The sequence below is a fragment of the Bacillus sp. FSL K6-0073 genome, from assembly GCF_038006085.1.
GTDB lineage: Bacteria > Bacillota > Bacilli > Bacillales > Bacillaceae_G > Bacillus_A > Bacillus_A cereus.
In genome coordinates this window covers 2,931,422-3,046,764 of record NZ_JBBOUN010000001.1, presented here as the reverse complement: position 1 = coordinate 3,046,764, position 115,343 = coordinate 2,931,422, and the positions used below count along the sequence as shown (strand labels likewise).

Sequence of the window (115,343 nt, the reverse complement as noted above, 5' to 3'; positions counted from 1 at the left end):
ATATTCGGGTGTACTGGGACATATTGATAAAGCTGATCAAAAAGCTGATCAAAATAAATATAAATTCTTAACCCCTAGCTTGAATGCAGCGAAAAACAGTTGGAAAACATTAAAAACAGATGTTGTCACTTTGCAAGAAGGGATAAAAATTGCAGAGAAAAAAGAACAGGATTTTTTGAATCAGCTTCGTCCATCAAACGTTTTCTACTTTTATAAAAAAATTCATAACGCATACACTTTTGAAATAAAGACTGGAACAAATGCGCCAAATGCGTCTTATAAAGTTATGAATTTAACTAAAAACACTGTTCATAATATGTGGAGTGGAGGGGCTAATACTAACATGTGGGCTGATTGGCTTTCATTCAATCCAAATGATGAATTTGCGGTAGTAGCAGTAGTGGATGGTAAAGAATATGTTGTGTATAAAGACAAAGTACAAAATATAATGAACTGAATCTGAAAGTAACGAAGTAATTGGAGCTGGAGAATAAACTAGACACCAAGTTAATTGAAAAATCTCCTTATATCCTAGAATATTTTGCTCAAGAAAAAGAATTTGTTCAGCGAAAAAGTAAATATTGAATCCAAGGAGTTAGTTGTATTATGTGTATGGTTTTACCGAAAGGTTTCAAGTACATTACTCATACAATTATGTAGTTATCCTGAAGCATCTACAGGTGTTCTTATCGACCTTGAAGAACTACTTAGCTTCCTAAGTGGAGTGATTTTATGCAAAATTAAGTGAACGTTTTTGTACATAGATTAGTTGACATTTATATAGTTTTTTTCCATTTTCATAGATAGTTTTGTTTTTTATGTTATTTTTCAAAAATGACTGCTGAAATTTCTATATTCATGACTCAGTATATAATCATTGTTTGATGAAATGACATACCATGTCCCTTAGAGTTTCAGACATATTACGATAACTTAAAGAAAAAAGATAATAGTAGTCAACGGTTACTATTATCTTTTTTGAACTATTTTTCATTAAAATATCTCATCTGCTGTGCCCCTTATTTATTTTTCTAGATTTTATCCTAGTTTAAAATTTATGCATTTGAACTGTTTATACAATTTGTAGGATTTTTAGCTTTTTTGTCGAATACACTTAATGCAAGGAGGGACATTACATGATTATTAAAGATTATTTCATCAACCTTTCTATTTTTTCTTTATTAGTTAGCGCAGCAATATTTATTCAAGTGTTTACAATTAATTCTAGTCGACATTTCGAAAAGCTCTATGGAGGGATTATTGCAGTTACGTTAATGTTCTTTTCTTTTCCATACATGGGATTTTCCTACGATCTTCGAGTTGTTCCTCTTATTCTATCTTTTATTTACTTTGGTCGTATTGCTGGTTGGATTACGTTAATTAGCATAATTGTAATGCGTATCTTTTACACTGGAGGGTACTGGGAACCTCCTGTGATTGCTTATTTAGGTATGGGGATTCTATTTTCTACCTTTAAAACTTATTTTAAAAAACTACATCCTTTTAAAAGTGCATCGTTATATTTTTCTGTTTTTATTGGAATAAAGTGGTTAGTTGGCGTATTATTTAATACTACATTACTTTACACAGGAGGCTTATTATATATAGCATTAGGACTTTTAATTGGGCTATTTCTTATGGAAGCCTACCAGAGATTGTATTATTTAACACAGGACTTATCTAAAATGAATCGAGAATTAAAAAAATCGAAGCAAGAACTTGCAGATACCGTACATGAGCTTCAAGGAGGAATTTTTAAATTTAAAAAAGTAGGTAAGCACTTTATACACACTTTATGTGATGGACAGTTTTATTATCAAAACGGATTTTATTCTGAACAGGTGGTAGGAAAAAGCTTACGTACTATTGATGCTTCTATTGTTCCTCCACATTTAGTTCCACAATTGATGAAGTACTATCTTCAGGCATGGGAAGGAAAAGAAATTATATTTGAATTACCTTGGCCAAATGATAAAACTATTATTCTTATTGCGCTTAGGCCGATTAAACGAAATGGACAAGTTATTGAAGTTGTTGGTTCTACAGTTGATATAACCGAAAGGAAAAAGGTAGAATCAGAATTAAGCGCTACCAAAGAATTATTGGAATCATTTATAAAGCACAATCTAGATGCTATTACCATTTCTGATCGAGAAGGGCATATTTTACAAGCGAATAAAGCTTATGAAAAGATATTTGGGTGGTCATCACAAGAAATCATAGGTAAGAGATTACCTTGTGTACCAGATTTTTTAATGGAAGAATCGCTTAAAAATATTCAGAAAATTCTAACGGGTGAATCTGTGGTTACTAGATTAGAAACTGTTAGACAAAGGAGCGATGGGAGTCTTCTTGATGTCAGTCTGACAGTTTCTCCTATACTAGATGTAAGAGGAAATGTGATAGCTTTATCAGCAATATGTAGAGACATCTCTGAAAGAAAACAAGCAGAAAGAGAACGACATCGATTACACCAGCAATTAAGAGATAGTGAAATGAAGTACCGTGCACTAATCGAACAAGCAACTGATGCGGTATATGTAGTAGAGCTGAATGAAGATAATGCTCCAAGTCGATTTATTGAGGTAAACCCTGTTGGGTGTAGAAGATTTGGATATAGTAGAGAAGAGTTGCTCTCATTATCATTTTCAAATATAGTACCACAAGATTCTCAAATGATCGTAAGGCTATTAGAAAAAATTAAAAAGGGACAAACTTCCTTCACTTTGCAAGATGAATATGTTTTTCCAACAGGAAAAGTAATAACAACTGAGTTTAGTGTTCGTGTTTTTAACTTAAATGGGAAAAAAGTTTTCCTAAGTATTTCTCGTGATATCACTGAACGGCTAAAAACAGAAGAATTATTACGAAAATCTGAAAAACTTGCTGTTGTAGGACAATTAGCGACTGTAATGGCTCATGAGATTAATAATCCATTAACTGCAATGAAAGGGTTCATGCAATTACTAAAATCAACGGAAAATGAAAATAATCAAGGTTATATAAATATAGTATCATCAGAGATTGAGCGTATAGAGAGTATTACAACTGAATTTATGGCGGTAGCCAAACCACAGGTGGTAAAAATAAAACCTAATGATATTAGTGTGCTAATGGATCAAGTTTTAATGCTACTACAACCTCAAGCAATGATGAATAATATAAAAATTAGAATCGATCTTAACCCTGGTATTCCATTGATTTCATGTGAAGGAAATCAATTAAAGCAAGTATTTGTTAATATATTGAAAAATGCAATTGAATCTATGCCGATGGGAGGAGAAATTCTCATTCAATTAAATATACTTGATAATAATCAATTAAGTATTCGTTTTATCGATCAAGGGTGTGGGATTCCAAAAGAACGTATACCATACCTCGGAGAACCTTTTTATAGTATTAAAGAAGAGGGGATTGGCTTAGGGTTAATGATCTGTTATAAAATCATTGAAACACATCAGGGAAAGGTATTTATTGAGAGTGAAGTGAATAAGGGAACTACAGTTGAAGTCACTCTCCCTATTTGTACACTTCAAAATTAATATGTTCTTTTATTGAAATTTTTTAAGAAACCATACAAAATGTAATGCTATTAAACAAAAACTGAATAGAACTTTCTATCGTTGTTTACAAGAGGAAATGACAAACGTAATAAGACATGGAGAAGCAGGAAACGATACAAGTCTTGTTACAATATCATACAAATCATGTAATACTTCCAAAACAAGATTGTTTGTATATGTCGAAGAGTTATATCCATATACGTCTCCCGATACACTTAATCAATTGATTATAGAAGCTGGTGAATAAAACGAAAATGCAAGTATCATAGGCATCATTTTCTATCTTCGTGTGTATGGTTAATCAACAAATCTCTTACTTAACTGCGAAGTCAGTTTAGAAATCATAACAGGGATTTTATTAAGCTTGGAGGGAATTAATCGACACTTTAACTTAGCTTCTGCAGCTGTCTACTGTTCAAAAAATAATTTCTGTATGTTATACCAAAAATAAAGAATGTACTTTTAGAATTTATAAAAAATATAATTAGGATTAAATTAAAACCTTCCAAAAAGCATGTTATAAAAACATCCTTTCTTTAGAACCAAAAGAAAGGATGTTTTTAATATCGTAACTATGTTTTAAAAAAAATCTTATTTTTACTTTTAATACATTTTTTAACTAATTTTGGTTAAGTTATTTTCAAAGAGGTTATTGCTAATTCGATGGATATATCTATATATCACTATGCCTGATTTTTAAAATAGAAATTTCTTAAAAACTATATGTAACTTCTTTCTGAAAGGAAGGTATTATCAATTGAAACCGTATGGAAAAATACCTGATAACTCTATAAAATCTTTACAGGATTTAATGCAATTACTAAAAAAATCTAAAGATTTTATAACGTTGGAAATTGCTTCTAATAATTCCTCTATAGTCATTTCATATTTTAGAACCTTAATCGATGTAAATATATTTCATGAAGAGGTTTTGACTTATATAAAAGAGAAGAGCTTCAATTCGTTACAAGATATTCACTCTGTCTTACCTTTTGAGAATTCAAAAATAACAAATCAAATTGAAGATATTCAGGATAGTATTTTAAATGGCTATATACTTATTCAGTACGATACAGATAAATTAAATTGTTTGTTAGTAAATGTGTCAAAGAAAGAAAAAAGGGATATTACAAAAGCTGAAATTGAATACAATATTGTGGGTCCGCAAATCGCATTTGTCGAAGATTTAGATGTGAATTTAAATTTAGTACGTAGAAAGCTTCCAACACCGTATTTACAAATGAAAGAATTGAAAGTAGGATCTCTCTCTAACACAACTGTTGCGATTGTATTTATTGAGGGAATTGTAAATGATCAAAATCTACAAGAAATTATAAAAAGGGTAAGTCAAATAAAAACAGACCATGTTTTAGATAGTACTTATTTGATGCAGTTAATTGCAGACAACCCGAATTCTATATTCCCTCAATTTTTGAATACAGAACGTCCGGACCGTGTGGCAGCTGTATTAGCAGAAGGGAAAATTGCACTTTTTGTAGATGGCTCGCCTTATGCCATCACTCTTCCAACAACATTAATTGATTTTTTTTCTACGACAGAAGATTACACCATGCCTTGGATTATAGCCTCTTTTTTTCGTCTATTAAGGCTTTTTGCTTTTATATTTTCTGTCTTAACGACTCCATTATATGTCTCGATCTTAACATATCATTACGAGCTTATCCCAAAAGAACTTCTTGAAACGTTAATCATATCGAGAAGTAAAGTACCTTTTCCTCCATTAATTGAAGCACTTTTTTTAGAAATAACAATTGAATTACTGAGAGAAGCGGGGGCACGTTTACCAACTAAAGTGGGTTTAACTGTCGGTATAGTAGGTGGTATTGTGATTGGACAAGCATCGGTAGAAGCAAGTCTTACAAGTAACGTACTTATTATCATTGTTGCACTTTCAGCTCTTAGTTCATTTACAGCACCAATATATCGTATTGGTAATACAATTCGAGTAATTCGTTTTCCTTTTATAATATCTGCACACCTATTGGGCTTATTAGGAATTGTTTTAACAAGCTCTTTGCTTTTAGCACGCTTATTACGTACAGAATCATTAAGACGTCCTTATTTGTTTCCTTTTTATCCTACACGCCCTACAGATTGGAAAGACAGTATTATACGTATGCCGATCTCAGCGATGTTTCGACGTCCTATTTTTTCAAGGTCTAAACAGCGTTTTCGCTTTAATCCAGAAGAGGTAGAGAAAAATAAAATACTATCAAGAAATGATTTCGATGATTGAATTTAACAGGGAGGAGCATTATGAAACAGATCCCAATTGAGTATCAAGTCTCTCCATATATGGTATTTTTTTTAATTATTACTATACAGATGGGAGTTGGTATGCTTGGTTTTGAAAGGATTAGTGCAAAATTAGTTGGAAATGATGCGTGGATTAGCACGCTACTTTTTGGAATATCTGTTAATGTTATGATTTGGATCATATATCAGATTTTAAATCAGGGTAATGGAGACATCATTGCAATCAATCAAAACGTACTTGGAAAATGGATTGGTGGATTGCTCAACTTCATTTTTTTATCCTATATTGTATTGTTAGGTGCAACAACACTACATACTTATATCGAAGTAGTACATGTTTGGATGTTTCCTTCAATTTCATCTTGGGTTATAGCGGGGGCTTTTTTGGGTCTATGTTATTACATTGTTACTGGAGGATTTCGTGTAGTTGCCGGAATCGGCTTCTTTGGAATCGTTATCCCAAGCATTCTAATCTTCACATTTTTTTATCCTTTGCAGTATGCAGATTTCCGGAATTTATTTCCAATTGCACAGCATTCATTCCTAGAAATTATGAAAGGAATGAAAGGAAATATGTTTAGTTTTTTTGGATTCGAAATGTTATTGTTGTACTATCCATTTATTAAAAAGGCAAGAACGTCTCAAAAATATGCGCACTATGCAAATTTAGTAACGACTATTGTCTACACATACCTTATGATTTTAACTCTTGCATTTTTTAGTGAAAAGCAACTTGCGAACGCGATATGGGCATATTTAAGCATGATTAAAATTATACAATTTCCCTTTATAGAGCGGTTTGAATACATTATTGTTTCTGTTTGGGCTTTTTTTATATTACCCAATGTTTCCTTTACATTATGGGGAGTAAGTCGTGGTATAAAAGAGGCACTGGGAATAAAGCAAAAATATGTTTTGCCAGTTATCATCCTATTCATCTTTATTTTGTCATTTTTCTTGAATAACCGTAATAAAATTAACTTATTAAATACTTGGACAGGTCAAATTGGCTTTGTATATATATATGTATACCTACCTGTACTATGGCTAATTCAAACGGCCAAAATAAAGTTAAGGAGATAAACATGAAGCGATGGATACTTTTCCTTATATTAAGTGTCTTCTTAATAGGTTGTGCTAAAACGAAAATTGTGGATGACATTGACTTAGTTCAGGTTGCGGCATATGATACCGAAGCAGAAGGTAAGCTAAAAGGAACCTTTGCGATTTCAGCTTATAAAGACCAACTATGAGAAGTCAAGGAGGATTTTTTATATAAATAGGGGGTGTTTCTCTAAAAAAGGGCGTATCAAATAAACCTAAGGATTTTCAAAAAAATGAGAAGTTCATGTTTCTGTTGTGTGTGGTGGAATTTCATAAGGTTTATTGCTTTTAAGAATGGCATAGATAATGTAACACAGCTTTCTAGCTACGGCTCCTATACAAACATAGTAGTGCTTTCCTTGTTTTCGTTTCTTTTCATAAAAGGCTTTTAATACAGGGTCATGTTTATGAGCTGTAATAGCCGCCTGGAATAAGGCTCTACGCAAATGAGAAGAGCCACGTTTGGATATAGACGTACCTGAGGATTCAAATTGCCCAGATTGGGACACAGAGGCATCGATGCCTGCGTATGCGACAAGTTTAGATGGTTTGTCAAAGCGGTGTATATCCCCAATTTCACTTAGTATAGTGGCACCTAAAATCGGTCCAACGCCAGGTATTGTCATGATAGGAGTATCTAAATCAATTAAAAGTTGTGACATTTCTTCTTCACACTCTTTGATTTGATCTTCGATAAAACGAATTTGCTCCATCAACATTTTTAGTTGAAAGGAAAAAGCGTTTTTACAGAAAGTAACACCAAACGAATTAGAGGCTAATTCCATTAGTTTGTTGGCTGTTTTCTTCCCAAGTCGGTTACGACTGGTTTGCTCAATTATTTGTGTTAAATCATCAATAGATATCTGTTCATAGTCACTAGGAGAGGAATATTCAAGTAAGATTTGTGAAGAAGTTTTACCAAAAACATCCGAAAAGATGCTTTGGTACTCTGGGAAAGTCTGATCTAATACGACAAGAGCTTTTCTTTTTAAATCACTCATATTACTTACAAGCGCATTACGAAAGCGGCTCATTTGTTTTAGAGCGAACATTTTCTCGTCCACAAGTGGAGTTTCAACAAAACGGCCGAATCGAATGATATCGGCAATCATAGTGGCATCAATGGCGTCTGTTTTCCGCTTTCTAATTTCTGTTCCTTTTCGCCAGGCATTGGTTTGAATTGGATTTAATACAACGACTGAGAAGCCATGATCCAGTAGAAAAGAATAAATGGCTAACCAATAATGTCCTGTTGCCTCCATTCCAATCATTATTTCTGTAGGAGACTCAATGTATCGGTACATCCAATTTAATAGTGCTTGTCCACCTTCTTTGTGATTCTGAAAGGGAAATGGCTTAGTAATAGGTTTTCCAGTTTGATCGATAATGGACGCATAATGTTTATGTTTAGCGATATCAATACCTAAATAGAACATAGCTTACACCCCTATTTTAATCAGTGTTAGATAGTGTTGTCCTCCTCTGAACTAATAAGCGCTACTACCTCGTAAGAGATACGAAGAATGACCAATGGTCATCAACATCCAACTCATTCGTAAACTACTTATTAGACAGAGGTACCATTCTTTCAACCGAATACAAAGATTCAAGGAGGTGGTCGGCAACACTCTATCTACAAATTTAAGTATCTCATAAAAATAGATACTCTTGGGTTTATAGGTACATCCCGTCCCTAAAAAACCTAACTTAATCATACGAGGAGGTGGGGAAGGTGAAACAAAAATCTATTCAGCATCAGGCCAGACTGGTAGAGAAGTTCTTGCAAGAGCATCCGAAAAATCTTCTGGACCTCTAGAGTTGGGTCAATTGCGTGTTATTATATTTAATGAAAAAATAATTGAAAAGGGAATGCAGGAAATTTTAGAGACTTTGAACCGAAATCCTAGTGTAGGAAATGCAATTTATTTAGCAATTACAAATGTAAAAGGGGAATCACTATTAAAGGGGAACTATTCTAAAGAAAAAGAAATTGCTTCTTATCTATCCTCTTTACTGGAGCAAAATATGAACAATGGGACGCAACCAAAAACAAACTTTTTTATGTTTTTAAATCAACTTGATGATGATGCGAGAGATTCCTATTTACCGATGATATCTAAAAAAGGGAATGTGTTGGAGTTAAATGGAATAGCACTTTTTAAAAGATGTAAAATGGTTGATAAAGTGAACCCTAAAGATTTATTTGTATTTAAATTGTTGACAGATAATTTTAAACAAGGTACATACCAATTCAAACTACCTGGTTCTTCAAACACTTATGCCACGATAGAGAATATAAAAGCTAGAACAAAATATAAGATGGAGGGGAATAGTAAGCATCCATTCGTAAATGCTCATATTCAAGTTAAAGCTGAAATTCAAGAATTTACAAAAACAAAAAATCTAGATAATCCTAAAGAAATAAAAAAATTAGAAAAAATTATGGGAAAAGAAATAGAAAAAAAAGCAACTACATTGATAAAGAGATTTATTAAAAAAGACACAGATCCTATAGGACTTAGAAAGCTTGGTAGAACTCACGTAAGAAAATGGAACAGTCAAGAATGGGAAGAATCCTATAAACATTTACGTTTTCGTGTAACTGCTGATGTAAAAGTAACCCAATCTGGTGTTACAGAATAAATCAAATAAGATATGGGAAATTTTAATAAAAAATATAGTCTCGCAGGAGATTAGGGAGAAGAGAAACTATTAACAAAGAATTTCATAAACATTAAGATGCTTTGTTAATATTTTTTATACCTGTAGCTTTATCACTTACAGTAATTATAATAAAAGAACACCGAAACAAATTCCCGATACCACATAATTATAAGAGGACAATAAAGCATCAAGATATAATGTATGCTTTGTCTGGAAAAAAGAATTAAGTACTTCAAGGTTAAACACTTTTAAAGTAGTAAATTCGTTGCTTGTAGCACTTCAACTAGACTGTGCCCCCGAAAGTTAGAAAGGTCGGTTTATTAAGTAGCCTCTAGGGAATGAGCCTAGTATAATACTGGATTCATTTCCTTTTATTTTTCCTTGATTCTTTCATGATTATAGTACTTTATATACTTTGCTAAGTCTTGTTTGAATTCTGTTATACTTTCAAATTCTTTCGATACAGAAATAGACATACAAAAACGCCATTCTTTTTTATAAATCTACAGAAAGAATGGCGTATTCTTCAAAAGTGAGTTCCTTTATTGAAAAGCTTTAGTTCTATATGACAGATAAAAGGGCAAGCAACGCTAAAATAGCGAGAAGTCCTTGTTTCATGATAATTGATTTATTGGATGTGAAACCTCCGAAAATAGCTACTACCACTACACAAATGATGAAAAATAATTGAATCATATAACCAATGGGATTGTTTCCAAGTATAAGTCCCCAAATGAGGCCAGCTGCTAAGAATTCATTATATAAACCGTTTACAAATTAATTGTCTAAGTATTTCTAAGTTTAAAGAGTGCAGTGTCTTCGTTTTTTATTGAATTAACTTTTACATGTTGGTTCAATATTTTCTATTCTCTTGGAACTTAGTTCTCGTTTACTTCTCACAAAAGCAATAAAATCTATTATCTCTTCTGTTGACAGTGCTTCTCCATCTATTAAAAGTGTTGAATCTGAATCGTTTAGGAGTCTTGTAATATCAATTACATCTTTGTTTTGATGTGAATGTTCAATTCGACCTAATATATAATCTACAGATGTATCAAATAAATCGGCTATTTTAGATAAAGATTGTAATGAAGGTAATCTATAACCATTTTCATAACCAGCATAGGTGCTTTTCGCAATCCCAAGTCGATCTGCTGTCTCTTGTAAGGACCATTTTTGATTTTTTCTTAATTTAGATAAACGTTCCAGCATTCGTCTCATACCCCATCTAATTTTATTAAATTAATTATAACATAGAAAAAGAATCAAGAATAGAAAAAAAGTACGCGTATTGAATACAAAATCTTGATTAATTCAAATTAAGTTCTATAATGATAAATATAAATACGCATTACGCGAACGATATATCGTTGTTTATTTTATGGAGGGGTTGTGTATGAAGAAAATTTTATTACTTGCAACTGGTGGGACAATTGCATCTGTGGAGGGGAATGAGGGGCTTGTTCCAGGATTGTCCGCTGAGGAATTATTGAATTATTTTTCGAAGTCTTCTCGAAACTTAGAAATAGATTGCAAAATCTTAATGAATATTGATAGTACCAATATGCAACCTGAGCACTGGAAAGAAATAGCTAATGCTGTTTTTAATCACTATGATGACTATGACGGGTTTGTGATTACACATGGAACGGATACGTTAGCTTATACATCTTCCGCGTTATCTTATATGCTTCAAGGTTTAAGAAAACCAGTTGTTTTAACAGGTTCACAAGTACCTATTAGTTTTAAAAAGACAGACGCAAAGAAAAATGTAGCTGATGCTCTTAGATTTGCCTGTGAGGATGTTGGCGGTGTGTTTATTGTTTTTGATAGTAGGGTGATTATTGGGACGAGAGCAGTTAAAATGCGAACAAAAAGTTATGATGCATTTGAAAGTGTGAATTATCCATATGTTGCTGAGGTAAATGAAGATGAAGTGAAATATCATTGGAAGCCAACGTCCTCCCATAATGAACTTTCAATAAATACTAATTTATGTACGGATGTTTTTCTTATGAAATTGTATCCAGGTACAAAACCAGAGATATTTGATTGTTTAAAAGATTTGTATAAAGGGATTATTATTGAAAGTTTTGGTAACGGTGGATTACCTTTTGAAGGAAGGAACTTGCTTTCGAAAATTCAAGAGTTGACTGAAATGGGGATTGCTGTAGTGATTACTACTCAATGCCTGGAAGAAGGAGAAGACATACTTCTCTATGAAGTAGGACGGAAAGTGGCACAACATCAAGTAATATTGTCTGGAGATATGAATACGGAAGCAATCATAGCAAAATTGATGTGGGCGCTTGGGAAAACTAATAAATTAGAAGAGATTAAAAAAATTATTGAAGAGCCTTTAGCCTACGATTTAACAATAAAATCTGATAAGGATTGGTAATGACTTCATATGATTTATTTAGGTTTTACATTTAATATGGGGGAGAAATTAAAATGGCAATGACAAACAAGAACGTGCGAGTGGAGAATGATTTTTTGGGAGGAAAGGAATTACCTATTGAGGCATATTACGGAATTCAGACTTTACGCGCTGTTGAAAATTTCCCGATTACAGGGTATAAAATTCATGAAAGTTTAATTAGAGCGTTCGCAATTGTAAAAAAAGCAGCAGCGCTTGCGAATACAGATGTAGGAAGATTGGAATTGAACAAGGGCGGCGCGATCGCAGAAGCTGCTCAAGAAATTCTTGATGGAAAATGGCATGATCATTTCATCGTAGATCCAATCCAAGGCGGAGCAGGTACTTCAATGAATATGAACGCAAATGAAGTCATTGCCAATCGTGCTCTTGAATTATTAGGAATGGAAAAGGGAGACTATCATTATATTAGTCCAAATAGCCATGTAAATATGGCCCAATCAACAAATGATGCATTCCCAACGGCGATTCATATCGCAACGTTAAATGCACTAGAAGGCTTATTACAAACGATGGGTTATATGCATGATGTATTTGAATTAAAAGCAGAACAGTTTGACCATGTTATTAAAATGGGTCGTACACATTTACAAGATGCGGTGCCAATTCGTCTTGGACAAGAGTTTAAAGCATACTCTCGCGTACTTGAACGTGATATGAAACGAATTCAACAATCGCGTCAACATTTATATGAAGTAAATATGGGGGCAACTGCAGTTGGTACAGGCTTAAATGCAGATCCAGAATATATTGAAGCAGTTGTAAAACATTTAGCTGCAATTAGTGAATTACCGCTTGTTGGTGCAGAAGATTTAGTAGATGCGACGCAAAATACGGATGCTTATACTGAAGTATCTGCAGCGCTTAAAGTATGTATGATGAATATGTCTAAAATTGCGAATGACCTTCGCTTAATGGCATCAGGTCCACGTGTTGGTTTAGCGGAAATTATGTTACCAGCTCGTCAACCAGGTTCATCTATTATGCCAGGGAAAGTAAACCCTGTTATGCCAGAAGTAATTAATCAAATTGCGTTCCAAGTAATTGGTAATGACCATACAATTTGCCTTGCTTCAGAAGCAGGACAATTAGAATTAAACGTTATGGAACCAGTACTTGTTTTCAACTTACTTCAATCGATTAGCATTATGAATAACGGTTTCCGTGCTTTTACAGATAATTGCTTAAAAGGAATTGAAGCGAATGAAGATCGTTTAAAAGAGTATGTTGAGAAGAGTGTAGGAATTATTACAGCCGTGAACCCTCATATCGGTTATGAAGCAGCAGCTCGCGTTGCGAAAGAAGCAATCGCGACAGGGCAATCTGTTCGAGAACTTTGTGTGAAAAATGGTGTACTGTCACAAGAAGACTTAGAATTAATTCTAGATCCATTCGAAATGACACACCCAGGGATTGCAGGAGCAACTCTTTTAAAGAAAAATTAAAAGAAGAGGGGGGACAAGCCCTTCCTCTTTTTTTCAATATAGGGATGCTATATGTGAATAGAGGTAGGGATGTTATGAGTAGCTTCTAATGCTTCATTAGAAACGACATTAAGAGGAGCAGAATTATAATTAACATCACTTTTAAATAAAGAGGATTTATTTAAAACATCCTATCATATTAACAACAAGCTTACATGAATCTTTATAAAGAGCTATGGCCAACCACGAATAAATAGTTGGCCATAATGATCTTAAAGATCCATATCTTTTAATCCGGGACTATGCTCATTTGGCATTTCAGGAAGTTCTGGTACAGGAAAACCTTTTGGTGGGTCAGTTACTGTTAATGTTCCTTTATTTCTACTTGGAGATTCACCTTGGAATATTTCCCCCATTCTTGTTGAATCTAAACTAAAATTAAATTGTGCGTTATGGAATCCCATGTCTACATACTTTCTGCACTCTGGGTATTTATTAATATCATAGTTCGGCACAGGGAAGAGTTTCCCCCATTCAACGCCTAATGTTTCTAAAGCTTTTGCGAAAGCATTTTGATGTGCATTATCACGTACAATTAAAAATGCAAGTGTTTCTCTAAAAGTTTGATTGGAACTCATTTCATAAATTCTAGTTTTTTGAAGTACACCTGTAGATTCAAGTACTACGTTATCTAATAAATCGCTAATTAAATTCCCATGACTATATACCCAAGATCCATTCCATGGGTTGCCAGCTGCATCAACAGGCAATGAACTTTGAGCACCTACAATAAAGTGGTGAGGATTTGCATGTTTAACCGCTTCATCAAGTGGTGCGTTGTCAATACCAGCATTTCCTGGCGTAGGTTCACCAGATCCAGTTAATAGTTGATTAATTGTATGTTGTACAAGTTCTACATGGCTTATTTCCTCTAAAAAAACACCTCGAAGTAAATCGCGATATTGCTTCTCTTTGCCTCTAAAATTTGAGCTTTGGAAGAAATATTGCATCATTGTACGCATTTCACCATAATGCCCGCCTAATATTTCTTGTAAAACTTTTGCGGCAGCTGGGTCTGGTTTATCCGGCTTAATCATATTAATTATTTCTTCTTTATAATAAAACATGAAGGACACCTCTTTTTAAGTTAGTTAACATTGTTATCGTGTCCGCTAGTTGGTTACTTAATACTTAAATTCATTTTTTTACCAATAAATCGTTACCTTAAAATGCAAAGTCTTTTGAAATAACTCTTTTCGATGTGAGATGAAAGTGAGGGAATAGCTACTTAGCATGTAATAAAAAAAGATAAGATTATGGAGTGCAATCTTACCTTTTTATAAAGAATAACAAATTGTATCTTCAAGGTTTCAAAATGACTTTTATACAATCATCTTCACGATTATTAAAAATTTGATAACCGTAGCTCGCTTCTTCAAGGGGGATTTTGTGTGTAATAATCTCTTTTGGATCAAATTCTTTATTTGTTATTTTTTCAAATAGTTCTGGCATAAAATGAATGACAGGTGCTTGTCCCATTTTAAGATTAATATTTCTAACCCAAAATGCTCCGAGTGGAAATGCATTATAATTGCCACCATAAACGCCAGTCATTTGAACCGTTCCATATTTTCTTACAGCTTTTGTAGCAATTTGAATAGGGCCGAGAGTTCCGCCTTGTAATTTCAATTTTTGTTCCAGAAATTCTAGTGGCGATTTCTTTCCATCCATTCCCACGCAATCAATGACTACATCGGCACCGCCATGTGTAATTTCCTTTAAATGTTCTCCCATATCTGGAAATTTTGTAAACTCAAATACCTCAACGTTGTTAATCTTTTTTGCATAATGTATCCGATAATCTAAGTAATCCACTGCAATTACACGTTTAGCGCCTTGCATCCAAGCAAATTTTTGTGTCATTAATCCAACAGGTCCACAACCAAGGACGATAACAGTATCACCTGGCTTAACGCCTGCATTTATTACACTCCAATAGGCTGTAGGTAAAACATCTGATAAAAATAGTAGGGATTCATCTTCAAGCTCGCATGATTCCGGTATAACAAATGGAGTAAAATTTCCAAATGGAACTTTTAAATATTCTGCTTGTCCGCCTGGATGATTACCAAATTTCTCCGTATAACCAAAGTATCCACCAGAATCGTAATGAGGGTTTGAGTTATCACATTGACTTTCCATTTCATGTTGGCAATAGAAACAATGTCCACAAGAAACGTTGAAGGGGATGACAACACGATCGCCTTTTTTCACTTTAGTGACATCTGGCCCGACTTCTTCAACGATTCCCATTGGTTCATGGCCGATAATGTATCCTTGAGGTAAGGGCATGTTACCTTGATATAAATGTAAATCAGAACCGCAAATAGCGGTTGAAGTAATCCTTACAATAATATCATCTTTTTTCTCTAACTTTGCATCATCAACTTGTTTAACTTGTACTTGGTTTGGTCCTTGATAGGTTACAGCTTTCATCTCATATCTCCTTAGAAATCATTTTTCATAATTTATATGTATCTCTTGGCAAAACAGAAATCTTTAGTAAAGAGAAATTTACACATATTGTTGTTATGAAAGTACGTTATAGCAACTCTTCTTTCTTATGTCTTTTGCTCTATTTTAAGAAGAAACTCAATATTTATTCACAATAAAATTTCCATAAAAAGGATAATTATTATTTCATAATTTGTAACATATTAAAAACATCGGAGGTGAAATAATATGGCAAACAATAATAGTGGAAATCGTAATGAATTATTAGTTCGAGGCGCTGAACAGGCTCTTGATCAAATGAAATATGAAATTGCACAAGAGTTTGGTGTACAACTTGGTGCAGATACAACAGCTCGTTCAAACGGATCTGTTGGTGGTGAAATTACAAAACGTTTAGTAGCAATGGCTGAACAACAACTTGGTGGTAGAGCTAACCGCTAAGTAAATGGGCATACAATATAGCAGGTATGTAAATCAATTTCTTTTGTATATGTATAAAAACAAACCCTTATAGTAAATGAATTCTCACTCAAAGATTATCGATAATCTTCTTTCATAATCTTTGAGTATTTGATTTGTAAACTACTTTCCTAAACAATAAACACACAGTGTTGGAAAGGTGTTTTCCATGCATAGTAGAAAATCTTTTGCAGGAAAAAGCATACTTAAAAATTTGGTTTCAATATTGAAATCAATATTTATTATGATATTTTCGAAAGGGAGGAATTTAAAGATGGGTATTTTAAGTGGAAATCCTCAAAATGAACCGTTACATTACGGAGAAGTATTTGATATTTGGAGTTATCTTTTAGCTGCACAAGGTGCAATTGCAAGCCATCAAGTGTTTATGAATCATACAGGTGATGAAGATTTGAAGAAGTTTTTAGAAGGCTTAATTGAAAATGATATGAATTCGGAGATAGAAGAGTTAAAAACTCTTTTAAAGGTTAATGGCGTAGCTTTACCACCTGCTCCTCCAGAACGACCAGTTGCATCTATCGAAGACATTCCCCCAGGGGCACGTATTAATGATGTTGAAATAGCAGCAGCTGTTGCTACAGGATTAGCAGCTGGACTTGTGACATGTAGTCAAGTGATGGGAAAATGTCTTCGAGAAGATGTAGGCATGCTATTCGGACAATTTCATATGAAAAAGGCGCAAGCAGGTGTAACTTTGCTGCGTTTAAGTAAGAAAAAAGGGTGGGTAGTACCACCTCCGTTACATGTAAGAAATTCTGATCAAGCTTAATAAACAAAAATAAAAAAGTGGCGTTGGCCACTTTTTTATTTTTTAGATGTATCCTCAAGCTTGGATTTATTTATTGTGGAAGAATCCATATATTCATCTGACATTTCCATAGCATATTTATCATGGCGAATATGATTGTGATTTCTTAATTCATCGTCGTTATGCAGTACTAACCTCTTCATATAAATGTGGAAGAAAACCTCTATTCCGCCAATAATTAATGTGGCCATAAATGAAGAAAATCCAATATTACGAGTAGCATCTAAATTAGTAAATAAGGATGTTAAAAGCCAAATTCCGAAGAAGGTTAAGCCAAAATCTGCCATTGTAGCAATCATATTTCCGTATTTAGGCAAAATGAAGAGATCGCCAATTAAATAGGCAGCTCCTGTTAAGAAAAGAGAAATGAGTAATACTCTAGGAATGGAAATGCCTTGAAAGATACCAAGTACGATAAGTAATACTGCAGTTATCGCTGTGTATTTAATTAATAAAGCAACAATATGTTTCATTATTTTCCTCCATTGTTTAAACGTATATGGAATAAAAGGTTTCATTAAAAACGGGTTATGCTATATAGCGTAACCCACTTTAATCAACCTTTAATGGTAAGAAGTACAACCTGGGTAAGAAGCAGGCTTATACTATGGATAGTATTTGCGGAATATCGAGCTTTATTCATAAAGGGTAGTTCCATTCTTATAATAGAGATGTTGCCTAAGTACAGTGTTTTTTCATATTAAACTTAATATTCGTTGGTGTTTTGATTCATTAATATAAAAATAAACAAAGTATTTCCGCATTTAATGCATCTTTTTATCTATATATTTTCCGTAATCAGGTACAGCAATTTTATCAAATTCTTGAACCAGTGTTTTGAGGCTTGTTGATAGCAATTCACCTGACATTGGTATCCCATGTCCAGTAATAGCGACTAGAGGCTTTAATTCTTCTAATTTAATGACTGATTCTTTAGCTGCTTTCCAGTCTGTTGTTAAATAACGAGGCGGACCGCTTATTTCCTGTTCTTGAGTTATTACTTTATACAGATACTCCTGTTTCACTGTAACAAAAGCGTCCCCAGCAATTAAAGTTCGGTCTTTCTCTCTGAATAATGAAATATGCCCAGGAGTATGCCCTGATGTATGAATCCATCTAAACTCTGGCATATGGGGAACAGTTCCATCGGTAGGTAGTGCTTTTACGCTATTTCCTAAATCAATCGGTTCATTAGGGAACAGGGGAGACATTTTCGCTACCATACCACCTTCAACTGTTGGATCTGGTTCAGGATAGCTTTGTTGTCCAGTCAAAAACGGTATCTCCATTTGATGGGCATAGACTGGAACATCCCAATATTTAATGAGTTCAATTATTCCTCCAACATGATCAAAATGGCCGTGAGTTAAAATAATTGCTTTTGGGCGACTATTGGTACCAAATCGATCCTCAGCGATAGAGATAATTTCATTTGCACATTTAGGCATTCCAGCGTCAACTAAAACAAAATCATCGGTATGCGGATTCCCAACAAAACATATGTTGACGATTTGAATCGTGTAGCAAAACAAATCAGGCAATACTTCGATGCCATGACCACTTTCAATTGAAGTTGCTGGAATAAACTTGTAATCACTTCCGTAATTCATCTCATTGTCCACTTTTTATCCCCCTTACTATATGTTCATACGACATTATAGTTCCCTAATTTCTCAAATCCATTTTGGAGGATTTGAGAAAAGAATGAGTGGGGGGATTAAAAAAGCAATAATTTACTCCTAGAATTAAGATGGAGACATATCAATTTATATAAAGTGCAAACAAAAAATATTGATTGTAAAGTCGTAGTTTCTACTATTATTTTGAGTTTAAGTGTATATCTTTTAAGAGGATATACCAAGTTCTTTTATTTTGATAATTACTTGAAACTTGAATAGGGAAAACATGATCAAGCCCCCATTCTAATTCGTTTATTTCATTTTCAAGTCCTGTTGGATAGAGTAAAAGAATCTTAAAATTATTTTTAACAATATTTGATAAAACGGTTTGTAATTCTAGTGCTTCAGTCAAGTTTCCGCCCCATCTAACAAATAAAATGGATTGTGAATGATGAATTTTTTCGTAAAAGTTATCAATTCTTCGATCTAATTTTTGTTTAAAATCATGGTATGTGATGAACCAATCTTCATTTGGAACAACAGGGAAATCATGATAAGATGTTACGTTATATTTTGTGTCTTTTATAATATGAGAAAAAACAGGTTGTATCACACCATCATTAAACACAATATTTTGTTCCTGCATTGCGTGCATGTTTTTTAAATCCATAAAGTCTATAAAATTATTTTTCAATAATGTGTTGATAGAAGAAAGATTCGGTGATTCAAACCAATCTAGAGGACCTGAATATTTCCGCAGCCTATATTTTTTTAGATGAATAGCGGTATAACAATTTTCCCCTAAACTAATAACATCATCATAAATTCCTTGAAGTTTTTTCATTTCCAATACAATCATCCTTTTTTTGGAAAGTGGGAGAACTAATTCATTATAAATAATATATGTATGTATAAAACCTCCTGTGAAAAGGCTCACAGGAGGTTAAACTAAAGCGTATTTCGAGTTATATACTATTTGTCGAGGTAAGAATTGTGTGTGATAATTAATGGCGTGTTATAAAAAAGGAGAAAAACAGAAGTACATTGAAGTTAGTTGTGAATAAATTATAATTTAAAATTGAGCGGAAATAAGGAGCCCCAGTTACTTCATTATGCAACTGGGGCATTTTTTAATCTCTTCCTAACTTAATTATATCATGTAAATCAAGTTCGAAATAGACTGTTTCTTCTCATTTACTACTGTTACAATCAAGTACACATGCAAAGTAAGGAGAGATGTTACATGAGTTCTTTCGTTCTCGATTTTCAGGAAATAGAAAAAACGCAGCTTTTTCTCGTCGGTGGAAAAGGATTGAATTTAGGGGAGTTAACAAACATTCAAGGTATACAAGTACCCGAAGGTTTTTGTGTTACAACGGTAGGATATGAAAAGGCTATCGAGCAAAATGAAGAGCTTCAAACTTTGTTGCAGCAGCTAACAAAGTTGAAAATGGAAGAGCGTGCTCAAATTGGTGAAATGAGTAAGAAGATTAGAGAAGTCATTATGGCAGTAGAAATCCCTACTGATGTAGTGGAAGCAGTAGCTCATTATCTCTCGCGTTTTGGAAATGAACATGCGTATGCCGTGCGTTCGAGTGCTACAGCTGAAGATTTACCGTATGCTTCATTTGCAGGTCAACAAGATACGTATTTAAATATTATTGGAGAAGAAGCGATTTTACAGCATGTAAGAAAGTGCTGGGCGTCTTTATTTACAAAGCGAGCAGTTACGTACCGCATGCAAAATGGTTTTGAACATAATCAAGTTTCTATATGTGTTGTCATTCAAAAAATGGTTTTCCCTGAGGCTTCAGGGATTTTATTTACTGCGGATCCGATTACTTCGAATAGGAAGGTGTTGTCAATCGATGCCAGCTTTGGACTTGGCGAGGCGCTAGTATCTGGATTGGTTTCTGCCGATAATTATAAGGTAAAAGAAGATAAAATCGTCGAAAAGGTCATCGCAACGAAAAAATTAGCCATCTATGGACGAAAAGAAGGCGGAACAGAGAGAAAGAAAATTGCTCCTAATCAGCAAAAACTTCAAACATTGTCTGAACAACAAATTTTACAACTAGCAAGTATCGGAAGACAGATTGAAGCTTATTTTGGTTGTCCGCAAGATATTGAATGGTGTTTAGCCCATAATACATTTTATATTGTCCAAAGTCGCCCCATTACGACTTTATATCCAATTCCTGAAGAAAATGATGGGGGAAATCATGTATATATATCAGTTGGCCATCAACAAATGATGACTGATGCGATGAAACCACTTGGGTTATCTTTTTTCCTGTTAACGACTAATGCTCCTATGCGTAAAGCGGGAGGACGGCTGTTTGTTGATGCTACGCAACAATTAGCTTCACCTGCTAGCAGAAATTACTTAATAAACACTTTAGGAAAATCAGATCCACTCGTAAGAGATGCATTAACGACTATAATCGAGCGAGATAATTTTATTACATTGTTGCCGGATGATGAAAAAGAAAAGATTGTTAGTAAAAATAAGCAACTTGCAAATTCGCAACCAGAAATCGAAAATAATCCGGCAATCGTTACGAATTTAATACAGAATAGTGAAGCATCAATCAAAGAGTTAAAACGAAACATGCAAATGAAATCAGGGGTGGATGTACTTAATTTTATTTTGGAAGACATCCAGCAATTAAAAAAAGTATTATTTAACCCGCAAAGTATCGCTGTTATTATGGCAGGAATGAATGCTTCAGCATGGATGAATGAAAAAATGGAGCAATGGCTAGGCGAAAAAAATGCAGCAGACACGCTTTCTCAATCGGTACAAAATAATATTACATCTGAAATGGGTTTAGCATTAATGGATGTCGCTGATGTGATTCGGTCATATCCAGAAGTTATTACGTATTTACAACATGTAGAAAATGAGAACTTTTTGGATGAAATAGTTCAGTTTAAAGGTGGAGAAGAAGCTCGAGATGCCATTCTAACTTTTCTAAATAAATACGGAATGAGATGTAGCGGAGAAATCGACATTACGAAAACGCGCTGGAGTGAAAAGCCAACTACAATTATCCCGATGATTTTAAATAATATAAGAGATTTTGAATATGGTGCGAGTAAGCGGAAATTTGAAGAAGGACTGCAAGAAGCTTTAAAAAAAGAAGAAGAGTTAGTAAATCGATTACAGCACTTACCGGGTGGAAAACAAAAAGTAGAAGAAACGAAGCGAATGATTCGTAATATCCGTAATTTTATCGGCTATCGTGAATATCCAAAATACGGTATGATTAATCGTTATTTCATATATAAGCAAGCGTTACTGAAAGAAGCTGAGCAACTTGTGCAGAGCGGTGTCATTCATGAAGTTGATGATATATACTATTTAACTTTTGAAGAACTTCACGAAGTAGTTCGCACGAATAAACTAGATTATGAGCTTATCCAAAAACAAAAAAATGATTACAAATTATATGAAAAACTAACGCCTCCTCGTATAATGACGTCTGATGGAGAAATCATTACAGGTAAATATAAACGAGAAAACCTCCCAGATGATGCGATTGTAGGTTTGCCTGTTTCTTCAGGAGTGATTGAGGGGAGAGCTCGCGTTATTTTAAACATGGAAGAAGCGAATTTAGAAGAGGGCGACATATTAGTTACAGCTTTTACTGATCCGGGCTGGACACCATTGTTTGTGTCTATAAAAGGGTTAGTCACTGAAGTTGGCGGACTTATGACGCACGGAGCAGTAATTGCACGTGAATATGGATTACCGGCAGTTGTTGGAGTAGAGAATGCTACGAATTTAATAAAAGACGGACAACGAATTCGGGTACATGGAACAGAAGGGTATATTGAAGTGTTGTAATGAAATAAAAGAACATCCGCTATTATAGTGGATGTTCTTTTATTATATAGCTGAATTATTTCTTTAAGCCAGCTGCATAAAAAGGCCCATGAACTGCGATTGTTGATAAAAAGTGAGCAATCTCCTCAGGTGTTTCTTTTTGTCCATTATTTAACCATTGCTGGATGACACCTATATGTGCAGATGCCATATAAGAAGTTAAGTATTCGCTTGGAACAAGTAAATTCTCTTTATTAATGAGAGGACCATTCGTATCTTCAAATAATGTTTTCCACATAAAGTCTTTCAGTTTTGTTTGGAAAGATAAATCTCCTTTCGGACTTAGTACAGCTTTCATAAAATCACTATTTTCATTTAGAAATTCAAGAATAGAAGTGATAAGTATAAATGGCATTGTTGTAGAAGGATTTGATCCAAGGTCAGCAATAACTTCAGGGAATTTCTGTTTTGCAATGTTAGAAAACTCGTACATAATGTCTTCTTGGCATTTTGTCATTAAATCAAATTTATCTTGATAATGCGTATAGAAAGTACCGCGATTAATGTTTGCTTTCGTTGTAATATCTTTCACTGTAATGGCGTCAAAACCTTTTTCTTCAATTAGCTCCACCAATGCATTTCGTATAGCAGTTTTCGTACGAACAACACGTAAATCTAAATTACTATCGCGCAAAGCATGTCCCTCCTTAATTTTACACAACACATTTAGAAAATGTGTCTTATAACCAACACATTCACGATTTTTGATTATTGTATAAGGTTCAACTTGAACATATAATTCAAAATATAAATAAACAACACGTTGTTTATTATTATAGGTCAAATTAAAGGAGGAGAAAAGAAAATGTTTAAAAATAAATTTTTATTGTTATCACCAGTTCTTGCACTACTTGTTGTTTTTATTTTTTCATTAACGTTATTTCCAACTGTTCAACCGCAGCCGAAAAACTTGCCAATTGCAATTGTAAATGAGGATCAAGGTGTAGAAATTCCAAATCAATCGAAAATGAATATGGGGCAAACAATTGTTGATACGGTGAAAAAATCATCGAAATCAGATGAAGAACCTGCGGTAAAGTGGGTAGAAGTGAAGAATAAGGAAGCAGTTCAAAAAGGTTTAAATAACCAAGAGTATTATGCAGCGTTAGTCATTCCGAAAGACTTTAGCACAAAACAAGCATCATTACGAACGCCACAGCCATCTTCTCCAGAGATAGAAATATTCATAAATCAAGGAATGAATACAGCAGCATCAACTATGGCTGGGCAAATGTTAAATGCAATCGTTGATAATATGAACAATACTGTTCGCGCGCAAGTATTAGAAGGATATAAGGAAAAAGGAGGTACATTAACAGCAGATCAAGCTGCGAAATTAGTAACACCTATTGTAAAGAACGTGAAAAATATGAATGAGGTTGGCAAAAATAGTGCGAACGGTAATTCACCAATGTCTTTATTTCAGCCGTTATGGATTGCAAGTTTAGCGAGCGCAGCAATTATCTTTATTGCGATAAGTAAAATGCCAGTAGGTACAAGAAAAGAAAACCTAGTATTAAAACTAAAACAAATAATAACTGGAGCAGTGGCGACACTTGTCATTGGGTTTGGTCTTACATGGATTGCAGATGGGATGGTAGGGTTAAATATTTCGAACTTCAAGGATACAGCTCTATTCTTATCCATTACTTCTTTTAGTTTCTTCTTAATGATATCTGCGGTACTTTCATTAGTTGGGCTAAAAGGAATCGGTTTATTCGCTTTATTACTATTCTTCGGGGCGCCGTTACTATCATTAGCACCTGAGATGTTGTCTCCGTTTTATCAAGACTGGGTTTACTCATGGTTACCAATGAAATTTATGATTGAAGGCCTAAGAGAAATCTTCTTCTTCGGAAAAGGGTTAAGTTGGAATACTCCTGTTACTGTACTCGTTTGGATTGGTATAGTAAGTATGGTTACTATATTAGCAACTGCATTCAAACGTAGTGTAGTAAAAGGGCATAAAACAGAATTGAACGCTTAAAAAAGCTGTTTCACTAATTAGTGAAACAGCTTTTTTGATGAAATCTATAAGCTGAAGAATGAATATTTGCTGATAATAAAGTTTGTTAATTTTTCTGGATTTTCCTCAATGTAAACACCTAATTGTTGAAAAGTGTTATGTTTAGAATTAAGTCGGGATCTCTAAAGGTCACGTACATTCCAGACAATCTCACCACGTTCGTCATCCCACGTACTGTGATGACGCTTAAATCCTATCTTTTCCAGTACCCGGAGGGAAGCGATATTCCAAGCGCCTACAGTCGACCAAAGTCTTTGGCGCCCAGTAGCAATCGCCGCGTCCAGTACAATAGATGCCGCCTCAGTCGCATAACCTTTACCATGAGCGCTGCGGAACAACTCGTATGCAATCTCCGGCTCTTCAATTGTGGAACGTCCAATAATTAAGCCACAGTATCCGATGAAATCACCTTCATTGCGCCTTCGAATAGTGAGAAGGGAAATGCCATTTTCGTCTGCCTTCTTGCGCATCTCAATAAGCCGGCTACGAACGGAGTCGAGGGGCGGCATGTCCACACCACGTTCGCCAATTAATTTCCTCATCCAAACTGAATCGGATTCCTCCCACATACTCAGGTCAAGTCGTTCGGTTTTTAGCTGGAACTCCATAGTTTTAAATAAAGATGGCATAGTGGAACCTCCTAGTTATGTCACTTAACTCATAATAGCTTCGCACCGCATCATGTTGAACCCATCGTTGATTCGCGAATTTATTTTCCTAACTCCCGCGAGAGTTTATAGCAACAGTATACAATAGTATTATTTTATGCATAAGCAATTCCTTTGCAAAATAGACCCTTTTCTCAAACTTTTCTTTCATTCTAAAGTCGTCCCGTTATATACACAGGCTCCTACTATTTCTAAATGCATAAAATGGTAAGCGAAAGTATGGGGGGATACGATGTATAATTCAAATTATTATGATTGTTATAGGCAAAATGATAAGTTGATTAGTGATATTGAAAAAGCTATAAATGGAGAGTATAGCGCCATAAGCTGCTATGCAAAATTAGCGAATATGGCTCCAAATCAAGTAGAACAAAAACAAATTCTTGAAATTCGTAATGATGAAATAAAGCATTTCCACAACTTTGTACAAATTTATACGAACTTAACTGGCAGGCAGCCGAAACCACAAATTACTGAAGACTGCCCAAATACGTATTTACAAGGATTAGAATTCGCTATACAAGATGAACAGAAGACAGTAGATTTTTACTTGGAAATTTCAGATGAGACATCGGATGCATATCTGAAAGAGCTATTACGGAGAATAGCTGCAGATGAACAAAACCATGCGGTGTGGTTTTTATATTATTTTGTGAAGACGAAGTAAATGTTGAAGGGATTAAAACCGTTTCACTAGTAATGAGCGGTTTTTTTGATGGAATACAGGTTGTAAAATAGATATATTTGAAGGTGTAGCGGTTAATTTTGGTAAATGTATAAAACGAAAATGAATAAAGAGAGAAGTAGTAATTTGAAAGGGGAACAGCGATATGGAGAGAAATACAGTTAAAGAATATACAATTCGAACTGCTACTGAAGAGGAAAGCGATAGCATTATTACTCTATTAAAAGAGGTAGCACAATGGCTACAATATAAAGAAGTGGATCAGTGGCAGTATCTTTTAGGAGAGGAAGCTACGGCTGAAATACTAGAATGTATAAGAGAGAAATATACATATGTTGTTCTGAAAGAAGATGAAATAGTTGGTACGGTTACAGTTTCTCCTAAACAAAATGAATGGGATGAACATATTTTTGGTAAAGAGGAAGTTTCTAATTCATTATATATTCATAGATTTGCGGTGAAACGGAAGTATAAGGGGAACGGAATTGGAGAATGGATTTTACAGTGGATAGAAGAGAATGTACAACATGACAAAGAGTATTTGAAGTTAGATTGCGTGGGGCATAATCGTACGTTGAATGATTTTTATAAGAAAAATAATTTTGAATATGTTGGAAGTACGGATGGGCTTAGTAAGTTTCAAAAGAAAAGGAGAATGTGAATGCATCCAATTAACGTAAGTTTAGTTGAAAAGTTAATACAGGAACAGTTTCCCGAATGGGCCCATTTAGAAGTGAAACCTGTAAAGTTTAGTGGGCATGATAATAGGACGTTTCACTTAGGGGATGAGATGAGTGTAAGATTGCCAAGTGATGTGACATATGCACCGCAAGTAGAGAAAGAAAATAGTTGGCTTCCTATATTAAGTAAGGGGCTTTCTTTACCGATTTCTACCCCACTTGCGAAAGGAAATCCGTCTATAGCGTATCCATTGCCTTGGTCTATTAATAAGTGGATAGAGGGAGAAACAGTTACGAAACAAAACGTTCGGGATTTAAATGAATTTGCGGCGGACTTAGGATCTTTTTTAGTAGAATTGCAATCTATTAATGCGAGTAACGGACCTTTAGCTGGAACACATAATTTTTACCGAGGCGGACTTATATCTGTATATGATGAAGAGGCGAGAGTTGCTATTGAAAATAATAAGGATGTTTTTGACGAGGCATTATTAAAGCACCTTTGGAATGTAGCACTTAGTTCAACATGGGACCGTAAGCCAGTTTGGATTCATGGAGATGTAGCACCGGGGAATTTACTCGTTAAAGAGGGAAAACTTTGTGCTGTAATTGATTTTGGTATTTTAGGTGTAGGAGATCCTGCTTGTGATGCAGCGATGGCGTGGACGTTTTTTGATGAAAATAGTAGAAATGTATTTAAAGAAGTATTACGCATGGATGAAGAAACGTGGAATAGAGCGAGAGGATGGGCACTTTGGAAGGCGTTAATTACATATGATGCGAATAAGACTAGTAATAAAATAGTGGCAGAAGAATCGCATCGTGTTATTCAAGTAATTGTGGATGATTATGAGAGGTAGTAGAAAAAGCCTATTTTAAAATAGGCTTTTTTATATGATGAAATATTAGAAATGGAAAGAAGGAATCTAACATAATTATACAGAATATTTAGATAATAGGAGGTGTCGAATTTTGAGTGAAATTGAATTAAAGAGTAATGTAATTAAGACAGGGCAAGAGAAGGGAATTATTCTTCGGTTTATACTTGCTAGTCTCGTTGGAGTGTTTATGTTTTTCGTTCCTGTTACGATAAACGGTGCATCGTCTATTATGATTGATCATATCGTATCGTGGATTAGGGCTTCGGTTCCAGGCGTAGTACCTTATTATGCATTGTTCGTTATGGCGATTGGTGCGATTTATCCATTTTATACGAAGAAATGGAATGCATCTATCGTAGACATTTGTTTTTCTATTTTAAAAGTAGTTGGCGTTGTTTTTGGCATATTATATTGTTTAAAAGTAGGACCAGCTTGGTTCTTTGCGCCAGATGTTGGACCGTTTTTGTATGAGAAGCTAGTCATATCAGTAAGTTTGCTCGTTCCAATTGGCTCGGCGTTTTTAGCGTTATTAGTCGGATATGGATTGCTTGAATTTATCGGTACATTTTGTCGTCCGATTATGAGGCCATTATGGAATACGCCGGGGAGATCGGCGATTGATGCAGTTGCGTCCTTCGTTGGAAGTTATTCGCTTGCCCTTCTTATTACGAACCGCGTGTATAAAGAAGGAAAGTATACGACAAAAGAAGCGGCGATTATCGCTACAGGATTTTCTACAGTATCCGCTACATTTATGATCATCATCGCAAAAACATTAGATATTATGCATTTATGGAATGTTTATTTTTGGACTACGCTTGTTGTAACATTCATCGTGACTGCTATCACCGTAAGAATCCCGCCCCTTAGTAGAAAACCAGATACATATGTAACAGAAGAAGGGTTCCCAGAGCCTGTTTATAAAGAGAAAATGTTAGAACGTGCTTGGGAAGATGCGTTAGAAGTATCAAAATCTGCACCGAGCATTATGAAAAATATTGCAGTGAATTTAAAAGATGGATTTATTATGACGATGGGAATTTTACCATCTATTATGTCAGTAGGATTAATTGGTATCGTCTTAGCGAAGTTCACGCCAATATTTGATTGGATTAGTTATATTTTCTATCCATTTACATGGCTATTACAATTACCGGAAGCAGAATTAGCTGCTAAAGCCGCATCAGTTGGTATTGCAGAAATGTTTTTACCGTCATTATTAGTAGTAAGTGCACCAATTGTGACAAAGTTTGTCATTGCAGTTGTTTCCGTATCATCTATTTTGTTTTTCTCCGCTTCCATTCCTTGTATATTATCAACAGATATTCCGTTAAAAGTGTCTGAACTTATTATTTTATATGTGCAGAGAACGATTTTAACGTTACTTATTATTACGCCGATTGCTTATTTATTGCTTTAAAGTTTTAATAAGGTAAAGTTATAAAAAGAAGCCGTTTGTAAAAAGAGGGCTTCTTTTGTTTAAAAGCGGGATATTCTTATTTATTTTTCGTATATGACGTAACGCTTCTTAAGAAGATTCCTAGTCCCGCAAAAAAGAACCCTAAGCATAATAAGCTGCCTGGCGTTCCCCAAGTAATTTGATCTAGCATTTTTTATCCCCTCCCATTTATCATTATATAGAATTTATTGGAAATTACCAAAAATTTTTTTTTAAGGGTTACTGATGAGTCTTCCTACCTTATACGAGAAGAATATATTTGAAAAGAATTCTTTGCTCTATATTTTTTATATTCTTATAATACGTTTTATATTCTTATGATATAGTAACAACAAAGGGGGCTTAAAAATGGAAATTATTCACGAAAGAGCAAAGTTGCGGTTAATGGATAATACTGATGTCGAAACTTTGTTTTCGATTGTAGAAGGAAATCGGGCTATTTGGGCGTATTTAATCTCTAAAATGGATAGTGTGCAAGATATGCAACAATACGTTCAAAAAGCGATAAAAGGTTACGGAAGAGGTACTCAAATACCTTTCGTAACCGTAGATCAACAGTCGAATAAGATTGTAGGAAGTACACGTTTATATAATATTTCAGTAGAAGATAAGACAGTTGAGTTAGGGCAAACGTGGTATCATCCGAGTGTGCAACGTACGAGTATAAATTCAGAGTGTAAGTATATGCTTCTCCAGTATGCTTTTGAAAAACTGCATATGCTTAGGGTACAAATTAAGACGGATGCAAGAAATGAAAAAGCACAACGAGCAATTGAAAGGTTAGGAGCAGTAAAAGAGGGTGTGCTTCGAAATGAAAGAAAATTACCGAATGGTTATGTGAGAGATGCGGTGGTGTACAGTATTATCTCGAGTGAATGGCCAGGCGTAAAAGAACAATTGTTAGAAAAATTAGAGTTATATAAAGAAAAGTTATAATTCGTGTTTTGAAAGGTATATTGTTCGTGACATATGAAAAATATACCTTTTTTCTTACAAAATGCTACTTTATTTTAATTCCTTTTGTTTCATCGTTCCCTTCTGAGAAAAAATTCGTTACAATGTAGTTGTATGGTAATAAACTTATGAATTTAAAAAATGTAATGAAAACCGCAAATGAAAATGAATTGATAATCCTCAATTTTAAATGAAAACCCTTTTATACATAAATAACAAGTAAAGTTCCTTCTTTTAAATAAACTCAAACAAAACGATTTGATATAAATGTTTTTTATAGAAGTATGGATGATGTACGGAGGCAATTACAAATGAAAGAAAATAAGAAGAGTAAGAAAAGACGAATCTTTCAAGTATTTTTACTAATGATTTGTTCTGCTATTTTATATGTAAGTTATGCAGCTTACGATATTTGGAGTTATCGTTTTAAAGCAAATGATGACGTGAAAACGGATGCTGGTATCGTACTAGGAGCAGCTTCGTGGAACGGAAAACCATCTCCTGTATTTAAAGAAAGAATTAATCATGCGATTTCTTTATATAAGAACGGAAATATTAAAAAGATTATTTTTACAGGTGGTACAAAGTTCGAAGCAGAACTTGAGGAAGCACGTACTGCAAGAGTATATGCAATGAAACAAGGTGTAAAAGAGGAAGATATTTTAATTGAAACTAAATCCCTTTTCACTGAAGAAAATTTAAAAAATGCGAAGCAAGTTGGAATAGAGAACGGAATACGCACATACACGATTGTAAGTGATCCACTTCATATGAAACGCGCAATGAGAATTGCAAAACATATTAATATTGAAGCGTATGCTTCACCAACGCCGACATCAGCATATAAAACGTTAGACACAGAAATTCCATTCTTCTTTAAAGAATTATTCTCGTATATTGGATATGTAACCTCTTTGCCATTAAAGGCATTGAAGGGAGATTAACATAAGAAAAGAACCTATCCTTAAATAGGAACTTTTCTTATTAGTCAAAAACATTGTATTTTTATCGGAATAGTGAAACAATAGAGAGGTAGCTTCATATAATCATAATGAAAAAGTGAGCGGTTGATGAATCGAACATAAAGGAGATTATAGTATGGCACTCTCATTTGTTGAAACAGAAGAACAATCTTTCATTATTGCACAAATAAATAAATTGATTCCGAAGTTCATGGAAAGGGAGCATCAGCTAAGTGAATTGGGATCATTTCCGTATGAAAATATAAATGATTTGAAAGATATCGGATATACGAAATTAACGTTACCGAAGGAATTTGGTGGTAGTGCGATTTCTTTATATGACTTTGTTTTATTTCAAGAGAAAATCGCGGAAGGCTGCGGAGCTACAGCATTATCGATTGGCTGGCATCTTGGCATTGTGAAAGAGCTAGCGGAAAATCGCTCTTGGAATGATGAGATGTTCAAATGGTTTTGCGAAGAAGTACGTAATGGTGCGCTCTTTAACAGGGCAGCAACAGAACCGAAAACAGGGAGTCCGACGCGTGGCGGCAAACCAGAAACAATAGCGGTTCAACAAGGCGAGAAGTGGGTTATAAATGGAAGAAAAACTTTTACAACGATGGCGCCAGTACTTGATTATTTTATTATTTCAGCAAGTATGGAAGGCCAAGAAGAAGTTGGTGAGTTTGTTATTCCAAGAAATACACTCGGTGTATCTATTGAAGAAACGTGGGATAGCGTTGCAATGCGAGGGACTGCTAGCCACGACCTTGTCTTACAAAATGTAGAGATAGAAAGTCGCTTTTTTACAGATATAAAAGGCGGGAAAGTAAAACAAAAGGGTGTTGGCTGGTTGCTACATATACCAGCATGTTATTTAGGAATTGCACAATCAGCAAGAAATTATGCAGTTCAATTTGCGGAATCATACAAGCCAAACAGTTTAAACCATTCTATTAGTTTATTGCCGAATGTTAGAAGATTAGTTGGAGAATTAGAACTCGAGCTTATGCAAGCTCGCGTCTTTTTATATCAAATTGCGAAAAAGTACGATGAGGCAGAAGATAAACTATCACTGCAAGCAGAATTAGCAGCCGTGAAATATGCTGTAACAAATGCGGCGATATCTATAGTGGATAAATCGATGCGCATCGTAGGAGCAAAAAGTTTATCAGAAAAAAATCCGCTCCATCGTTACTATTTAAACGTCAGAGCAGGACTGCATAATCCACCGATGGATGATGCAACATTGTCTATGCTGGCGGATGCGGCGTTTCGGTCGTAGTTTTTAAAGCTTACATTTTATTGTTTATGGATATTATATTTGTTTTGAAAGCACGGGTTTGATTAGTAATCAAACCCGTGCTTTTTATGTGTATGAAGTACTTAGTTGAGATGTAGGTTTTTAATATAAATGATTATCATGGTTTTTTGATTGTTTCTTGTTGGAAAATTCTTATTGTAATGCCAGTTTGGAGGTTGTATAAACATTTTTCGTATTTAATCCCAAATTAAAGGTCTTTCCAAGTTTACCATTCGTAAATATTGTAAAAATTGACCTGCATGGACCGCATCATGATAGGCAATTCGTAATAGCATGTCGCCTAAATATCTTTGATAGCCAACATCGCTTCGATCAATAAGGGTTGAATCTAGCTCAGCTATGCTTATGGATTGAACATATTCTATGAAGTCAGTAAAGTATACTTGTGCCAATTCAATTTCTTTTTTTACACAAGTAATTGGCTCGTCATCATACGGGAAATGTATATCATGTATTGAGCCGTTGTTTTTTAAAATCATATGATAGTAAAAAGTTGAGCTCCATACATGACGAATCATCTCACCAAAGGACATAGCTTCATGATCAGGCTTCCAATTAAGAAAATTATCGGGAAGAGAATCCCATAATTTTTCTGAGCGTCTTCTCGTTTCTTTCAAATTTAATATACTAAGATCAATTGCATTCATAATACATTCTCCTTTACTATTAAACTTAAAATAATTGTATCAGTTTAATAGTTAGGGTATCATCGAAATATGAATGTATATCCGAATATCTCATATATAGCCAAACTAATTGCTGAACCTACAAGAGCAATTATCTTAGATTGTTTAATGAATAATCAGGCACTACCTGCCAGCGAATTAGCTTATATGGCAAAGGTGTCACATCCAACGATTAGTTCTCACCTTTCAAAATTAGTAGAGGGGAATCTACTTACAGTTGAACAACATGGTAGACATCGTTACTATCGACTTGCTAATCAAGAGGTAGCAGAAGTTCTTGAAAAGTTAGGAACAATTGCACCAACAGTCCAAGTTCGGTCTTTAAAACAATCGGACCAACTAAAACAAATTCGTTATGCTCGAACTTGCTATGATCATCTTGCAGGCAAACTCGGTGTAGAGATAACTGAAAAATTACTAGATAGGCAATTTATAATTTTAGAGGATGGAGAATACATTGTAACGGAACAAGGTAAGCAATGGTTTCTGAATTTTGGAATAAATGTTGATGAGGCAGATACAAAAAGGAGGGTATTTGCAAAACCTTGCCTTGATTGGAGTGAACGGCGTTATCATATTTCTGGTTGGTTAGGGTCTGCAATTGCAAAACTGCTTTTTGAACAGGGATGGATTACGAAAATGGATAAGAACCGAGCTGTCCATCTTACAAAGAAAGGTGTAAAGTTATTGGAAGATCAATTAGGCATTGATATGAAAACTGAGGAAAGAAAAGCTTGAAATTAGAAAAGTCCGTCAAAATGACGGGTTTTTTCATTATGGTAGGAGTGTACATGAATAATAGGATGTTACCAATAATTGTTGCCAATAAAAAAATCTTTCTTTTCATTCTTCTTTTTTAAGTTTTAAAGGAGAAAGCTAGGCTTCTTATTTTTACTAATGTTATAATAAGAAAAAAGCACGAAAAGAGGTCATCTCATGCTAGAGGTTATTGCAACATGTTTAGAAGATGTAAAACGAATTGAAAGCGCTGGCGGGAAGCGGATTGAATTAATTTCATCTTATACAGAAGGTGGTTTAACGCCGAGCTATGCATTTATTAAAAAAGCGGTAGAAGCAGTACATATACCGATTCACGTTATGATTCGCCCGCATGCGAAGTCTTTTACATATACGGAAGAAGAAATTGAAATGATGAAGGAAGATATTATCATTGCACAGAAGTTAGGTGCAGCTGGTGTTGTATTAGGTGTATTAAACGAACAAAATGAAGTGGATGAAAAGAAATTAGCAGATTTACTATCTGTTGTAGATGGAATAAATGTAACGTACCACCGTGCGATAGATGATATAGAAAATCCGGTAGAAGCGATGAGAACTTTAAAGAAGTTTCATAAAGTGACTCACGTTTTAACTTCAGGTGGACAAGGAAATATAGTAGAGAATATTCCGGTGCTTACAGAAATGCAAAAGGTAAGCGATGGTCAAATTCAGCTTGTAGCTGGAGCTGGCGTGACGAAAGAAAATATAAAGCGATTGCTAGATGAAACTGGAATCACGCAGGCGCATGTCGGTACAGCGGTAAGAGAAGGAAAATCATGTTTTTCTGAAATAGATCCTAATTTAGTAAAAGAATTAGTTGAAATAATAAAATAAGTGCTTAAGAAAGAGGAGAAACGATGAAGGAAAATACGAAGAAAGAATTATTCTCATGGGCTAAAACGATAGGGTTTACCCTTGTATTAATTGCTATTATTCGCGGTGTTTTATTTACACCTTCTTTAGTACAAGGTGAATCGATGATGCCCACTTTAGAAAATAACGAACGAGTTCTCGTGAATAAGATTGGTTATAGTATAAGTGGATTAGATCGCTTTGATATTATCGTCTTCCACGGAAAAGAAGGATACGATTTAGTAAAACGAGTAATTGGTTTGCCAGGCGATACAGTTGAGTATAAAAATGATGTTTTATATGTAAACGGAAAAGCGATGGAAGAACCATATTTAAAACAGTTTAAAGAAAAAGCAGTAGGCCGTGTATTAACTCCAGACTTTACGTTAGAACAAATCACAGGGAAAACGAAAGTGCCAGAAGGCCAAGTATTTGTTTTAGGAGATAATCGTGAAGTTTCTAAGGATGGTCGCATGTTCGGCTTTATTTCAGAAGATGAAATTGTCGGAAAAGGACAAGCTGTTTTCTGGCCGTTGAAACAAGTAAGAGCGTTATAAAGTGTGGTGAAGTATGGGAGAGATATTCTTCCATGCTTTTTTATTTGCTTAAAATCTATTGATTGAATTGAAAGAATATTTTATAATTTTAAATTATATGTTTGTTTCGAAAAATGGAATTTAAGTTCCGTAATTTGGAACGAAAGGGAGATAGAATGAGTATAAATAAAACGGCAGTTAAGACAATGGATATTTTAGAGTTGTTTTATGAGCATGAAGAGCTAAGTTTAACTGAGATGGTTCGGCTTACAAATATGCCGAAAACATCTGTTTATCGTTTAATTGGCTCGTTAGAAGAGATGGCGTTTTTACAAAAAAACGAAAAGGGGAAATATCGTTTAGGGGTCGTATTTTTACGGTTCGGTCAACTTGTTTCACAACGATTATCAGTAAGAAATATAGCAATTCCTTATATGAAAGAACTTAGAGATAGTTTAGGACAGGCAGTTAATTTAATAATTCAAGATGATAATGAGGCAATTTACGTTGAAAAGATGGAGGGTGTTCAGCCGGTACGCGTGTATACGGCGGTTGGAAGAAGAGCACCGCTTTATGCTGGTGCATGTCCAAGAATTTTACTATCGTATTTCTCTGAGGAAGAGAAACGAAGATACATAGAGGAAGTGGATTTAAAACAGTTTGCAGATGGAACAATCGTGGATAAGGAACAATTGTTAGAAGTGTTGCAAATGGCAAAAAAGGAAGGCTACACAATTAGTTATTCTGAGTTAGAAAATCATACAGCCGCGATAGCAGCACCCATTTTCGCGAGCGATGGAACGGTTGTAGCAGGCATTAGTATTTCAGGATTAGCAATTGAGTACAGCGAAAGTAACATTTCATATTTTATTGCGAAGGTGAAAGAAACAGCGCATCGCATTTCGAAAGAACTCGGCTTTTTGGCATAGAAAGAGGGAGTAGGATGAAATTTTCTGCGTTAGGGGATCAAGCAATTATTGTTACATTTGGTGAAGAAATTAAGATGGGTATATATGAGAAAGTACAGCGGTTATTTCAAGCACTGCAACAACATCCGTTTGCAGGAATGATTGAGTGTGTTCCATCGTTTACTTCATTAGCTGTTTACTACAATGTATACGAAGTATGGAAGAGAAATGAGAGAAGTGAAAGATCATATGATTACGTTCGCCAGTATATAAAGGAGCTGTGTGATTCTTATAAAGAAGAAGTAAAACAGGATGTGAAACATATTTCTATACCAGTGTGCTACGGGGGAGAATATGGACCTGATTTAGAAGAGGTTGCACATTATAAAGGTTTACAAGTAGAAGATGTGATTCGAATACATAGTGAAACTACATATTTTGTATATATGTTAGGTTTTACACCAGGGTTCCCGTATTTAGGAGGACTATCAAAAGAATTAGAAACACCTAGAAAAGAAACACCACGGTTACAAATCTCTCCTGGTTCAGTAGGTATTGGCGGAAATCAAACAGGTATATATCCGCTTGAAACACCAGGAGGATGGAATATTATCGGCCGAACACCTATTACTCTATTTAATCCGAAAGAAGAAATACCAACATATATTCAAAGTGGTATGTATTTACGATTTATCCCGATAACGAAGGAAGAGTATGTATCTCTTGAGGGGGCTAAAGAATGGATGTAGAAGTTTTGCATGCAGGAATGTTTACAACAGTCCAAGATTTAGGGCGATCTTATTATCAACAGTTTGGTGTACCTGTTGGGGGTGCTATGGATAAAAATGCGCTTAGGCTCATCAATATGTTAGTCGGTAATGAAGAGAATGAAGCAGGATTAGAAATGACGATTTTAGGTCCTAAATTGTTAATAAAGAAAACGACTTTACTCGCAATTGGTGGGGCTGATATGGAACCGTTGTTAAATGGAGAACGTATCCCATTATGGCGTCCCATTTTAGCGGAAGAAGGTAGTATGCTTTGTTTTGGAAAAGTGAAAAGTGGTTGTAGAGCGTATGTGACTTTTGCGGGTGGTATACATATTGAGCGTACAATGGGAAGCAAAAGTACGTACATACGTGCTGCGATTGGTGGTATAGAAGGAAGAATGCTGAAAAAAGGAGATTGTTTTCAAATTGGTACGTACTCAGAAATGGCGAATCGTTTCATTCAAGACTTACAAAAAGATGAGCGAATAAAAACGAAATGGGTAATTAGCAACAGCGTACTACCAAAGTATAAGAAACATCCTAAGCTTCGTGTCATAACTGACTTTGAATACGATCAATTTATCGAAGAAAGTAGAAAGGCATTTTTTACGAAAGAGTATAAGGTATCTAATTATGCTGACCGTATGGGCTACAGGGTTGAGGGAGAAGTTTTAAATAGGATTGAAGAAAAAGAGATTTTATCGAGTCCTGTTACATTTGGAACCATTCAAGTTCCTAATGGTGGACAGCCGATTATATTAATGGTAGATAGGCAAACGACAGGTGGCTATCCGAGAATGGGAAATATCATTTCAGTAGATTTACCTCTTCTTGCCCAGCTAAAGCCGGGGGACTATGTTTCTTTTGAGAAAATTACGCTTGAAGAAGCGGAACAATTGTACATAGAACAAGAAGTAAATAGCAATCTATTAAAGAGATTTATCGCTTTACGAAGTTAAAATTAGGAGGAAAACAGTGTGACTACAATCGATTTAAACTGTGATTTAGGAGAAAGTTTTGGAGCTTATAAGATGGGGAATGATGGTGAAATTCTTCCGTTCGTTTCCTCTATAAACGTTGCTTGCGGTTTTCATGCGGGTGATCCGTCTGTTATGCGTCAAACTGTTGAAAAAGCTTTGGAGCATAACGTAGCAATAGGGGCGCATCCTGGATTTCCTGATTTAATTGGATTCGGTAGAAGAAACATGAATGTTTCAGCAAGTGAAGTATACGATTATGTTTTATATCAAATCGGCGCATTAGACGGGTTTGTAAAAGTGGCTGGCGGGAAGATGCATCATGTAAAGCCGCACGGTGCCTTATATAATATGGCGGCGTCTAATTCGGAAATTGCAGATGCAATCGCAAAGGCAATTTATCGTATAAATCCAAGTCTATTACTTTATGGATTAGCAAATAGCGTGGCATTTATACAGGCTGCAGAAAAATACAAAGTAACTCTCGTACAAGAGGCTTTTGCGGATCGTACATATAAGCAAGATGGTACATTAACGAGCCGTACAGAAGAAAATGCGCTTATAAAAGATGAAGACGAAGCGATAAAGCAAGTACTTCAAATGGTGAAAGAAGGCCATGTAAATTCGATCAATGGAGAGAAAGTAGCAGTTCAGGCGCAAACGATTTGTTTACACGGTGATGGGGAAAAAGCAGTGCAATTTGCAGAAAGAATATACAGAACATTCGAACATAATGGTATTTCTATATGTGCACCGAAATAAAAAATGAGGGGAAGTGTTGGAATTGGTGAAATTAATCGGAATATTATTAGTGGCAGTGGGCTTTTTATTTAGATTAAACACACTTTTAGTAGTTATGGTTGCAGGTATTGTTACTGGTATGGTTTCAGGATTAAGTTTTTATGATGTGATCAGCATGTTCGGTAAATTTTTCATAGAAAATAGATATATGTCTATGCCAATTATATTAACTTTACCTGTAATCGGAATTTTAGAGCGTTACGGTTTAAAAGAAAGAGCCGAAGCACTTATAACGAAATCAAAAGGAGCAACAACTGGAAGAGTATTAATGTCATATTTTACGATAAGAGAATCATCAGCAGCACTAGGGCTTAATATTGGTGGGCATGCGCAAACAGTAAGGCCGCTCGTTGCACCGATGGCAGAAGGGGCCGCGCAAGGTAAATACGGTAAACTTCCTGAAAAATTAAGAGAAAAGATTAAAGCAAACGCAGCTGCTGCGGAAAATACAGCTTGGTTTTTCGGAGAAGATATTTTCATCGCAACTGGTGCTATTTTATTAATGAAAGGATTCTTCGATTCAGTAGGTATGCATGTCGGTGTATGGGATATGGCACTTTGGGGCATTCCGACAGCAATATCTGCACTTATTGTAAGCTGGATTAGATTTAGAAGGTTTGACAAATATATAGAGAAAACAATGAAGGCAGAAGGAAAAGAAAAGAAGGAGGCAATCTAATATGAACATCATCACAATGGATACAATCTATTATGTATTAGGGATAATTGTTGCTTTTATCGCTGTTCGTATCGCATTCGATCGTGAACATCCAAACAGATTCGGTTCTAGTTTATTTTGGGCATTGTTTGCAGTTACATTTTTATTTGGAAATGTAATTCCTTCGTTTTACGTGGGCTGTATCGTGCTCGCTATGGTCGTTTTAGCCTCGCTAAATAAAGTGACAAAATCAGAGGAAAAAGAAGTTCCAGTACAAGAACGTGTGAAACATGCTGAGAAATTAAAAAATAAAATTTTTATGCCTGCACTATTAATTCCTATTTTTACAATTATCGGTACGTTAACGTTAGGGAAAATTAAATGGGGAAATGTCTCTCTTGTTGATCCAGATAAAGTAACGTTAGTAGCGTTAGCGCTTGGTGCATTACTCGCATTCGTCGCGGCGATGCGTATTACAAAATCAAAAATAACAACGCCTGTTCAAGAAGGAAGCAGACTATTACAAGCTGTCGGCTGGGCTGTCATTTTACCACAAATGTTAGCAGCACTTGGCGGTATTTTCGCGAAATCTGGCGTTGGACAAGTTGTTTCAGATTTAGTCGGTCAAGTATTACCGACAGAGTATCCGTTCGTTGCTGTTATGGCGTACTGTTTAGGCATGATGCTATTTACAGTCGTAATGGGAAATGCATTCGCAGCGTTTGCTGTTATTACTGGCGGAATTGGCTTACCTTTAATAGTTCAAATGCACGGCGGAAACCCAGCAATTATGGCAGCACTCGGTATGTTTGCTGGATATTGCGGAACGCTGCTTACACCAATGGCAGCAAACTTTAATATCGTACCTGCGATGCTTTTAGAGCTAAAGGATAAAAATGCGGTTATTAAAGCGCAAGTACCAATTGCTCTTTCAATTTTTATCATAAATATGTTTATTATGTACGGCCTTGTATATCGTTTTTAATTAGGAGGATAAAACTATGAAAACAGTATTATTAACAGGGTTTGATCCGTTTGGCGGAGAAAATATCAATCCAGCTTGGGAAGTAGCAAAAGGTTTGCATGAAAAAACAATTGGAGAATACAAGGTAATAAGCAAACAAGTACCAACTGTATTTCATAAATCAATAAGCGTATTAAAAGAGTATATAGAAGAACTAGCGCCGGAAATTATTATATGCATTGGACAAGCTGGGGGCAGACCAGATATTACGATAGAACGTGTTGCAATTAATATTGATGATGCAAGAATCGCAGACAATGAAGGAAATCAGCCGGTAGATATACCGGTTGTAGAAGAAGGAGCGATTGCGTATTGGTCTACACTTCCGATGAAAGCAATCGTAAAAAAACTTCGCGAAGAGGGCATACCGTCATCTGTTTCACAGACGGCAGGCACATTCGTTTGTAATCACTTATTCTATGGACTTATGCATGAACTAGAGAAACATGATAAGAAAATAAAAGGCGGATTCATTCATATTCCGTTTTTACCAGAACAAGCGAGTAATTATCCAGGGCAACCGAGTATGTCACTTTCTACTATTAGTAAGGGAATAGAATTGGCAATTGAAGTAACGATGACAGTTGAAGTAGATATTGTAGAGATTGGGGGCGCAACGCATTAAGTAAAATGAATTGTACAACACCTCCTGTAAACAACTGGTATAATAAGAATAGGAAAATACATAGAGGTGATTTTTGTGCAACAATTTGAAGAAGTACGTTCAATTTTAGAAAAAGCGAAGAAAATTACAGTATTAACAGGCGCTGGTGCAAGTACGGAAAGTGGTATCCCAGATTTCCGTTCAGCAAATGGATTGTATGCTGATGCGAATGTGGAGATGTACTTATCAAGAGGGTACTATAACCGAAGTCCGAAAGAATTTTGGAAGCATTATAAAGAAATCTTTCAAATTAATACGTTCCATCAATATAAACCAAATCGTGGACATCGTTTTTTAGCTGAGCTAGAAGAACAAGGGAAAGATATTACGATTTTAACGCAAAATATTGACGGTTTACATCAATTAGGTGGCAGTAAACATGTCATTGATTTACATGGAACACTTCAAACAGCACATTGTCCGAAGTGTAAAGCGGGATATGATTTACAGTATATGATTGATCATGAAGTGCCGCGCTGTCAGAAGTGTAATTTCATTTTAAATCCAGACGTTGTTTTATACGGAGATACACTGCCTCAATATCAAAATGCAATGAAACGTTTATATGAAACAGATGTACTTCTCGTTATGGGAACGTCATTAAAAGTACAACCTGTCGCTTCATTCCCACAAATCGCAAAGAGAGAAGTAGGGGCAACAACTATTTTAGTAAATGAAGAGTTAACAGGACAGGAATATAACTTTGATTATGTTTTTCAAAATAAAATTGGTGAATTTGTTGAAGAGGTATCTTTAATGAAATAAGTTATCGAAAAAACTGAGGTAGATACCTCAGTTTTTTATTTGAGTAATCGCTGTTTTAAGCCATATGAAAACATTTTGATAATGTAGTAACAACATCTCTATAATTTATAAAAAATTGTTTCATAGGTAAAATAGCAGAGTAAGAAGTAATATTATCTTTAGTGAATACACAATCGTCATAAAGTAAGCTAATATGTAGCTGTTGTAAAGGCTCTATTTCGTTTTGCTTTAAGTATAAAACTAAGTCATTATAAAGTTGTTCACTATAATTACTTACGGAACATTCTATTGAAAGCTGACCTACTATGCTAGTCCACCATACTTTAAAGCTACATATTAATTCTTTAAATGATTCCTCATCACATAAATTAGCGTCAAAAAGTTTCTTGTAAAATATATGATTCTCCTCGTGGAAAATTTGTAAATCATATCTGTCGTTAGCAGTTTGCTTACGAAGAGTCAGCCATAATTCTTTGAAATTTGTTTTAAAGTCAGTGGAGAAATGTAATGTTTTTGTTATGTAAGGAAAACGAAAATTTTCTTTTTTTCCTTTTTGATTGAGATAAATATTTTGAATGTAGATCATAAAGTTTAAACAATGTGGCGTTTTAGTATGTATGATAAACGAATCTGTCATTTTCGTTCTCTCCTTAAGAATGTCTTTTATGAATTTATTTCTTTAGTATACAAAGAAATGTAAACTAATGGTATAAAAATAAATTTGCCCCATTTTTCTTTTAGAATAATATTCATTTTATTGTGCATTAAGGGAATGGTAATAAATAGGATATAAAAATAAAAAACTGAAAATTAAATCTTTTATTTCTTTTATAATTAATATAAAATTCTATATATATCATATAAATAAATTTGATACATAATGACTTTGCGTAGAAATGTTAATAGAATGAAGCGAGGGAGCGAAATGAGACAGAAAAAGGAGCAGAAAAAACTATCGAAAAAGAAAAAGACTCATATTCCATTTCGGTTAAATGTACTATTTTTTATTGTCTTTCTTTTATTTTCAGCTATTATAATTCAATTAGGTAAAGTACAAATCATTGATGGAGAAACGTATAGAAATGAAGTAAATAAAAAGGAAGATGTAACGGTAAGCACTCCCGTTCCTAGAGGGAAAATGTTTGATCGGCAAGGTCACGTTATTGTAAATAATAAACCATTGCGAACCGTTACATATACGAAAATGAGAGGAGTAGACTCGAAAGAAGTTTTACAAGTAGCAAGAGATTTAGCTAAGCTAATTGAAATGTCGCAAGAGGACATAGACAAGTTAACAGAAACAGATAAAAAGGATTTTTGGATGCAGTTAAATGAAAAGCGGGCAGCAGCGAAAGTAACGAAAGAAGATGAGAGTAAATTTAGAAAGCAGGAGATAGAAGGGAAAGAATTAGATAAAAAAGTTGAAGAGTTACGTAGGGAAAGAATTACACAAGAAGAATTAAGTGAACTTTCAAAAGAAGACCTAGAAGTACTAGCCATTAAAAGCAAAATGAATGCGGGATATAAAATGACGCCGCAAATCGTTAAAAAAGATGTAAGTCAAAATGAATATGCTGTCGTTAGTGAAAGGTTGGCAAGTTTACCGGGGGTAGATACAACAGTAGATTGGGAACGTGAATACCCAAATGATAAAATACTGCGCTCTATACTAGGTAGCGTTTCTAATGAAAATGAAGGGTTGCCAAGAGAACAATTAGATTATTATTTAGTTCGTGATTATAATCGAAACGACCGTATTGGTAAAAGTTACATCGAAAAACAATACGAAGATGCACTACACGGAACGAAAGAACAGTCTAAAAATATTATGGATAAAGCAGGGAAGATTGTTCGAACAGAAAAAGTGACTGAAGGAAAAAGTGGAAATAACTTGATGTTAACAGTCGATATGGATTTACAGAAAAGAGTAGAGGGAAGCCTTGAAAAGAATTTACGAGCCTTTCATGCTGCAGAGCCGATGATGGATCGTGCGTTCGTAGTAATGATGAATCCGAAAAACGGTCAAATTTTATCAATGGCAGGAAAGAAAATTGTAAATAAAGATGGCGGTATGCAAATAGAAGATTATGCATTAGGAACGATGACAAGTTCTTATGAGTTAGGGTCAACTGTAAAAGGTGCTACTTTATTAACTGGATATCAAACAGAAGCGATTAAGCCGTATACACATTTCTTTGATGCACCAATGTATTTTAAAGGAAGTTCTAAGCCGAAGAAATCGTGGAAAGAATTTGGGGATATTGATGATTTAAGAGCTTTGCAAGTGTCATCGAACGTTTATATGTTTAATACGGCTTTAAAAATGGCAGGCATTAATTATGTCCTAAATAATCCATTAGACATTAAACAAGAAACATTTAATAAAATGCGCTACTATTTTAGACAATTTGGCCTAGGTGTGTCGACTGGTATTGACCTGCCAAATGAATCAATTGGTCAAGTAGGTAGAACTGATAACATACCCGGATTTTTACTTGATTACGCGATTGGACAGTATGATACATATACGCCGCTTCAGCTTGCACAATATATTTCAACCATTGCAAATGGCGGTTACCGAATGAAGCCACAAATTGTACAAGAAGTTAGAGAGCAACCGAATAGACCAGAGGATGTAGGAAAAGTCGTTCGGTCGATTGAACCAGTTGTATTAAATAGAGTGGATATGGACACTTCGTACATTAATCATGTAAAAGAAGGATTTAGAAGAGTTTTTCAAGAAGCTGACGGAACAGGTACCGGAACGTTTAAAGGTCTACCATATAAACCAGCGGGAAAAACAGGAACAGCTGAAACAGTATATGGTGGAGAAAGTGATATTGGAAGAGATGAGAACAACAACCGAAAAAAATGTTATAATTTAACTCTTGCCGGTTATGCGCCATATGATGCTGATCCGGAAATAGCCTTTTCAGTTGTTGTACCATGGGTGAATGATGATAAATCAGGAATTAATTCTGCCATTGGTAAAGAAATTTTGGATGCGTATTTTGAATTAAAAACAAATAGATCAAATACAAATTCAATTCCAGTAGAACAACCGAACAAGGCACAGTAAAAATAGTATCACTGCATGGAAACATATTGTGCAGTGATATATTTTTTGAGTTAAAAAGCGCTTTATAAGGTGGGAATGGATATGAAAAAGGAGATTAAGAGAGGCTGGGGAAAGTACATACTATTTATATTGGTGATAGTCATAGGCTACCATTCTTTTACTTTATGTAAGGTGGAAGGGGAATCGATGCAGCCCACTTTATATGAAGAAGACTACGTATTTGTAAATAAAGCAGTAGTACGTCTTTCTAATTTACAACACGGAGAAATTGTCATTATAAAAGAAGAGGATGAATCGAAATATTATGTGAAACGTGTAATAGGGCTTCCTGGTGATGTAATTAACATAACGAACGGAAAGGTATATGTGAACGATAAAAAGCAAGAAGAACCATATACAAACAAAGATTTATTTAACAACACACAAGTGTTTTATAATTTTCAAAAGACAAAAATTCCGCCAAATAAGTTATTTGTAATGGGAGATAACCGCGAAGTAAGTAGAGATAGTCGAAATGGCTTAGGATATATTGAAGAAGATAACATAATTGGCAAGGTGGAATTTGTATATTATCCTTTTTCAAAAATGAAAATAATAGAATAAGTGGGAGAGGAGCAAAACCCCACTTATTAAAGTTTCACTTTATTTTCTTTAAAAAACCTTTTGGATTAAATGATATGAAAAATTTATGTTTAGACTCGTCGATTATGAAGTTATTATTTTTAGTTAAAAACTCATCCACAGCCTCCATCGGGCCAGGCCCCCAATCGGGAAGAAGCGGATGTCCATTAATGGAGGTATCTTCTACAATCATATAACTGCCAGTAGTGACGATAGATTTATATAGTAATAGTTCTTTGGATACATGCTCTTTACTATGATCAGAATCTAAAATAACTAAAACCACATCATCAGGTTTGCGCATGCTTACTATTGTTTGGACGGCCTGCACAGAAACAGAAGATGCTGTTAAATACGTAATCCGATTATGTGATGGTCGATTTGGCTGCGGAGTTATATCGATAGTAAGTACGTGACCTTTTCCAATTAAATCTAACATAGAAGCTAAATACAGTGCACTACCACCGTGAAAAGTCCCGCATTCAATAATTAAATCGGGCTTTAATTCATAAATGATTTCTTGATACAAAAAGAGATCAGAGGGAAGTTTACAGATTGGAACCCCGAACCAGTGTGTATCGTTTAACCATACGAGGCTGTTGTAATATTGGTTTAGAAATTCATTGCTTATAGTATCGATTTTAAATTCTCCTTTCTAAAAAGGATTCTCTCGTTTGACGTAAAGTGTTTACGCATGAAAGTTGTACTATATATTATGTAGTAAGGAATTGTAAGGCGAGTGTTTTTACTTGAAAATAAGCCAAATAACTCATGTGGAAAATGAAAGGAAATGATCGTATATACAAATACACAATTTGCTTTATTAGAAAAAGCGATAAAATACTGCTATTAAATAGAAATAAAAAGCCGAATATGGGGATGTGGAATGGTGTTGGAGGAAAAATAGAAGATAATGAAACGCCATACGAAGGAATAATTAGAGAAACATTTGAGGAAACGGGCATAGAACTTTCAAGTGTAACGTATAAAGGGACTGTTGGTTTTAAAGGTAAAGATGAGCCCCAGGCTAGTGAAGGAATGTATGTGTTCGTTGCTGATTTGCCAGATGGAATGCAAATGAATACACCATTACGTACGGCTGAAGGTCTATTAGAATGGAAAGAAATTGATTGGATATTAGATGGTGATAATAGAGGAGTAGTTAGCAATTTACCAAAATACTTACCGACAGTATTAACAGAAGAAAATAAGTTAGAACATATGTTTACGTATGATAACCGGAATATTATTCATTACACAACTGCATGTTTGACAGAAGATAATGCGAACAAGCGATATGAAAAACAACTCATTTCTCAATAGAAGAGTAAAGTGAAAAATCACGTTTTGCTCTCATCATATATGCGAGGTGATTATATGTTTCAGAAATACAATTCATTGGTCATAATTGTAATATGCATGATATAACTTTTCTTATTATGAAAGAGTAGAGAACATATGTAAACGGAGCAAAAAGGAGGTGGCTTTGCCACCTCTTTTTGTTAGCTACAAATCGCCTTAATCATAAAACGATGTTGCTTTACATCAAAATAACCTTTTTGTAAGATGATTTCATGTATACGATATAATTCCTCACAATACCTTTCAACAGTAAAATCAGGAATTTGCCACGGAATTGCTTTTAAATAATAGACGATAGCGCCAATATCATAAAAGCGTTGGAAAGGGAATTCCTCTTTTGCATCTAAGATAGTAAATCCATTTTGCTTTAACTCACTGCATGCGGTTTCGAGAGACCAACTTGCAAATTCGCTATTTAGTGGTGAGCCAAACTGCTCATTAAGTTCCGCGCAATCAAGACCGCCAACTTGTTGTGTAAGAAAAACGCCACTTGGAGAAAGAATTCTGTTTACCTCAGAAGCAGCATACGATTCATGTTGATTTATAATTAAATTAAATTGACCATCTTGAAATGGCAAAGCAGTATCATCGGTCACTTCTACAACGGTAACCCCTAAAGGCTCTAATTTCTTTTGAGCAATTGGCACATTTGGAGCGTAGCCCTCAGTAGCGAATATAGTTGACGGGAACGGTTGTAACATAGATAAAAACTCTCCGCCGCCAGTACCCATATCGAGCATTGATTCTGCACGTTGCATAAGCTGAAAAGCAGTACTGCCGTATGACCACGATAAAGGCTCGCTCTTCATTCGACCTGTTTCTGAAATGAAAGAAAAATCCCAGCCGCTAAAATGTGTATTTGCACTTTCTAATAAAGTTAAAAATAATGGATCACGTTTCATAATTATGTCCTCCTATTTTTTTAATGGATGATATGATGAGAAAAGAAAAAGGGAGGACCTCTTATTAAAGTGGAACGGTTTTATGTTTCGTGTTCGAATAGATTCATATAAAGTTACTCCTTGTGAGAATTGTTATTTATATATTCGGGTTAATTGAGTGAAAATCCTTTGAGGGTATAAAAGAAGGCAGTTGTTTAATGAAAAAATAAATTGAGTTATCTAATTTTATAGTGTAATTGTTCATCCATACGCATAAAAAAATTATTCTCTCCATAAAATAGTAAAATTATATTGGAGGTTGAATTGTGAAAAAATTTAGTGTATTTTCAATAACATTGATGACTTTTGGAATGTTATTATTTGGATTAAATAGGATAATAGATAGCTATTCTGAGCCTATTATCCTATTAGGGTATATTTCTTTTTTAATTGGAGTGGTTCTGAGTATTATAGCGATTGCTAGACGTGAAGATGGAAGATTAAAATTCATATCACTTATCTCTTTCTTTGTTCTCCTGTTTTTCATTACTTGGTTTGAGTCGTTTCAGGTACTACGAATTATTACTTGGCTAAAAAATATCTATTAAAATTTAAATTGTTGGTAAAAATGGGAAACCTTAAATTTAGGTTTCTTTTTATTATATTCGATTATCAATATTAAAACTTATTAGAGCCATTAATAAAAGAAATAGATATATAAACCGAGTGTAAAAATATTTTAATTCTTTGAAAACATTCAGCGATTTAGTATTCTTTATATATGGAATATTTTGTTTATGCAAAAAGAGGGCAAGGTGCTATATGAAAAGAATGAAAAATGTAATGTTAGTATTGTTATGTTTCTTATGTTTAAGTGGGTGTAATTATAAAGATGACGATCAGGTGAAAAAATATGTGAAAAAAAAGCACGGAATTGATGTGATTGTAACACATTGGGGTGCTATAAACGAAGGGAATATGGGGCATACATATCATACTGTTCAAGCAAAAAATAACAAAAATATTCAATTTAGAGTAGAGGTAGATGGCTTCCTATATTCAAGAATAAAAGGTGATGAATATCAATACGGAAAAAAAACATATGAGGAATATAAGAAATTTAAACTAATGCTAGAAGAAATTAAAAAATTAGGTTACGTGGAACCTGAAAATAAAAATGTTTTTCAATATATAGTGGATGATGATATAGAGGAGAAACCAACGGATAAGTTATTATTAACTTTAAAAACGAGTGACAAGATTGATTACAGTCAATTTGAATCAAAAGAATTAGATCGTTTATATGCTCTAATTCAATTCATTCAGAAGAGTAATAGAAAGATAACAACACTTGAAATTGAGGATTATAATGGTGAATCTATAGGTTTCCCTTTTCAAAATGTGCAAAAAGCTATAACGAAAGAAGAACTGCTTTTAACAATGAAAAACACAGTAAGCGGTTATTGGACATATTTGATTCAAACTGAAACAAAAGTAGGCGTAAGGTTAAATGAAATTCAAAATGATCGTTTTGTAATTGAGGATATTACTTGTCCACACCCGAAAGACGGCAATTGTCTAGAGTATGAATTGACTTTAGTTTTCAATGACAGTGAGATAAAATATAGAAATGATCCATATGTAATAGATGATTTGAGAAAGGTAGTCACTATTCTTAAAGAAGAACTATATAATAAGGAATTTAACATATATTTAAGGAACAAGGATGGAACAAGTTATTCACTCTGGCTATCATCCGAAAAAATTAAGGAAAGTAATAACATAGAAGAGTTAGTAAAATAATGATATAAAGAAGAAATTTAAAGTACTTTTTATGTTTGTTATTTCTGTATTCAAAAGGAAAACCGCTTATGCTTCATTTTTGAAGCATAAGCGGTTTTGTTTAAAATACTTAAAAAGAAAAATTTTTTGGTAAAGTACCACTTTTTATTACTGTTCTTAGCCCATGTTTTATAATCCAAGGATTAATAGGATGCTGTTTATCACGTAATTGCTGTAACCACTGAAAAACGAGTTCTTTATCTTCTTTCGTAATATCGTTAATATGATTGGCTACAGATTTTTGAACATATTTAGAAGGGTCATTCATTAATGGTTCAAGAAGCTGTAAATTGTACTTAAAATCACCTTTTAGAGCTCCTGTTTTTTTAGCCCAAGGAAGTCTTGGTCTCGTACCTTCAGAAACTAATCTTCTAATGTGGCTGTTTTTATCATGAATCCACTTTTGTAATATGTTTAGTGTGTCTTCATGGTATGTTTGAAGAAAAGGCCGAATGGCATATTCAGCAGTATTCTTTTTTGTTATTTCATACATGGCGTTGAATGAGGTTTCAAAGTCGTTAAGTCCATATTTTTCAATGTATTTTGCAAGAGGCATGTACATATATCCGTTTGTAAATGTGCCTACTTCTGTTGTATTTTCTGGGCCTAATGTTTTTAGTAATATATGTATTGCTTCATTAAAATCTTTTTGTAATGCATTATGTAATTCATCTGCTATTACTTCAATACGTTGTTTTAACCCTAAACCTTCAACTTTACATGTTACAGAGGATACAAAGTTTTTTTTAGAGAAATTCGGATCGTATTTACAAATAGAATCAGCTATTTTTTCTGCTAATTCTTCGCTAAATAAAAATTTTAACGGAACATAATTACCCATTTTTTCACCTCGGTGGTCAAATGAAAACAATTTTTATTTTTTAATCGACAAACCATAAACTAACGTCTCACTCGGAGTCGTAATACTAAAACCAGTCGTCTTATAATCAAGCTTCACTGTATCACCAGTGTAGTCTTTCGTGAATGAATCCATTTGTACGATAAGATCTGCATCTTCATATACAACATCATCTGCGTTATATGTATCCAAAATTAAATCGACATCAACGAAAATACTACAAGAGTTCGTCATTGTTCCTCTAATGCGAACGATCTTTTTATCTTCAAGTTCTAATCTATGTATAGCTGCTTTCGCTTCATCAGTAATGCGAATGTTCATTGTATCCCAACCTTTATTTATATTTCCTTTATTATTGCAAAAACAGGAGCAATAGGGAAGCAAAGAGGTTTGCAACAAAAAACGAGCAAACAAATTTGTTTGCTCGTTTCACTTTATTTTAGTTCACATTTATCAAGTGGAATCACTTTCGTTTTTTTCGTAAATTTATATCCTAACCATAGTACTAAGAAGAGTGGTAAACCGATGTAAGAAACAAGTACGCCGTTCCAATCGATTGATTCACCCATAAATGCGCCATAGTTTTGTCCTAAAATTACGATAATACAAAGAGTAAATGCGAAGAGTGGACCGAATGGGAACCATTTTGCTCTATATGGTAAGTCATTTAAATCTTTTCCTTGTGCGATATATGCTTTACGGAAACGGTAATGACTAATTGCAATTCCGACCCATGCGATAAAACCAGACATTCCGGATGCGTTTAATAACCAAATGTATACAACTCCGTCACCGAATAAAGAAGCAATGAAAGCAATACTACCAACAATTGACGTTACGATTAACGCGTTAACAGGTACACCGCGGCTATCTAATTTACCAAGAAACTTTGGTGCTTTTCCTTGGCGAGCTAAATCCCAAAGCATACGAGTTGATGCATACATACCAGAGTTACCAGCAGATAGTACAGCAGTTAAAATAACAGCGTTCATAACAGAAGCAGCAAAGGCAACGCCCGCTTTTTCGAAAATAAGTGTAAATGGACTTACTGTTACATCACTTGCGGCAAGACTTTCAGTTGTATAAGGAATTAATAAACCGATAACGAGAATCGCAAGAATATAGAATAAAAGAATACGCCAAAAGATCGAACGAATTGCTTTCGGAATATTACGCTCTGGATCAGAAGTTTCACCAGCAGCTACCCCAAGTAATTCAGTTCCTTGGAAGGAGAAACCAGCTGCCATAAATACACCGATAATTGCCATGATACCACCGTTAAATGGTGCATCAGCAACAGTGAAGTTTTTGAAGCCAACAGTTTCGCCCCCCATAATTCCGAAAATCATCATAAAGCCGACAATTAAAAAGATAATAATTGTAACTACTTTAATAAGTGCGAACCAATATTCAGATTCACCAAACCCTTTAACAGATAAATAGTTTAAAAGGAAAATAATAGCTAAACATAATCCGCTCCAAATAAGAGAAGGGGTATCTGGGAACCAAAATTTCATAATTAATGTTACGGCCGCTAGTTCTGCCGCAATTGTAATCGCCCAGTTATACCAATAGTTCCATCCAAGTGCAAAACCAAGTGATGGATCAACAAATTTTGTTGCATACGTACTAAAAGATCCAGTAACAGGCATGTAAGCTGCAAGTTCAGCTAAGCTTGTCATTAAGAAATATACCATAATTCCAATTGCGGCGTATGCGATTAGTGCACCGCCAGGACCAGCTGAATGAATGACACCACCGCTGGCAAGAAATAGTCCGGTACCGATTGTACCACCGAGAGAAATCATCGTAAGGTGACGCGATTTTAATCCGCGTTTTAATTCACCTTGTCCTTGTGTAGTTTGCGTTTTAGAGGTAGATTGATTTGTTGCGCTATTCATGTTCAACACTCCTTTTCTTGTAGGTTAGGAAGGAGCGGGGGAGAAAAATACAAAAAACCGCCAAAGGAATTTGGCGGAACGTTTCACAAATAACCACCCCATCATACCCTTCCGTTAAGATAGCACCCCACGTTTACACGGTAATTTTGTAAACGTGACAGTTCTGTTCCTTTCGGAGACAGCCCCAGCTCATATTTCCAGAGAAGAAATATAAACTTCGGCAACTTTTCCTTTCAAACGGAGTCAGTGACATTCTCTGTGTCTCGTCCGTTTTACTATTAAAAGTCGCAACCTCTACCTCATCGGATTGATGAGGATTTATATATTGCTAAGATTTTTAATATATGGCAATTGTAATGACTTTCTGAATATATTGCAAGATATTTTGTTAGGAAAAGTCAAAAAATATCGGTTATTGTATAGGAAACGCTTGCAAAACTCCACCCGAACCTACTATTATGTAGCAATAAGCAAAGAAAAAATTGTTATACAAATGTTTCGCAAAAAATATTGAAAAACCCTCTAAATAAAAAGAAAATTCAGAAAAATATAATTCGACATTCATGATAAAGTCATATTATTTGTTATAATTAGAGTAACGTAACGTTTAAGCAAAAAGGGGAAATCAAAATGAAATTAGAAACAGAAAGGCTCTATATAGTGCCGTGTACAGAAGAGAGGATTCAAGTTGCTAACGAGCAAGGATATAATAGCGGTCCGCATATTGTAGGGCATGTAGAGAATGTAAAACAAGATGCGGCTTTATTACCATGGGGGGCGTGGTATGTTTTTCGGAAAGAAGATGATAGCGTTTTAGGAGATATTGGATTTAAAGGGAAACCAAACGAGGATCAAACAGTAGAAATTGGCTATGGATTTATTGAGAAATATTGGAATCAGGGCTATGCAACAGAAGCTGTAAAAGAACTAATCGATTGGGCTTTCAAAACAGGAGAGGTAGAAACAATAATTGCAGAGACACTCATAGATAACTATAGTTCGATGCGTGTTTTAGAAAAGTTACATATGAAGAGAGTAAATGCTACAGAAACGATGATTAATTGGAAAATAGAAAAATAAAAAATACCGCTCTAAATTGAGCGGTATTTTTTTATAGTTATGGTAGCATTTGCTTCTGATCATTTGGATACTCAGCCGTTGATGCGTTAGGACGATTGGAATGATTTCGAACAGCAATGAAAATAGAAATAATAACGACAAGACCAACTGCAACGTAAGAAAGTGAAATAACAGTTGGATCCACTTTAAATGTAGTAAGCAGTGTACGAATATTTGTAAAGATAATAAGACCACCAACTAATACGCCAAGTAAATGGGGTGGAACGATGCGGACTAACCATGCAGCAATTGGAGCTGCGACAATACCGCCGAGCATTAAGGCAAATACCCAAACCCAGCTTACTTGTTCCCAGCCAAGTGAAATGAAAAAGCCGATTGTTGCAGCGAGTGAAACAGGAAATTCACTCGTATCTACAGATCCAATAACTTTTCTAGCTTCATTTCCTCTTGCTAGAAGAACAGGTGTCGTAATGGGCCCCCAACCACCGCCACCAGTTGAATCAACGAATCCAGCGAATAAACCAAGCGGCACAAGTTGTTTTGCAGACATACGCTTATTTGAAGTGACAATTTGTTTTTGAATGATGAATCGTAATAAAATATAAACCCCTAAAGTAAATAAAAATACGGAAATGTATGGTTTGATTACATCTCCGGGCAAATTACTTAAAAAACATGCCCCAACAAATGCGCCGATTGCCCCAGGTAATGTAAGCCTGGAAACTGTATATTTATCAACGTTTCCAAATTTGATATGAGATGCGCCGGAAGCTGCAGTTGTAACGACTTCAGCTAAATGAACTGATGCAGATGCAACAGCTGGTGCAATACCAAACATTAATAATAAAGAGGAAGACGTTACTCCATACGCCATTCCAAGTGCTCCATCGATCAATTGAGCGAAAAATCCAATAATAGCAAAGACAATTAATTTCTGCATAAATAATCCCCCTGTAATAATAAATGAAAAAGACACTTTTCCCGTATGAGAAAAGTGCCTTTGGTTTTTCCAATCAGCAATAATTAAATTTGTTTCATTATAATACATATTAATCGTATAAATCAACTAGGTTTTAAAGTTTTTGAATTGAATGAAAGAAAAATAAAATATACAATAAAAGGATGGAGAGAAAGGGGAGAAAGACATGTTACGATTTGATCATCTCGTTCACGCAGTTCATGGTACACCGGAGGAAGCGGCAAAACAAATGCAGGAACTTGGATTTCATACTGTATTAGGCGGAGAGCATAAGAATTGGGGTACTTGGAATAGTTTAAGTTATTTTGATTTATCATATATAGAATTTTTAGCAGTTCAACATGAAGAAAAAGCGAAAGAAGCAGAAAATCCATTAGTACAAGAAACAGTGATGAAACTACAAAATGGAGAAGGAATGCTACAAATCGCGATCCGAACAGATGCAATTGAGGAGCTAGCAGTTAACTTTAATAAGTACGGCTTACATACGATAGGGCCATTTGAAGGGAAACGTATGAGAAAAGATGGCCGACTTTTAGAATGGAAAATGTTATTCGTTAAGCAAGAAGAGAACGGACCGAAATTACCTTTCTTTATACAGTGGAATGAAACGGACGAAGAAAGAAGAAACGATTTACGTAACAGTGGGACGATTACTGAACATAAAAACAAAGTGCAACAAATTGAAACGATTCATTACGCAGTAAAAAATGTTCGAGAAACAGTACGGAAATGGAAAGAAGTAATGGAGCTATCTACAAGCTCAGTTGTGAAAAATGAAAAATGGAATGCCGAGTGTCAAAGTGTAGTATTTGGAGATATTCATGTGCAGTTTTGTGAACCGATTGGAGAAGGGCTAGTACTAGAACATTTGAATAAGAATGGCGAAAATCTATTTGCAGTAGAGTTTAAAGGTGGAAATAAACGAGAACATGAAGTGCTAGGTAGTTTGTACATATATTAATAGAGGTGAACGTTGTGGAAGAAATGCTTAGAGAGATAGAGAGAATACTAGAATGGCCTCGTATTGCAACGTGTACAGCTATTTCAAAAGGTTTTTCACATGAAGAGAAGTATAAAATTGAATTAAAGAATCAAGAAACCTATTTTGTAAAAGTATGTGATGCTGTTCATTTTGAACGTAAACAAGAAGAATATACGTATATGAAACAATTAGAGTCATTACATATTCCAACACCCAAGTTAATTCATTTCATAATAATTGAGAAATTAAATAAATGTGTTCAAGTATTTGAATGGACCCGAGGTATAAATGGTGAAGAAGGTTTAAAGAAGTTATCGGTGGAAGAACAGTATAATGCAGGAAGAAAAGCAGGGGAAGTATTAAAGAGGATTCACTCAATTGAAAGAGAAAGTGCAAGTAATAAATGGGAAACATCTAGATGGAATAAATACGAAAGATACATAGAGGCACTAACAGATTACGAGGTGAATTTTCTGGATTTGAAGCCAGTATTAACCTTTGTAGAAAATCATAAAGATTTATTGGGAAATCGTCCAATAAGATTTTTACATGATGACTTCCATCCAGCAAATAGCATGATTCATAATAAGGAATTTATCGTTATCGATTTTGGTGGATATGATTTTGGTGATCCAATACACGATTTTTATAACGTAGCGATTTTTACTATAAGAATAAGTAAACCATTTGCGGTTGGACAAGTTCACGGTTATTTCGGAGGCGAACCATCGCTTCATTTTTGGAAACTGTATACATTGTACGTCGCGATGACATTCCCAGCGGATATCGTTTGGACGAATCGAAGTACACCGCATTTAGTAGATGATATGAAGGAAAGATTAAATGGAATTTTAGAAGATCATAATCATTTTTCATCTTATATTCCAAAATGGTATCAATCAAGCGAATTTAATAAATAAAGGAGTAATTTATATGGATAAAATAGCAGTAATTTCAGATATTCACGGTAATATTCAAGCATTAGAATCCGTGTTGAATGATATTAAATTAAGAGGAATCGAGCGCATTATTTGCCTTGGAGATTTAGTAGGAAAAGGACCTCATTCCAGTGAAGCAGTTGAAATCATTCGTAAAGAATGTGAAGTAGTCGTAATGGGAAACTGGGATGATTTTATTACAAAGCCGACTGAATTTGAAGCATTGAAATGGCATCAAAAACAATTATCGGAAGAACAAAATGACTATTTAAGAAACTTACCATTTTCAATCGAGTTTTATATGAGTGGGAAATTCATTCGTATGTTTCACGCTTCACCGAGAAGTTTATATGAAAGAATTCAACCACACGCTTCAAGAGAAGAACGTATTAGTATGTTCGAAAATAGTGATCTGACGGAAAATATAGAAGGGGAAAGAAAACCAGATGTCGTTTGTTACGGTGACGTTCACCAAGCATTCGTTCAAAATTTCAGAGGGAAAACGTTATGTAATGCCGGTAGCGTAGGAAACCCACTTGAAATAACACAAGCTTCCTATTTAATATTTGAAGGAACTTACAATGAAAAAGAAGCAGCGAGCTTTTCTATTCAACTTGTACGAGTACCGTATGATATTGAATTAGCTATCAGACTAGCAGAAGAACTCGAAATGCCAGAAATTGAAGAATACAAACAAGAATTACGGACTGCTTTATATCGAGGGTTTAAGGGAAAGTAAGCTAATAATATATCAACGATTTTTCAAATATATCTATCATAACTTAAAATATATCAATGATTTTTTCGAGATATCAGCGATTCGAGAAAGGATATCAATTTACTGACAAATAGTGACATGAATTATTATCTATAATTATATTATGTCAACTAATTATAAAGGGAGATATCATGAACCGAAAACAAAGAATCAAAGAAATTGCAGATCATATTGTAAAGCTAAACTTAACCCATCCAATAAGAGTTGGAGTAAGCGGTATTACAGCCTCAGGAAAAACAACATTTGCAAACGAACTAGCGGAAGAAATAAAAAAACGAGGATTACCAGTAACACGCGCCAGCATTGATGATTTTCATAATCCAAGAGTGATTCGCTATGCAAAAGGAAAAGAATCTGCAAGAGGGTATTATGAAGATGCAAACGATTATACAGCTTTCAAAGAAAGATTATTAATGCCTTTAGGACTTAACGGGAATTTACAGTATGAAACGATTTCTCATAACTTAATAACGGATATGCCTGTACATAATGAGCCGCTATTGGCCACGCAAAATATGATATTAATAGTAGATGGAACGTTTCTATTGAAAAAAGACGTTACGCATTTATTTGATTACAAAATCTTTGTAGATACAGATTTTGAGATTGCGAGAAAACGTGGTGCAAAGCGGGAGACAGAAGCTTTTGGAAGTTATGAAGAAGCAGAGAAGATGTTTTTAAACAGATATCATGCTGCCTGTAAGATGTATATAGATGAGCATAATCCAAAAAGTTATGCGGATGTTGTATTTCGGAATAGTGATTTAGCAAATCCAGAAGTTATATTTCAAGAGCGAAAGTAATACATAATCAAAATTATATGTATAGCCTTTTATTTATAGTTATAATTCTCTTATAATTAAATTAACTTTAGAAAGTAAAAAACGGGGGATAAGGCAATAAAAAAACGTAAAAAGGGGACAGGGAATAGAATGAATGAAGTACTAGAACTAAAAGAAGAACTACTACAAATTAAAAATAATAATTATGCTGTACCAGAAGACGTAGATGCATATCCATATGCGCAGTGGATGCTAGATTATATCGGATCACCTGACGCTGAATTACGTGATGATTTAATTTATAGTACGCTTCATACATGGATTACAAATGATGTGTTTAGACAAAAAGAATTACGAGGGTTAATGTTACAAGCAATTAGTCCTGATTATTTATTTTATAAAATTGGTGAAAAGGGAACAGACTCTGTATTTAAACGTGCATTCTCCGTATTAATTCCACCACTTATTTTATCTGTTCATGAAAGAGAACCGTTGTTATCCGAAGAACAACTGTACAGTGTAGCAGAACAAGTGCTGGAATATGTATATTTAGAAGAAGATGTAAGAGGTTACGTAGAAGGAAAAGGCTGGGCACACTCTACTGCACATGCAGCAGATGCGCTTGATGCGTTAGCACGTACAATCCAAAGTCGTGAATTTTCGTATGCGATTCTTGCAGCTGTTCGTCAGAAGGTACGCTTACATGACTACGTATACATTCACTTTGAGGATGAGAGATTAGTAGCACCAATTATGTCGTTACGTAACCAAAATCTTTTAACTGAAGAAGAGTGGAGCAATTGGCTACATAGCATAGCAATTGTTGAAGACATCCCGCATCCTCAATATGATATTTTAGTACAAAATATTAGAGCTTTCTTAAGAAGTTTATATTTCAGAGCTTTAGAGACAGAGGGTAGTACAGCCTTTACAGATGATATATTGGAAACTTTGAAGGATTTGCGTAGGTATTAAAAATTCGTTTTTCTAACAGAAAAGTACATAAAACCAACACCTCCCAACCATACTAATAAAATGTTTTGGAGGTGAGTTTAATGGACAAAAAAGACTTTGAAAAAGTATATAATGATTATTTACATCAAGGGGAAGAGCAAGCTCAATTTGAAATAGCTCAGGAAGTTACTTCAGGAGCAGAACAAATTGTTGCTGTTCGTAAAAATGATGAAGGTGATTTGATTGCTTTTAAAACAAGTAGCGGGAGAGAGTTAGATTATATGACTGCTCTTAGTGAAGCAAAATCAGGGAAGTTAGCTCATGTGGACGTATTTCATAAGTATGGCAGAGATATTATACGTAGTGAACCTGATGGAATAAAAGAAAATAACTTAGATAATTTACCTTCATTTTAAACGGGTAAACCTCAAGAAGAGAATGTTCATTACGATATTCTCTTCTTTGTTTTGCGAAGTTTTCCTTGCAAATAGACGATTCATTTTTAAAGTGCGATCATACTTTTAAAGAGCTCTCTAAATTTCTCTTTATCTTCTGCTGTAAATGGTTTCGGTCCCTTTGTACGTTTACCACTTTTTCGAACCATTGCACTTAAATATCGTGTTTGTAACAATTGTTCAATGTTATCATTCGTATACTTATAGCCTTTATGGTGTAGAACGATACAGCCTTTTGCTAAAGCGAGCGAAGCAAGACCGTAATCTTGTGTTACGATTAAATCTTCTTTTTTTGCTAACTGCATAATTCGGTAATCTGCAGCATCTGCTCCGGAATCAACATAAATTGTTTCTACACCTTTAGGCTGCTGAGCATTAGAATAATGAGAAAAGCTAGTAACTAGAGTTACAGGAATTTCTGCACTCGTAGCTTCAAAAATAATTACATCTTTTACAGGACAAGCATCTGCATCAACGTAAATTTTCATTTTTACCACTCCTATAAAGTGAAACTTTAATCAGTGGGGGGATTCACCCTCCACTGATTATTAGTTGAACCAATCGGGCATTTACGGGCAGTTAATCTCCCACCTAACTTCTTTGTTACAGCTGAATTTTGAGCTGGGAGTTTTATTGCCCGTTAATGCGGGGTAACTAGGTTCGTGTTGATAATAATGGTAGATTTTTCTTTTGTCAAACGATAGAGCTTTATGTAAAGTTATTTTTCACAAACCAAAATAGCCTCCCGCAAACGAGAAATACCTTCCTCAATTTGATCAATATCCACTTTTCCATAAGATAAACGAATATAACCATCTTTCGCGCCGAAAATACTACCAGGCATAAAAGCAATTTCTTGTTTTAAGCTTTGCATAATGAGTTGTTTTTCGTTTATCGGTTCTTTTAATTTTCCCCATATGTAAATACCACCAGTAGGGTTTGAAAAAGAGATTTTATCATGAAGTTGCTCGTTTAGAGCACGAACAATAACGTCTCTTTTTTCTGCTAGTTGTTTTCGTAACGGTACGATATGCGACTGAAATGGTACAGTTTCGAAAAACTGCTGCATAAGCCACTGCGGGAAAATACTCATTCCTAATTCTATTTGATGCCTTGCGTCGGATAACCTTTCTACTACAGATTGCGGAGCGACGAGCCAGCCGACTCGTAATCCTGGCGCAATCATTTTTGATAAAGAATGTACATAAATAACTGTTCCATTTTCATCAATCGATTTTAAAGTAGGGCAAGGTTGTTTCTTTTCTAGCGTAAGTAAACTGGACGGGTCATCTTCAACGATCGCAATTCGTAAGTCTGCACAAAGTGATAATAGTTTTTTTCTACGGTTTGGATGCAGCATCGTTCCCGTAGGATTTTGGAAATTTGGATTTAAAAAGATCATTTTAATACGGTGTTTTCTATATAATTCTTGCACATCATCCGGATTAATACCATGTTCATCGACAGGTAACGGGAAAATACGAATACCTGCTGATTGGAATAGCGGTAAGGAATAACAGTGCGATGGACTTTCGAAAGCGACGGCATCACCGGGATTTAATAAACATTGTACGATAAGGTGAAGTGCTTGCTGTGCGCCAGATGTAATCATAATGGATTGTTCAGTTGCCTCAACTTTTAAATATTCTTTCATATATTTTACGACCGCTTGTCTTAGCGGGAGATAGCCTTGCGGATGATCATAACTTAATGAATGCGTTAACGGTTGTTCTCGTAAAATCGTTTGTAGTTGATCATGAGGATAGAGATTACAACCGAGCTCTCCGTTTGCAAAATCAATAATGTTTTCATTTTGTTGTACTTCTGCCCGAATATGGCGAAGTAACGGTAAGTTTGGTAAAAACGTACCACCTTCTACGAAATTTCTCCAGTTCGGCGTTAATGTTGGAGAAACGCCCCACATATGTGTACTTACACGTGTACCTTTACCAGTCGTACTTTCTACAATTCCCATAGCACGTAACTCATTATAAGCAGTCGTTACTGTACTACGGTTTACATTTAACTGCGTAGCTAATTTCCGTTCGGAAGGTAGGAAGCTTCCTGGAGGAAGTTCTCCGTATGTAATACGTTTCTCAATAAAGTCAACAACTTGCTGATAAATAGGGATTTTACTGTCATTATCTAGCTTCCATTCCATAAAAAACGCCTCCGTATCTCTTATATAAATCCAGTATAGCAAATTGGCTGGGTAAAAAAACAGCCAATTGGACGGTGTTATATCCAGCCAATTTTACTATGCTAAATATGGAAGGGGAGATTCGGATGAAACGATGGCAAATGGAATGGCTCCTAGTATCAGTTGCGTTAGTATGGGGAGCAAATTATACAATAGGAAAGTATGGCGTGGCATTTATGTCATCCATTCAATTTAATAGTTTACGATTTTTAGTAGCATCACCGGTATTATTACTTATTACTTTTATGATGGAACGCTCATTACGTATTGAAAGAAAAGATTGGTTACGATTAGTAGCAGTCGGCATCGTTGGTACGACAATGTATCAAACGATGTTTATGCTATCCGTGAAATATACTTCAGCAACGAACGCCTCATTATTAATTGCGATGTCCCCTATTTTTACAGGGATATTAGCAGTATTGCACAAACAAGAACGTTTTTCGATGAAAGTACAAATTGGTTCAATCGTAGCGTTTATTGGTGCAGCATTCGTTTTATTAACAGGACACACAGGAGGAGCTACTTACGAGTATGCGTGGCTCGGAAATATAATTGGATTAGTCGCAGCAATTGCGTGGGGATGGTACCCAATTTTAGCACAACCTCTTATTACAAAGTACTCCGCAATGAGAGTCACATCATGGTCTACTTTAATTGGAATTGTACCTCTCGTTATATACTGTTTATTCAACGTAAACACACTAACGTGGCCAGTAGATACACCAAGCTGGGAATCACTAGCATATTCAATCGTCTTTGCGACCATATTCGGACTTGCAATGTGGTATGTCGGTATTAGTAAAATAGGCTCAACGAAAGTAATGGTTTATATGTATCTTGTGCCATTGTTTGCAGTGATCTTTGCGGCAGTAACCATTGGAGAGAAAATTAATGTGATGCAACTAGTTGGCGGGCTTATTATCTTCATCGGTTTATATGTTGTAAAAAAAGGTGGAATCAAAAAGCCAGCTCTCAATTTGAAAAAAGTAAGTTAACAATAAAAAGGATCTCTTTCATATAGAAGGAGATCCTTTTTGTTTTTGTAATAAAAGAGCTTGTTCAATGGCCCATTTTTGATGATCGTGTATGAGAAGCTCTATAGCATGCAATGGAGACATCCACCTTAGAACATGATCCTCCTCACAGTTTTCAGTTTGTTTCTGCACCATATTCGCAATATAAAAAAATCCATCGTTTAAATAATATATATCTTCCTTTTCTGCATAAAAATATCGAGCCGCATTACCGATATACTGATCAATTTTAATTGCCCATCCTAATTCCTCTAGTAGTTCACGGTGCAAACATTCTTCTTTTGTTTCATTACCTTCCATACCGCCACCAGGTAAAAAGTAACGGTCACCTTTTTGGATAACAGCAATCTTTGAAGAAGTTGAGTTGAAAATAATTGCATAACAACTAGGTCGTAATACATATTGCTCAGTAGGCTTTTTATAGCCAAAAGTAAGTTTAGATATCATAAAACACGTCACCTCTCTATAAAATACATAAAAGGAATAATAAGGTAAAACAAAATTGTATAAGTATAATCTTACGAGATTGGAGTGATAACAAAATGATAAATCGAAAGTGTACGCGCTGTAAAGAAATTACAGGTACATTGCACGGTGGTAAAAAAATTAAGGAAGAATTTCTATGTGAGGACTGTTTGCAAAAAGGAATTAAAAGCGGGGAAATCGAATTATCACAAGTGGAGCAAGAACAAACTTCGTATCTTTCTATAAAAATATTAAAAATAATGAGTGTGATTTATTTAATAGTATCTATTATAATCGCTATTTCTGCTGGAGCATTTATACAGGATCCAGGGTTTGGTGGAATATCCTTTTCAATAACAGGTGCAGTTGGTGTTATGATAATTGGATCGATATTCCAGTCTGTTCTCGTATTTTGCGGGATATGGGTATTTATCCTTTTAGTAGAAACAGTCATTAAAATTTATGAAAAAATGAAGTGAGTGAGAGGGAGAAACATATGCGAGTAAGAAACATCCAAGGGGAAGATTATGTAAAGATTCATTCTGTTTTAAATGATTGGTGGGGCGGGAGAGACATGGCTGCCATGTTGCCAAAATTGTTTTTCGTTCACTTTCAAGAAACGAGTTTTATCATTGAAGAAGAAGGAGAAACGTTAGGTTTCTTATGTGGATTTTTTTCACAAACATATAAAGATGAAGCATACGTTCATTTTATCGGTGTAAATCCGAAGTATAGAAGAAGAGGAATCGCATCGACATTGTATTCTTATTTCTTTGATGTCGCTCGTGCAAATAATCGTAAAGTTGTAAAAGCAATTACGTCACCAACTAATAAAAAGTCGATACAGTTTCATCAAGAAATCGGTTTTCGAATTGAGGCTGGGGATGATGAAGTAGAGGGTGTATCGGTACATACAAATTATGATGGGAATGGCTTGAGTAGAGTTTTATTTTTGAAAAATGTGTAGATAAAAGGGGAATGATTGCATGGATATGCAGCAACGGAGAATGTTAGTAGCAGGAATTGTTTTAGCAGTAGTGTTAGGGGTAGGCTATTTTTCGACAAACGTATTACAAACTTTCTCAATCGTATGTTTAGCAGTAGCGATTGTATTTGGGGTTATAGGTAGCATACAAAAGAAACGTCAAAACAAGAATTAAAAATTTGAAAATTTTATGATACCTCAAAAATTCTCGTTTTAGGGTATTTGTTTTTCTTAGCTTAATGGCGATTGGATTGTATCACAAATTCTATTAAATTAAGTTTATATCAAAACACCATGCTTGCCCTGTTGTTGCAGACATAATGATATCCTTTTTTATTTTGTTAATTTAATAGAAGTGAGTGGGATGTCAAAAGCAATTTCTGTAAAATAATTTCATCAAAAGAAGGGGATTTATATGCATTTTGAAAGAGATAGATATTTTTTGGAGATGGCATTGGAAGAAGCAGAAAAGGCATTAAAAGAAAATACATATCCAGTAGGAGCAGTTATTGTTGATGGAAATAATAATGTCATTGCAAGAGGAAGAAATAGAGTGCATCCACAAAAAGACATAACAGCTCACGCAGAGATAGACGCTATTCGCAATGCAGGGGAAGCAATGTTTGATGCAAAAATAAAAAATGAGAAGTTTACTATTTATAGCACGTTGGAACCGTGTCCAATGTGTACAGGTGGTATTTTATTCGCAAAAATACAGAGAGTAGTCTGGTTACTAAATGACGACTTAGGTTTTGGTGGATATAAAAAGATAAAAAATGCTTTAGTTTTCGAAGGGAAATTTAATAAAATCGACATAGTGGAAGAACCATTTGAAGACTTAAAAACAAGACAAAAAGAACTTATGAGACAATGGGAGCTAAATCCCAATAATATTATTAATTTGCGTAGGGCCATAAAAAAATAGTTGTTTCTTTCAATTAAATCGAGATACTGCCACATTACCATCAATTTAAAAAATATAGTGAAATTATATCGATTTAACAATAGAATATGGAAGAATCTATTACGAATAGAAAGCCGTCCTAAAAGTATTCTAGGATGGTTCTTTTTGTTGTGAGGAGATAAAGAGTATGGAGAATAAACAGAGTAGAAATGAGTATGTAAGACGCATACATAAGGTTCAAGATTATATAGAATCAAACATAGACAGTTCATTATCCATTGAAGAGCTAGCTGATATAGCAGGATTTTCGAAGTATCATTTTCATCGGATTTTTAAAGGAATAGTTGATGAGCCATTATCTCGGTATGTGAATCGCTTGAAACTAGAAAGGGCAACACATTTACTTACATATCGCGCAGACATGACGATTACAGATATTGCGTATCACTTCGGATTCACAGATTCAGCAGTTTTTTCCCGAACATTTAAAAATTATTACGGCGTAAGTCCGTCTCAATATCGAAACGATAATAGCAAGAATTGCAAAGACGTAAGGGGAATTCCTCAATACAATGAATGTAAGAAGGTTCGAGGAAATGTTGAAATTGTAACAGCGGATAATATAAACGTCGCATACATAAGACATACAGGTACATATGAAGAGTTAGCTATAGCTTTTCCAGAAATGATAGAAAAATTATTTCGTTACGCGGCGAAGAAAAACTATCATGTATTTGAGGATACGAAAGTATTAACCATTTACCACAATCATCATGAATTTACTGAGGACTATCATTTAAGAACAAGTTTATGTATAACAATTCCGGATGCGTCCGCAGTAGAAACGAGTGATATTGGAATAATGATAATACCTTCAGGCAAGTATACAGTAGGACATTTTGAAATATTCCAAGATGAATATAAGGGAGCGTGGGACTTTATATATGGTGAGTGGCTGCCAAATAGCGGATATAAACCGAGAGACTCGTATCCTTTTGAAGTATATAGAAATGACCCAAAGCAGCATCCAAAGCATAAACATATAGTTGATATATATGTACCTATCGAACCTTTTTAATTACAGGTTAAAGGGGAAAGAATAATGAAAACTGCTGAAAAGTTAGATCAGATTATAAAAGAAGAATATGAAAATATGAGTGGTATGTTAGTAGTGCGGAAAGGTAATGTTATTTTTGAAAAATATTATAACGATTACGGACAAAATGATACATTTCATGTAGCGTCAGTTACAAAAACGATAATCTCTGCGCTAATTGGAATATGTATAGATAAGGGCTATATAAAAAGTGTTGATCAAAAAGTAATAGAGTTTTTCCCTGAATATAAAGTAAAGTCATCTGAAGTAACAGTGCGACACCTACTTACAATGACAGCTCCATACCCTTTTGTAGACTGGCAGGAACCGTTAGAAGAATTATGTACACAACTAGACTGGGTACAGTATACACTTCATAGAATGGGGAACGGTGGAGAGATTGGAGCTTTTAAATATTCATCTGCAGGAGCTCATATACTATCAGCGATCATAACGAACGCAATAGGAAAAAATGCGCGTGAATTTGCGAATGAATACTTATTTCAGCCACTCGGCATGAGAGAAATTCCAAACTATAATATGAAAGCATTTGGATTTGATGACTTATTCGGAAAAGATGTGAAAGGATGGGTTCACGATCCAAATGGTATTTCGACGGGCGGCTGGGGACTAACGTTAACGGTTAGGGATATGGCTAAGTTTGGACAGATGTATTTGAATGAAGGTATTCATAATGGAAAACAAGTTCTATCAAAATCATGGATAAAAGAATCAATAGCGATGAATTCAAATCAATATGGTTACTTATGGTGGTTACGAGAAGAAGAGGGTGTCTATTCGTATTGTGCAATGGGTGATGGTGGGAATATGATTTGTTGTATTCCAGAGAAGGAATTGGTGGTGGTGATGGCTTCTGAAGTTGTGCCAGAAACAAAGGATAGATGGAGATTAATCAAAGAGTATATACTTTTAAAAGAGTAATGGTGAACTTGTAGAAAAATTTAAACGCTCCCCGTAACTTTCCGCAATAAAAAATCGTTAAACATTAGGAAGGGTTATTAATCACGAATGGGGGAGAACCATGAAAATTCTAATTCTAGGCGGTACACGATTTTTAGGAAGAGCATTTGTAGATGAGGCTTTACAGAGAGGGCATGAAGTTACATTATTTAACCGCGGAACAAACAAAGAAGTTTTTCCTGAAGTGGAGCAGCTGATCGGTGACAGAAATGGTGATGTATCAAGTTTAGAAAATCGAAAATGGGATGTTGTTGTGGATACATGTGGGTTTTCTCCGCATCACATTAGAAATGTTGGAGAAGTACTTAAAGATAATATTGAACACTATATATTCATCTCAAGCCTTTCCGTATATAAAGATTGGATTCCGCATGACATAAAAGAAGACTATATATTACAACCTGAACCGACGGAAGAGCAAATAAAGGCTGTAGAGAATGGTGAAATATCTCCTTATGAGCATTATGGTGCGCTGAAAGTATTATGCGAAAAAGAAGCAGAGAAGTATTGGCCGGGGCGTGTTTTACACGTAAGAGCAGGACTTCTTTCAGGAATGTTCGATTATACAGATCGACTTCCATACTGGATCGGGCGTGTAGCAAAAGGAGGTAACGTGTTAGTTCCAGGAAGAAAAGACCGTCCAGTACAGATAGTTGATATAAAAGACGTCGCAAACTGGGGACTAAACATGGCAGAAAACAAAAATGCAGGTACATTCAATGTAACAGGTCCGAATTATGATTTGACGATGGAAGAGCTATTAAATACGTGTAAAAAAGTTACGAATAGTGATGCTGAATTCGTTTGGATAGAGGAATCGTTTATGAATGAACATAAAGTGCAGCCTTGGACAGAGATGCCTTTATGGCTTCCAGAAACTTTTTCATTAGAAGGTGAAACGAAGCCGTGGAAAGGTGGATTTTCAATTAGTATTGAAAGTGTTGTTAAAGAAGGACTTACTTTTAGAAGGTTAGAACATACAGTTACAGATGTGTATGAGTGGATGAAGAGTGTGGAAGAATGGGAATTAAAAGCAGGTATTTCAAGGGAAAGAGAAAAGATGTTATTGGATAAGTGGTATGAAATAAAGAGAGTTTAAATAAGAATCTTGTGAAAAAAGGACTCTGTTTATTGCTTAAACAGAGTCCTAATATGAATCTACCACTCAAACGGTTCTTCTCCATACAGTTCCCATAGCTTAGGAAACATCTTTTTTAAACCTTCTTCATCGTCTTCATTCCAGTCAAATTCAAAATCTACATCGTCGAATTCTTCATTAGATAAGACATGGTAAAGTGTAAAGTAAGTATCATCTTCGTCACCAGTTTTTTCTGCATATACAGTGAAACCGAAATATAAAGAAAGTTCTTCTATTTCTGGGACGTCATACTCACTCGAATTTTCTAATACAGGAATTAATCGTTCTGGATCTTCAATACAAGCTTCGTATGTCTCTTTTCCTTGATATAATAACCATCCGCGGAAGTAATCGAAAGTATCATCTGAACAGCCACCCATAATAATATAGGCTGCTGCCCATAAACGGGAGGTATAGGAGTCTTTCAAAAGGCGATGCATATGCGTATCAAAAGCTACAATTTCATGTACTGTACGTTTAGCAAGGTGAGAAGTAAGCCATTCTATTTGTTCTTCTTGGTCCTCACCTTTCGTTTTTGCACGATGAAGTAGCTCCCAAAATTCTTCTTCGGTTATCGTTTTTTCTTTTATGTAATCTTCCCCAGGCAACGGGTCTGTATATCCTTTTTAACGTTTGGAAGCAACTAGTTTATTAGCTTCTTTCATACATTCTTCTTCTGTTTCAAACTCTTTCGCTTTCACACTGCCAGCTGTGCCAATTTTTCCGTAAAACACAACATAGTCTTTTTCTTTCACAACGATTTTCCAAAACTTATTTGATTTCTCAGTTTGCTGGATTAATAACGTTTCCATCCGTACCCCCATAATGTTTTCTAGTGTGCAATATGATTGTAACATATGTATATACACTTGTAATGATGAAAAATAATAGTTTAGAAAATTCAAAAACCATTGAATGGAGTGGATAAATTTAGTAACCTTATTTGTACAGTAATTACATAATTGTTTTGTAATAATTCGATATTTATATAAGGGGGCGTTACGGATGGATCTTACGTTTAAAGTTGAGGAAACATGTTTTAATTACCGCGTTGGAGCAATTTGTAAACATGATAATAAAATACTCATTCTGCAAGGTGACGGTGAAGATTTTTGGTATGTACCCGGCGGTAGAGTAAAAATGCTAGAGAATAGTGAAGATGCATTAAAACGAGAACTTGCGGAAGAGATAGGTGTTCCTATTAAAAGGAAAAGGTTAATATGGTCAGTAGAAAATTTCTTTACACTTTCTGAGCGAAAGTTTCATGAAATTAGTTTTTATTATGAAGTAGAGCTACATGAGTTACCTGCGAGTGGAGCGGATCAATATATTTTGGAAGAAGAGGGTAGAACGTATTTGTTTAGATGGGTGCCAGTAGAAGAACTGCATACATATAACTTACAGCCTGCATTTATAAAAGAGAAAGTAAAGGATGTATCAGTTCACACAGAACATATCGTATTACAAAAGTAAATGTATTCGGAGGGGAAAATGGTGAAGGGAACTAAAAAAGAGGTACATATAAATGACAAAGTAATTTATTACACACATATCGAAGAAGGTTCTAGTACCGTTTGCTTTATGTTTTCAGGTTCAGGATACAATTATGATAAGCCGTTATTTTATTACGCAACGATGTTAATGCTTGAACATAAAATAGATGTTGTACATATTCATTATTCTTATGATGGACAATTAATGAATAAACCAATGGAAGAAGTAACGAAAGTAATGATGGATGATATTAATCCTGTAATAAATGAAGTATTAAAAGATGAGCAATACAACGAGACTATGTTTTTAGGGAAGTCACTCGGAACAATTCCGATTGCAAATGATTTAATGAAGAGAGAAGAGTTCGCGCAGTCAAAAATGATACTACTTACACCTTTACTGACGTTTGATACAATTTTTGATTCTATCTTACATAGTCGACACGAAGGGTTTTTAGTTATTGGGGATAAAGATCACCAATACAATGCAGATCAAATTGATCAGTTATATAAAACGAATTTACAGATTGAAGTTGTCAAAAATGCAAATCATTCTGTAAATGTTGGGGGATATGAAACGGAAAATTCAATTGAGGCTATAGCGAAAATAATAGGAAAACTTAAAGAAGTTGTTAGGACAAACTAACCTATTAATACATGCAAAAGAGGTGCGAATTGCACCTCTTTTACTTTAATAAGCCTTCAAAACATGAAGTAAATAATCCTTACGATTCAGCGGATTATAATCAACACGTTTTCGAGTAGGGAAGGGAGCCATAAGTTTTGTGAAACCAGCTGGCTTCGTTGTAAATATGCCTTCTCCTTCTGTAAATGAATGTAGTATTCGTTTGAAACTCTCTGTTTTCGCAACAGGTAATGATCCTGTTAACTGATAAGAATTGTTATTGAATATAGGCTCTGCAAAAGTTGCTGGAACGGCAGCAAGCTTATACATTGCAGTACTAATTGCGTGCTCCGGTACAGTTAATTCAAATTCATTTACTGGTTCATATACATATGTTTCAGCTTGCTTTAAAGCATCCATTAATACGATCGGTGTCAAATTTCTAAAGTCACTCGCTGTTGTAACAGGACTAGCATAACCAGTATGTGTTAACGTGACGATAATATCTGTAACTTCCCATCCATATAATCCTTGTTTTAACGTTTGAAATACCGTATCTTCAATCGCTTTATGAAATGCTAAAGGTAGTGAGCCGAGCTCAACACCTAATTTATATGTTATACCGCAATTAAGTTCACCACGTTCAACTTTGAATCCGATTGTTGCGTAAAATGGATTCTCTTTTTCACCCATTACTTCAACAGAATTGCCTACGCCAATTGGTTTCTCGATACATACAACTCGCGTATTTGAAAAAGTAACCTGCAAATTATATTTCTCATAAAGTGTTGTTTCAATTACTTCTTTTTGTACCTCACCGAAAAGGCGAATATATAGTTCATTATGAACATCGTCTTTCCAAACTTTAATGAGCGGATCTTCTTCACATAGTTCCATAAGAACAGCGTATAAATTATGAATTTGCTCTTTAGGTACCGCATCAATGGCAGCTTCCATTTGTGGTTCGGCAAAGTGAATATCTTTTATATAATCCGTACGTTCACCGATAATATCACCAATTTTAATATCATTCAGCCCCCACACTTTACAAAACTCACCGCTAGGAACGGTAGAAGTTTGAACGGTATCTCCATTATGAAATAGGCACATTTTTTTTATCTTTTCTTTATGGAATAGAGACTTACTGCGCTGTATATTAACATATTTTCTAACATGTAAGCTACCTGAAAAAACTCTTATATAAGCAACCTTTTCTCCAGAAGGTTCACGTTCAATTTTAAAAACAACACCGGATAATGGTTCCTCTTGTGCCGATGTAAGAGCCGGAATGAGAGCCGGAAGTTTTTCAAGAAGTTCTGTTACGCCCATACCAGTCATTGCTGAACCGAAAAAGATTGGATACACATTCGCTTGCTGTATTTGCTGTTCTAGTTTTTCTCTTAATAGTGCGTCCGGTATTATTTCGTTATTTACATATGATTCAAGTAATGATTCATTAAATGGTGCTAACAGTTCCATACAATCGTCATATGATTTGTATTCAATGATCCGGGCTTCTTTCGTTCCTTCGTTTAGAACAGAGTAGAAGGGGAATGCTTCATTTGAAAGAACCTCTTTTATTTGTTTCATAACTTTTTCACTGTTTGCGCCACTACGATCAATTTTATTAACGAATAAAATAGTCGGTATGTTTAGTTTCTGTAATGTTCGCATTAAAATTTTTGTTTGTGCTTGCACACCTTCAACGGCAGAGATAACTAAAATCGCACCGTCTAGAACGCGGAATGATCGCTCCACTTCAGCGATAAAATCAGCGTGTCCAGGTGTATCAATGACATTTACTTTTACATCATCAATAAAGAAAGAAACGACAGATGCTTTAATCGTAATTCCGCGCTGTCTTTCTAATTCCATTGAGTCAGTTTGTGTATTACCACTATCTACTCGGCCAATTTCTTTAATCACATTCGTTTCATAAAGAATACGCTCAGTCAAACTCGTCTTGCCAGCGTCTACGTGCGCGACGATCCCTATATTTATTGTTGTCATTTGTGAATATCCTCATTTCATTTTCCATTTTCAATTCCTCATTTCCTCATTTCTATTTGTATATTGCCGCATTATCAATCACTCTCCAGTTCTTTAAATTAGTATTATTATAGTGCAATTAACATTATTTGTAACGCTACAAAGCGCCTTAATTTGGAAAAAATAAAATAAAAACAAAATGCTTGCATTCTAAATCGATATAGATTATATTAATTGACATATCAACTATTGATACATCAAACATTTTTATTTTGATTGTAAAGGAGGGTTAATTTGACAAGTTCATGCTCAAAAGAAGCGATTATTTTATATAAATTACACTTTCTAAATAAAGAAGTAAGTTCGAAATTTGAAGGGTGTACGGGTATGAGCCAGTCTCGATTAGAGCTTATACTTCAGTTATATGAAGTAGGTGAAATTAGTCAAAAAGCACTTCAACAAGAAGTGAATATTGATAATGCTGCGATAACAAGGCATTTAAAGCAGCTTGAGGCCAATGAAATGATTGTAAGACGTAAAAATCCAGATGATAACAGAATTACGTTAGTTTCTCTTACTGAAGAGGGACGAAATAAAATTCAAGCATTTCAAGAGGAAAAAGAACGTTTTGCAGCATCTGCATTTAAAGGATTAAGTGAGGAAGAACGCGATAATCTTTTAAATATGTTAAATCACATTCAAGAAAATATAAAAGAATTATAAAAAAGGGAGAATACAACTATGACTAACTCAGTAAAAACAAATGATTTTAACGAAATTTTAACAGGACGTCGTTCAATTCGTAAGTACGACCCTTCAGTGAAAATTAGCAAAGAAGAAATGACAGAAATTCTTACAGAAGCAACACTTGCACCATCTTCAGTAAACATGCAACCATGGAGATTCGTAGTGATTGAAAGTGACGAAGCGAAAGCAACACTTGCGCCACTAGCGAAATTCAATCAATCTCAAGTAGAAACATCTTCAGCAATGATTGCTGTATTTGGTGATTTAAACAACTTTGATAACGCAGAAGAAATTTACGGTACAGCTGTAGAGCGCGGACTTATGCCAGCAGAAGTAAAAGAAGATCAAATGAAAAAACTTTCAGCTTACTTCTCAATGGTTACACCAGAAGTCATGAAAGATACAGTACTAATTGACGGTGGTCTTGTAGCAATGCAATTTATGCTAGCAGCTCGTGCTCACGGTTATGACACTTGCCCAATTGGCGGATTTGAAAAAGATCAAATCGCAGAAGCATTCGGATTAGATAAAGAACGTCACGTACCAGTAATGTTAATTTCAATCGGAAAAGCTGCTGACAGTGGTTACCAATCAGTACGCCTTCCAATTGAAAAAGTTGCTGAGTGGAAGTAATTTCAAAGAAATAAGTGGAATATGAGAGGGGAAACACCATGATTATTATTCACGCAATATTTCAAGTAGATCCAGCGAAACAACAAGCATTTTTAGAAGAAATTCGTCCGCTTATTCATAGTTCAAGAGAAGAAAGTGGAAATGTATCTTATGACTTATATAAAGATACAGAAAAAGAAAGTGTTTATACGATGGTAGAAGTATGGAAAGATGAAGCAGCAGTTGCGAGCCATAATACGAGTGAACACTTCACATCTTTCGTTAGTAAAGCAGCACAATTTTTAACTGCTCCGCTTAATATAAAAGCTTATAATGGAGAATTAGTAAAATAATAAGGTAGAAAAAGATGACTTTAGCATATGGCTGAAGTCATCTTTTTTGTATAAGTAGAATCCATTTTGGATTCAGTTATGTTGATTGATAAGTGTTGCTCGTATCCTCAGTAACTGTGGTGAATTGTATGTTAAATTCGAACATTCGGTTTATTGGGATATTTTTCCGTGTTATAATTTTCTTGTAAATAAAAGGTAGAGGGGAGTAAGTAATGGGAGAATTTCAAAGTAATTTGCATACGGCAACGCAACTTGCAACGAAAATGAGAAATGCTTCAGATAGAATGCAAAGTGCTACTAGTCGCTCTATAAATAAGGCAACGCGTACTACACTATCTGTGAACTTCAAGGCACAAGAAGCAAATCAACAAAATTTACAGATCACGAAACAATTTTGTACTGCTTTTCAACAAACAATTGATAATATCCATTCCGTAGCAAATGAATTTGAGAAAATGGATACAGGACTTCAAAAGACTTTTCAATAATGTAACAACCTACGTAAAGGGGAAAAGGTAGGAAGAAAAGATGAGTCAAGGAATTGAAACGAGAATCAATCAATGTAATCAAAAATTACGAATTATATTTGAAGAACAAAATGAAAACCGAATCGCGCTGCAAAATCAAGAACGAGCTGAGGCTAGTTTTCATGAATGGAAAAATAGAAGTAATCGTTTATTTAACCGAATACTAGAAACTTGGTATGGTGACAAAGAAGCATTTCACTTTTTTACGAATATGCGGCAAGAGATCGGGCAGTATGAAAGAAAACTTACATTCGAATTAGAAAACGAAAAAGAGACGTTGCTTAAAGAAAAACGGCATCTCAGTGAGAAAGAAAACAACCTTTCCTATGAACAGCAGCAACTACAAAGGGAGGCCAATACATGAGTTTAAACATGTATTTGGGAGAAGTACAAAGTCAAACTCAAAGTATGAACGCTATATGTAATGCTACGATTCAAAGTATGGAACAAGCCATTCAATCTATTGATGCATTTGCGATAGACACAGTATTACAAGGACAAACATACAGTAGTGCAAAAGCCTACCTTGTCCAAACATTTCGGCCATTAGCACAAGGAATCATATGCTTATGTGAAGAATTAATTCGCCAAAACGAAGCATTTCCAAACGATTTTCAAGCAAAAGTTGCTTCAACAGATGTTATCGAACATGAAATAAGACAACAAATACAAGAAATCAATCAATCCATTGCAAGTATAGAAGCAATAGAAGTACTTACACCAATGCCTGGAGTAGACGCAATTATTGCAGTCTTAATTGCAATGAGAAAAAAACTAGAAGAAAAACTAGAGCGTCTATATGAATTCAATCATTCATCCAGCAACAACTACAGCACCGCCCTCCAATTAGCCGCTAGCATCACAGCCGGACTCGCTGAAGTGCAAAGCGGGAAAGGGTTTAGTCCTGTGAGTGGGACGTTTCATAGTGAAAAGTTAAATATGGAATGGGCAAAGCAAATTCAAATAATTATAGAAGAGAAAATACGGAAATCTGACAATAGTATTGGAAAAAGTGTAGATTTAGAGCACAATGTGTATAATGACATTGAAGGAATAAGCAGCGAAAATCAATCTATCAATAATAGATTTACAAAAGAAGAGATACAAGCGACACAAAAATACCTTGAAGGAATTAAAAATGGTACAATAAAAGGGAATATAGGTGAGGATTTCCAAGTTGAAACCGATGATTATGAAATGGAGCATAACATTTTTGGCCAGCCAGTCGGTGGTAGAAGGCCAGAACTCGATCCTTTTTTAATCGGTGTGGCGAAGTTTGGATTCGATTTTCTCTTTGGTGATCTTTTCACACTCTTTGACCCAGAAGCTACCTATGGTGAAAAACTCCTAGCAGTTGGGATGATGACTCCATATGGGAAAGGTGTAAAAATAGTTGATAAACTTCATGATTTAAAAAAGGTTGGAGATGTGAAGAAAGCAACGTCTGGGAGTGCGGGGGTTGCTAAGGGTACGGGTGATCTAGGAATATCTAAAATAACTCAAAATTCGCCTAAAAATGTTATTTTTGGTGAATTGGATAACCTGGGTTGACCAACTGGAGTAACAGCTACAATTACACAGGACATGATTGGTACTGGTAGTAAAGCTAGCCAATCAATTAAACCTCCTGGTTTCTTAGGTGGTGGACCAGGGAGTCCAGGTCATGCCCGAGGGCATTTATTAGGTAACCAGTTAGGTGGCTCTGGAAAAGATGCTCGGAATTTAGTCACACTTTATCAAACACCTGTAAACTCACCTGTTATGAGAGATTTTGAGAGTTCTGTCCGAGCAGCTGTTGAAAAAGGTGAAGTTGTAAGATACCAATCAATTCCGATATATGAGGGCAATAATTTAATGCCTAAAGGTGTTACGTTAAAAGCAAGGGGAACAAATGATTTTTCTTTAGATGTTACAATAATAAATAAAAAATAGGAGTCGATTTATTTGGATAAGTTAATTAAAATACTCCCTCCTCCAGAATTCCCACAAAAAACTGGGGATAAAGAACAATGGGGAGAATTTTTCGGCGCTCTTGGTACGGAATTGCCTACAGACTATGTAAAATTTATTGGAATTTATGGCACAGGCGGTATTGACAATTTTTTGTGGATATTAACTCCTTTTGTAAACGATGAAAATGTAAATTATCTTGGTAGGCAGAAGGAAATGAAAGATTCATATATTCAATCTAAGAAAAATTTTCCGCAATATTACAAACATGATGTTTACCCTTCAAGTGGGGGGATACTTCCATGGGCATACACTGATAATGGTGATGAATTGTACTGGTTAACAGATGGAAAACCTGATGAATGGAAAATTGTAGTATACGAATCGAGATCACCAGAGAATTATACTTACTCACTTACGATGGTAGAATTTTTATATCAAATAATAACGAAAGAATTAATATGCAATGCATTTCCTGATGATTTTCCAAGTAATGAAACTACGTTTGTTTCAGTAGATGTTGAGTAGTTATTTAACCTTGATTGGCTATCTGCCTTTCAAGGTTTTTTAGTAAACTAAAAGGTTTTACGCTTTGAAAAATTTCACGTATGAATCAAAAGTTTATGATAGTAAATTGATATTCAAATATGGCGACAAACCTTACAGGGAAATAGTTATCTGTTAAAAGAAAACACAATTCATAAGTGTGGATTTCTTTTTATGGATTTGAATAACAAATATTATATCTTTCCTTGGATCAAGGCAAATAGCTACTTCATTATTGGGTAATAAGGCACTAAATAAAATAGGCCAGTGCAAAAGAATTGAAGCCTACGCTTGAAATGTTACAATCATTTAAGAGAGAGGCTTCCTATGCATTCTCTAGTGTTGGTGGAACTATTATAACCAAAATACCACAAGGTGAATTGATAGAAGCTTATTATAAGTTTGCGAAGTCTAAAGATGGTGGTAATGGTAAACCTAGCAGTAACAAAAACACAAATGTAGAAAATTTTGATGCAAAAACAGCTACAAATAAACAAAAAGGTAATTATGGTGAAATAAAATCTAGTGACAATTTATTGAATAATCAAAGTTTAAAAGAAGCTGGATTTGAGTTAAAGCCAGTCGGAAAAAGTGCACCATCTGGCATAAATGATAAAATAGTAAAAGGAATTGATGGATTATACGAAAATGCAAATGCAGAATCAAAGATCAAATACGTTATAGATGAAGCTAAGTTTGGTAGTTCACAATTGGGGAAAACTAAAGATGGACGACAAATGTCAAATGATTGGTTGAATGGTGCGAAGACGCGAAAAAGTAGGATATTGAAGGCTGTTGATGGAGATATGAAATTATCAATAAAAATTACGAATGCATTGAAAAAAGGTGAAGTGGAAAGAGTACTATCAAAAGTTGATAGTACTGGGAACGTTAAAACTTATAGAATAGATGCAAAGGGAGACATTATTGGAGAATGGCCATAAGTTTAGAAGCCAGGAGGAATTGAAAGGTATGAGAGATCATTTATGTATAGAAAAAAAATGTAGAGAAGGAATAGAATATAATAAAGAGTTTATTGAGGAAAATAGAGTTGAAATTAAAAGTTTAGAAGAAGATGAAAAAAAAGGTATTCAAAGGTATCCTAATGATAATATAAGTATCATAGAAGAATTCTATCAGTCAAATTTTATATACGATTTGGATAATGTTAATGCAAAATATTCCCTAGGAGAAGCTATCCATACAATAGAAGGAGATTTTGACAACGCTCTTATTAATTTGAAGCATATAGGAAAAAAAGAAGTTGGATATTTAAATCTAATTTGGATGATATCTCTAGGGATTTTATTAGAGACGGAGAAAAAGAATCTTGTAAGTTTAGCTAAGCTAGTTGAGAAGGAAAATATGAATGACGCAGTAATTGATTTCCTCTTATACGCTAGTGATATCGGATACACAAAAGTGACGAATAGATATTATAAAGAAAATCCATATGCAAAAACGAGAGAGATTATAGAACTTGCACAAACAGATAAAAAAGAAGCATCTAAAAGATTACAAACATATATGGAGAAAGAATGGTTTAAAGGCCATTATGATTATGAATGGAAAAATGCGCATAAAGAACCTGAATATGTAGGATATTGGAGTTTTGAAACAGCGGCGCTTGCGAAAATTTTGGAACTTGATGATACATGTTTAAAAGATAATAATCACTATCCTTATGATTTGGCACATTATAAAAATGAAATGAAATTTAAGCATATAGACCTAAGTGAATATCACTATGAAGATGAGACAGAAGAAATCGAGGATATAGTAGAAGGAATTGAACATAATCCTGCATTGGAAAATATTATTCCTCCAAAATGGCATTCATTGGTCAATGAATTAATACATGATTATGAGAATATGGATGATAGTAGTTTTTATGAAAAATACAAAAAAATGATAGGAATAGGTCAAGTATGGTTTTTACCACAAGAGTATGAAGAAGAAAATGAGCAAAAAAATCTATTAGGAAGTTTAATTGTGTTTGCCCTGACGGTAAGAGATTATATATTACAATTGGACTATAAAGAAGATTTAGAAGACTACATTGATAATCTTAAAAATTTCTGGAATGTTTCAGAAACAAAGTTAGTTCAATTTATGTTAGAGAATGATCAAAATTATTATGCATGGGTACCAAAAGAAGCAAACATCCCAAATATGTATGAAGTGAAGATTGAGAGTGTTGATGTAGAGGAAGTTCTGTAACGAACAAATCGAAATATTACGCATCATAAGTAACATTAAAAAACTAATTTATACGGAATTTAATAAATGAAGAATTTAAAAATAGTGGTAGTTTGGAGAATCCAACTGCCACTATTTTTGTGTTTGCGAATGGTTTTGTAAAGTAAGTAGCGTGTTTAATGAATTGAATCATTCATCCAGCAACAACTACAGCACCGCTCTCCAATTAGCAGCTAGCATCACAGCCGGACTCGCTGAAGTGCAAAGTGGGAAAGGATTTAGTCCTGTGAGTGGTACGTTTCATAGTGAAAAGTTAAATATGGAATGGGCAAAGCAAATTCAAATAATTATAGAAGAGAAAATACGGAAATCTGATAATGGTATTGGAAAAAGTGTAGACCTAGAGCACAATGTGTATAACGACATTGAAGGAATAAGCAGCGAAAATCAATCTATCAATAATAGATTTACAAAAGAAGAGATACAAGCGACACAAAAATACCTTGAAGGAATTAAAAATGATACAATAAAAGGGAATATAGGTGAGGATTTCCAAGTTGAAACCGATGATTATGAAATGGAGCATAACATTTTTGGCCAGCCAGTCGGTGGTAGAAGACCAGAACTCGATCCTTTTTTAATCGGTGTGGCGGAGTTTGGATTCGATTTTCTCTTTGGTGATCTTTTCACACTCTTTGACCCAGAAGCTACCTATGGTGAAAAACTCCTAGCAGTTGGGATGATGACTCCATATGGGAAAGGTGTAAAAATAGTTGATAAACTTCATGATTTAAAAAAGGTTGGAGATGTGAAGAAAGCAACGTCTGGGAGTGCGGGGGTTGCTAAGGGTACGGGTAAAGCTAATAACTTTAAATTTGGAGATAATGCTAAAAATCATTTAAAAAATGTTGAGAATATAAGCACTAAGAAAGGGGTTAGTGGTGGACATAACATGGATGAATTTTACAATGCTTTAAAAAATCAGGGTGTTGATGTAGAAGAATTAATTATATCTAAAAAATCACATTCTTCAATTGAAGGGATTTATGAGATAGAATACAAAATACCTAGAAAAGATATGGCTGGAAATATTGCAGAACCCGTTTCGTATAAAAATATTAAGGAGCCTAAAACAATATACGATCCAGCAATGATTAGTGATGATAAGATATATCAGTGGGGAAAAGAAGCGATGCAAAAGGGAACAATAAATGGTAGGCTTGTTGAAGGTACTGCTTCAAATGGATTGAAGTTCAGAGGTTATTTAAATGATGCTGGGGAGATAACTAACTTTTTCCCAATTCTAGACTGATATTATCAAGATACAATATTTATAGGAGGATAAAATGAATAGTAATTTTGAATTTATTGAAGATAAAGAGAAAAATGATGAATTGATGTCAATATATTTTAACTTTATAAACGGTAAGTACTTGGAAAGAGCTTTGAGTTTTTTTGTAAAAAAAGAGGGGTTTGGACAAGAAATAGTATTCGTTCATTTTCAGTCTGATTTAGATGAATTTGATATGTCACAGCTACCTACACCTTTAGATGATAAGCATGTGTTAGTTGAATTAGATTCTCCAGCTGTTGAGTCTGAACAACAAGTGTATTTGGATTTTGAAACTTTTTATAATTATTTGGAAGAACATGTGAAAAAAGAAGTGGAAAAAAATCCAGAAAGAAATGGATTAATGGATTTATTAGTGCAAGTTAAGCGTAGCTTAAATTTGTAATATCTTATAGCCATTTTACTAGATTCGTAGGGCAGAAAAAGAACTTTTTGAAGAACGCGTTTTTATTAGGATTTTATTATATTTCAATAAGGAAGATTGTCTGATATTGAATAAGTAAAGAGGAAGTTATAGATGAAAAAGACTCAACAAAAGAGACTTCACATTTGAGGTCTCTTTTGTTGATTTCAATTGAAAATTATTATTTGAGCGAATGCACTTTCGTACCTCACATTTCACAGGCACATAGGCTTCAATTGATGCTATATAGTATGTTTTTCAATGTCAAAAAACATTAAAAAAAACAGGGCAAAATTATTAAATAGCCGGGTCCATTGTAGAAATGTTTGAAGGTATCTCGCTCATAGGCGGATCTAATTTCTTAACTATCATGGCAGAAGTAGGAACTGGTGGGTTAGCATCACCAATTGTTATTCCATTAGATATAGTAGCAACAGCTACTGGGGCAAGTCTTTTTGTACATGGTGGATTTGTTTGGAATAAATCGATTCAAAATACTAAGGATACTATTCAAAAAATCCAGTCTTCTGGTGGAGGTGCGGCTAACGGTAAACCTAGCAGTAACAAAAATAAAACTGTAGATAATTTTGATGCAAAAACAGCTACAAATAAGCAAAAAGGTAATTATGGTGAAATAAAATCTAGTGACAATTTATTGAATAATCAAAGTTTAAAAGAAGCTGGATTTGATTTAAAGCCAGTCGGAAAAAGTGCACCATCAGGCATAAATGATAAAATAGTAAAAGGAATTGATGGATTATACGAAAATGCAAATGCAGAGTCAAAGATCAAATACGTTATAGATGAAGCTAAGTTTGGTAGTTCACAATTGGGGAAAACTAAAGATGGACGACAAATGTCAAATGATTGGTTGAATGGTGCGAAGACCAAAAAAAGTAGAATATTTAAAGCTGTTGATGGAGATAAGAAATTGGCAGATAAGATTAAAAGAGCGCTGGAAAGAAATCAAGTAGAAAGAGTACTATCACAAGTCGATAGTACCGGAAAAGTAAAAACATATAGATTAGATGCAAAGGGAAATATTATTGGAGAATGGCCATAATTTAGAAGCTAGGAGGAATCAAATAGAATGAGAGATTATTTAATTATAGAAGAAAAATGTAGAGAAGGAATTGAATATAATAAAGAGTTTATTCAAGAAAATAAAGAGGATATTAAAAGTTTAGAAGAAGATGAGAAAAAGGGAATTCAAAGATATTCTAAGGATAATAATAGTATTATAGAAGGAACCTACTTATCAAGCTTTAATTATGAGTTAGAGGATATTATTGCAAAATATTCCCTAGGAGAAGCTATCCATACAATAGAAGGAGATTTTGACAACGCTCTTATTGATTTGGGGCATATAGGGGAAAGAGAAGTTGGATATTTAAATCTAATTTGGATAATATCTCTAGGGATTTTATTAGAAACGGATAAAAAGAATCTTGTAAGTTTAGCCAAGCTAGTTGAGAAGGAAAATATGAACGACGCAGTAATCGATTTCCTCTTATGCGCTAGTGATATCGGATACACAAAAATGACGAACAGATATTATAAAGAAAATCCATATGCAAAAACGAAAGAGATTATAGAACTTGCACAAACAGATAAAAGAGAAGCATCTAAAAGATTACAAACGTACATGGAGAAAGAATGGTTTAAAGGTCATTATGATTATGAATGGAAAAATGCCCATAAAGAACCTGGATATGTGGGGTATTGGAGCTTTGAGACAGCTGCAATAGTAAAGATACTCGGACTTGATGATACAAGTTTAAAAGGTAATAACCATTATCCATATGATTTGGCACATTATAAAAATGAAATGAAATTTAAGCATATAGACCTAAGTGAATATCACTATGAAGATGAGACAGAAGAAATCGAGGATATAGTAGAAGGAATTGAACATAATCCTACATTGGAAAATATTATTCCGCCAAGATGGCATTCATTGGTCAATGAATTAATACATGATTATGAGAATATGGATGATAGTAGTTTTTATGAAAAATACAAAAAAACGATAGGAATAGGTCAAGTATGGTTTTTACCACAAGAGTATGAAGAAGAAAATGAGCAAAAAAATCTATTAGGAAGTTTAATTGTGTTTGCCCTGACGGTAAGAGATTATATATTACAATTGGATTATAAAGAGGATTTAGAGGACTACATTGATAATCTTAAAAATTTCTGGAATGGATCAGAAACAAAGTTAATTCAATTTATTTTAGAGAATGATCAAAATTATTATGCATGGGTACCAAAAGAAGCAAACATCCCAAATATGTATGAAGTGAAGATTGAGAGTGTTGATGTAGAGGAAGTTCTATAATAAGCAAATTAAAACATTGTGTATCATGAGTAATGTTGAAAAACTAATTTATACGGAATTTAATGAATTAAGAGGTTAAAAATAGTGGTAGTTTGGAGAATCCAACTACCACTATTTTTGTGTTTGGGAATGGTTCTGTAAATTAAGTAGAGTATTTCAGAGTATATATATTATGTAGGAGAAGTAAATAAGTTAAAGGCGCTAAATAAAATCGGTCATATCGCAAAGACATTAAGTGGAGTAAGTACATTTGCTAATGCAGTAAAACTAGCAAAAGAATTGAAGCCTACGCTTGAAATGTTACAATCATTTAAGAAAGAGGCTTCCTATGCATTCTCTAATGTTGGTGGAACTATTATAACCAAAATACCACAAGGTGAATTGATAGAAGCTTATTATAAGTTTGCGAAGTCTAAAGATGGTGGTAAGGGTACGGGTGAAACTGTAAGCAATTATCTTGATGATATAGTCGAGGCTGGTGGTACCAGAAGAGAAATAAATTCTAAACTTCGAAATCCATTAGATAATCCTAAGATAGCAAAGGAGATTGAGGGAAATACTGAAGCTGTATATGGATATTCACCTAAGAAGGAATCTGCCTTAAATAAGTTTGGGGTAGACTGGACAAATGGTGATGAAGTTGCTTATGCAAGAAGCGAAAGAATAAAGTATCATGAAAAAATACAACAAAAAAGAATACAACTAGAACAAGATATTAAAAATCTTCAAAATGATGGGCTATCTATGGAGGAAATTGCTAGATTGAAAGTCGAAGAGCGAAATCAAGGAAGAATGGAAACGTATATAAAATCTAATAATTTAGATGGATTGAATGCAATGAAAGAAAGAAATATTCTTGAATATGGCAGGGCAGAAGGACCTACACCTGAACAACTTTATAAAAAGTATGGTTCATGGGAAGATGTGATATATGGCAGTTTAAAAACAAATCCAGCAATGGATGTCTTGACAGGATTATTTCATAGTATGGGAGGAAAATAATTATGAAAGAAGAAAAAATACAAGGTAATATAAAGTGGATTGCATACAATAATTTAAGATTTAGAATAGAGAAGGTTAATGATGATTCATCCGTAATTTGGGTTTCTGATAATTTTGTAAATTTATGTTTTACCTTAGTAATGAATGACTTTTTAAGTAAATGTGAGGATGAGTTGAATATAAATATCGAAATTGATTTGACTTGGAATAATCATAGAGGTTTGATTATAAAAAATCATGATATAAATCTAATTTTAGGAGAAATAATTAATTTTATTAGCGAATGGGAGTTAGAAGGAAATTCAAATGCTGATAATTTTTCTACGGAAGAGTGGTATTCAGCATAAGCTTGCAGGGTATGCTAGCTTTCCATCATTTTTAGGAATTTAAAAATATGGAGGGAAATTTAAATTTAATGTATGTTTAGGGGACATTGAATGTGAATTGAAACTAACGAGTTAGATAAATATTTTAAGCAACTAGTGAGGAATGAATTCTGTATAGTAAAGAATTCATTCCTTTTAAGTTTGTTTTAATTTACTTGTAATTATAGTAGTTAATATTTGAAGAGGCAATCACCCTAAGTCGTAAAGACACGAAAGCCTATACTCAAAGTAAGATTTCAAAGCTTTAGGAAGAAATTGGTTGAGTTAAAGGGGCTAAGGATGATACTTAGGATACGGCTAACGGTAAACCTAGCAGTAGCAAAAACACAAATGTAGATAATTTTGATGCAAAAACAGCTACCAATAAGCAAAAAGGTAATTATGGTGAAATAAAATCTAGTGACAATTTATTGAATAATCAAAGTTTAAAAGAAGCTGGATTTGAGTTAAAGCCAGTCGGAAAAAGTGCACCATCTGGCATAAATGATAAAATAGTAAAAGGAATTGATGGATTATACGAAAATGCAAATGCAGAATCAAAGATCAAATACGTTATAGATGAAGCTAAGTTTGGTAGTTCACAATTGGGGGAAACTAAAGATGGACGACAAATGTCAAATGATTGGTTGAATGGTGCGAAGACGCGAAAAAGTAGGATATTGAAGGCTGTTGATGGAGATATGAAATTATCAATAAAAATTACGAATGCATTGAAAAAAGGTGAAGTGGAAAGAGTACTATCAAAAGTTGATAGTACTGGGAACGTTAAAACTTATAGAATAGATGCAAAGGGAGACATTATTGGAGAATGGCCATAAGTTTAGAAGCCAGGAGGAATTGAAAGGTATGAGAGATCATTTATGTATAGAAAAAAAATGTAGAGAAGGAATAGAATATAATAAAGAGTTTATTGAGGAAAATAGAGTTGAAATTAAAAGTTTAGAAGAAGATGAAAAAAAAGGTATTCAAAGGTATCCTAATGATAATATAAGTATCATAGAAGAATTCTATCAGTCAAATTTTATATACGATTTGGATAATGTTAATGCAAAATATTCCCTAGGAGAAGCTATCCATACAATAGAAGGAGATTTTGACAACGCTCTTATTAATTTGAAGCATATAGGAAAAAAAGAAGTTGGATATTTAAATCTAATTTGGATGATATCTCTAGGGATTTTATTAGAGACGGAGAAAAAGAATCTTGTAAGTTTAGCTAAGCTAGTTGAGAAGGAAAATATGAATGACGCAGTAATTGATTTCCTCTTATACGCTAGTGATATCGGATACACAAAAGTGACGAATAGATATTATAAAGAAAATCCATATGCAAAAACGAGAGAGATTATAGAACTTGCACAAACAGATAAAAAAGAAGCGTCTAAAAGATTGCAAACGTACATGGAGAAAGAATGGTTTAAAGGCCATTATGATTATGAATGGAAAAATGCGCATAAAGAACCTGGATATGTAGGGTATTGGAGCTTTGAGACAGCTGCAATAGTAAAGATACTCGAACTTGATGATACAAGTTTAAAAGATAATAACCATTATCCATATGATTTGGCGCATTATAAAAATGAAATGAAATTCAAGCATATAGACCTAAGTGAATATCACTATGAAGATGAGACAAAAGAAATCGAGGATATAGTAGAAGGAATTGAACATAATCCTGCATTGGAAAATATTATTCCGCCAAAATGGCATTCATTGGTCAATGAATTAATACATGATTATGAGAATATGAATGATAGTAGTTTTTATGAAAAATACAAAAAAACGATAGGAATAGGTCAAGTGTGGTTCTTACCACAAGAGTATGAAGAAGAAAATGAGCAAAAAAATCTATTAGGAAGTTTAATTGTGTTTGCCCTGACGGTAAGAGATTATATTTTGCAATTGGACTATAAAGAGGATTTAGAGGACTACATCGATAATCTTAAAAATTTCTGGAATGTTTCAGAAACAAAGTTAGTTCAATTTATGTTAGAGAATGATCAAAATTATTATGCATGGGTACCAAAAGAAGCAAGTATCCCAAATATGTATGAAGTGAAGATAGAGAGTGTCGATGTAGAGGAAGTTCTATAACGAACAAATCGAAATGGTTTTTATTATATGTAATATTAGAATGCATTTTACTAGTTAATTCAAAACAATGCATGCGTGGCAGAAAAAAGGATGTATTGTTACTAAAAATTAGAGGGAAAGAAGGCTGTTGGATTGAGTTAAGCACCTCATTGTCAATATACGACAATAGGTGCTTTTTTGCGTGCAATGAAGAAAAAATAAAAGATTTATTTTCACTCTATTTCATCTTCGAATTACATGTTATAATTTGGAAAAAAATATATTCTTAATTTTTAGATAATTAAAAGGTGGTAGATTACTATATGAGTACATTAAAGAAAATTACTAATAATATTTCGAAGGTTATTATAGGAAAAGACGAATCGATAGAACTAGCAGCCATTGCTCTAATAGCAAGGGGACATATTTTATTAGAAGATGTACCTGGGACAGGAAAAACAACATTAGCGAAAAGTTTGGCTAAAAGTGTGGACGCTAAATTTCAAAGAATACAATTTACAGCGGATACTTTGCCTGGAGATGTTATTGGTCTTGAATATTTTCATGTAAAGGAATCGGATTTTAAAACAAGGTTAGGACCGATTTTTGCAAATATCGTATTAGTGGATGAAATTAATCGAGCTGTACCGAGAACACAATCTTCGTTACTTGAGGTTATGGAAGAGCGTACTGTTACAATTGCGAAACAGACACATTCATTACCAGAACCTTTTTTAGTTATAGCAACGCAAAATCCACTCGAATCAGCGGGCACATTTCCGTTACCAGATGCTCAGTTAGACCGGTTTTTACTCACAATACGCCAAGGTTATCCTACGAGAGAAGCTGAAAAGGAAATGATGAATCGGTTTCAAATGAATGATCCATTAGAAACGTTACATTCTATTATTTCAAGTGAAGAAATTATTACGATGCAAAAGTGTGCAAGAGAAGTGTTAGTAGGGAATGATGTGCAAGATTATCTCCTTGAAATTATTGAAGCAACTCGTAACCATGAGTTAATTGAAATTGGTGTAAGCCCTCGGGGAACGTTGGCATTTATGAGAGCAATTCAAGCACGGGCAATATTAAATGAAAGAGATTACTGTACGCCAGATGATATTAAGACGCTCGCTGCATCAGTTTGTGCTCATCGTTTAACGTTAACGATTGAGGGAGAGATGAAAACGACGAAAGAACAAATTATGAAAGAAATTCTTCATACGATTAGTGTGCCAGTGGAGAATGTACGATGAATCAACAGCTTGTGTATACACCTTTAGCGGAGCCTTTTGTAATGGGGGTTATGTCAGTTGTAGCCGTTATTTTAAGTGTATTTTCAAGTGATCTACTGTTTTTATCTCTCGTATTTTTATATGTAATTTTAATAGGTGCTATGCATGTATATATACGTAAAGTATCTCGTGTTGAATGGGAATACAGTCAAGGGAATTCGAACGTTTTTATAGGTGAAACGAATATGTGCAAAATGAAAATTTCAAACAAGTCGATATTTCCTATTCTTAATATCGTATTTCGATTTAAATGTGAAAATAAGCTAACTTGGAATCATGATGAAATAAACAAAAATCATAGTACAGGTTCAAATTATTATATGAATTTTAATTTAAAAGGAAGGGAGTCAGTTTCATTTGATTTGCAAGCTGTAGCGTTAAAAAGAGGCATCGCGAAATGGGAAGAAGTTGAAATTGTTATTACTGATCTCTTTGGATTTATAACGAACCATATAACATATAAACAAGTTGATACGCCCTCTTATTTAGTCTTACCAGCTGTTCCGAAAATACAAGTTCCTGAATTACAAGAATGGTCACGAGGATTTCGAAAAGCGATGTCTTCACCCTTATATGATGAAACGAAAGTAATGGGAGTAAAGTCTTATGAAAATGAAGATTTTCGTTCCATCCACTGGAGTGCAACAGCGAAAACAGGGACGATAACTGCGAAAAAGTATGAGCGAACACAATGTGATAAATACGCGATTTATCTCAACTTGCAAAATAAAAGTGGTGTTTCTTTGCGAAATGATATAGAGGAACTAATTGAATTAACAGCAGGTATATGCAAACAACTTCTTATGCAAAACTGTTCGTTTGAAGTATGGATCAATAGTGTAAAAGATAACGGTTTGCTACATATAAAAAATGGGGATAATCGGAAACATTTGCAAAATGTATTAAAGGTACTTGCCTCGATATCAGACCAAGATACGCCTATATCTTCTTCTTACTTTTACACAGCAGGCTTTCGTCGAAAGGAACTGGATGCGGTTCCTTTAATTATTGGTACTTCACCAAAGAAATACAGTAGAACGAATAAATGGATTGTAATGAAAGAATAAGAAGGGGCTTATGTCATGGTGAATAAGAAGCGGCATATGAAAGTGAAGTTATGGAGTGTAAGAACTTTAATCATACTTTTCTTTGCGATTAGTGCGATAACGTTATCACAAGGTGTTGTGTATGTACAAGACATAGTAAAAGAGCGTTTTTTCAGTAAGACTAAGACAATATCGGAAAGAAATTATGATTTTACTAGTATAGGTGAAAATTTCGATGATTCCAAAATAGATGAAGATGAATATGAAGAAGTAGAAGATACAGGTATAAGAACGAAAACGGGTAAAAAATTTCAACCTTTCGAAAGAGAAAGTCTATGGAGTGACGTGCTTTCTGTTCTTTCAAATATATGGATTACTATAGCTTTTTATGTGATAATTGCAATATCAATTATATATGCCATCTACAAGTATATTAGGAAAAAATTGACGAAAACAGAAATAGTACAGGAGAAAGAATTGATTACAAAGCACACTGCGGTAAGAAGCATAAAGAATGAAAAAGTCATTCATCAGTTAGAACAGCCGTTACCGACAGATAAGATAAGAAAAACGTTAGTTGAATGGGAAAGAACATTACCATTTCATGAACAGAGAAGGTCCTATGAAACGATGCAACAATGGTTAAAAAGAATTTGTAGAACAAGGGATATTATCTCGTTATATGAGTCTGTTCGTTATGGTGAAAAGACGTATACGGATTTAGATGTGGAAGAAATAATGAAGTGGGTAGAGGGAGATGGGAAGGTGGATACATAAATATTCACCTTTTCTTTTTTATATGGAAATTTGATTAACATGAATTATTTTCTTATATGAAACCGTATTTAAATAGATAAACAAAATTAACTTTATTTACTTATACTTCATTACATGTTAACCTATACTTAATTTTTATAAATTATAATTAATTTTTGGTTTTTTAAGGGTGTGAAAATGTAATGAAATCGGTATTAAAAAGCATACTTATTTCCTTTGTTTTTTCAGCAGTAGGTATGTGTTGGTTACTGTACGTATTATTCAAAGGGGACGGAGACTGGTTATTGTCTTGGATAGGTGTATTAATGGCATATTTATCTTTATATACTTTAATAGATTTATATTGTAAAAATACATACGATAAAAAAATAAATAAATGGCTTATAAAAACAGCGGTGACTAGTTTTAGTTTTTCTGTATTAGGAATCTCATTTTGTATCATACATGAGCTATTAACACCATGGAGTCTTAGTTTAATGGTGTGGTATTGGTTGCTAATGTTAGTATTATTTTTAACAACTATAATATCATTAATCAGTTTAGTATTTGTTAATCGTAAAAATCACAATTTCACCGTTGGATATAGAATGCTCATACTTCTAAATGTATTTCTTACACTAGGACCAGTATTATGGCCGCTATTACTTTCTATTATTGGAAATGGTATGAATGCTAGTGCGGGCTGGTAAAAAGGAATATAAATTAGTTGTGTAAAGAATAGGATGAAAAGTTGATATAGAATTTTAAATGTTTAAGAGAACATGTTTACATAAAAAATGAAAACATGTTCTCTTTTTATTTGCATGCATAACTCTTCCTCAGTTTACCGTATTTAAATTTAAACGTAAGTATTTCGTAAGGAATGGATAAGAAAAAAGAGAGATTTATCATATAGGATGAAAGTATAGCTTGAATCAATCCGATATTAATGGAGGAGAGAAAGCCTTATGAAAAAATGTAATTCAATTAAGTTAGCAAGTTTTGCAGTTTTATTAGCGGGTACTGCTCTATTCACACCTGGTTTTACTGTGACTGCAGAGTCAACTCAAAATATTTCTAGTTCGTCACAAGTACATGATCAAAAGAATCGTAATGGCTGGAAACAAGTAATGCAGGAAACAGTACAGCTTGGTGCTGTAGGAATATTAGCTAAGGCGTCTAATAACGGAAAAACTAGTAGTTTTACTGCTGGCGTGGCGGACTTAAGTACAAAGAAACCGGTGAATTCGGATTATCGCTTTCGGATTGGTAGTGTGACGAAGTCGTTTACTGCCACGACTATTCTTCAATTAGTAGGAGAAAAGCGCTTACAACTTGACGATCCAATTGAAAAGTGGCTACCGGGTCTCGTGCAAGGAAATGGGTATGATGGTAATCAAATTACGATACGACAACTTTTGAATCATACGAGTGGTATCGCTGAATACTTAAAGTCAAAAGACGCGGACATAATGAATTCGAAAAAAACGTATACAGCAGAAGAAATAGTGAAAATAGGCCTTTCGCTGCCTCCAGATTTCTCGCCGGGTAAAGACTGGTTGTATTCAAACACAGGATACGTAATACTAGGAATGCTTATTGAAAAAATAACTGGAAATAGTTATGCGGAAGAAATCGAAAAGCGAATTATTGAACCTTTGGACCTATCAAATACGTTTTTACCAGGAAATTCACCCGTCATCCCAGGAAAGAATCATGCTCGTGGATATGTAAAAATGGAAGGAACAGGCGAGTTGAAAGATATTACTTATTATAATCCGAGTTTAGCTAATGCAGCTGGAGATATGATTTCTAATGCGGATGATTTAAATAAGTTCTTTTCATCTTTACTCGGTGGTAAGTTACTGAAGGAACGCGAGCTAAAAGAAATGCTTACTACAGTTCCTATAGAAGGAAAAGGGGTTGGTGACGCATACGGTCTTGGAATCTATGAGACTAAACTTCCAAACGGTGTTTCAGTTTGGGGGCATGGAGGAGGAATTCCTGGATTTACAACTTTTGCTGGGGGAGTAATTGGAGGCAAACATACATTGGCTATCAGTCTCAACTCTATAGGTGGGGTCGATATTGTTCCGCAGTTTAATAAAATGATGCAAATTGAATTTAATAAATAGATGAAAAGAAAGTGAATGGAATTTTGTTATAGTTATATTTAAAAGAGGTGCTTTTTTAAGTTCGCAACTATGGACAGTAGTTGCATTTATGATATGGCATCAATTGTATTTCAAAGTGAAAATCAATCTTAATGCTTACGATAAAAATAAAAAGGATGTCAGTTACATGACATTCTTTTTATTTTGGATAAAAAAGGTATGTGGTTCTGAAAATTGTTATTTTTAAAATTATTAAATATAATGAAGGATATAGGGGCGCCAATAGGGGAGTTATGAATGGGAAATACTTTAGTTAGTTAATTATTTCTCGTTTTAATCAAAATAATTATGAGTTGATTTGGAGTTGAATACAATGGGAGAAAATCATTATAAATGGAGTAATAAACAATTACGAGAACATGTTGAAATAATAGATGGTAAAAGAAGTCCGCACATTTTATGTAAGAACGCAACTTATTTAAATTCCTATATGCGCGAGTGGATGCAAGCAAATATTTGGATCTATGATGACCGGATTGTTTATGTAGGGGAAAAGCTGCCAGTGCAACTGCATGAATGTGAAGTCATTGATTGTGATGGAAAGTATGTAGTTCCAAGTTACATAGAACCTCATGCACATCCATATCAATTATATAATCCTGAAACTTTAGCGAATCATGCGATGCAGTTTGGGACAACAACTTTTATTAATGATAATTTAACTTTATTTTTCACATTAAAGCGTGAAGAAGCATTTCGTTTATTAGATGAATTTGAAAAGATTCCAGCAAGTATGTATTGGTGGTGTCGTTTTGATGGACAAACTGAATTGCAAAACGGGGAAACTTTATTTAATCGTGAAGAAATAATAGAATGGCTTAAGCATAAAGCAGTTCTTCAAGGCGGCGAACTAACAGCGTGGCCAAAACTATTACATGGCGATGATGAAATGTTAACTTGGATGCAGGAAACGAAGCGATTGCAGAAGAAAGTAGAAGGACATTTTCCAGGTGCATCTGAAACGACTTTAGCGAAGTTAAAACTGTTAGGTACAGATTGTGATCATGAAGCGATGACAGGGCAGGAAGCTTTCACTCGTCTTATGCAAGGTTACACTGTTTCCCTAAGAAATTCTTCAATCCGCCCAGATTTAGAAGTTTTACTGAAAGAATTGTTGGAACTAGGCGTAAAGCAGTTTGATAGATTCTTTTTTACAACAGACGGCTCACATCCTTCGTTTTATGAGAATGGAATGACAAACGTTATGATTTCTACCGCGATAAAACAAGGAGTGCCAGTAATAGATGCATACGATATGGCAAGTTATAATATTGCTCGCTATTATAATATGGAACATGTACATGGTTCGATTGCGACAGGTAGAATTGCTAATATCAATATTTTAGAAAGTAAAGAAAACCCAGTACCAATTAGTGTCCTTGCAAAGGGGAAATGGGTGAAGCGTGACGGTGTAAATACACATGAGGCATTACATATAGACTGGAGTAAACATAAAGTAACTCCATTATCATTAGATTGGTCAATAGAAAAAGAGGATATGATTTTCTCTAATAAAACGGGGATACACTTATTAAATAACGTTATTACAAAACCATACACTAGTGAAATCAATATAGACTGTGATGAATTGTCCACAGATCATGATGAATGTTTCCTTATGATGATTGCTCGTGATGGCAGTTGGCAAGTGAATATAGCTGTCAAAGGTTTTGCAAAAGAACTAGGTGGGCTTGCTAGCTCTTATTCTGGTACAGGTGACATCATTCTTATCGGAAAAAGAAAAGAAGATATGCTTACAGCTTTTCGTAGAGTAAAAGAGCTCGGTGGTGGAATGGTCATAGTAGAAAACAATGAAGTGTTACACGAAATAGCATTACCATTGCTCGGGATTATGTCTAATTTAAAAATGAGGGAATTAATACAGGAAGAGAAACAGATGGTGAAATTACTACAAGAGCGTGGCTACGCGTATGATGATCCAGCATTTACAATTTTATTCTTTTCTGCGACGCACTTGCCTTTTATACGAGTAACACCTATAGGATTATATGATGTGAAAAGTAGTAAGGTAGTTGCCCCGCCCGTGAATTTGATAAAGCAATATTAAAAGGAAAGATCCTATAAAAATTTTATTTTATAGGATCTTTCTTATTATTAGCATAAGAATATTGTAAGCCTCAAATGATATAGTATCTAAATCATTTGAGGTGATATGTAAATATGAAAAAAATATTTTACATTTTAAGCGTATTTATTCTGTGTGTATCGATACAACACGTTGTACATTCCCAATCAGATGCACCAGAGTTATCTTCGGATTGTCTCGAAGAAAGAAAAGTTAGAGATGAAAAGTATGTGAAGAATATAATACAGGACATTAAATCCACATTTAATTTAAATATTGATGAACATAGTTTTTGGGAAGTAAGTAAAAGAGATCTGGAGGCTGCTCATTTGATGTATGGTGGAAAGGAAAATGATTCTTATTATACTTCGCTAACTAAAATTTATGATAGTGGTGGATTTAGCGAACAGCCCAGCTTATTTGTGAGGGCGCAAGAAGCATTTTTACTTTATAAAGAAAAAGATAATATTAATGTAATGAAACGCCTTAAACTAGACGTTGAAAAAGGGGAATGGCTCGTTATAAAAACGAAAAAGAAGAAAGGGAAAAAAGTGAAATTCAAACCGTTACAATGTGAAAAAGATTATCTAAAAAAGAGAAATGAATAACAAAATACTTATTAATACTATTTTTATTCAACGATATTTTGCTGTTGATTTGAAATAGAAAAAGGTAAACGAACATATTAGCTTTATGGAATATGTTTGTTTACCTTTTTTTGAGAGATTTAAAAATTGGGGATATTGTTAGTTGGAAATTTTTCACTGCCTAATGAATTTATAACATTCAATGAATTTGTTCTTCATAAACATTAGATTTTGTGTCAAATGATTTATACATTGCCGAAACACCTATGTATATTTTATTCTACAGTATTTATAAAAGAATGTTGGCTATTCATAAGAAATATGATTGGCACGGTTTTTGCTTGTATTACATGTAAGGAAGGGAGATTGTATGTAAGGAATCTGTACTCGTAATAGTATAAAACAAGCTACTATTGCATTATTAATCATAGTTGTATTTATAGCGGAACTGTAAATACATACAAATAAGTGGTTTTTTTGATTTTAAAATTCTGAATTTTCATTTAAATTATTAGGGGGCAATGGTATGGTTAAATATTCGAAAATTTCTAAGTGGATTCTTGGTGTTGGACTAGTGACAATAACATGTAATGGTTTGCAAATTCAAGCAGAGACAAAAGAGAAAAATGTGAAGAACGTATTACAAATGGAGCCGGTAGGAATACAGAAATCTGTTGATGAATTGGCGCACCCTTCAAAAGTACAAGAAAATGAATCTTTTACAAAACGGTTAAAATTAGCGGATTTATCGCAGCGTCCACTAGCACCAACCGATAATATTAAGCCGTTAGCTGAAGAAAAAAAGTATTCGATGGCTGAGTTAAATCAATTAAATAATAAACAATTAACTGATCTTCTTGTGACAATTAAATGGTATCAAATTCCGGAATTATTTCAGTTTAATAGTGATAGTCTTAAATTCTATCAAGATGATAGCCGAATGCAAGCGATTATTAATAAACTAGCAGAACAAGGACAAGCTTATACGCAAGATGATTCAAAAGGGATTGAAACATTAGTAGAAGCTCTACGTGCAGCGTTTTATTTAGGTTTTTACCATGATGAATTAAGCAAACTAAATGAGCGTAGCTACCATGATAAATGTTTACCAGCTTTAAAAACAATTGCAAAAAATCCAAATTTCAAACTTGGTACATCAGAACAAAATAAAGTAATTGCATCATATGGAAAATTAATTGGAAATGCATCAGCAGATGTTGAAACGGTTTTATATGCAGGTGAAATTTTTAAACAATATAACGATAATCTTGCAACTTTCATTGAAGACCGAACAAAAGGAGACGCTATATATGAGTTGATGAAGGGAATTGACTTTGATATTCAGACGGATATGTACACGACTGGAAAAGAGCCAAAAGATACGATGTGGTTTCGAAATATTGATAACTTTATTAATGAAATAAATCGTTTTGCACTACTTGGTACAGTAACAAATAAAAACGGATGGTTAATTAATAATGGAATTTACTATGCTGGCCGATTGGGCAAGCTTCATAGCACGCCCACAAAAGGACAACAAGTTGTTACAGATGCAATGCGAATTTATCCATATTTAGGAGAGCAATACTTTGTTGCGGCAGAACAAATTACTACAAATTATGGAGGAATAGATGCGAGTGGAAAAACTGTAAATTTAGATCAAATTCGAGAAGAGGGTAAAAAGAAATATTTACCGAAAACGTATACGTTTGATGATGGTGCAATTGTCTTTAAAGCTGGGGATAAAGTTAGCGAAGAGAAAATTAAACGTCTATACTGGGCGGCAAAAGAGGTGCGTTCTCAATTTTATCGTACAGTTGGTAGCGATAAACCACTTGAAAGTGGACATGCTGATGATGTGTTAACGATGGTTATTTATAATAGCCCAGATGAGTATCAATTTAATCGTCAGCTGTACGGATATGAAACGAATAATGGTGGGATTTATATTGAAGGGACAGGGACTTTCTTTACATATGAACGTACACCAGAGCAAAGTATTTATAGTCTGGAAGAATTGTTCCGCCATGAATTTACGCACTACTTACAGGGAAGGTACGAAGTTCAGGGATTATGGGGCCAAGGGGAAATGTATCAAAATGAACGTTTAACATGGTTTGAAGAAGGGAATGCAGAGTTCTTTGCAGGTGCAACGCGATTAGATAGTGTAGTACCACGAAAAAGTATAATTGGTGGGTTATCTAATGATCCTGCAAAACGTTATACAGCATCACAAACATTAAATGCGAAATATGGAACGTGGGATTTTTATAATTATTCGTTTGCACTGCAATCATATATGTATAATAAGCGCCCAGAAATGTTCGATAAAGTACATGATTTAATTCGCGCAAATGATGTTTCAAGTTACGATGAATACCGTGCTACATTAAGCAAAGATAATAAGTTAAATGAAGAATATCAATCTTATATGCAAATGCTTATTGATAATCGTGATAAGTATACAATTCCACAAGTATCAGATGAGTATTTAACTCAGCATGATCCAAAATCGCTTTCGGACGTTACTTCAGATATTACGAATGAAGCGAAATTAAAAGATGTGAAAGTAACAAAGAATAAATCACAATTCTTTAATACATTTACACTACAGGGGACATATACAGGAAGTGCGGCTAAAGGAGAAGTTGAGGACTGGAAAGTGATGAATGAAGCAACGAATGATATGTTGAAACGTCTTTCAGGAAAAGAGTGGACTGGATATAAAACATTGACTGCTTATTTTGTAAATTACCGTGTAAATAATGCTGGGCAATTTGAATATGATGTTGTGTTTAGCGGAGTGAATACGGAAGAAGGTACGGCTGTAGAAAAAGAACCAAATAATTCATTTGAAACAGCAAACCCACTATCTTTGAATATTTTGTTAAGAGGAACCTTGAGCGATCAAGATCAGGGGGATAAATTTGTTATTGATGTAAAGGATCAAAAAGATTTACAAATTTCTGTTACGAACGAACAAAATCTTGGATTGAACTGGGTATTATATTCTGAATCAGATTTAAATAATTATGTAGCTTATGCAACAAAACATGATGGAAACAAATTGCTTGGAAATTATAATGCAAAGCCAGGGAAATATTACTTAAGTGTATATAAGTATGGTGGTGGAACAGGGAATTATACGGTACAAGTAAAATAGTTTACTATAGTTTGTTTTGAAAGGCTACTTATTACATTTTTTAGCGAAATAAAGTATTTAATGTTAAACATTAAACTAATTCAACATATCCCTGTTCTAATTATAGAACAGGGATATGTTGGCTTTATATTTTTAATTTAAATAACCTCATTGGATTTTGATAAGAAAATAATTAATATAGATCTGAATTCTCATTCGTAAAGCATGTTTTAATCTTCTTAATGCTCTTTCATTTTTGTCTCAATGCTTGTTTTCAAATCAGTTGATACTTGATTGAAATACCCCAAAACGATCTCCCTAATATCATCGGATATAACTTTCAAATCACTAGCTAAGTTTTCAGCGAGATGTTCTTTTTCCATTGGCTGTAACTTCGTATAAAATTCACCAGCTTGTGTAAAGTCATCCTGTTTCGTTATAGAAGCTCTTTCAAGTTTACCTTCAACGTACCTTCCTTCACCGGTTGTAATTTGATTAGCAGGTGTCCAATCTTGCTGCTGGTTAATCGTTAATTTGCGAAATTCTGGACCAATTCTTCTTCTTTGTGAATCACTGTAAATGTTAGCGCGCCCTTGCAGCATTTTATCATCTGATAGTTCTGCACCATCCAGTAAATTAGAAGGAGAGAATGCGACTTTTTCTACTTGTTCCATAAAATTTTCAGGATTTTTATTTAATACCATTTTCCCGACTGGTATGAGAGGATACGTCTGTTCATCCCATACTTTTGTGTCATCTAAAGGATCATAAGAAAGGTGCGCTTCATCTTTCGGATCCATGAGCTGGACGTATAAACCATACTCCACTGGTTTACCATTTTCAATAGCATCATATAAATCTTTCCCGCTATAATCAGGATTTTCGGCAGCTAGTTTAATTGCTTCTTTACTAGTAATGTACTGTACACCTTCAAACGGGTACCAATGATACTTTACATACTTTCGATTACCTTCCGCATTTCTCCATACATATGTATTAACACTATGCCCTGGAATGTGGCGAAGACTTTTGGCCGTACCATTGTTTGAGTATAAACGGACAACAAAATGAATAGATTCAGGTGCTTTAGCGACAAAATTCCAAACTCTATTAGGGTCTATTAAGTTATTTTTAGGTGAAGGCAATAATGCTTGAATCGTTTCAGGGAAACGCATCGGATCACGGACAGAAAAAACAGGAATGTGATTACATAAAAGGTCAAAAATGCCTTCTTTTGTATAAAATTTTGTAGAAAAACCGCGTACATTTCTAGCAGTATCCGGTGTTCCTTTCGTACTAACAGCTAACGAAAATCGCACCATAACAGGAACTTTCTCATTAGAATTTTGTAAAAAACTTAATTTAGTATGTTCAGACATCGAATATATCGTTTGAAAATAACCGAACGCACCAAATCCTTTTACATGAACAGGTCTTTCTAAAATTTTTTCATGAATAAATTGTTGTAATGACTCATGTAGTACACTATCTTGCTCTAGTACGGGTCCACGTGAACCAACTGTTTGAGAGTGAAGGGTAGCTTGTTCATTACGTTCGCCTTTTTCATTAAAGTGATTCCCTAGTAAAGATTGCCCCTGTTTATCATAGTTTTCATTCATCGATATAGCCTCCAAATTTATTTCGTCTATTGTTACTAAATATGATTTTATAATCTTGATTATGTATGATATGCAAAGTAGTAACAGACCGCTAGATGAAAAAAACGTGTATGTAGTGGACCTGTTGAAATAGAAGAAATTATGGAAAAATGAATATCGTGAAGAAAATTACTATTAAAATTTTAATCTAAAAAATGAATTTATACATGAGTTTATAGAGAATGAACAGAAATAAACAGGGAAAATAAATAGGAGGAATTTAACATGTCGGATTGGTTTCAATTAGATAAAGAATATATGATGTCTACATATTGTCGTACAGAGGTTGCAATGGAAAGAGGAGAAGGATGTAAACTATATGATGTAGATGGTAAAGAGTATTTAGATTTATTTTCTGGCGTAGGAGTAAATGTATTAGGATACAATCATCCTAAAATTGTACAAACGACAATGGAGCAAGTTACAAAATCGTTGCATCTGCCGTTTCATTTTTTAAACCCAGTTGCGATTGAGTATGCAAAGAAATTAGTGGATTGCTCATTAAAAAACGGAAAGGTCTTTTTTACAAACTCTGGTACGGAAGCGACAGAAACAACTTTGAAATTAATTGATAAATATAGAGCTAATACGAATGAAGAACGTGAAGGAATTGTAGTGCTGAAGAATAGTTTCCATGGGCGTACGTTAGGGGCACTTCATTTTACGAGACAAGAAAGTGTATATCAAAATTTCCCTAAAACATCGATTCCTGTATATGAAGTAGAGCGCGAAAATATAGAGCAATTAGAAGAAACAATTATTCATGAAAATCCAATTGCGATTATGCTAGAGCCGGTTTTAGGCAGCGGGGGGATTTATCCTTTATCGCGTGAATATTTACATGGCGTTCAAAACTTATGTGAGAAATACAATCTACTACTTATCGTTGATGAAATTCAAAGTGGTATGGGGAGAACCGGGAAACTGTTTGCGTATCAAAATTTTAATATCACACCGGACATTATTCAAATTGGTAAAGGAGCAGGAGGCGGGATACCGCTAGGAGGAATTATTGTAGGTGAAAAGCTATGTGATGTATTTGCACCTGGAGATCATGGAACAACATTTGCTCATTCATCAATGGGAACGGCTTTAGGGTTAACGGTATTAAACACATTGATTGAAGATGGTTTAATGCACGAAGCGTATGAAACGTCACTATATTTAAATGATAAATTACAAGAAATTCAGAAAGAAAATTCTTATTATATTCAGGAAGTACGTCATGCTGGTATGATGTTTGGAATTAGTTTAAATGATACAAATGAAAATGTGAAAAAATTACAGGTAGAGCTAATGGAGAAAGGGATATTAGTTGACGTAACACAAGGGAATATCATCCGTTTACTTCCTCCATATATAATTACAAAAGAAGAAATTGATACATTTATTACTCAATTTATTACTTGTATGGATAAGGTTGCTACTGTAGTAAGTGCTTAAAAATTAAAAGCTATATTTTATATAAAGTGCACTCTAATTGTTGGGGATAGTTTACAATTGGAGTGCATTTTTTATAGTTGAATTTTGTAAAATACAGTCGTTTGTATATGATAACGGAAAAATAGAAGGAATTTCGTTATATTTGAGTGGTGAAGAAAAGGGAAAGTATAAAGATAGTAGATAAAGCGGGTGGTTTAACTAACTAATGATAGAACGTTTTGAAAATAATAGCATACGAATATATAAATAATAAGAATGAGGTGATATATTGGAAAATAATGATATTCAATTTACTTCTTTACAAATGAGAACGGATAAATATGGTTGGGCTAGTATTCAATATACAAATAAAAAGCAGGCTATCTTATATACTCGAAACGGAGGAGTAGAATGGGATGTTGTCAATCCTCTTAATTCAATTGTATTATTTGGGTATCCAATAAACGCTCGAAGCTCTTGGGCATATGGTTTAACAAAAAAGAATGACGATTTATTGCCAGCTATATTTTATACAGTTAATAGAGGAGAAAGGTGGAGTGAGTTTATTTTACCGGTTGAAGAAGATTGGGAGAAATCGACTGATGTTCAAGTACAATTGCATGCTACGAATATGGATAGTATATGGATTGTATTATCTAGAAAGCTTGCATCAAATAAATTTGAACATAATTTATACTATTTGAAAACGAAAGGGAAAGTTTGGAAAGTAATAAAAAATATAAGTATTAGTGATAGTATTTCAGGGATAACATTTATAAACGATCTAATTGGGTTTATTTCACTACAAAAACATTATGAAACATCAACGGTATTTAAAACAATAAATGGTGGGGAAAGTTGGCATCCTATAAAAGATATTCCAAGTCTTGAAGGAATTAATAATGGGACTGCTATGGCTTATAAAGCAATCTATAAAAATAACTTATTAGTAATACCAACTAAAATGAATGATGATGTATTTTTAATGAATTACTCATTTGATAAGGGGAATTCGTGGCATATTTCAAATAAAACAATAAATACTAGTAAAGTGGCTGTTTCGTTTTTTAGTTCCTATTATGGCTGGGTTATAAATAGTGAAAATGGGAGTGGGTATCAAATAATAAAAAAAGGAGCAAAATGGATTAAAGTATCAAGCAATCCATTATTAAAAAATGTATTTTGTTTGCATTTTTTTAATCGGCGTAAAGGTTGGGCGTGTAATAAAAAAGAAATATTTACTACAAAAGATCGCGGTATAACATGGAAAAAGGTAGTATATAAAATTAATAATATTGATAAATTTATTTAAAAAAGTCCTAAAGAAATTAGGACTTTTTTTGTTTTTTATGGTGAGAGTTGTAACAAACAATGATAAGAGAAAGGAGGTAAGTGCAGAACTTATATTTTTAAAAATAGACGGTTGTTTTTACACAGTATAATTCACTTTTGAATATGTTAATAAAGTAGCAAATTCATAGGAAATGGTAATACTTAATATTTTATGTCACATAATGTGTAAAGGGGGCGTGTAATGAAATCGTTAACGGTTATTATTTTGTACAGTGAAAGAGAGCAAATGTTAGAAGAGTCAATTCAATCTATATGGAAGCTAAATCCTCTTGAAATTATAATTTTCGTTCCTAACGATAGAAGTAATTTGTATGAAATAGCAAAGAAACATAAATGCCATATTGTTTTGATGGATAAATATAGTACGTATTATGATGGGTATGAAGCTTCTGTAAAGGCAGCAAAAGGAGATGTATTGTTATTTGTAGATAGTAATTTTTTATTATCTTCAACTGAAATGAAGAATTTTATTGAGCCAGTTGTTACAAATCAGGCGGATGTAGTATTAAACAGAATAGATAAATTTATAGAAGTTGGTAAATGTCCGAATATGGATATTGTTTGGAGAAAAATGTTAAATGAAATTTTAAGTCGACCAGATTTAAAAAGCAATTCAATACTTTCATTACCATATGCACTTACGAAAGAAGTAGTGGTAAATATCGGCTTTGATTATATAAAAGATATCGTTCTAGCTCATATGAACATAGTGAATCAAGGCTGGCGGATTAACAATCAATATGCAATAAGAACGTTATCTAAAGATGAAATGTTAGAAGAAGAAGGGTATTTATTTAAAAAAGAATTATTAGAAAATGAAAAAGAGAAAGTGGAAAAATATTTAATTGGTATATCCAAATGGATAGAGAAAAAGGGAAGAAGAGTAGGATTTACTGATGCAGGAAAAAGAAGAGATATTATTCAAAGATTAGGTGAAAGCAAGCAGTATCCTTCGTATCATCGAGGCTGGGGAATGCATTCTTCAATTTATAACGGGAAACAACTTTCTGTCATTATACCAGTACAAAATGAAGAAGAGACTATAGAACAAGTAATACTTGAGGCGAGAAAAATAGAACCACTAGAAATAATTGTCGTTGTAAATGGTTCGACAGATCAAACGGCTAATATTGCTAAAAGACTTGGTGTTACTATTATTGAATATAACGAACGACTTGGTCATAATGTTGGACGTGCTATTGGAGCGCTTGAAGCTACAGGAGATATTCTTTTATTTATTGATGGTGATTTTAGTGTTTCAGGAAGTAATTTGCATCATTTTACAAAAGCAGTTTCAGCTGGTGTAGACATAGCATTAAATGATTTGAATCCGATGTTACATCCTCCGTTTTATGTTGTAGACGTCGTAAAATATATGCTTAATTTAGCATATAATCGTCCAGAATTAAGCAATGGCTCATTAGTAGCAATTCCACATGCTATGAGTAGATCATGTTTAGATGCAATAGGCTGGGAAAGCTTACTATGCCCTAGTCTTGCACAAGTAAAAGCTATATTACAAGGGTATAGAGTAGAATGTGTACATTACGTTGATGTTGTAAAACCGAATAGAATTCGTTTAATGGAGAATGTAAGTTACAATGGACATCCTCCGGCAGTATTAAGAATAATTGGTGATCACGTTGAAGCTCTCTCTTACTTAATAGAACATCTTGAAATAGATGGAAAGGGTGATTAAACTGTTAGACCAGTACAAAAAAATTAACATTTCATATGAACAATTATGGCAAATGGATTTTCAAATTACAGAACCATTTATACTCAAGGTTGATTGGGATAAAGTAACGTATGAATTTTTAATTCGTATTAAGCCCGATACTTCTAACACTATTGTTTTTGGATCCGGAGCAGGTGGGTTTCAAGAACAGCCAATTGGTCCACCTATTTTTAATCGACATTCTTGGATGGATGAATTTGAAGATACTGTTATATATTATAATGACCCTACGTTATATCTTGGAAAATTATCTTTAGGCTGGGGACAGGGAGAGTTAAATAGATTTTATTTACAAGATATAGCAAATATTTTAGAAATAGTATTTGCAAAGTTAAAAGTTGATTCGAAAAATGTGTTGTTTTATGGCAGTTCCGGGGGAGGATTTATGTCTTTAATTTTAGCTGGATTCGTTAAGGGCTCCACAGCTTTAATTAATAATCCTCAAACAAATTTATTAAAATGGATACCTGTACCAATAAATCTAGTTTTCGATTTGTCTTATCCAAATTTATCAAGAGAAGAAGTTGAGGAGAAATTTGGCGAAAGAATTAATGTTGTGAAATTTTTTAATCACATTAAATATGTACCGAATATTTATTTTTTGCAAAATTTCGCGTGTGAATTTGATGTGCAAAATCATTTGCTACCATTTATTTCCGAATTAGAGCAACTTGATAAAGACACGGAAGTAAATCAAATTATAATTGACTTATATTTTGATAAAAAAGCAGGGCATGCAGCTGTAGGGAAGAGTGAAACAATTGAATATATAAAAAAAGTAAAACCTAATCAGACTGTAAAAGAAGAACAAAAAGAAGTGGACCTATCAGTCGTTATAGTTTTAGGAGAAGAAAAATCAAAATTGAATCAAATTTTAAATAAAGTGCAGCATATAAAACCGATAGAAATTATTATTGTAGCTGATGATAGAATGAGTGCGATACAATCTATACCAACATTTGTTGAAAGTAACGTTGTTGTGATTGAGGAGAAAAGTAAACGGAAAGCACCAGTTCATGGGGCAAAAATCGCCAATGGTGATGTAGTCTTATTTTTAGATGGGGAAGATGTTATTTTTTCGGTAGAATTAGAGCGATTTATAGAACCGATACTGAAAAAGGAACAGGATGTAATCTTAAATAACATAGACTCCGTATGTTTTGAAAAGATGAGAGTAGAATGGCCAAGTATTGCTATGGTGTATAGAAAAATAGTAAACGATGTATTGGGGCGTATGGATTTAAAATATGATTCGATGTTATCTATGCCATATGCTATTACTAAAAAAGCAATTGAAGACATTGGATATGATATCTTGCAGAACCCTATTCTGTCCCAAGTAACTCTTATTGAGAAAGGGTGGCGACTACAATCCTCGTCAGCCATCACTAACACCTCCTTGAATAATATGCTCGCAAACAAAACCTCTTTCTATAAAAGTGAATTAACTAAATTAGAAGTATATGAGATTAAAGAAAATATAAAAGCTTTGGAGAGTTGGTTACAACGAAAAGATGATAGAGGTAACTATACAGATGGAGGAAGAAAAAGAGAAATTATAGAGCAGTTAAAAAAACAAAAGAATTATTCACGTTTCCATAAAGGATGGGGAATGAATTCATCAATTTATAATGGAAAACAGTTATCAATTATTATACCAGCACAAAATGAAGAATCAACGATTAAAGAAGTTATTCTTGAAGCAAGAAAAATTGAACCGAAAGAAATAATTGTTGTCATTAATGGGTCAACAGATCAGACAGAAGTAATCGCTAAGCAATCAGGGGCAACAGTAATTGTTTATGAAGAAAGATTAGGGCATGATGTAGGACGGGCAATTGGTGCACAAGAAGCCACAGGGGATATACTTCTCTTTATTGATGCTGATTTTGCTATTCCAGCAAAAGATCTTCATCCGTTAACGCAAGCTGTTGCGGATGGTGTTGATATGGTTTTAAATGATTTAAATTTAAATCTTAGATTTCCTCTATATATTGTAAGTTTATATAAATATATATTGAATATTGCTTGTAACCGTAAAGATTTAGGGGTAGGATCTACAATTGCTGTTCCCCATGCTATTAGTAGAAAATGTTTAGAGGGAATTGGCTGGGACACTCTTCACACAGCGTGTGTTGCACAAGTAAAGGCAATATTAGAAGGGTATAAAGTCGAATGTGTCCATTTTGTAGATGTAATGAAACCAAATCGTATTCGTCCAAATGAACACTTTGCAACAGTAGGACATCCACCAGCTGTATTGAGAATTACCGGCGATCATGTAGAAGGGTTTTCTTATTTACTAAAGAATAGGGATTTTAAAGATTTATTTTAATTTGGAAGCTACTTTATTAATCGGCTTGAAATAGCAACGGATAAAGTATGAGTTACGTATTGGGATAAAAACAAAATTTTAAAAATTGCTTTTTTAATTCAGTGTAAGTGAAAAGTAAAAACTTCTTCAAATACATGAAGAAGTTTTTACTTTTTTATTTCAATTTATTATAAGTATATAAAGTAAAGAGTAAATAAAGCAGTAACGAAATTAACTTAATATTAGATGTAAGAAAGGAGAGAATACCTTTTTTTACATCAATAAAAGGTATTTAAAGATTTATTTAGAAACTAAAGTCAATCCAAATGGTGGCGCAGAAATATTCGTAAGGTGCAATGATGAATGTATGTCTAATTTTAATGTAATACCATTTATCGCATGTATTTCTATTGCAGTGAAAGATGATTTGAGTTTCTTAGTTAATTTAGATAGTTTAATCAAACGTTAATTGCCTATAAAACGAATAGTAAAATAGCATCTAATTTATAAAATTTAGTAGGAGAGTCGTGTCCGAATTTAACTAACTGCATATATTGTTAAGAGAAAGGAGGGAGAGTTATGGCATGTACTACGAATAATGTTTGTTTAGATGTGTGTCTTAAAATTACAATTACCCCTGGTAGTGGAATTGATGCAGTAGTCGATTGTGGAGGCACATGTGGGACAAGTCCTACTATTGTAATTAGTCCTAGTGGATCAATTGTTATTACTTTACCATTAGTTGCATGTTTCTCAATTGCACTAAATGATGATTTAAGTGTTGACTCTTCATTAACAAGCCTCTCTTTTCAAACTTCTTAAGAAGATACAGAAATGAAAAACCTGCCTTCTACTTTTCTTTTGAATTGATGTAAAGACAAAAAAGATGGTTACAAACCATCTTTTTTATTCGGTCATATATTTAAAATGAAATAATATATTATTTGGTAGATTGGATGTGTAATTAAAAGCACTCTTTACCTCTTTTTTGTTCAATGAGGTAAGAAATTGCTTCTATATGATCACCAATGATTTGTTGTGTTGCTAATGAAAGGCAACCTTCCTGTGAGAAGTGTTTTTCAGGTCGAACACGATTCAGCTTATCGACGTCGACAGAATGGACATTTTGCACATGAAACCCTGCTAAAATTGTTTTCACTTGACTTAAGGTTGGAGAAAGAAGTGAATCAAACCCAATTGTATGAATGCATTTTCGACTAAAAGCATGAGGGACAGCAGTTGTGGATCCCATACCTAAATCTTTTCGATTACATGCTAAATTAACAGCATATTTACATGCGGTGACGATAGAATACGGTAGACGATACATATAGTAGTGCTCTAGTTTATTTAAAGCTAAGTCTGTGCCGTTTTGAATAGATTGTACAAATGGTAATAAATCATGACTAGAAATTAAGAAATCTCCATCTATAAATAATAGTATTTCACCTTTTGCAAAAAAGGCACCAACAGCACGTCCTGTATCATTTCCAAGTGCTTCTTCGTAGCTTATAACTGTTGCACCGCAACCCTTCGCCAATTCCTCTGTTTTATCTGTTGATCCATTAACAATAATAATAATTTCAAAAGGTTTTAATTTTTGTACCTCAAAAATGACAGATTCTATCATTTTTTCTTCATTTTGAACAGGGATGATAACTGATAATTGTTGATCTCCATAAGTATTTGAATAAAACTCTTTACCTGTAATTATTTTTGGAATGGATTTTTGTTCTCCGTTTTGAAGCCCTAAAATAATATCCCGCTTTCGATTATTATCGGTATAGTTTCCTCTTGGATCTTGCATTTTACTTATCCAATTTGCAATGGCTTCAAGATGATAATGAATGAGTTGAGTTGAAGGAAAAGGGAGAACTTGAGGGATAGGAATGTTTAATTGATCGCAAATCCGAAATTTATGTTCAATAATTTTCATTTGTGCCAATATGGGATTTGATAAATTATCTGGATTAATTACCTCAAGTACTTCTTTTGTCATTGCATAGGGGGGAAATAATAAGGAGTTAATATTTAAATCTGGGCGATAAAAAAAATGATTTGTAACTTGCTGCCAAATCATTGCTAAATTGGGCTGTTGTTTTTGATAAAAAAAATCATCTAAATTATTTAATACGACGTCAGCACATCCATTTAGTAATGGTTGAAGAAATTGTATAAGTAAGGAGGGGGGAACCATGTAATTTTCATCTAAAAATAAGAGATACTGCCCCTTTGCTTTTTTTGCACCAATTACATAAAGATTAGGAGATTCTATCGGTTCTTCTAGTGTAATAATTTCACAATTGTAGGAATCTGCACTCCCAATTGAATCCTGGGTATATCCGTTAATAGTAAGGATAATTTCTAAAGGCTGTAGTTGTTCACATGCTTTCAAAATTCCAGTTAAATTTTTTATTTTATGTTGTATAGGGATAATAATAGAAATTGAATGTTTACACATAAGCAGTCTCCTTTTTAATCAGAGGTAGTTGTTAATAAGATTAGATAAAATAGGAGATATATTTTCCTTTTGTTATAAGCATAACAATCATTTGTTTTTATCAGACTCACAATTTTCATTACTTGAATTAGAGTTTTTATTTATTCCAGAAGCGAGCAAATTATTGAGAACACTAAGGTCTAATTGCAACGGGACGGAGTTCTCAGATGAAGTTTTCTCATTTTCTTTTTTTGTAGTTAATATAGTCTTTATATTTTTAATTTCTTTATATTGTTTTAAGGTAATGAAAAATCCAGAAATAATAAAGAGAAAAGAAACAGTAGCAAGTAAAAGTATTATTTCCAACATAAAACAACCTCCTTTAAAAATACAATAATATTAATAGTTGAATGTAATAAAACAGAATTCGAGCTAATGAGTTCACTTTTTAAATATATGCAAATCTTTAGTAAAAGTTACTGATTTCTAAGTTAGAGGAAGCAATTATAGAAACGTTATAAATATAAATAAATGAAAGGTTCATTTATAGTGTAAAGGTATATATTATATAGCCTAAACTTCATTTTATAAAAAGTTAAATAGGGTGTAAATTTATACAAAAAGAGCATTTAATTGGACAAATAATTAATTATGTGAAATAATAATAACAGACAAGGAGACGTTGATTTCCCTTAAGTGCTTCGAATTAATTTTATTCAATAAGAGAAGGTGTGCTTAAAGAAGTTAAATTAAAAAAGGAGCTGTTTTATTATATGCAACAAAATAATGATTTAAATTTTGAACCTCAAGACGTTAATATTGTCAATCCTAAACAAGCCAGGAAAGCAGTAATTGCTACTGGTATAGGGAACGCAATGGAGTGGTTTGACTTCGGATTATACGCGTATTTAGCGGTAATTTTAAGTCAATTATTCTTCTCAGGTGTTGATAATAGTGGATTGCAACTTGTACTTACATTCGGTACATTTGCAGCAGCCTTTCTCGTTCGACCAATCGGAGGTGTATTCTTTGGTAGAATAGGAGATAAGTACGGCCGAAAAATCGTGTTAAGTACTACTATTATTTTAATGGCACTTTCTACATTATTCATCGCATTACTACCAACCTATGAACAAATTGGTGTATGGGCACCAATACTACTTTTAGTTGCCCGAATGATTCAAGGCTTCTCTACAGGCGGCGAATATTCAGGAGCAATGGTTTATATCGCAGAATCTTCTCCAGATAAAAAGCGTGGTATACTCGGTAGTGGTCTTGAAATTGGAACACTCTCAGGTTACATTGCTGCATCGGTAATTGTTACCATTTTGACGTTATTGTTAACAGATGAGCAAATGCTCAGCTGGGGATGGCGTATTCCGTTCTTAGTAGCTGCACCAATTGGTTTGGTCGGTTTATACTTACGCCGTCATCTAGATGAATCTCCAATCTTTGAAGAGATGGAAAAAGCACAAGAGGAATCTGAAGACAATGAACAATTTTCATTTATGGACATTATTAAGTATCACAAAAAAGACTTCTTATTAAGCACAGTAATTGTCGCCTTCTTTAATATTACAAATTATATGATTCTTTCGTATATTCCTTCTTATCTAACTCAAGTACTTAAAGTCGAAGAAACAACAGGCCTATTAATTATTTCTATTACGATGGCACTTATGATTCCACTAGCACTATATTTCGGTAAATTAAGTGATAAAATTGGTAATAAACGCGTTGTGCAAATTGGTTTACTTGGTTTAACTGTATTTGCAATTCCAGCATTTTTACTAATAGGTAACGGACATATTGCAGCTATATTTGCAGGTATTTTCGTATTAGGTTTCTTTTTAAGTGTATATGAAGGAACATTACCTTCATTATTACCATCACTCTTTTTCACTGATGTACGTTATCGAGCACTTTCAATCTCATTTAATATTTCTGTATCGATATTCGGTGGAACAACACCGCTCGTATGTTCATACTTAGTTCATGCAACTGGTAACCCGCTCGCACCGGCATTTTATTTAGCAGGTGTAAGTATTATTGGATTAGTTGTATTTAGTGTACTATTCGTTACGACTTCAGGGCGTGCGCTAAAAGGTTCATATCCTACAGTAGAAACGAAAAAAGAAGCACACCTAATCGCTAAAGAAGACCCTGAAGAAACACTTTGGTGGCATGAAGAGTCATTAGAAATTGAAGCAGGGAAGAATGCTTCCATTTAAAAAGCAACCTAGAAGTATAAAAAGACTCCTATGAAAAAATAGGAGTCTTTTTATTACGTTATTTCTTTCGTTTCTTCAAACTTTTTTGATATGCATAAAGCTTATGAATCTCTTCCTTAAATTCATGTAGAAGTACAGTGTTTGCACCATTTGAATAACGCACAGTATTATAAGCATCTATAATAATATCACTTTGAATATTTACATCTTCTTCATCGTTTATTCTTTCTAGCCAAGTCTCAACAGTTTCTCCCCGTTTTCTATTTAAAGGAGGGGTTAACTTACTCTCTAGCTTGAAAATTTCCTTCCGAATTTCGTTATGTGGCGGTTTATTTCGTTTAAAAGGATTTTGGCTCATTCCTTCTTTATCAGTAATGATAGTAGATTCGAAGGCGGGCATATTTGGTAAACTTAAATGTTTTCGTTTTTTTACTATTTTCCAAACGACGTAAATAGCGATAGCTGTACGGACTATTATTGTAGCGCTATTTATGAGTATTGGATCAAAATCAGGAATTTTTTTTCCGTCTTCAATTTTTGGTTTTAAGAGATGTCCTTTATTTGCCCAAACATCTTCAGTATCTTTTAATTCCGCTGCTTTAATTAATGGCATTAAAGCATAGCCGACGCCTAATGCGACTACTTCCGTTATAAAACCAAAAATAAGTCGAATGAAAGGAAATATTTGAACAATTAATATACTCATTAAGCCAATCGTAATGATAGAAGCAAAACGTAATAGTTGTTGTTTGCGATTTGCCCCGGTTAACCAAAATGTAATCATAAGATGCAAGGCTAACATTAATAGTTTCCACAACGGTGGAAAGGGTGCATAAAATATAACTGAAACGACAAACCATACAATACCACCTAAAGATTTTTGAACTGGATATCCAGGTCCGACCACATGTACGATAAAGAAAAATAGTGGTAATATGATTGTGCCAAAAAGAGAAAAAGGTAAAAATAAAGAGAAAAGAACGATTTGAAGAACTAAAAGTATTACAAATCCTGTTGTTTTTTTCTGCATAAATTTATGAATAAGAAATACTCCAATATAGCCTGTTGTTAAAAATATTGCAATACTAATTAGTTCATCTCTTTCTGTTAATAATGAAAGCAGGAGGAGCAGAATGAAATCATGAATGTGATATAGCCAAGTTTTCAACCGATTCCACCATCCCTTCACTAGTAATGAGAAACGTTGGCTGCGAGAGAAGAGGGAGTTCATTTCTTTGTAAACCAATGTATATCATTGTAGACGATCGTTCTCTCTTTCTCTTTACATAATGAAGGAATCCTTGTTTCGGAAGTAACGTACTATCATCTGAAATACGGGCTAATTCTTCTAAAGCTTTTGCATATTGTGTTTGTCCTTCATTTAACGGTACATGTAATGCACCGCCTTCTGCTAATACACTAATAAACAATTCAAACGGAATGTGGTGCTTCGTTGTGTACTGGAAAATGTATGTTGCATATGAAATAAGTTCTTCTACATTATCTTTCCAACCAAATCCACGATCGGCAGCTAAAGAAAGACAAATCGTCCAACTATAATTTTTTACAGGTTCATATTGCTTCGCTTGTAATTCCTGCATTTTAGCAGATGCCTTCCAATGAATAGAGCGGAAAGACTCACGCTCATATCGCTTTACACCGATAATAGATGTTTCATCATTGTAAAAAGAAAAATTCGTTCGATAAAATCCATTCAAAAGTTGCTGAAGTTCTTGCAAACCTGCTACTTCTTTAGGAGAAGGATACACAATAATTTCAGTCCTTAATTTATCAAAAACAGGTAAATGTACAGTTAATAGATGAAATGGATCTTTTAATACACATTCAAACTGTTCAATTTGAAACACACCACGCTTCGTTGCGGTTAATGTTAAACCCCATTTTTGTGCCGAATGTGCAGGTTGTGAAAATGGGAAAGAGAATAATGTTTTTGATATTTGTTCAATGCCTTGCTCTTTATGCGGTATAAGGGACGAATTTAAATGAAAGTAACAAACACCATTAACGAGCGGTATGCTGGCTCCATTTTTTAAATGAATAAAAAACTGTCCAGATTCCTCAGGAAAAAGCCGTGTAGTTTGTTTCTCATTTATGATTTGAAACTTCTTCTCTATGAAAGCCACATATTTATAAATAAAAATCGCAAATATATAATAGAAGAAAAAGAGAAACATAAGCATTCGTTGCGGGAAAAAGAATGTGAAAAGTAACGCGATTGGAACGGTTAGTTGAATAATATGGAGTTGAAAAAATAAAGGTACAGTTACAACACGCTGTCCATTCATGCTTGCTCAATCTCCACAGGTACGTCAACTTCTTTTAAAATACTTTTCATAATATCATTTTTTGTCGTACGTAATGCACCTTCCATTGATAAGACGATACGGTGATTCCAAACAGAAGGAACTAACAATTGTATATCTTCTGGTGTGCAATATTCTCTCCCATGTAAAAAGGCTAAAGCTTGAACAGCACGTACTAAAGCTAATGTGGCACGTGGGCTTACACCGTTAGCGATATAATCATGATTTCTTGTAGCATGAGCAAGTTTAATAATGTAATGTTCTAACGGTTCCGAAACAAATATTTCTTTTACTCGTTTTTGAGATTCTAAAATATCTTCTAATGAGATGACAGATGTGACACTTTCTAATGGTAAATCGTTCCGAAAACGTCGCATCATTTGTAGCTCATCTTTAGGAGTAGGATAACCGATTGAAATCGTCATTAAAAAGCGATCAAGCTGTGCATCTGGAAGAGGGAAAGGCCCTTGTGATTCAATTGGGTTTTGCGTCGCAATAACAAAGAACGGTTTCGGCAGAGGAGTTGACTGCTTCTCAAGCGTCACTTGTCGTTCTTCCATCGCTTCTAACAAACTCGACTGCGTTCTCGGCATTGCACGGTTAATTTCATCTGCTAGCAAAATGTTTGTCATAACTGGTCCAATTCTTAATTCGAATTCGCTTGTTTTTGGGTTGAAGTATTCAATACCTGTTACATCACTTGGAAGTACATCAGGGGTGAATTGAACGCGAGAAAAACTACCACCAATACTTTTGGAAATGGTTTTCGCCAGTAACGTCTTCCCAGTACCAGGCACGTCTTCGAGCAGTACATGTCCATCAGCAAGAAGTGAAACGAGCAGTAGATCAATAACATTTTCTTTCCCAACAAACACAGATCCGATGTTTCCTTTCAATTTATGTATCATATGTACCATTCCTTTCATTATAAAAGAGCTAATATTCCTATATTTTAACAAATTATTCAGAAAGTTTGTATCATTTTTTAATTCAAAGAAATGGATATTTAATTATTAAATTACTCTTGCATATTTTGGAATATGATTATAAAATATCGATATACGATGTATCGCTAGTCGATATATCATAAGGCGATGTATCGGAGGTAGTTATAATGAATGCGAAGGCGCAAAAATATATTCCGTTAACTGAGGCGACATATTACATACTGTTATCACTAGTGAAACCAATGCACGGATATGGAATTATGCAAATGGTAGAAGAGATGACAAATGGGGAAGTAAAGCTCGGTCCTGGTACTTTATACGGGAATACGACGAAATTACTTAAAGAAAAATTAATTGTTGAAGTTGCCTCTACAGATAGAAAGAAGTGCTATAAGTTAACGCCGTTTGGGAGAGAAGTGTTAGAGCTAGAATATAACAGATTGCAGAGATCTGTAAGGAATGGAAATAGTATATTAGGGGAGTGAATGGGAAATGGAGACAAAGAAGGTATTCAAACCTTTTGCGATATGGAGCTTGGAAAAAGAAGAAGCTTTTTTAAGAAAAATGCATCAAAAAGGATGGGCTTTACAAAAGTATAATGTAATGTATACGTTTAAGAAAACTGAACCAAAAGATGTAGTATATAAAGCGGATTTTAGACTGGATTATAAAGATTCAAAAGAAAAACAAAAAGAATATATTGAAATATATGAAATGTGTGGATGGAAACATGTAACGAGTTTTGCGAAGTGGAATTATTTTTGTAAAGAAGTAGACGAGGAAAATGAGTTACCTGATATTTATTCAGACAAAGAAACGAAGATACAAAAATTTGTTGAATTGATACAGTTCGTTGCAATTATGTTTGTAATGTTAATTCCAGTGCTTTACTTATGTTTTCTTGGAGTATCAGAATCAGGATTATATAAAGGTATGGTTGGGTTTTTAGTTTGTATATATTTATATGCGTTTATTAATTTATTTAGGAAGATTAAAAAGTTGAAAAAGGAAATATTTTAACAAAGAGTGATATTCTTAGAGAAGATATTGATGGGAATCAACTTCTCTAATTTCTATATATATTTATTTTGT

The 115,343-nt window shown here is 34.1% G+C and carries 108 protein-coding genes, 10 pseudogenes and 1 riboswitch (1 of these 119 cut by a window edge); of the genes and pseudogenes, 88 read left to right on the top strand and 30 right to left on the bottom strand.

Annotated features, from left to right (window positions below):
• The 6 genes and pseudogenes from hblB to MHB52_RS15830 form a co-directional block, all read left to right on the top strand.
• Window positions 1–457, top strand: partial view of a hemolysin BL regulatory component HblB gene (hblB, locus tag MHB52_RS15860; protein ID WP_061662906.1) — the end only. 944 nt of this gene lie to the left of the window's left edge; 457 of the gene's 1,401 nt are visible here — the last part of the coding sequence; the start codon falls outside the window, past its left edge; the stop codon is at window positions 455–457.
• Window positions 458–1,136: 679 nt separating this feature from the next.
• Window positions 1,137–3,542 (top strand): PAS domain S-box protein, encoded by a 2,406-nt coding sequence (locus MHB52_RS15850; RefSeq protein WP_000584278.1) that lies wholly within the window; start codon window positions 1,137–1,139, stop codon window positions 3,540–3,542.
• Window positions 3,543–3,639: 97 nt separating this feature from the next.
• Window positions 3,640–3,810: a hypothetical protein gene (locus tag MHB52_RS36810; RefSeq protein ID WP_002000131.1), complete on the top strand. Its 171-nt coding sequence runs from the start codon at window positions 3,640–3,642 to the stop codon at window positions 3,808–3,810.
• Window positions 3,811–4,374: 564 nt separating this feature from the next.
• Window positions 4,375–5,820 carry a spore germination protein gene (locus tag MHB52_RS15840; RefSeq protein WP_372474159.1) on the top strand — a complete coding sequence of 482 codons (1,446 nt, stop codon included), beginning with the start codon at window positions 4,375–4,377 and terminating at the stop codon, window positions 5,818–5,820.
• Between the two features lie 20 nt (window positions 5,821–5,840).
• A complete protein-coding gene (locus tag MHB52_RS15835) occupies window positions 5,841–6,923 on the top strand; it encodes a GerAB/ArcD/ProY family transporter (protein ID WP_000809707.1) in 1,083 nt (360 codons plus the stop codon).
• Window positions 6,924–6,925: 2 nt separating this feature from the next.
• A pseudogene (locus MHB52_RS15830) lies at window positions 6,926–7,081 on the top strand (Ger(x)C family spore germination protein); the annotation flags it as partial.
• A gap of 105 nt (window positions 7,082–7,186) precedes the next feature.
• On the opposite strand, the gene MHB52_RS15825 reads toward MHB52_RS15830, so the two are convergent.
• Window positions 7,187–8,380, bottom strand: coding sequence for an IS110-like element ISBth13 family transposase (locus MHB52_RS15825; RefSeq protein ID WP_061663050.1), 1,194 nt, complete (start codon window positions 8,378–8,380; stop codon window positions 7,187–7,189).
• 280 nt (window positions 8,381–8,660) lie between these two features.
• Between MHB52_RS15825 and MHB52_RS15820 the strand changes: the two are divergent.
• Window positions 8,661–9,587: pseudogene (locus tag MHB52_RS15820) on the top strand (Ger(x)C family spore germination protein); the annotation flags it as partial.
• Window positions 9,588–9,724: 137 nt separating this feature from the next.
• Window positions 9,725–9,915 (top strand): annotated as a pseudogene (locus MHB52_RS15815) (hypothetical protein); the annotation flags it as partial.
• Between the two features lie 64 nt (window positions 9,916–9,979).
• Here the strand turns inward: MHB52_RS15815 and MHB52_RS15810 are convergent.
• The 3 genes and pseudogenes from MHB52_RS15810 to ansR all read right to left on the bottom strand — a co-directional run.
• Window positions 9,980–10,066: pseudogene (locus MHB52_RS15810) on the bottom strand (IS3 family transposase); the annotation flags it as partial.
• A gap of 103 nt (window positions 10,067–10,169) precedes the next feature.
• A pseudogene (locus MHB52_RS15805) lies at window positions 10,170–10,376 on the bottom strand (DUF1304 domain-containing protein); the annotation flags it as partial.
• Between the two features lie 66 nt (window positions 10,377–10,442).
• The gene (gene ansR, locus MHB52_RS15800; protein WP_000893572.1) at window positions 10,443–10,820 is read right to left on the bottom strand and encodes an HTH-type transcriptional regulator AnsR; all 378 of its coding nucleotides are present in this window, start codon (window positions 10,818–10,820) and stop codon (window positions 10,443–10,445) included.
• A 184-nt stretch (window positions 10,821–11,004) separates the two neighbouring features.
• On the opposite strand from ansR, the gene ansA reads away from it, so the two are divergent.
• Both ansA and aspA read left to right on the top strand, forming a co-directional pair.
• Window positions 11,005–12,009, top strand: coding sequence for an asparaginase (ansA, locus tag MHB52_RS15795; protein ID WP_000722299.1), 1,005 nt, complete (start codon window positions 11,005–11,007; stop codon window positions 12,007–12,009).
• Window positions 12,010–12,062: 53 nt separating this feature from the next.
• Window positions 12,063–13,493, top strand: a complete 1,431-nt coding sequence (gene aspA / locus MHB52_RS15790; RefSeq protein WP_001251924.1) for an aspartate ammonia-lyase — start codon at window positions 12,063–12,065, stop codon at window positions 13,491–13,493.
• A gap of 251 nt (window positions 13,494–13,744) precedes the next feature.
• On the opposite strand, the gene MHB52_RS15785 is transcribed toward aspA, so the two are convergent.
• A complete protein-coding gene (locus MHB52_RS15785; RefSeq protein ID WP_016118202.1) occupies window positions 13,745–14,599 on the bottom strand; it encodes a manganese catalase family protein in 855 nt (284 codons plus the stop codon).
• Window positions 14,600–14,834: 235 nt separating this feature from the next.
• Window positions 14,835–15,968, bottom strand: a complete 1,134-nt coding sequence (locus tag MHB52_RS15780; RefSeq protein WP_061664378.1) for a zinc-dependent alcohol dehydrogenase — start codon at window positions 15,966–15,968, stop codon at window positions 14,835–14,837.
• 246 nt (window positions 15,969–16,214) lie between these two features.
• Between MHB52_RS15780 and sasP the strand changes: the two genes are divergently transcribed.
• Both sasP and MHB52_RS15770 read left to right on the top strand, forming a co-directional pair.
• Window positions 16,215–16,427, top strand: coding sequence for a small acid-soluble spore protein, SasP family (gene sasP, locus MHB52_RS15775; protein ID WP_000002833.1), 213 nt, complete (start codon window positions 16,215–16,217; stop codon window positions 16,425–16,427).
• A gap of 292 nt (window positions 16,428–16,719) precedes the next feature.
• Window positions 16,720–17,235: a DUF3231 family protein gene (locus MHB52_RS15770; RefSeq protein WP_000512125.1), complete on the top strand. Its 516-nt coding sequence runs from the start codon at window positions 16,720–16,722 to the stop codon at window positions 17,233–17,235.
• Between the two features lie 35 nt (window positions 17,236–17,270).
• Here the strand turns inward: MHB52_RS15770 and MHB52_RS15765 are convergent, their stop codons facing one another.
• From MHB52_RS15765 to MHB52_RS15755, 3 genes are all read right to left on the bottom strand, one after another.
• Window positions 17,271–17,747, bottom strand: a complete 477-nt coding sequence (locus tag MHB52_RS15765) for a YndM family protein (protein ID WP_016118201.1) — start codon at window positions 17,745–17,747, stop codon at window positions 17,271–17,273.
• Between the two features lie 291 nt (window positions 17,748–18,038).
• Window positions 18,039–18,896, bottom strand: a complete 858-nt coding sequence (locus MHB52_RS15760) for an MBL fold metallo-hydrolase (protein ID WP_000368278.1) — start codon at window positions 18,894–18,896, stop codon at window positions 18,039–18,041.
• A gap of 196 nt (window positions 18,897–19,092) precedes the next feature.
• Window positions 19,093–19,752: a DUF1796 family putative cysteine peptidase gene (locus tag MHB52_RS15755; RefSeq protein WP_002000036.1), complete on the bottom strand. Its 660-nt coding sequence runs from the start codon at window positions 19,750–19,752 to the stop codon at window positions 19,093–19,095.
• Between the two features lie 384 nt (window positions 19,753–20,136).
• Here MHB52_RS15755 and ppsA point away from each other — a divergent pair, with 384 nt between their 5' ends.
• Window positions 20,137–22,743 carry a phosphoenolpyruvate synthase gene (gene ppsA / locus MHB52_RS15750; RefSeq protein WP_061664379.1) on the top strand — a complete coding sequence of 869 codons (2,607 nt, stop codon included), beginning with the start codon at window positions 20,137–20,139 and terminating at the stop codon, window positions 22,741–22,743.
• A 55-nt stretch (window positions 22,744–22,798) separates the two neighbouring features.
• Here ppsA and MHB52_RS15745 read toward each other — a convergent pair whose 3' ends face one another.
• A complete protein-coding gene (locus MHB52_RS15745) occupies window positions 22,799–23,416 on the bottom strand; it encodes a TetR/AcrR family transcriptional regulator (protein ID WP_033694031.1) in 618 nt (205 codons plus the stop codon).
• A 171-nt stretch (window positions 23,417–23,587) separates the two neighbouring features.
• Here MHB52_RS15745 and MHB52_RS15740 point away from each other — a divergent pair, with 171 nt between their 5' ends.
• Complete coding sequence (locus MHB52_RS15740) at window positions 23,588–24,769, top strand: YhgE/Pip domain-containing protein (protein ID WP_016118198.1); 1,182 nt, start codon at window positions 23,588–23,590, stop codon at window positions 24,767–24,769.
• 161 nt (window positions 24,770–24,930) lie between these two features.
• On the opposite strand, the gene MHB52_RS15735 is transcribed toward MHB52_RS15740, so the two are convergent.
• Window positions 24,931–25,437: a GNAT family N-acetyltransferase gene (locus tag MHB52_RS15735; protein WP_016118197.1), complete on the bottom strand. Its 507-nt coding sequence runs from the start codon at window positions 25,435–25,437 to the stop codon at window positions 24,931–24,933.
• Between the two features lie 271 nt (window positions 25,438–25,708).
• Between MHB52_RS15735 and MHB52_RS15730 the strand changes: the two genes are divergently transcribed.
• The 7 genes from MHB52_RS15730 to MHB52_RS15700 all read left to right on the top strand — a co-directional run bounded on the left by MHB52_RS15730 (window position 25,709) and on the right by MHB52_RS15700 (window position 32,382).
• Entirely contained in the window at window positions 25,709–26,143 is a 435-nt protein-coding gene (locus tag MHB52_RS15730) for a ferritin-like domain-containing protein (protein WP_016118196.1), read from the top strand.
• 163 nt (window positions 26,144–26,306) lie between these two features.
• Window positions 26,307–26,822, top strand: coding sequence for a GNAT family N-acetyltransferase (locus tag MHB52_RS15725; protein ID WP_000440851.1), 516 nt, complete (start codon window positions 26,307–26,309; stop codon window positions 26,820–26,822).
• Complete coding sequence (locus tag MHB52_RS15720; RefSeq protein WP_061664380.1) at window positions 26,823–27,701, top strand: aminoglycoside phosphotransferase family protein; 879 nt, start codon at window positions 26,823–26,825, stop codon at window positions 27,699–27,701. It begins immediately after the preceding gene.
• A 112-nt stretch (window positions 27,702–27,813) separates the two neighbouring features.
• Entirely contained in the window at window positions 27,814–29,142 is a 1,329-nt protein-coding gene (locus MHB52_RS15715; RefSeq protein WP_016118194.1) for a YjiH family protein, read from the top strand.
• A gap of 387 nt (window positions 29,143–29,529) precedes the next feature.
• A complete protein-coding gene (locus MHB52_RS15710) occupies window positions 29,530–30,117 on the top strand; it encodes a GNAT family N-acetyltransferase (protein ID WP_000402581.1) in 588 nt (195 codons plus the stop codon).
• Window positions 30,118–30,446: 329 nt separating this feature from the next.
• A complete protein-coding gene (locus tag MHB52_RS15705; RefSeq protein WP_000662216.1) occupies window positions 30,447–31,079 on the top strand; it encodes a YdcF family protein in 633 nt (210 codons plus the stop codon).
• Between the two features lie 154 nt (window positions 31,080–31,233).
• Complete coding sequence (locus tag MHB52_RS15700) at window positions 31,234–32,382, top strand: acyl-CoA dehydrogenase family protein (RefSeq protein ID WP_001218341.1); 1,149 nt, start codon at window positions 31,234–31,236, stop codon at window positions 32,380–32,382.
• Between the two features lie 215 nt (window positions 32,383–32,597).
• Here MHB52_RS15700 and MHB52_RS15695 read toward each other — a convergent pair whose 3' ends face one another.
• Window positions 32,598–33,068, bottom strand: coding sequence for a DinB family protein (locus MHB52_RS15695; RefSeq protein ID WP_061664381.1), 471 nt, complete (start codon window positions 33,066–33,068; stop codon window positions 32,598–32,600).
• Between the two features lie 69 nt (window positions 33,069–33,137).
• Here MHB52_RS15695 and MHB52_RS15690 point away from each other — a divergent pair, with 69 nt between their 5' ends.
• From MHB52_RS15690 to MHB52_RS15640, 11 genes are all read left to right on the top strand, one after another.
• Window positions 33,138–33,845 (top strand): ArsR/SmtB family transcription factor, encoded by a 708-nt coding sequence (locus MHB52_RS15690; RefSeq protein WP_061664382.1) that lies wholly within the window; start codon window positions 33,138–33,140, stop codon window positions 33,843–33,845.
• Window positions 33,846–34,043: 198 nt separating this feature from the next.
• Entirely contained in the window at window positions 34,044–34,721 is a 678-nt protein-coding gene (locus MHB52_RS15685; protein WP_061664383.1) for a copper homeostasis protein CutC, read from the top strand.
• 23 nt (window positions 34,722–34,744) lie between these two features.
• Window positions 34,745–35,296: a signal peptidase I gene (gene lepB / locus MHB52_RS15680; protein ID WP_000662490.1), complete on the top strand. Its 552-nt coding sequence runs from the start codon at window positions 34,745–34,747 to the stop codon at window positions 35,294–35,296.
• A gap of 155 nt (window positions 35,297–35,451) precedes the next feature.
• A complete protein-coding gene (locus MHB52_RS15675) occupies window positions 35,452–36,204 on the top strand; it encodes an IclR family transcriptional regulator (RefSeq protein WP_000026392.1) in 753 nt (250 codons plus the stop codon).
• 14 nt (window positions 36,205–36,218) lie between these two features.
• Window positions 36,219–36,932 carry a 5-oxoprolinase subunit PxpB gene (gene pxpB, locus MHB52_RS15670; RefSeq protein ID WP_000672278.1) on the top strand — a complete coding sequence of 238 codons (714 nt, stop codon included), beginning with the start codon at window positions 36,219–36,221 and terminating at the stop codon, window positions 36,930–36,932.
• Window positions 36,923–37,912, top strand: a complete 990-nt coding sequence (locus MHB52_RS15665; RefSeq protein ID WP_000382252.1) for a 5-oxoprolinase subunit C family protein — start codon at window positions 36,923–36,925, stop codon at window positions 37,910–37,912. The genes pxpB and MHB52_RS15665 overlap by 10 nt, the downstream gene beginning before the upstream one ends.
• Window positions 37,913–37,930: 18 nt before the next feature.
• Window positions 37,931–38,692 carry a 5-oxoprolinase subunit PxpA gene (gene pxpA, locus MHB52_RS15660; RefSeq protein WP_000207352.1) on the top strand — a complete coding sequence of 254 codons (762 nt, stop codon included), beginning with the start codon at window positions 37,931–37,933 and terminating at the stop codon, window positions 38,690–38,692.
• 22 nt (window positions 38,693–38,714) lie between these two features.
• On the top strand, window positions 38,715–39,410 hold the full coding sequence (locus MHB52_RS15655) for a DUF969 domain-containing protein (protein ID WP_000239811.1): 696 nt from the start codon (window positions 38,715–38,717) through the stop codon (window positions 39,408–39,410).
• Window position 39,411: 1 nt separating this feature from the next.
• A complete protein-coding gene (locus MHB52_RS15650; RefSeq protein ID WP_001021658.1) occupies window positions 39,412–40,374 on the top strand; it encodes a DUF979 domain-containing protein in 963 nt (320 codons plus the stop codon).
• 16 nt (window positions 40,375–40,390) lie between these two features.
• The gene (gene pcp / locus MHB52_RS15645) at window positions 40,391–41,038 is read left to right on the top strand and encodes a pyroglutamyl-peptidase I (protein WP_000859713.1); all 648 of its coding nucleotides are present in this window, start codon (window positions 40,391–40,393) and stop codon (window positions 41,036–41,038) included.
• A gap of 75 nt (window positions 41,039–41,113) precedes the next feature.
• Window positions 41,114–41,842 (top strand): NAD-dependent protein deacylase, encoded by a 729-nt coding sequence (locus tag MHB52_RS15640; protein ID WP_001183800.1) that lies wholly within the window; start codon window positions 41,114–41,116, stop codon window positions 41,840–41,842.
• 55 nt (window positions 41,843–41,897) lie between these two features.
• On the opposite strand, the gene MHB52_RS15635 is transcribed toward MHB52_RS15640, so the two are convergent.
• On the bottom strand, window positions 41,898–42,479 hold the full coding sequence (locus MHB52_RS15635) for a hypothetical protein (protein WP_016118190.1): 582 nt from the start codon (window positions 42,477–42,479) through the stop codon (window positions 41,898–41,900).
• Window positions 42,480–42,767: 288 nt separating this feature from the next.
• Between MHB52_RS15635 and MHB52_RS15630 the strand changes: the two genes are divergently transcribed.
• Entirely contained in the window at window positions 42,768–44,921 is a 2,154-nt protein-coding gene (locus MHB52_RS15630; RefSeq protein ID WP_061663380.1) for a peptidoglycan D,D-transpeptidase FtsI family protein, read from the top strand.
• Window positions 44,922–45,002: 81 nt separating this feature from the next.
• Window positions 45,003–45,524: a signal peptidase I gene (gene lepB, locus MHB52_RS15625; RefSeq protein ID WP_033682956.1), complete on the top strand. Its 522-nt coding sequence runs from the start codon at window positions 45,003–45,005 to the stop codon at window positions 45,522–45,524.
• A gap of 34 nt (window positions 45,525–45,558) precedes the next feature.
• On the opposite strand, the gene MHB52_RS15620 is transcribed toward lepB (MHB52_RS15625), so the two are convergent.
• A complete protein-coding gene (locus tag MHB52_RS15620; protein WP_080119249.1) occupies window positions 45,559–46,182 on the bottom strand; it encodes a cephalosporin hydroxylase family protein in 624 nt (207 codons plus the stop codon).
• Window positions 46,183–46,322: 140 nt separating this feature from the next.
• Here MHB52_RS15620 and MHB52_RS15615 point away from each other — a divergent pair, with 140 nt between their 5' ends.
• Entirely contained in the window at window positions 46,323–46,865 is a 543-nt protein-coding gene (locus MHB52_RS15615; protein ID WP_061663384.1) for an NUDIX hydrolase, read from the top strand.
• A gap of 179 nt (window positions 46,866–47,044) precedes the next feature.
• Here MHB52_RS15615 and MHB52_RS15610 read toward each other — a convergent pair whose 3' ends face one another.
• Complete coding sequence (locus MHB52_RS15610; RefSeq protein ID WP_061663382.1) at window positions 47,045–47,806, bottom strand: methyltransferase domain-containing protein; 762 nt, start codon at window positions 47,804–47,806, stop codon at window positions 47,045–47,047.
• 305 nt (window positions 47,807–48,111) lie between these two features.
• On the opposite strand from MHB52_RS15610, the gene MHB52_RS15605 reads away from it, so the two are divergent.
• Window positions 48,112–48,393 (top strand): hypothetical protein, encoded by a 282-nt coding sequence (locus MHB52_RS15605; protein WP_000714730.1) that lies wholly within the window; start codon window positions 48,112–48,114, stop codon window positions 48,391–48,393.
• A gap of 214 nt (window positions 48,394–48,607) precedes the next feature.
• Window positions 48,608–49,588, top strand: a complete 981-nt coding sequence (locus MHB52_RS15600; protein WP_061664452.1) for a hypothetical protein — start codon at window positions 48,608–48,610, stop codon at window positions 49,586–49,588.
• 109 nt (window positions 49,589–49,697) lie between these two features.
• Here MHB52_RS15600 and MHB52_RS15595 read toward each other — a convergent pair whose 3' ends face one another.
• The 3 genes from MHB52_RS15595 to MHB52_RS15585 form a co-directional block, all read right to left on the bottom strand.
• Window positions 49,698–50,468: a DNA alkylation repair protein gene (locus MHB52_RS15595; RefSeq protein WP_061664451.1), complete on the bottom strand. Its 771-nt coding sequence runs from the start codon at window positions 50,466–50,468 to the stop codon at window positions 49,698–49,700.
• Window positions 50,469–50,501: 33 nt separating this feature from the next.
• Complete coding sequence (locus MHB52_RS15590) at window positions 50,502–50,807, bottom strand: iron-sulfur cluster biosynthesis family protein (RefSeq protein WP_001026166.1); 306 nt, start codon at window positions 50,805–50,807, stop codon at window positions 50,502–50,504.
• Between the two features lie 113 nt (window positions 50,808–50,920).
• Window positions 50,921–52,387, bottom strand: coding sequence for an amino acid permease (locus MHB52_RS15585; protein WP_001083387.1), 1,467 nt, complete (start codon window positions 52,385–52,387; stop codon window positions 50,921–50,923).
• A 112-nt stretch (window positions 52,388–52,499) separates the two neighbouring features.
• Window positions 52,500–52,692, bottom strand: a riboswitch (Lysine riboswitch).
• A gap of 325 nt (window positions 52,693–53,017) precedes the next feature.
• On the opposite strand from MHB52_RS15585, the gene MHB52_RS15580 reads away from it, so the two are divergent.
• Window positions 53,018–53,467 carry a GNAT family N-acetyltransferase gene (locus MHB52_RS15580; protein ID WP_000764598.1) on the top strand — a complete coding sequence of 150 codons (450 nt, stop codon included), beginning with the start codon at window positions 53,018–53,020 and terminating at the stop codon, window positions 53,465–53,467.
• A 37-nt stretch (window positions 53,468–53,504) separates the two neighbouring features.
• Here the strand turns inward: MHB52_RS15580 and MHB52_RS15575 are convergent, their stop codons facing one another.
• Window positions 53,505–54,407 (bottom strand): sulfite exporter TauE/SafE family protein, encoded by a 903-nt coding sequence (locus tag MHB52_RS15575; protein WP_001170721.1) that lies wholly within the window; start codon window positions 54,405–54,407, stop codon window positions 53,505–53,507.
• Between the two features lie 205 nt (window positions 54,408–54,612).
• On the opposite strand from MHB52_RS15575, the gene MHB52_RS15570 reads away from it, so the two are divergent.
• The 6 genes from MHB52_RS15570 to MHB52_RS15545 all read left to right on the top strand — a co-directional run bounded on the left by MHB52_RS15570 (window position 54,613) and on the right by MHB52_RS15545 (window position 59,299).
• Window positions 54,613–55,410: a VOC family protein gene (locus tag MHB52_RS15570; RefSeq protein ID WP_061664450.1), complete on the top strand. Its 798-nt coding sequence runs from the start codon at window positions 54,613–54,615 to the stop codon at window positions 55,408–55,410.
• Window positions 55,411–55,424: 14 nt separating this feature from the next.
• The gene (locus MHB52_RS15565) at window positions 55,425–56,351 is read left to right on the top strand and encodes an aminoglycoside phosphotransferase family protein (RefSeq protein WP_001986396.1); all 927 of its coding nucleotides are present in this window, start codon (window positions 55,425–55,427) and stop codon (window positions 56,349–56,351) included.
• Window positions 56,352–56,364: 13 nt separating this feature from the next.
• A complete protein-coding gene (locus tag MHB52_RS15560) occupies window positions 56,365–57,108 on the top strand; it encodes a metallophosphoesterase family protein (protein ID WP_000357661.1) in 744 nt (247 codons plus the stop codon).
• Between the two features lie 170 nt (window positions 57,109–57,278).
• On the top strand, window positions 57,279–57,950 hold the full coding sequence (locus tag MHB52_RS15555; protein ID WP_061664449.1) for a uridine kinase: 672 nt from the start codon (window positions 57,279–57,281) through the stop codon (window positions 57,948–57,950).
• Window positions 57,951–58,079: 129 nt separating this feature from the next.
• The gene (locus MHB52_RS15550) at window positions 58,080–58,904 is read left to right on the top strand and encodes a DUF2785 domain-containing protein (protein WP_061664448.1); all 825 of its coding nucleotides are present in this window, start codon (window positions 58,080–58,082) and stop codon (window positions 58,902–58,904) included.
• 80 nt (window positions 58,905–58,984) lie between these two features.
• Window positions 58,985–59,299 (top strand): DUF3892 domain-containing protein, encoded by a 315-nt coding sequence (locus tag MHB52_RS15545; protein ID WP_000358163.1) that lies wholly within the window; start codon window positions 58,985–58,987, stop codon window positions 59,297–59,299.
• 86 nt (window positions 59,300–59,385) lie between these two features.
• On the opposite strand, the gene MHB52_RS15540 is transcribed toward MHB52_RS15545, so the two are convergent.
• A complete protein-coding gene (locus MHB52_RS15540) occupies window positions 59,386–59,826 on the bottom strand; it encodes a YaiI/YqxD family protein (protein WP_000708774.1) in 441 nt (146 codons plus the stop codon).
• Window positions 59,827–60,056: 230 nt separating this feature from the next.
• Window positions 60,057–61,499 carry a MocR-like pyridoxine biosynthesis transcription factor PdxR gene (gene pdxR / locus MHB52_RS15535; protein ID WP_061664447.1) on the bottom strand — a complete coding sequence of 481 codons (1,443 nt, stop codon included), beginning with the start codon at window positions 61,497–61,499 and terminating at the stop codon, window positions 60,057–60,059.
• Between the two features lie 125 nt (window positions 61,500–61,624).
• Here pdxR and MHB52_RS15530 point away from each other — a divergent pair, with 125 nt between their 5' ends.
• A complete protein-coding gene (locus tag MHB52_RS15530; RefSeq protein ID WP_061664446.1) occupies window positions 61,625–62,536 on the top strand; it encodes a DMT family transporter in 912 nt (303 codons plus the stop codon).
• Window positions 62,537–62,554: 18 nt separating this feature from the next.
• Here MHB52_RS15530 and MHB52_RS15525 read toward each other — a convergent pair whose 3' ends face one another.
• Window positions 62,555–63,022 carry an NUDIX hydrolase gene (locus tag MHB52_RS15525; protein WP_061664445.1) on the bottom strand — a complete coding sequence of 156 codons (468 nt, stop codon included), beginning with the start codon at window positions 63,020–63,022 and terminating at the stop codon, window positions 62,555–62,557.
• A gap of 95 nt (window positions 63,023–63,117) precedes the next feature.
• Between MHB52_RS15525 and MHB52_RS15520 the strand changes: the two genes are divergently transcribed.
• From MHB52_RS15520 to MHB52_RS15490, 7 genes are all read left to right on the top strand, one after another.
• Window positions 63,118–63,519 carry a DUF3980 domain-containing protein gene (locus MHB52_RS15520; RefSeq protein WP_000610505.1) on the top strand — a complete coding sequence of 134 codons (402 nt, stop codon included), beginning with the start codon at window positions 63,118–63,120 and terminating at the stop codon, window positions 63,517–63,519.
• A gap of 17 nt (window positions 63,520–63,536) precedes the next feature.
• A complete protein-coding gene (locus MHB52_RS15515; RefSeq protein WP_001266058.1) occupies window positions 63,537–64,007 on the top strand; it encodes a GNAT family N-acetyltransferase in 471 nt (156 codons plus the stop codon).
• Between the two features lie 19 nt (window positions 64,008–64,026).
• A complete protein-coding gene (locus MHB52_RS15510; RefSeq protein ID WP_000367555.1) occupies window positions 64,027–64,200 on the top strand; it encodes a hypothetical protein in 174 nt (57 codons plus the stop codon).
• A 240-nt stretch (window positions 64,201–64,440) separates the two neighbouring features.
• Window positions 64,441–64,950 (top strand): nucleoside deaminase, encoded by a 510-nt coding sequence (locus MHB52_RS15505; protein ID WP_000545359.1) that lies wholly within the window; start codon window positions 64,441–64,443, stop codon window positions 64,948–64,950.
• A gap of 166 nt (window positions 64,951–65,116) precedes the next feature.
• The gene (locus tag MHB52_RS15500) at window positions 65,117–66,007 is read left to right on the top strand and encodes an AraC family transcriptional regulator (protein ID WP_000428664.1); all 891 of its coding nucleotides are present in this window, start codon (window positions 65,117–65,119) and stop codon (window positions 66,005–66,007) included.
• A 24-nt stretch (window positions 66,008–66,031) separates the two neighbouring features.
• Window positions 66,032–66,967: a serine hydrolase domain-containing protein gene (locus MHB52_RS15495; protein ID WP_016118175.1), complete on the top strand. Its 936-nt coding sequence runs from the start codon at window positions 66,032–66,034 to the stop codon at window positions 66,965–66,967.
• 100 nt (window positions 66,968–67,067) lie between these two features.
• Entirely contained in the window at window positions 67,068–68,105 is a 1,038-nt protein-coding gene (locus tag MHB52_RS15490) for an SDR family oxidoreductase (protein ID WP_016118174.1), read from the top strand.
• Between the two features lie 59 nt (window positions 68,106–68,164).
• Here MHB52_RS15490 and MHB52_RS15485 read toward each other — a convergent pair.
• Window positions 68,165–68,956, bottom strand: a pseudogene (locus MHB52_RS15485) (DUF4240 domain-containing protein).
• Window positions 68,957–69,149: 193 nt separating this feature from the next.
• Between MHB52_RS15485 and MHB52_RS15480 the strand changes: the two are divergent.
• A complete protein-coding gene (locus MHB52_RS15480; RefSeq protein WP_000366230.1) occupies window positions 69,150–69,617 on the top strand; it encodes an NUDIX hydrolase in 468 nt (155 codons plus the stop codon).
• Complete coding sequence (locus MHB52_RS15475; RefSeq protein ID WP_137026484.1) at window positions 69,618–70,283, top strand: alpha/beta hydrolase; 666 nt, start codon at window positions 69,618–69,620, stop codon at window positions 70,281–70,283. It begins immediately after the preceding gene.
• A 45-nt stretch (window positions 70,284–70,328) separates the two neighbouring features.
• Here MHB52_RS15475 and MHB52_RS15470 read toward each other — a convergent pair whose 3' ends face one another.
• Window positions 70,329–72,272: an elongation factor G gene (locus tag MHB52_RS15470; protein ID WP_016118171.1), complete on the bottom strand. Its 1,944-nt coding sequence runs from the start codon at window positions 72,270–72,272 to the stop codon at window positions 70,329–70,331.
• Between the two features lie 273 nt (window positions 72,273–72,545).
• Between MHB52_RS15470 and MHB52_RS15465 the strand changes: the two genes are divergently transcribed.
• The 26 genes and pseudogenes from MHB52_RS15465 (at window position 72,546) to colA (ending at window position 97,845) form a co-directional block, all read left to right on the top strand.
• Complete coding sequence (locus tag MHB52_RS15465; protein WP_000204172.1) at window positions 72,546–72,974, top strand: MarR family winged helix-turn-helix transcriptional regulator; 429 nt, start codon at window positions 72,546–72,548, stop codon at window positions 72,972–72,974.
• Window positions 72,975–72,992: 18 nt separating this feature from the next.
• On the top strand, window positions 72,993–73,631 hold the full coding sequence (locus tag MHB52_RS15460) for a nitroreductase family protein (protein ID WP_061664444.1): 639 nt from the start codon (window positions 72,993–72,995) through the stop codon (window positions 73,629–73,631).
• Between the two features lie 38 nt (window positions 73,632–73,669).
• Window positions 73,670–73,963, top strand: a complete 294-nt coding sequence (locus MHB52_RS15455) for a putative quinol monooxygenase (RefSeq protein WP_000583807.1) — start codon at window positions 73,670–73,672, stop codon at window positions 73,961–73,963.
• Between the two features lie 212 nt (window positions 73,964–74,175).
• Complete coding sequence (locus MHB52_RS15450; protein ID WP_000503639.1) at window positions 74,176–74,451, top strand: TIGR04197 family type VII secretion effector; 276 nt, start codon at window positions 74,176–74,178, stop codon at window positions 74,449–74,451.
• A 40-nt stretch (window positions 74,452–74,491) separates the two neighbouring features.
• Window positions 74,492–74,854: a DUF3958 family protein gene (locus tag MHB52_RS15445; protein ID WP_000077521.1), complete on the top strand. Its 363-nt coding sequence runs from the start codon at window positions 74,492–74,494 to the stop codon at window positions 74,852–74,854.
• Entirely contained in the window at window positions 74,851–76,041 is a 1,191-nt protein-coding gene (locus MHB52_RS15440) for a T7SS effector LXG polymorphic toxin (RefSeq protein ID WP_431170096.1), read from the top strand. Before MHB52_RS15445 ends, MHB52_RS15440 begins: the two co-directional genes overlap by 4 nt.
• Before the next feature lie 15 nt (window positions 76,042–76,056).
• Window positions 76,057–76,422, top strand: a pseudogene (locus tag MHB52_RS15435) (DNA/RNA non-specific endonuclease); the annotation flags it as partial.
• A gap of 12 nt (window positions 76,423–76,434) precedes the next feature.
• Complete coding sequence (locus MHB52_RS15430; RefSeq protein WP_016118142.1) at window positions 76,435–76,968, top strand: SMI1/KNR4 family protein; 534 nt, start codon at window positions 76,435–76,437, stop codon at window positions 76,966–76,968.
• A 314-nt stretch (window positions 76,969–77,282) separates the two neighbouring features.
• Entirely contained in the window at window positions 77,283–77,930 is a 648-nt protein-coding gene (locus MHB52_RS15425) for a hypothetical protein (protein ID WP_431170098.1), read from the top strand.
• Window positions 77,931–77,958: 28 nt separating this feature from the next.
• Window positions 77,959–79,206: a PoNi-like cognate immunity protein gene (locus tag MHB52_RS15420; RefSeq protein ID WP_340767732.1), complete on the top strand. Its 1,248-nt coding sequence runs from the start codon at window positions 77,959–77,961 to the stop codon at window positions 79,204–79,206.
• 787 nt (window positions 79,207–79,993) lie between these two features.
• On the top strand, window positions 79,994–80,497 hold the full coding sequence (locus MHB52_RS15415; RefSeq protein ID WP_061884852.1) for a CdiA family toxin C-terminal domain-containing protein: 504 nt from the start codon (window positions 79,994–79,996) through the stop codon (window positions 80,495–80,497).
• 34 nt (window positions 80,498–80,531) lie between these two features.
• Window positions 80,532–80,921 (top strand): hypothetical protein, encoded by a 390-nt coding sequence (locus tag MHB52_RS15410; RefSeq protein ID WP_001087574.1) that lies wholly within the window; start codon window positions 80,532–80,534, stop codon window positions 80,919–80,921.
• Between the two features lie 319 nt (window positions 80,922–81,240).
• Window positions 81,241–82,002 (top strand): annotated as a pseudogene (locus MHB52_RS15405) (hypothetical protein); the annotation flags it as partial.
• A 27-nt stretch (window positions 82,003–82,029) separates the two neighbouring features.
• On the top strand, window positions 82,030–83,277 hold the full coding sequence (locus tag MHB52_RS15400; RefSeq protein ID WP_201144327.1) for a PoNi-like cognate immunity protein: 1,248 nt from the start codon (window positions 82,030–82,032) through the stop codon (window positions 83,275–83,277).
• Window positions 83,278–83,472: 195 nt separating this feature from the next.
• Window positions 83,473–84,279: pseudogene (locus MHB52_RS15395) on the top strand (T7SS effector LXG polymorphic toxin); the annotation flags it as partial.
• Window positions 84,280–84,281: 2 nt separating this feature from the next.
• Window positions 84,282–84,626, top strand: a complete 345-nt coding sequence (locus tag MHB52_RS15390; RefSeq protein ID WP_000656836.1) for a hypothetical protein — start codon at window positions 84,282–84,284, stop codon at window positions 84,624–84,626.
• Between the two features lie 329 nt (window positions 84,627–84,955).
• A pseudogene (locus MHB52_RS15385) lies at window positions 84,956–85,483 on the top strand (hypothetical protein); the annotation flags it as partial.
• 28 nt (window positions 85,484–85,511) lie between these two features.
• Window positions 85,512–86,759, top strand: a complete 1,248-nt coding sequence (locus MHB52_RS15380; protein WP_340767731.1) for a PoNi-like cognate immunity protein — start codon at window positions 85,512–85,514, stop codon at window positions 86,757–86,759.
• 302 nt (window positions 86,760–87,061) lie between these two features.
• On the top strand, window positions 87,062–87,994 hold the full coding sequence (locus MHB52_RS15375) for an AAA family ATPase (protein WP_061664859.1): 933 nt from the start codon (window positions 87,062–87,064) through the stop codon (window positions 87,992–87,994).
• On the top strand, window positions 87,991–89,100 hold the full coding sequence (locus tag MHB52_RS15370; protein ID WP_061664860.1) for a DUF58 domain-containing protein: 1,110 nt from the start codon (window positions 87,991–87,993) through the stop codon (window positions 89,098–89,100). The genes MHB52_RS15375 and MHB52_RS15370 overlap by 4 nt, the downstream gene beginning before the upstream one ends.
• 15 nt (window positions 89,101–89,115) lie before the next feature.
• The gene (locus tag MHB52_RS15365) at window positions 89,116–89,856 is read left to right on the top strand and encodes a hypothetical protein (protein WP_000247505.1); all 741 of its coding nucleotides are present in this window, start codon (window positions 89,116–89,118) and stop codon (window positions 89,854–89,856) included.
• A 182-nt stretch (window positions 89,857–90,038) separates the two neighbouring features.
• Window positions 90,039–90,545 (top strand): DUF3902 family protein, encoded by a 507-nt coding sequence (locus tag MHB52_RS15360; RefSeq protein ID WP_000843833.1) that lies wholly within the window; start codon window positions 90,039–90,041, stop codon window positions 90,543–90,545.
• Window positions 90,546–90,803: 258 nt separating this feature from the next.
• A complete protein-coding gene (locus MHB52_RS15355) occupies window positions 90,804–91,970 on the top strand; it encodes a serine hydrolase domain-containing protein (protein ID WP_000710633.1) in 1,167 nt (388 codons plus the stop codon).
• 352 nt (window positions 91,971–92,322) lie between these two features.
• Window positions 92,323–94,077, top strand: coding sequence for an adenine deaminase (locus MHB52_RS15350; RefSeq protein WP_016118137.1), 1,755 nt, complete (start codon window positions 92,323–92,325; stop codon window positions 94,075–94,077).
• A gap of 113 nt (window positions 94,078–94,190) precedes the next feature.
• Window positions 94,191–94,703, top strand: a complete 513-nt coding sequence (locus tag MHB52_RS15345; protein ID WP_016118136.1) for a hypothetical protein — start codon at window positions 94,191–94,193, stop codon at window positions 94,701–94,703.
• A gap of 505 nt (window positions 94,704–95,208) precedes the next feature.
• A complete protein-coding gene (colA, locus tag MHB52_RS15340) occupies window positions 95,209–97,845 on the top strand; it encodes a collagenase ColA (RefSeq protein ID WP_061664861.1) in 2,637 nt (878 codons plus the stop codon).
• 218 nt (window positions 97,846–98,063) lie between these two features.
• On the opposite strand, the gene MHB52_RS15335 is transcribed toward colA, so the two are convergent.
• Window positions 98,064–99,443, bottom strand: a complete 1,380-nt coding sequence (locus MHB52_RS15335) for a catalase (protein WP_061664862.1) — start codon at window positions 99,441–99,443, stop codon at window positions 98,064–98,066.
• A 264-nt stretch (window positions 99,444–99,707) separates the two neighbouring features.
• Here MHB52_RS15335 and MHB52_RS15330 point away from each other — a divergent pair, with 264 nt between their 5' ends.
• From MHB52_RS15330 to MHB52_RS15305, 5 genes are all read left to right on the top strand, one after another.
• Window positions 99,708–100,925, top strand: a complete 1,218-nt coding sequence (locus MHB52_RS15330; protein WP_001286470.1) for an aspartate aminotransferase family protein — start codon at window positions 99,708–99,710, stop codon at window positions 100,923–100,925.
• Between the two features lie 268 nt (window positions 100,926–101,193).
• Window positions 101,194–102,216 carry a hypothetical protein gene (locus tag MHB52_RS15325; RefSeq protein WP_061664863.1) on the top strand — a complete coding sequence of 341 codons (1,023 nt, stop codon included), beginning with the start codon at window positions 101,194–101,196 and terminating at the stop codon, window positions 102,214–102,216.
• Window positions 102,217–102,438: 222 nt separating this feature from the next.
• Complete coding sequence (locus MHB52_RS15320; RefSeq protein ID WP_000839317.1) at window positions 102,439–103,956, top strand: glycosyltransferase family 2 protein; 1,518 nt, start codon at window positions 102,439–102,441, stop codon at window positions 103,954–103,956.
• A 52-nt stretch (window positions 103,957–104,008) separates the two neighbouring features.
• On the top strand, window positions 104,009–106,330 hold the full coding sequence (locus MHB52_RS15315) for a glycosyltransferase family 2 protein (RefSeq protein ID WP_154698682.1): 2,322 nt from the start codon (window positions 104,009–104,011) through the stop codon (window positions 106,328–106,330).
• Between the two features lie 558 nt (window positions 106,331–106,888).
• Entirely contained in the window at window positions 106,889–107,131 is a 243-nt protein-coding gene (locus MHB52_RS15305) for a hypothetical protein (RefSeq protein WP_016118130.1), read from the top strand.
• A 142-nt stretch (window positions 107,132–107,273) separates the two neighbouring features.
• On the opposite strand, the gene MHB52_RS15300 is transcribed toward MHB52_RS15305, so the two are convergent.
• Entirely contained in the window at window positions 107,274–108,770 is a 1,497-nt protein-coding gene (locus MHB52_RS15300; RefSeq protein WP_016118129.1) for a glycosyltransferase family 2 protein, read from the bottom strand.
• A gap of 87 nt (window positions 108,771–108,857) precedes the next feature.
• Entirely contained in the window at window positions 108,858–109,118 is a 261-nt protein-coding gene (locus MHB52_RS15295; RefSeq protein ID WP_000889739.1) for a hypothetical protein, read from the bottom strand.
• A gap of 404 nt (window positions 109,119–109,522) precedes the next feature.
• On the opposite strand from MHB52_RS15295, the gene MHB52_RS15290 reads away from it, so the two are divergent.
• Window positions 109,523–110,980, top strand: coding sequence for an MFS transporter (locus MHB52_RS15290; RefSeq protein WP_001186930.1), 1,458 nt, complete (start codon window positions 109,523–109,525; stop codon window positions 110,978–110,980).
• A 58-nt stretch (window positions 110,981–111,038) separates the two neighbouring features.
• Here the strand turns inward: MHB52_RS15290 and MHB52_RS15285 are convergent, their stop codons facing one another.
• From MHB52_RS15285 to MHB52_RS15275, 3 genes are read right to left on the bottom strand one after another with little or no spacing between them, the layout of a single operon-like run.
• Window positions 111,039–112,148: a DUF4018 domain-containing protein gene (locus MHB52_RS15285; RefSeq protein WP_061663326.1), complete on the bottom strand. Its 1,110-nt coding sequence runs from the start codon at window positions 112,146–112,148 to the stop codon at window positions 111,039–111,041.
• Window positions 112,120–113,286 carry a DUF58 domain-containing protein gene (locus tag MHB52_RS15280; protein ID WP_016118127.1) on the bottom strand — a complete coding sequence of 389 codons (1,167 nt, stop codon included), beginning with the start codon at window positions 113,284–113,286 and terminating at the stop codon, window positions 112,120–112,122. The genes MHB52_RS15285 and MHB52_RS15280 overlap by 29 nt, the downstream gene beginning before the upstream one ends.
• Window positions 113,283–114,212, bottom strand: coding sequence for an AAA family ATPase (locus MHB52_RS15275; RefSeq protein WP_061663325.1), 930 nt, complete (start codon window positions 114,210–114,212; stop codon window positions 113,283–113,285). Before MHB52_RS15275 ends, MHB52_RS15280 begins: the two co-directional genes overlap by 4 nt.
• Window positions 114,213–114,418: 206 nt before the next feature.
• On the opposite strand from MHB52_RS15275, the gene MHB52_RS15270 reads away from it, so the two are divergent.
• The gene (locus MHB52_RS15270) at window positions 114,419–114,736 is read left to right on the top strand and encodes a PadR family transcriptional regulator (RefSeq protein WP_016118125.1); all 318 of its coding nucleotides are present in this window, start codon (window positions 114,419–114,421) and stop codon (window positions 114,734–114,736) included.
• A 7-nt stretch (window positions 114,737–114,743) separates the two neighbouring features.
• Window positions 114,744–115,271, top strand: coding sequence for a DUF2812 domain-containing protein (locus MHB52_RS15265; RefSeq protein ID WP_000448424.1), 528 nt, complete (start codon window positions 114,744–114,746; stop codon window positions 115,269–115,271).
• Window positions 115,272–115,343 lie beyond the last annotated feature (72 nt).

Bases quoted from the DNA above. Each gene is read 5' to 3' on its own strand.
- MHB52_RS15850 (WP_000584278.1), top strand. From the start codon at position 1,137: ATGATTATTAAAGATTATTTCATCAACCTTTCTATTTTTTCTTTATTA.
- MHB52_RS36810 (WP_002000131.1), top strand. From the start codon at position 3,640: ATGACAAACGTAATAAGACATGGAGAAGCAGGAAACGATACAAGTCTT.
- MHB52_RS15840 (WP_372474159.1), top strand. From the start codon at position 4,375: ATGCAATTACTAAAAAAATCTAAAGATTTTATAACGTTGGAAATTGCT.
- MHB52_RS15835 (WP_000809707.1), top strand. From the start codon at position 5,841: ATGAAACAGATCCCAATTGAGTATCAAGTCTCTCCATATATGGTATTT.
- MHB52_RS15825 (WP_061663050.1), bottom strand. From the start codon at position 8,380: ATGTTCTATTTAGGTATTGATATCGCTAAACATAAACATTATGCGTCC.
- ansR (WP_000893572.1), bottom strand. From the start codon at position 10,820: ATGCTGGAACGTTTATCTAAATTAAGAAAAAATCAAAAATGGTCCTTA.
- ansA (WP_000722299.1), top strand. From the start codon at position 11,005: ATGAAGAAAATTTTATTACTTGCAACTGGTGGGACAATTGCATCTGTG.
- aspA (WP_001251924.1), top strand. From the start codon at position 12,063: ATGGCAATGACAAACAAGAACGTGCGAGTGGAGAATGATTTTTTGGGA.
- MHB52_RS15785 (WP_016118202.1), bottom strand. From the start codon at position 14,599: ATGTTTTATTATAAAGAAGAAATAATTAATATGATTAAGCCGGATAAA.
- MHB52_RS15780 (WP_061664378.1), bottom strand. From the start codon at position 15,968: ATGAAAGCTGTAACCTATCAAGGACCAAACCAAGTACAAGTTAAACAA.
- sasP (WP_000002833.1), top strand. From the start codon at position 16,215: ATGGCAAACAATAATAGTGGAAATCGTAATGAATTATTAGTTCGAGGC.
- MHB52_RS15770 (WP_000512125.1), top strand. From the start codon at position 16,720: ATGGGTATTTTAAGTGGAAATCCTCAAAATGAACCGTTACATTACGGA.
- MHB52_RS15765 (WP_016118201.1), bottom strand. From the start codon at position 17,747: ATGAAACATATTGTTGCTTTATTAATTAAATACACAGCGATAACTGCA.
- MHB52_RS15755 (WP_002000036.1), bottom strand. From the start codon at position 19,752: ATGATTGTATTGGAAATGAAAAAACTTCAAGGAATTTATGATGATGTT.
- ppsA (WP_061664379.1), top strand. From the start codon at position 20,137: ATGAGTTCTTTCGTTCTCGATTTTCAGGAAATAGAAAAAACGCAGCTT.
- MHB52_RS15740 (WP_016118198.1), top strand. From the start codon at position 23,588: ATGTTTAAAAATAAATTTTTATTGTTATCACCAGTTCTTGCACTACTT.
- MHB52_RS15735 (WP_016118197.1), bottom strand. From the start codon at position 25,437: ATGCCATCTTTATTTAAAACTATGGAGTTCCAGCTAAAAACCGAACGA.
- MHB52_RS15730 (WP_016118196.1), top strand. From the start codon at position 25,709: ATGTATAATTCAAATTATTATGATTGTTATAGGCAAAATGATAAGTTG.
- MHB52_RS15725 (WP_000440851.1), top strand. From the start codon at position 26,307: ATGGAGAGAAATACAGTTAAAGAATATACAATTCGAACTGCTACTGAA.
- MHB52_RS15720 (WP_061664380.1), top strand. From the start codon at position 26,823: ATGCATCCAATTAACGTAAGTTTAGTTGAAAAGTTAATACAGGAACAG.
- MHB52_RS15710 (WP_000402581.1), top strand. From the start codon at position 29,530: ATGGAAATTATTCACGAAAGAGCAAAGTTGCGGTTAATGGATAATACT.
- MHB52_RS15705 (WP_000662216.1), top strand. From the start codon at position 30,447: ATGAAAGAAAATAAGAAGAGTAAGAAAAGACGAATCTTTCAAGTATTT.
- MHB52_RS15700 (WP_001218341.1), top strand. From the start codon at position 31,234: ATGGCACTCTCATTTGTTGAAACAGAAGAACAATCTTTCATTATTGCA.
- MHB52_RS15695 (WP_061664381.1), bottom strand. From the start codon at position 33,068: ATGAATGCAATTGATCTTAGTATATTAAATTTGAAAGAAACGAGAAGA.
- MHB52_RS15690 (WP_061664382.1), top strand. From the start codon at position 33,138: ATGAATGTATATCCGAATATCTCATATATAGCCAAACTAATTGCTGAA.
- MHB52_RS15685 (WP_061664383.1), top strand. From the start codon at position 34,044: ATGCTAGAGGTTATTGCAACATGTTTAGAAGATGTAAAACGAATTGAA.
- lepB (WP_000662490.1), top strand. From the start codon at position 34,745: ATGAAGGAAAATACGAAGAAAGAATTATTCTCATGGGCTAAAACGATA.
- MHB52_RS15675 (WP_000026392.1), top strand. From the start codon at position 35,452: ATGAGTATAAATAAAACGGCAGTTAAGACAATGGATATTTTAGAGTTG.
- pxpB (WP_000672278.1), top strand. From the start codon at position 36,219: ATGAAATTTTCTGCGTTAGGGGATCAAGCAATTATTGTTACATTTGGT.
- MHB52_RS15665 (WP_000382252.1), top strand. From the start codon at position 36,923: ATGGATGTAGAAGTTTTGCATGCAGGAATGTTTACAACAGTCCAAGAT.
- MHB52_RS15650 (WP_001021658.1), top strand. From the start codon at position 39,412: ATGAACATCATCACAATGGATACAATCTATTATGTATTAGGGATAATT.
- pcp (WP_000859713.1), top strand. From the start codon at position 40,391: ATGAAAACAGTATTATTAACAGGGTTTGATCCGTTTGGCGGAGAAAAT.
- MHB52_RS15635 (WP_016118190.1), bottom strand. From the start codon at position 42,479: ATGACAGATTCGTTTATCATACATACTAAAACGCCACATTGTTTAAAC.
- MHB52_RS15630 (WP_061663380.1), top strand. From the start codon at position 42,768: ATGAGACAGAAAAAGGAGCAGAAAAAACTATCGAAAAAGAAAAAGACT.
- lepB (WP_033682956.1), top strand. From the start codon at position 45,003: ATGAAAAAGGAGATTAAGAGAGGCTGGGGAAAGTACATACTATTTATA.
- MHB52_RS15615 (WP_061663384.1), top strand. From the start codon at position 46,323: ATGAAAGGAAATGATCGTATATACAAATACACAATTTGCTTTATTAGA.
- MHB52_RS15610 (WP_061663382.1), bottom strand. From the start codon at position 47,806: ATGAAACGTGATCCATTATTTTTAACTTTATTAGAAAGTGCAAATACA.
- MHB52_RS15600 (WP_061664452.1), top strand. From the start codon at position 48,608: ATGAAAAGAATGAAAAATGTAATGTTAGTATTGTTATGTTTCTTATGT.
- MHB52_RS15595 (WP_061664451.1), bottom strand. From the start codon at position 50,468: ATGGGTAATTATGTTCCGTTAAAATTTTTATTTAGCGAAGAATTAGCA.
- MHB52_RS15590 (WP_001026166.1), bottom strand. From the start codon at position 50,807: ATGAACATTCGCATTACTGATGAAGCGAAAGCAGCTATACATAGATTA.
- MHB52_RS15585 (WP_001083387.1), bottom strand. From the start codon at position 52,387: ATGAATAGCGCAACAAATCAATCTACCTCTAAAACGCAAACTACACAA.
- MHB52_RS15580 (WP_000764598.1), top strand. From the start codon at position 53,018: ATGAAATTAGAAACAGAAAGGCTCTATATAGTGCCGTGTACAGAAGAG.
- MHB52_RS15575 (WP_001170721.1), bottom strand. From the start codon at position 54,407: ATGCAGAAATTAATTGTCTTTGCTATTATTGGATTTTTCGCTCAATTG.
- MHB52_RS15570 (WP_061664450.1), top strand. From the start codon at position 54,613: ATGTTACGATTTGATCATCTCGTTCACGCAGTTCATGGTACACCGGAG.
- MHB52_RS15560 (WP_000357661.1), top strand. From the start codon at position 56,365: ATGGATAAAATAGCAGTAATTTCAGATATTCACGGTAATATTCAAGCA.
- MHB52_RS15555 (WP_061664449.1), top strand. From the start codon at position 57,279: ATGAACCGAAAACAAAGAATCAAAGAAATTGCAGATCATATTGTAAAG.
- MHB52_RS15550 (WP_061664448.1), top strand. From the start codon at position 58,080: ATGAATGAAGTACTAGAACTAAAAGAAGAACTACTACAAATTAAAAAT.
- MHB52_RS15545 (WP_000358163.1), top strand. From the start codon at position 58,985: ATGGACAAAAAAGACTTTGAAAAAGTATATAATGATTATTTACATCAA.
- MHB52_RS15540 (WP_000708774.1), bottom strand. From the start codon at position 59,826: ATGAAAATTTACGTTGATGCAGATGCTTGTCCTGTAAAAGATGTAATT.
- pdxR (WP_061664447.1), bottom strand. From the start codon at position 61,499: ATGGAATGGAAGCTAGATAATGACAGTAAAATCCCTATTTATCAGCAA.
- MHB52_RS15530 (WP_061664446.1), top strand. From the start codon at position 61,625: ATGAAACGATGGCAAATGGAATGGCTCCTAGTATCAGTTGCGTTAGTA.
- MHB52_RS15525 (WP_061664445.1), bottom strand. From the start codon at position 63,022: ATGATATCTAAACTTACTTTTGGCTATAAAAAGCCTACTGAGCAATAT.
- MHB52_RS15520 (WP_000610505.1), top strand. From the start codon at position 63,118: ATGATAAATCGAAAGTGTACGCGCTGTAAAGAAATTACAGGTACATTG.
- MHB52_RS15515 (WP_001266058.1), top strand. From the start codon at position 63,537: ATGCGAGTAAGAAACATCCAAGGGGAAGATTATGTAAAGATTCATTCT.
- MHB52_RS15510 (WP_000367555.1), top strand. From the start codon at position 64,027: ATGGATATGCAGCAACGGAGAATGTTAGTAGCAGGAATTGTTTTAGCA.
- MHB52_RS15505 (WP_000545359.1), top strand. From the start codon at position 64,441: ATGCATTTTGAAAGAGATAGATATTTTTTGGAGATGGCATTGGAAGAA.
- MHB52_RS15500 (WP_000428664.1), top strand. From the start codon at position 65,117: ATGGAGAATAAACAGAGTAGAAATGAGTATGTAAGACGCATACATAAG.
- MHB52_RS15495 (WP_016118175.1), top strand. From the start codon at position 66,032: ATGAAAACTGCTGAAAAGTTAGATCAGATTATAAAAGAAGAATATGAA.
- MHB52_RS15490 (WP_016118174.1), top strand. From the start codon at position 67,068: ATGAAAATTCTAATTCTAGGCGGTACACGATTTTTAGGAAGAGCATTT.
- MHB52_RS15480 (WP_000366230.1), top strand. From the start codon at position 69,150: ATGGATCTTACGTTTAAAGTTGAGGAAACATGTTTTAATTACCGCGTT.
- MHB52_RS15475 (WP_137026484.1), top strand. From the start codon at position 69,618: ATGTATTCGGAGGGGAAAATGGTGAAGGGAACTAAAAAAGAGGTACAT.
- MHB52_RS15470 (WP_016118171.1), bottom strand. From the start codon at position 72,272: ATGACAACAATAAATATAGGGATCGTCGCGCACGTAGACGCTGGCAAG.
- MHB52_RS15460 (WP_061664444.1), top strand. From the start codon at position 72,993: ATGACTAACTCAGTAAAAACAAATGATTTTAACGAAATTTTAACAGGA.
- MHB52_RS15455 (WP_000583807.1), top strand. From the start codon at position 73,670: ATGATTATTATTCACGCAATATTTCAAGTAGATCCAGCGAAACAACAA.
- MHB52_RS15450 (WP_000503639.1), top strand. From the start codon at position 74,176: ATGGGAGAATTTCAAAGTAATTTGCATACGGCAACGCAACTTGCAACG.
- MHB52_RS15445 (WP_000077521.1), top strand. From the start codon at position 74,492: ATGAGTCAAGGAATTGAAACGAGAATCAATCAATGTAATCAAAAATTA.
- MHB52_RS15440 (WP_431170096.1), top strand. From the start codon at position 74,851: ATGAGTTTAAACATGTATTTGGGAGAAGTACAAAGTCAAACTCAAAGT.
- MHB52_RS15425 (WP_431170098.1), top strand. From the start codon at position 77,283: ATGTTACAATCATTTAAGAGAGAGGCTTCCTATGCATTCTCTAGTGTT.
- MHB52_RS15420 (WP_340767732.1), top strand. From the start codon at position 77,959: ATGAGAGATCATTTATGTATAGAAAAAAAATGTAGAGAAGGAATAGAA.
- MHB52_RS15410 (WP_001087574.1), top strand. From the start codon at position 80,532: ATGAATAGTAATTTTGAATTTATTGAAGATAAAGAGAAAAATGATGAA.
- MHB52_RS15400 (WP_201144327.1), top strand. From the start codon at position 82,030: ATGAGAGATTATTTAATTATAGAAGAAAAATGTAGAGAAGGAATTGAA.
- MHB52_RS15390 (WP_000656836.1), top strand. From the start codon at position 84,282: ATGAAAGAAGAAAAAATACAAGGTAATATAAAGTGGATTGCATACAAT.
- MHB52_RS15380 (WP_340767731.1), top strand. From the start codon at position 85,512: ATGAGAGATCATTTATGTATAGAAAAAAAATGTAGAGAAGGAATAGAA.
- MHB52_RS15375 (WP_061664859.1), top strand. From the start codon at position 87,062: ATGAGTACATTAAAGAAAATTACTAATAATATTTCGAAGGTTATTATA.
- MHB52_RS15370 (WP_061664860.1), top strand. From the start codon at position 87,991: ATGAATCAACAGCTTGTGTATACACCTTTAGCGGAGCCTTTTGTAATG.
- MHB52_RS15365 (WP_000247505.1), top strand. From the start codon at position 89,116: ATGGTGAATAAGAAGCGGCATATGAAAGTGAAGTTATGGAGTGTAAGA.
- MHB52_RS15360 (WP_000843833.1), top strand. From the start codon at position 90,039: ATGAAATCGGTATTAAAAAGCATACTTATTTCCTTTGTTTTTTCAGCA.
- MHB52_RS15355 (WP_000710633.1), top strand. From the start codon at position 90,804: ATGAAAAAATGTAATTCAATTAAGTTAGCAAGTTTTGCAGTTTTATTA.
- MHB52_RS15350 (WP_016118137.1), top strand. From the start codon at position 92,323: ATGGGAGAAAATCATTATAAATGGAGTAATAAACAATTACGAGAACAT.
- MHB52_RS15345 (WP_016118136.1), top strand. From the start codon at position 94,191: ATGAAAAAAATATTTTACATTTTAAGCGTATTTATTCTGTGTGTATCG.
- colA (WP_061664861.1), top strand. From the start codon at position 95,209: ATGGTTAAATATTCGAAAATTTCTAAGTGGATTCTTGGTGTTGGACTA.
- MHB52_RS15335 (WP_061664862.1), bottom strand. From the start codon at position 99,443: ATGAATGAAAACTATGATAAACAGGGGCAATCTTTACTAGGGAATCAC.
- MHB52_RS15330 (WP_001286470.1), top strand. From the start codon at position 99,708: ATGTCGGATTGGTTTCAATTAGATAAAGAATATATGATGTCTACATAT.
- MHB52_RS15320 (WP_000839317.1), top strand. From the start codon at position 102,439: ATGAAATCGTTAACGGTTATTATTTTGTACAGTGAAAGAGAGCAAATG.
- MHB52_RS15315 (WP_154698682.1), top strand. From the start codon at position 104,009: ATGGATTTTCAAATTACAGAACCATTTATACTCAAGGTTGATTGGGAT.
- MHB52_RS15305 (WP_016118130.1), top strand. From the start codon at position 106,889: ATGGCATGTACTACGAATAATGTTTGTTTAGATGTGTGTCTTAAAATT.
- MHB52_RS15300 (WP_016118129.1), bottom strand. From the start codon at position 108,770: ATGTGTAAACATTCAATTTCTATTATTATCCCTATACAACATAAAATA.
- MHB52_RS15295 (WP_000889739.1), bottom strand. From the start codon at position 109,118: ATGTTGGAAATAATACTTTTACTTGCTACTGTTTCTTTTCTCTTTATT.
- MHB52_RS15290 (WP_001186930.1), top strand. From the start codon at position 109,523: ATGCAACAAAATAATGATTTAAATTTTGAACCTCAAGACGTTAATATT.
- MHB52_RS15280 (WP_016118127.1), bottom strand. From the start codon at position 113,286: ATGAATGGACAGCGTGTTGTAACTGTACCTTTATTTTTTCAACTCCAT.
- MHB52_RS15275 (WP_061663325.1), bottom strand. From the start codon at position 114,212: ATGATACATAAATTGAAAGGAAACATCGGATCTGTGTTTGTTGGGAAA.
- MHB52_RS15270 (WP_016118125.1), top strand. From the start codon at position 114,419: ATGAATGCGAAGGCGCAAAAATATATTCCGTTAACTGAGGCGACATAT.
- MHB52_RS15265 (WP_000448424.1), top strand. From the start codon at position 114,744: ATGGAGACAAAGAAGGTATTCAAACCTTTTGCGATATGGAGCTTGGAA.